General features: G+C 63.3%; 112 protein-coding genes, 2 tRNA genes and 1 other RNA gene (1 of these 115 running past the window's edge). 69 read left to right on the forward strand and 46 right to left on the reverse strand.

Annotated features, from left to right (window positions below):
* Positions 1-80: 80 nt before the first annotated feature.
* The 5 genes from O4H53_RS12150 to O4H53_RS12170 all read left to right on the forward strand — a co-directional run bounded on the left by O4H53_RS12150 (position 81) and on the right by O4H53_RS12170 (position 3263).
* A tRNA-Met gene (locus tag O4H53_RS12150) sits at positions 81-157 on the forward strand.
* A gap of 162 nt (positions 158-319) precedes the next feature.
* Positions 320-793, forward strand: a complete 474-nt coding sequence (locus tag O4H53_RS12155) for a VOC family protein (protein WP_269363996.1) — start codon at positions 320-322, stop codon at positions 791-793.
* 83 nt (positions 794-876) lie between these two features.
* The gene (locus O4H53_RS12160) at positions 877-1983 is read left to right on the forward strand and encodes a class II histone deacetylase (RefSeq protein WP_269363998.1); all 1107 of its coding nucleotides are present in this window, start codon (positions 877-879) and stop codon (positions 1981-1983) included.
* A 9-nt stretch (positions 1984-1992) separates the two neighbouring features.
* Positions 1993-2571, forward strand: a complete 579-nt coding sequence (locus tag O4H53_RS12165; RefSeq protein ID WP_269364000.1) for a nitroreductase family protein — start codon at positions 1993-1995, stop codon at positions 2569-2571.
* The gene (locus O4H53_RS12170; protein WP_269364002.1) at positions 2556-3263 is read left to right on the forward strand and encodes an EI24 domain-containing protein; all 708 of its coding nucleotides are present in this window, start codon (positions 2556-2558) and stop codon (positions 3261-3263) included. The genes O4H53_RS12165 and O4H53_RS12170 overlap by 16 nt, the downstream gene beginning before the upstream one ends.
* Here the strand turns inward: O4H53_RS12170 and O4H53_RS12175 are convergent.
* Together O4H53_RS12175 and mce are read right to left on the reverse strand one after the other, a co-directional pair.
* Positions 3223-3516, reverse strand: coding sequence for a DUF1467 family protein (locus O4H53_RS12175; protein ID WP_269364004.1), 294 nt, complete (start codon positions 3514-3516; stop codon positions 3223-3225). The two genes, O4H53_RS12170 and O4H53_RS12175, sit on opposite strands and share 41 nt — an antisense overlap.
* A 3-nt stretch (positions 3517-3519) precedes the next feature.
* On the reverse strand, positions 3520-3924 hold the full coding sequence (gene mce, locus O4H53_RS12180; RefSeq protein WP_269364006.1) for a methylmalonyl-CoA epimerase: 405 nt from the start codon (positions 3922-3924) through the stop codon (positions 3520-3522).
* A 151-nt stretch (positions 3925-4075) separates the two neighbouring features.
* Between mce and O4H53_RS12185 the strand changes: the two genes are divergently transcribed.
* Positions 4076-4795 (forward strand): response regulator, encoded by a 720-nt coding sequence (locus O4H53_RS12185; protein WP_269364008.1) that lies wholly within the window; start codon positions 4076-4078, stop codon positions 4793-4795.
* 45 nt (positions 4796-4840) lie between these two features.
* Here the strand turns inward: O4H53_RS12185 and O4H53_RS12190 are convergent, their stop codons facing one another.
* Entirely contained in the window at positions 4841-5566 is a 726-nt protein-coding gene (locus O4H53_RS12190; protein WP_269364010.1) for a GNAT family N-acetyltransferase, read from the reverse strand.
* A gap of 218 nt (positions 5567-5784) precedes the next feature.
* Between O4H53_RS12190 and O4H53_RS12195 the strand changes: the two genes are divergently transcribed.
* A complete protein-coding gene (locus O4H53_RS12195; RefSeq protein ID WP_269364012.1) occupies positions 5785-5967 on the forward strand; it encodes a hypothetical protein in 183 nt (60 codons plus the stop codon).
* A 15-nt stretch (positions 5968-5982) separates the two neighbouring features.
* Here O4H53_RS12195 and O4H53_RS12200 read toward each other — a convergent pair whose 3' ends face one another.
* Both O4H53_RS12200 and O4H53_RS12205 read right to left on the reverse strand, forming a co-directional pair.
* Positions 5983-7143, reverse strand: a complete 1161-nt coding sequence (locus tag O4H53_RS12200; RefSeq protein WP_269364014.1) for a DUF1501 domain-containing protein — start codon at positions 7141-7143, stop codon at positions 5983-5985.
* A gap of 13 nt (positions 7144-7156) precedes the next feature.
* A complete protein-coding gene (locus tag O4H53_RS12205; protein ID WP_269364016.1) occupies positions 7157-8542 on the reverse strand; it encodes a DUF1800 domain-containing protein in 1386 nt (461 codons plus the stop codon).
* 141 nt (positions 8543-8683) lie between these two features.
* Between O4H53_RS12205 and O4H53_RS12210 the strand changes: the two genes are divergently transcribed.
* The gene (locus O4H53_RS12210; protein WP_269364018.1) at positions 8684-9160 is read left to right on the forward strand and encodes a hemerythrin domain-containing protein; all 477 of its coding nucleotides are present in this window, start codon (positions 8684-8686) and stop codon (positions 9158-9160) included.
* Positions 9161-9197: 37 nt separating this feature from the next.
* Here O4H53_RS12210 and aspS read toward each other — a convergent pair whose 3' ends face one another.
* Positions 9198-11051, reverse strand: a complete 1854-nt coding sequence (aspS, locus tag O4H53_RS12215) for an aspartate--tRNA ligase (RefSeq protein ID WP_269364019.1) — start codon at positions 11049-11051, stop codon at positions 9198-9200.
* A gap of 673 nt (positions 11052-11724) precedes the next feature.
* Here aspS and O4H53_RS12220 point away from each other — a divergent pair.
* A complete protein-coding gene (locus tag O4H53_RS12220; protein ID WP_269364020.1) occupies positions 11725-13728 on the forward strand; it encodes a hypothetical protein in 2004 nt (667 codons plus the stop codon).
* 8 nt (positions 13729-13736) lie between these two features.
* On the opposite strand, the gene O4H53_RS12225 is transcribed toward O4H53_RS12220, so the two are convergent.
* Positions 13737-14933, reverse strand: a complete 1197-nt coding sequence (locus O4H53_RS12225) for a phosphatase PAP2 family protein (protein ID WP_269364022.1) — start codon at positions 14931-14933, stop codon at positions 13737-13739.
* Positions 14934-15077: 144 nt separating this feature from the next.
* Here O4H53_RS12225 and O4H53_RS12230 point away from each other — a divergent pair, with 144 nt between their 5' ends.
* Positions 15078-16652, forward strand: coding sequence for a hypothetical protein (locus O4H53_RS12230; RefSeq protein WP_269364024.1), 1575 nt, complete (start codon positions 15078-15080; stop codon positions 16650-16652).
* Positions 16653-16660: 8 nt separating this feature from the next.
* Here O4H53_RS12230 and O4H53_RS12235 read toward each other — a convergent pair whose 3' ends face one another.
* Together O4H53_RS12235 and trpS are read right to left on the reverse strand one after the other, a co-directional pair.
* The gene (locus tag O4H53_RS12235; protein WP_269364026.1) at positions 16661-18799 is read right to left on the reverse strand and encodes a matrixin family metalloprotease; all 2139 of its coding nucleotides are present in this window, start codon (positions 18797-18799) and stop codon (positions 16661-16663) included.
* Between the two features lie 93 nt (positions 18800-18892).
* Complete coding sequence (gene trpS, locus O4H53_RS12240; RefSeq protein ID WP_269364028.1) at positions 18893-19912, reverse strand: tryptophan--tRNA ligase; 1020 nt, start codon at positions 19910-19912, stop codon at positions 18893-18895.
* 73 nt (positions 19913-19985) lie between these two features.
* On the opposite strand from trpS, the gene O4H53_RS12245 reads away from it, so the two are divergent.
* Entirely contained in the window at positions 19986-20672 is a 687-nt protein-coding gene (locus tag O4H53_RS12245; protein WP_269364029.1) for a rhomboid family intramembrane serine protease, read from the forward strand.
* A 52-nt stretch (positions 20673-20724) separates the two neighbouring features.
* On the opposite strand, the gene murJ is transcribed toward O4H53_RS12245, so the two are convergent.
* From murJ to O4H53_RS12260, 3 genes are all read right to left on the reverse strand, one after another.
* The gene (gene murJ / locus O4H53_RS12250; protein WP_269364031.1) at positions 20725-22266 is read right to left on the reverse strand and encodes a murein biosynthesis integral membrane protein MurJ; all 1542 of its coding nucleotides are present in this window, start codon (positions 22264-22266) and stop codon (positions 20725-20727) included.
* 120 nt (positions 22267-22386) lie between these two features.
* A complete protein-coding gene (locus tag O4H53_RS12255) occupies positions 22387-25167 on the reverse strand; it encodes a [protein-PII] uridylyltransferase (protein ID WP_269364032.1) in 2781 nt (926 codons plus the stop codon).
* 7 nt (positions 25168-25174) lie between these two features.
* Positions 25175-26359 carry a penicillin-binding protein activator gene (locus tag O4H53_RS12260; protein ID WP_269364034.1) on the reverse strand — a complete coding sequence of 395 codons (1185 nt, stop codon included), beginning with the start codon at positions 26357-26359 and terminating at the stop codon, positions 25175-25177.
* A gap of 89 nt (positions 26360-26448) precedes the next feature.
* Between O4H53_RS12260 and rsmI the strand changes: the two genes are divergently transcribed.
* Genes rsmI through O4H53_RS12280 form a run of 4 tightly spaced genes read left to right on the forward strand, consistent with a single transcriptional unit; the run spans position 26449 to position 29588 of the window.
* Positions 26449-27312, forward strand: coding sequence for a 16S rRNA (cytidine(1402)-2'-O)-methyltransferase (rsmI, locus tag O4H53_RS12265; RefSeq protein WP_269364036.1), 864 nt, complete (start codon positions 26449-26451; stop codon positions 27310-27312).
* Positions 27309-27686, forward strand: a complete 378-nt coding sequence (locus O4H53_RS12270) for a YraN family protein (protein ID WP_269364038.1) — start codon at positions 27309-27311, stop codon at positions 27684-27686. Before rsmI ends, O4H53_RS12270 begins: the two co-directional genes overlap by 4 nt.
* A gap of 58 nt (positions 27687-27744) precedes the next feature.
* The gene (gene gshB / locus O4H53_RS12275; RefSeq protein ID WP_269364040.1) at positions 27745-28680 is read left to right on the forward strand and encodes a glutathione synthase; all 936 of its coding nucleotides are present in this window, start codon (positions 27745-27747) and stop codon (positions 28678-28680) included.
* Positions 28677-29588, forward strand: a complete 912-nt coding sequence (locus O4H53_RS12280) for an alpha/beta hydrolase fold domain-containing protein (RefSeq protein WP_269364042.1) — start codon at positions 28677-28679, stop codon at positions 29586-29588. Before gshB ends, O4H53_RS12280 begins: the two co-directional genes overlap by 4 nt.
* Here O4H53_RS12280 and O4H53_RS12285 read toward each other — a convergent pair.
* From O4H53_RS12285 to cobU, 4 genes are read right to left on the reverse strand one after another with little or no spacing between them, the layout of a single operon-like run.
* A complete protein-coding gene (locus tag O4H53_RS12285) occupies positions 29569-31083 on the reverse strand; it encodes a YifB family Mg chelatase-like AAA ATPase (protein ID WP_269364044.1) in 1515 nt (504 codons plus the stop codon). The two genes, O4H53_RS12280 and O4H53_RS12285, sit on opposite strands and share 20 nt — an antisense overlap.
* Positions 31084-31139: 56 nt before the next feature.
* Positions 31140-31832: a glutathione S-transferase gene (locus O4H53_RS12290; protein WP_269364046.1), complete on the reverse strand. Its 693-nt coding sequence runs from the start codon at positions 31830-31832 to the stop codon at positions 31140-31142.
* A gap of 58 nt (positions 31833-31890) precedes the next feature.
* Positions 31891-32472 (reverse strand): histidine phosphatase family protein, encoded by a 582-nt coding sequence (locus O4H53_RS12295; protein WP_269364048.1) that lies wholly within the window; start codon positions 32470-32472, stop codon positions 31891-31893.
* The gene (gene cobU, locus O4H53_RS12300) at positions 32469-32987 is read right to left on the reverse strand and encodes a bifunctional adenosylcobinamide kinase/adenosylcobinamide-phosphate guanylyltransferase (protein WP_331284234.1); all 519 of its coding nucleotides are present in this window, start codon (positions 32985-32987) and stop codon (positions 32469-32471) included. The genes O4H53_RS12295 and cobU overlap by 4 nt, the downstream gene beginning before the upstream one ends.
* Before the next feature lie 98 nt (positions 32988-33085).
* Between cobU and O4H53_RS12305 the strand changes: the two genes are divergently transcribed.
* The 5 genes from O4H53_RS12305 to O4H53_RS12325 all read left to right on the forward strand — a co-directional run bounded on the left by O4H53_RS12305 (position 33086) and on the right by O4H53_RS12325 (position 39114).
* The gene (locus O4H53_RS12305) at positions 33086-33964 is read left to right on the forward strand and encodes an RNA polymerase factor sigma-32 (RefSeq protein ID WP_269364050.1); all 879 of its coding nucleotides are present in this window, start codon (positions 33086-33088) and stop codon (positions 33962-33964) included.
* Between the two features lie 72 nt (positions 33965-34036).
* Positions 34037-35230: a bifunctional phosphopantothenoylcysteine decarboxylase/phosphopantothenate--cysteine ligase CoaBC gene (coaBC, locus tag O4H53_RS12310; protein WP_269364052.1), complete on the forward strand. Its 1194-nt coding sequence runs from the start codon at positions 34037-34039 to the stop codon at positions 35228-35230.
* Between the two features lie 9 nt (positions 35231-35239).
* Positions 35240-35692 carry a dUTP diphosphatase gene (gene dut / locus O4H53_RS12315; RefSeq protein ID WP_269364054.1) on the forward strand — a complete coding sequence of 151 codons (453 nt, stop codon included), beginning with the start codon at positions 35240-35242 and terminating at the stop codon, positions 35690-35692.
* Complete coding sequence (locus O4H53_RS12320; RefSeq protein ID WP_269364056.1) at positions 35692-36747, forward strand: HesA/MoeB/ThiF family protein; 1056 nt, start codon at positions 35692-35694, stop codon at positions 36745-36747. Before dut ends, O4H53_RS12320 begins: the two co-directional genes overlap by 1 nt.
* 351 nt (positions 36748-37098) lie before the next feature.
* Positions 37099-39114 carry a M3 family metallopeptidase gene (locus O4H53_RS12325; protein ID WP_269364058.1) on the forward strand — a complete coding sequence of 672 codons (2016 nt, stop codon included), beginning with the start codon at positions 37099-37101 and terminating at the stop codon, positions 39112-39114.
* Positions 39115-39322: 208 nt separating this feature from the next.
* Here O4H53_RS12325 and O4H53_RS12330 read toward each other — a convergent pair whose 3' ends face one another.
* The 6 genes from O4H53_RS12330 to O4H53_RS12355 are packed head-to-tail and all read right to left on the reverse strand — an operon-like array spanning position 39323 to position 45877.
* Positions 39323-40255, reverse strand: a complete 933-nt coding sequence (locus tag O4H53_RS12330; protein ID WP_269364060.1) for a 2-hydroxyacid dehydrogenase — start codon at positions 40253-40255, stop codon at positions 39323-39325.
* Between the two features lie 3 nt (positions 40256-40258).
* Positions 40259-41398: a rod shape-determining protein RodA gene (gene rodA, locus O4H53_RS12335; RefSeq protein ID WP_269364062.1), complete on the reverse strand. Its 1140-nt coding sequence runs from the start codon at positions 41396-41398 to the stop codon at positions 40259-40261.
* Complete coding sequence (gene mrdA, locus O4H53_RS12340; RefSeq protein ID WP_269364064.1) at positions 41395-43338, reverse strand: penicillin-binding protein 2; 1944 nt, start codon at positions 43336-43338, stop codon at positions 41395-41397. The genes rodA and mrdA overlap by 4 nt, the downstream gene beginning before the upstream one ends.
* 1 nt (position 43339) lies before the next feature.
* On the reverse strand, positions 43340-43879 hold the full coding sequence (locus O4H53_RS12345) for a rod shape-determining protein MreD (protein WP_114277377.1): 540 nt from the start codon (positions 43877-43879) through the stop codon (positions 43340-43342).
* Entirely contained in the window at positions 43876-44781 is a 906-nt protein-coding gene (mreC, locus tag O4H53_RS12350) for a rod shape-determining protein MreC (RefSeq protein WP_114277378.1), read from the reverse strand. The genes O4H53_RS12345 and mreC overlap by 4 nt, the downstream gene beginning before the upstream one ends.
* A gap of 49 nt (positions 44782-44830) precedes the next feature.
* Positions 44831-45877, reverse strand: a complete 1047-nt coding sequence (locus tag O4H53_RS12355) for a rod shape-determining protein (RefSeq protein WP_067295094.1) — start codon at positions 45875-45877, stop codon at positions 44831-44833.
* Between the two features lie 170 nt (positions 45878-46047).
* Between O4H53_RS12355 and O4H53_RS12360 the strand changes: the two genes are divergently transcribed.
* Positions 46048-46632, forward strand: a complete 585-nt coding sequence (locus O4H53_RS12360; RefSeq protein ID WP_269364070.1) for a VOC family protein — start codon at positions 46048-46050, stop codon at positions 46630-46632.
* 34 nt (positions 46633-46666) lie between these two features.
* Here O4H53_RS12360 and O4H53_RS12365 read toward each other — a convergent pair whose 3' ends face one another.
* Complete coding sequence (locus tag O4H53_RS12365) at positions 46667-46978, reverse strand: DUF1244 domain-containing protein (protein ID WP_269364072.1); 312 nt, start codon at positions 46976-46978, stop codon at positions 46667-46669.
* Between the two features lie 237 nt (positions 46979-47215).
* On the opposite strand from O4H53_RS12365, the gene pyk reads away from it, so the two are divergent.
* From pyk to rplT, 4 genes are all read left to right on the forward strand, one after another.
* Positions 47216-48661, forward strand: a complete 1446-nt coding sequence (pyk, locus tag O4H53_RS12370; protein WP_269364074.1) for a pyruvate kinase — start codon at positions 47216-47218, stop codon at positions 48659-48661.
* A 44-nt stretch (positions 48662-48705) separates the two neighbouring features.
* Positions 48706-48930 carry a hypothetical protein gene (locus O4H53_RS12375; RefSeq protein WP_269364076.1) on the forward strand — a complete coding sequence of 75 codons (225 nt, stop codon included), beginning with the start codon at positions 48706-48708 and terminating at the stop codon, positions 48928-48930.
* Between the two features lie 177 nt (positions 48931-49107).
* Positions 49108-49308, forward strand: coding sequence for a 50S ribosomal protein L35 (rpmI, locus tag O4H53_RS12380; RefSeq protein WP_071973065.1), 201 nt, complete (start codon positions 49108-49110; stop codon positions 49306-49308).
* Positions 49309-49323: 15 nt separating this feature from the next.
* Entirely contained in the window at positions 49324-49689 is a 366-nt protein-coding gene (gene rplT, locus O4H53_RS12385) for a 50S ribosomal protein L20 (protein WP_067295078.1), read from the forward strand.
* A gap of 156 nt (positions 49690-49845) precedes the next feature.
* On the opposite strand, the gene O4H53_RS12390 is transcribed toward rplT, so the two are convergent.
* Complete coding sequence (locus O4H53_RS12390; RefSeq protein ID WP_269364081.1) at positions 49846-50433, reverse strand: NAD(P)H-dependent oxidoreductase; 588 nt, start codon at positions 50431-50433, stop codon at positions 49846-49848.
* A 105-nt stretch (positions 50434-50538) separates the two neighbouring features.
* Here O4H53_RS12390 and O4H53_RS12395 point away from each other — a divergent pair, with 105 nt between their 5' ends.
* The 5 genes from O4H53_RS12395 to O4H53_RS12415 all read left to right on the forward strand — a co-directional run bounded on the left by O4H53_RS12395 (position 50539) and on the right by O4H53_RS12415 (position 55601).
* Positions 50539-51117 (forward strand): TetR/AcrR family transcriptional regulator, encoded by a 579-nt coding sequence (locus O4H53_RS12395; RefSeq protein WP_269364083.1) that lies wholly within the window; start codon positions 50539-50541, stop codon positions 51115-51117.
* Between the two features lie 78 nt (positions 51118-51195).
* Entirely contained in the window at positions 51196-52269 is a 1074-nt protein-coding gene (gene pheS / locus O4H53_RS12400) for a phenylalanine--tRNA ligase subunit alpha (protein ID WP_114277385.1), read from the forward strand.
* A gap of 9 nt (positions 52270-52278) precedes the next feature.
* Positions 52279-52566 carry a YrhK family protein gene (locus O4H53_RS12405; protein WP_269364084.1) on the forward strand — a complete coding sequence of 96 codons (288 nt, stop codon included), beginning with the start codon at positions 52279-52281 and terminating at the stop codon, positions 52564-52566.
* Between the two features lie 179 nt (positions 52567-52745).
* Complete coding sequence (pheT, locus tag O4H53_RS12410) at positions 52746-55145, forward strand: phenylalanine--tRNA ligase subunit beta (RefSeq protein WP_269364086.1); 2400 nt, start codon at positions 52746-52748, stop codon at positions 55143-55145.
* Between the two features lie 9 nt (positions 55146-55154).
* On the forward strand, positions 55155-55601 hold the full coding sequence (locus O4H53_RS12415; RefSeq protein WP_269364088.1) for a YtoQ family protein: 447 nt from the start codon (positions 55155-55157) through the stop codon (positions 55599-55601).
* Between the two features lie 33 nt (positions 55602-55634).
* On the opposite strand, the gene O4H53_RS12420 is transcribed toward O4H53_RS12415, so the two are convergent.
* A complete protein-coding gene (locus O4H53_RS12420; RefSeq protein WP_269364090.1) occupies positions 55635-56333 on the reverse strand; it encodes a glutathione S-transferase family protein in 699 nt (232 codons plus the stop codon).
* A gap of 145 nt (positions 56334-56478) precedes the next feature.
* On the opposite strand from O4H53_RS12420, the gene mscL reads away from it, so the two are divergent.
* Positions 56479-56913 carry a large conductance mechanosensitive channel protein MscL gene (gene mscL, locus O4H53_RS12425; RefSeq protein WP_269364234.1) on the forward strand — a complete coding sequence of 145 codons (435 nt, stop codon included), beginning with the start codon at positions 56479-56481 and terminating at the stop codon, positions 56911-56913.
* Positions 56914-56971: 58 nt separating this feature from the next.
* On the opposite strand, the gene O4H53_RS12430 is transcribed toward mscL, so the two are convergent.
* Positions 56972-57583 carry a TetR/AcrR family transcriptional regulator gene (locus tag O4H53_RS12430; RefSeq protein WP_269364092.1) on the reverse strand — a complete coding sequence of 204 codons (612 nt, stop codon included), beginning with the start codon at positions 57581-57583 and terminating at the stop codon, positions 56972-56974.
* A gap of 86 nt (positions 57584-57669) precedes the next feature.
* Here O4H53_RS12430 and O4H53_RS12435 point away from each other — a divergent pair, with 86 nt between their 5' ends.
* Positions 57670-58011 carry a darcynin family protein gene (locus tag O4H53_RS12435; RefSeq protein WP_269364093.1) on the forward strand — a complete coding sequence of 114 codons (342 nt, stop codon included), beginning with the start codon at positions 57670-57672 and terminating at the stop codon, positions 58009-58011.
* A 176-nt stretch (positions 58012-58187) separates the two neighbouring features.
* Here the strand turns inward: O4H53_RS12435 and ald are convergent, their stop codons facing one another.
* Positions 58188-59306 (reverse strand): alanine dehydrogenase, encoded by a 1119-nt coding sequence (gene ald / locus O4H53_RS12440; RefSeq protein ID WP_269364095.1) that lies wholly within the window; start codon positions 59304-59306, stop codon positions 58188-58190.
* 137 nt (positions 59307-59443) lie between these two features.
* On the opposite strand from ald, the gene O4H53_RS12445 reads away from it, so the two are divergent.
* Positions 59444-59902: an Lrp/AsnC family transcriptional regulator gene (locus O4H53_RS12445; protein ID WP_269364097.1), complete on the forward strand. Its 459-nt coding sequence runs from the start codon at positions 59444-59446 to the stop codon at positions 59900-59902.
* Positions 59903-60649 carry a sulfite exporter TauE/SafE family protein gene (locus O4H53_RS12450; protein WP_114277393.1) on the forward strand — a complete coding sequence of 249 codons (747 nt, stop codon included), beginning with the start codon at positions 59903-59905 and terminating at the stop codon, positions 60647-60649.
* An 87-nt stretch (positions 60650-60736) separates the two neighbouring features.
* Here the strand turns inward: O4H53_RS12450 and rpsU are convergent, their stop codons facing one another.
* Positions 60737-60943, reverse strand: coding sequence for a 30S ribosomal protein S21 (gene rpsU, locus O4H53_RS12455; protein WP_007118112.1), 207 nt, complete (start codon positions 60941-60943; stop codon positions 60737-60739).
* 169 nt (positions 60944-61112) lie between these two features.
* Here rpsU and O4H53_RS12460 point away from each other — a divergent pair, with 169 nt between their 5' ends.
* From O4H53_RS12460 to O4H53_RS12475, 4 genes are all read left to right on the forward strand, one after another.
* Entirely contained in the window at positions 61113-61811 is a 699-nt protein-coding gene (locus tag O4H53_RS12460; RefSeq protein WP_269364100.1) for a COQ9 family protein, read from the forward strand.
* A 158-nt stretch (positions 61812-61969) separates the two neighbouring features.
* Complete coding sequence (locus O4H53_RS12465; RefSeq protein ID WP_269364102.1) at positions 61970-62689, forward strand: energy-coupling factor ABC transporter ATP-binding protein; 720 nt, start codon at positions 61970-61972, stop codon at positions 62687-62689.
* The gene (locus O4H53_RS12470; RefSeq protein WP_269364104.1) at positions 62664-63260 is read left to right on the forward strand and encodes an energy-coupling factor transporter transmembrane component T; all 597 of its coding nucleotides are present in this window, start codon (positions 62664-62666) and stop codon (positions 63258-63260) included. Before O4H53_RS12465 ends, O4H53_RS12470 begins: the two co-directional genes overlap by 26 nt.
* 60 nt (positions 63261-63320) lie before the next feature.
* Entirely contained in the window at positions 63321-63866 is a 546-nt protein-coding gene (locus O4H53_RS12475) for a biotin transporter BioY (protein WP_269364106.1), read from the forward strand.
* On the opposite strand, the gene O4H53_RS12480 is transcribed toward O4H53_RS12475, so the two are convergent.
* Positions 63855-64958: a thiolase family protein gene (locus O4H53_RS12480; RefSeq protein ID WP_269364235.1), complete on the reverse strand. Its 1104-nt coding sequence runs from the start codon at positions 64956-64958 to the stop codon at positions 63855-63857. The genes O4H53_RS12475 and O4H53_RS12480 overlap by 12 nt on opposite strands.
* Positions 64952-66187, reverse strand: a complete 1236-nt coding sequence (locus O4H53_RS12485) for a class I adenylate-forming enzyme family protein (RefSeq protein ID WP_269364107.1) — start codon at positions 66185-66187, stop codon at positions 64952-64954. The genes O4H53_RS12480 and O4H53_RS12485 overlap by 7 nt, the downstream gene beginning before the upstream one ends.
* Before the next feature lie 106 nt (positions 66188-66293).
* Between O4H53_RS12485 and O4H53_RS12490 the strand changes: the two genes are divergently transcribed.
* Entirely contained in the window at positions 66294-67280 is a 987-nt protein-coding gene (locus O4H53_RS12490) for an NAD(P)H-quinone oxidoreductase (protein WP_269364109.1), read from the forward strand.
* A 292-nt stretch (positions 67281-67572) separates the two neighbouring features.
* Here O4H53_RS12490 and O4H53_RS12495 read toward each other — a convergent pair whose 3' ends face one another.
* Entirely contained in the window at positions 67573-68220 is a 648-nt protein-coding gene (locus tag O4H53_RS12495) for a ribonuclease T2 (protein WP_269364111.1), read from the reverse strand.
* A 127-nt stretch (positions 68221-68347) separates the two neighbouring features.
* Here O4H53_RS12495 and O4H53_RS12500 point away from each other — a divergent pair, with 127 nt between their 5' ends.
* The 3 genes from O4H53_RS12500 to O4H53_RS12510 all read left to right on the forward strand — a co-directional run bounded on the left by O4H53_RS12500 (position 68348) and on the right by O4H53_RS12510 (position 71748).
* Complete coding sequence (locus O4H53_RS12500) at positions 68348-69115, forward strand: DUF1013 domain-containing protein (RefSeq protein ID WP_269364113.1); 768 nt, start codon at positions 68348-68350, stop codon at positions 69113-69115.
* A gap of 85 nt (positions 69116-69200) precedes the next feature.
* A complete protein-coding gene (locus O4H53_RS12505; RefSeq protein WP_269364115.1) occupies positions 69201-70313 on the forward strand; it encodes an endonuclease/exonuclease/phosphatase family protein in 1113 nt (370 codons plus the stop codon).
* Positions 70314-70569: 256 nt separating this feature from the next.
* Complete coding sequence (locus tag O4H53_RS12510) at positions 70570-71748, forward strand: type III PLP-dependent enzyme (RefSeq protein WP_269364117.1); 1179 nt, start codon at positions 70570-70572, stop codon at positions 71746-71748.
* Positions 71749-71952: 204 nt separating this feature from the next.
* Here the strand turns inward: O4H53_RS12510 and recR are convergent, their stop codons facing one another.
* The 4 genes from recR to O4H53_RS12530 form a co-directional block, all read right to left on the reverse strand.
* Positions 71953-72546: a recombination mediator RecR gene (gene recR, locus O4H53_RS12515; RefSeq protein WP_269364119.1), complete on the reverse strand. Its 594-nt coding sequence runs from the start codon at positions 72544-72546 to the stop codon at positions 71953-71955.
* Positions 72547-72608: 62 nt separating this feature from the next.
* On the reverse strand, positions 72609-72953 hold the full coding sequence (locus O4H53_RS12520) for a YbaB/EbfC family nucleoid-associated protein (RefSeq protein WP_114277406.1): 345 nt from the start codon (positions 72951-72953) through the stop codon (positions 72609-72611).
* 53 nt (positions 72954-73006) lie between these two features.
* Positions 73007-74743 carry a DNA polymerase III subunit gamma/tau gene (locus tag O4H53_RS12525; protein ID WP_269364122.1) on the reverse strand — a complete coding sequence of 579 codons (1737 nt, stop codon included), beginning with the start codon at positions 74741-74743 and terminating at the stop codon, positions 73007-73009.
* 64 nt (positions 74744-74807) lie between these two features.
* The gene (locus O4H53_RS12530) at positions 74808-75170 is read right to left on the reverse strand and encodes a YidH family protein (protein WP_269364123.1); all 363 of its coding nucleotides are present in this window, start codon (positions 75168-75170) and stop codon (positions 74808-74810) included.
* Between the two features lie 64 nt (positions 75171-75234).
* Here O4H53_RS12530 and ypfJ point away from each other — a divergent pair, with 64 nt between their 5' ends.
* Positions 75235-76074: a KPN_02809 family neutral zinc metallopeptidase gene (gene ypfJ / locus O4H53_RS12535; RefSeq protein ID WP_269364124.1), complete on the forward strand. Its 840-nt coding sequence runs from the start codon at positions 75235-75237 to the stop codon at positions 76072-76074.
* Positions 76075-76310: 236 nt separating this feature from the next.
* On the opposite strand, the gene ffs is transcribed toward ypfJ, so the two are convergent.
* Positions 76311-76408: signal recognition particle sRNA small type (gene ffs, locus O4H53_RS12540), an RNA gene on the reverse strand.
* A 142-nt stretch (positions 76409-76550) separates the two neighbouring features.
* Between ffs and nudC the strand changes: the two genes are divergently transcribed.
* Together nudC and O4H53_RS12550 are read left to right on the forward strand one after the other, a co-directional pair.
* The gene (gene nudC, locus O4H53_RS12545) at positions 76551-77519 is read left to right on the forward strand and encodes an NAD(+) diphosphatase (RefSeq protein WP_269364126.1); all 969 of its coding nucleotides are present in this window, start codon (positions 76551-76553) and stop codon (positions 77517-77519) included.
* Positions 77520-77604: 85 nt separating this feature from the next.
* Positions 77605-78072, forward strand: coding sequence for an SRPBCC family protein (locus O4H53_RS12550; protein WP_114277410.1), 468 nt, complete (start codon positions 77605-77607; stop codon positions 78070-78072).
* A 601-nt stretch (positions 78073-78673) separates the two neighbouring features.
* Here the strand turns inward: O4H53_RS12550 and O4H53_RS12555 are convergent.
* Complete coding sequence (locus O4H53_RS12555) at positions 78674-79162, reverse strand: MarR family winged helix-turn-helix transcriptional regulator (protein ID WP_269364128.1); 489 nt, start codon at positions 79160-79162, stop codon at positions 78674-78676.
* A 79-nt stretch (positions 79163-79241) separates the two neighbouring features.
* Here O4H53_RS12555 and O4H53_RS12560 point away from each other — a divergent pair, with 79 nt between their 5' ends.
* On the forward strand, positions 79242-80111 hold the full coding sequence (locus tag O4H53_RS12560) for an EamA family transporter (RefSeq protein ID WP_443069602.1): 870 nt from the start codon (positions 79242-79244) through the stop codon (positions 80109-80111).
* 21 nt (positions 80112-80132) lie between these two features.
* Here the strand turns inward: O4H53_RS12560 and O4H53_RS12565 are convergent, their stop codons facing one another.
* Positions 80133-80972 (reverse strand): prephenate dehydratase, encoded by an 840-nt coding sequence (locus O4H53_RS12565; protein WP_269364130.1) that lies wholly within the window; start codon positions 80970-80972, stop codon positions 80133-80135.
* Positions 80973-81100: 128 nt separating this feature from the next.
* Here O4H53_RS12565 and O4H53_RS12570 point away from each other — a divergent pair, with 128 nt between their 5' ends.
* The 5 genes from O4H53_RS12570 to O4H53_RS12590 all read left to right on the forward strand — a co-directional run bounded on the left by O4H53_RS12570 (position 81101) and on the right by O4H53_RS12590 (position 87626).
* A complete protein-coding gene (locus tag O4H53_RS12570; RefSeq protein ID WP_114277415.1) occupies positions 81101-81601 on the forward strand; it encodes a c-type cytochrome in 501 nt (166 codons plus the stop codon).
* 166 nt (positions 81602-81767) lie between these two features.
* Entirely contained in the window at positions 81768-83699 is a 1932-nt protein-coding gene (locus O4H53_RS12575) for an extracellular solute-binding protein (protein WP_269364133.1), read from the forward strand.
* A 6-nt stretch (positions 83700-83705) separates the two neighbouring features.
* Complete coding sequence (locus tag O4H53_RS12580; protein ID WP_269364135.1) at positions 83706-84794, forward strand: microcin C ABC transporter permease YejB; 1089 nt, start codon at positions 83706-83708, stop codon at positions 84792-84794.
* Complete coding sequence (locus tag O4H53_RS12585) at positions 84794-85975, forward strand: ABC transporter permease (RefSeq protein WP_269364136.1); 1182 nt, start codon at positions 84794-84796, stop codon at positions 85973-85975. The genes O4H53_RS12580 and O4H53_RS12585 overlap by 1 nt, the downstream gene beginning before the upstream one ends.
* A gap of 67 nt (positions 85976-86042) precedes the next feature.
* Positions 86043-87626 carry an ABC transporter ATP-binding protein gene (locus tag O4H53_RS12590; RefSeq protein WP_269364138.1) on the forward strand — a complete coding sequence of 528 codons (1584 nt, stop codon included), beginning with the start codon at positions 86043-86045 and terminating at the stop codon, positions 87624-87626.
* 168 nt (positions 87627-87794) lie between these two features.
* Here the strand turns inward: O4H53_RS12590 and O4H53_RS12595 are convergent, their stop codons facing one another.
* Positions 87795-87941: a hypothetical protein gene (locus O4H53_RS12595; protein ID WP_269364140.1), complete on the reverse strand. Its 147-nt coding sequence runs from the start codon at positions 87939-87941 to the stop codon at positions 87795-87797.
* A 100-nt stretch (positions 87942-88041) separates the two neighbouring features.
* Here O4H53_RS12595 and O4H53_RS12600 point away from each other — a divergent pair, with 100 nt between their 5' ends.
* Positions 88042-88944, forward strand: a complete 903-nt coding sequence (locus O4H53_RS12600) for a LysR family transcriptional regulator (RefSeq protein WP_269364141.1) — start codon at positions 88042-88044, stop codon at positions 88942-88944.
* Here the strand turns inward: O4H53_RS12600 and O4H53_RS12605 are convergent.
* Positions 88925-90391, reverse strand: a complete 1467-nt coding sequence (locus O4H53_RS12605; RefSeq protein WP_269364142.1) for a D-alanyl-D-alanine carboxypeptidase family protein — start codon at positions 90389-90391, stop codon at positions 88925-88927. The two genes, O4H53_RS12600 and O4H53_RS12605, sit on opposite strands and share 20 nt — an antisense overlap.
* 250 nt (positions 90392-90641) lie before the next feature.
* Complete coding sequence (locus O4H53_RS12610) at positions 90642-91352, reverse strand: HAD family hydrolase (RefSeq protein WP_269364143.1); 711 nt, start codon at positions 91350-91352, stop codon at positions 90642-90644.
* Between the two features lie 88 nt (positions 91353-91440).
* On the opposite strand from O4H53_RS12610, the gene clpS reads away from it, so the two are divergent.
* The 3 genes from clpS to O4H53_RS12625 are packed head-to-tail and all read left to right on the forward strand — an operon-like array spanning position 91441 to position 93598.
* Positions 91441-91782, forward strand: coding sequence for an ATP-dependent Clp protease adapter ClpS (clpS, locus tag O4H53_RS12615; protein WP_067294983.1), 342 nt, complete (start codon positions 91441-91443; stop codon positions 91780-91782).
* Positions 91783-91785: 3 nt separating this feature from the next.
* On the forward strand, positions 91786-92775 hold the full coding sequence (locus O4H53_RS12620) for a class I SAM-dependent methyltransferase (protein ID WP_269364145.1): 990 nt from the start codon (positions 91786-91788) through the stop codon (positions 92773-92775).
* Positions 92776-92797: 22 nt separating this feature from the next.
* A complete protein-coding gene (locus O4H53_RS12625; protein ID WP_269364146.1) occupies positions 92798-93598 on the forward strand; it encodes an SDR family NAD(P)-dependent oxidoreductase in 801 nt (266 codons plus the stop codon).
* A 13-nt stretch (positions 93599-93611) separates the two neighbouring features.
* Here the strand turns inward: O4H53_RS12625 and O4H53_RS12630 are convergent, their stop codons facing one another.
* From O4H53_RS12630 to O4H53_RS12645, 4 genes are all read right to left on the reverse strand, one after another.
* Entirely contained in the window at positions 93612-94001 is a 390-nt protein-coding gene (locus tag O4H53_RS12630) for a DUF1304 domain-containing protein (RefSeq protein ID WP_269364147.1), read from the reverse strand.
* Between the two features lie 157 nt (positions 94002-94158).
* Positions 94159-95094, reverse strand: coding sequence for a fatty acid desaturase family protein (locus O4H53_RS12635; protein ID WP_269364148.1), 936 nt, complete (start codon positions 95092-95094; stop codon positions 94159-94161).
* Between the two features lie 123 nt (positions 95095-95217).
* Complete coding sequence (locus O4H53_RS12640; protein WP_269364149.1) at positions 95218-95775, reverse strand: fasciclin domain-containing protein; 558 nt, start codon at positions 95773-95775, stop codon at positions 95218-95220.
* 95 nt (positions 95776-95870) lie between these two features.
* The gene (locus tag O4H53_RS12645) at positions 95871-96872 is read right to left on the reverse strand and encodes a phosphatase PAP2 family protein (RefSeq protein ID WP_269364150.1); all 1002 of its coding nucleotides are present in this window, start codon (positions 96870-96872) and stop codon (positions 95871-95873) included.
* A 190-nt stretch (positions 96873-97062) separates the two neighbouring features.
* Between O4H53_RS12645 and O4H53_RS12650 the strand changes: the two genes are divergently transcribed.
* The 14 genes from O4H53_RS12650 to O4H53_RS12715 all read left to right on the forward strand — a co-directional run bounded on the left by O4H53_RS12650 (position 97063) and on the right by O4H53_RS12715 (position 111922).
* A tRNA-Met gene (locus tag O4H53_RS12650) sits at positions 97063-97139 on the forward strand.
* 536 nt (positions 97140-97675) lie between these two features.
* Positions 97676-98707: a TRAP transporter substrate-binding protein gene (locus O4H53_RS12655; protein WP_269364152.1), complete on the forward strand. Its 1032-nt coding sequence runs from the start codon at positions 97676-97678 to the stop codon at positions 98705-98707.
* Positions 98708-98788: 81 nt separating this feature from the next.
* Positions 98789-99370, forward strand: coding sequence for a TRAP transporter small permease (locus tag O4H53_RS12660; RefSeq protein ID WP_269364154.1), 582 nt, complete (start codon positions 98789-98791; stop codon positions 99368-99370).
* A gap of 1 nt (position 99371) precedes the next feature.
* Positions 99372-100688 carry a TRAP transporter large permease gene (locus O4H53_RS12665; RefSeq protein WP_114277429.1) on the forward strand — a complete coding sequence of 439 codons (1317 nt, stop codon included), beginning with the start codon at positions 99372-99374 and terminating at the stop codon, positions 100686-100688.
* 16 nt (positions 100689-100704) lie between these two features.
* Positions 100705-102522, forward strand: a complete 1818-nt coding sequence (locus O4H53_RS12670) for an AMP-binding protein (protein ID WP_269364156.1) — start codon at positions 100705-100707, stop codon at positions 102520-102522.
* 73 nt (positions 102523-102595) lie between these two features.
* The gene (locus O4H53_RS12675) at positions 102596-104134 is read left to right on the forward strand and encodes a benzoate-CoA ligase family protein (RefSeq protein WP_269364158.1); all 1539 of its coding nucleotides are present in this window, start codon (positions 102596-102598) and stop codon (positions 104132-104134) included.
* Positions 104134-104958 carry an alpha/beta fold hydrolase gene (locus O4H53_RS12680; protein WP_269364159.1) on the forward strand — a complete coding sequence of 275 codons (825 nt, stop codon included), beginning with the start codon at positions 104134-104136 and terminating at the stop codon, positions 104956-104958. The genes O4H53_RS12675 and O4H53_RS12680 overlap by 1 nt, the downstream gene beginning before the upstream one ends.
* On the forward strand, positions 104951-105400 hold the full coding sequence (locus O4H53_RS12685; protein ID WP_269364161.1) for a DUF309 domain-containing protein: 450 nt from the start codon (positions 104951-104953) through the stop codon (positions 105398-105400). Before O4H53_RS12680 ends, O4H53_RS12685 begins: the two co-directional genes overlap by 8 nt.
* 115 nt (positions 105401-105515) lie before the next feature.
* Positions 105516-107174 carry a 2,3-epoxybenzoyl-CoA dihydrolase gene (gene boxC / locus O4H53_RS12690; RefSeq protein WP_269364162.1) on the forward strand — a complete coding sequence of 553 codons (1659 nt, stop codon included), beginning with the start codon at positions 105516-105518 and terminating at the stop codon, positions 107172-107174.
* Between the two features lie 103 nt (positions 107175-107277).
* Positions 107278-108729, forward strand: coding sequence for a benzoyl-CoA 2,3-epoxidase subunit BoxB (boxB, locus tag O4H53_RS12695; RefSeq protein WP_269364163.1), 1452 nt, complete (start codon positions 107278-107280; stop codon positions 108727-108729).
* Between the two features lie 118 nt (positions 108730-108847).
* Positions 108848-110026 (forward strand): benzoyl-CoA 2,3-epoxidase subunit BoxA, encoded by a 1179-nt coding sequence (boxA, locus tag O4H53_RS12700; RefSeq protein ID WP_269364165.1) that lies wholly within the window; start codon positions 108848-108850, stop codon positions 110024-110026.
* Entirely contained in the window at positions 110026-110448 is a 423-nt protein-coding gene (locus tag O4H53_RS12705) for an acyl-CoA thioesterase (protein WP_114277436.1), read from the forward strand. Before boxA ends, O4H53_RS12705 begins: the two co-directional genes overlap by 1 nt.
* A gap of 77 nt (positions 110449-110525) precedes the next feature.
* Entirely contained in the window at positions 110526-111413 is an 888-nt protein-coding gene (locus O4H53_RS12710; protein ID WP_269364167.1) for a helix-turn-helix transcriptional regulator, read from the forward strand.
* Positions 111410-111922, forward strand: coding sequence for a 3-hydroxyacyl-CoA dehydrogenase family protein (locus O4H53_RS12715; protein ID WP_269364169.1), 513 nt, complete (start codon positions 111410-111412; stop codon positions 111920-111922). The genes O4H53_RS12710 and O4H53_RS12715 overlap by 4 nt, the downstream gene beginning before the upstream one ends.
* 13 nt (positions 111923-111935) lie before the next feature.
* Here O4H53_RS12715 and O4H53_RS12720 read toward each other — a convergent pair whose 3' ends face one another.
* Positions 111936-112184: the 3' portion of a CaiB/BaiF CoA transferase family protein gene (locus O4H53_RS12720; RefSeq protein WP_269364171.1), read on the reverse strand. The gene runs 879 nt beyond the window's last position; only the last 249 of its 1128 coding nucleotides appear in the window; its start codon lies off the right edge, out of view; it ends in the stop codon at positions 111936-111938.

A 112184-nucleotide genomic window follows, 5' to 3' on the forward strand; every position in this document is an offset into this window, starting at 1 on the left:
AGGGTAGGGGCGATACAACATAAACTGGAAACGCTAAAATTTGTATCTCTCTTCGATGATCAGATAACTCGACTTAGTGGCGCGGGATGGAGCAGCCCGGTAGCTCGTCAGGCTCATAACCTGAAGGTCGTAGGTTCAAATCCTACTCCCGCAACCAAGTCTTTTCCGAAATATCCGCCGTTCAACGTCGCTTTATGCGGCGTTTTTATTGTTTCAACGGCGGTCTTTCTTCAGATTTGCACAAATGGTCTGCGTTTCTGGGTCTCGTAACACCCACGCGCATCTCCTATCTGTTGAGAAAGACAGGAAAGGAACCGCCATGACAGATCACGCAACCATCGGTCACATACACCTTCGGGTCAGTGATCTTGACCGCGCCATCGCGTTTTACCGGGATATTCTGGGGTTCGAGATCACCCAGAAGTTCGGCAATAGGGCTGCCTTTCTGTCTGCGGGCGGCTATCACCATCACATCGGCCTGAATACCTGGGAGAGCCTGGGCGCCACACCGCCGCCGCCGGGGCATACCGGGCTTTATCATTCGGCATTTCTCTATCCGGACCGGGCCAGCCTTGCGGCCGTGCTCAAGCGGGTGGTCGAAGCGGGCATTCCACTGGACGGCGCTGCGGATCACGGGGTGAGCGAGGCCATCTATCTGCGCGATCCTGATGAAAACGGGGTCGAGATCTATCGTGATCGGGCGCAGGCAGACTGGCCCCGCGATGCCGCAGGAAAGCTGTTGATGGTCAATGAGCGGCTCGACGTTGCCGCCCTGCTGGCCGAGGCGCCCTGAGCCCCTATTGATCAGGCGTCCACGATGGACAATCCCGTTCCGCTGCGCCAGTTTCGGCGCAAGGTTTCTGGAGGGAAAGTATCATGGCTACTGGATTTTACTGGCACGAACGCTGTTTCTGGCACGCGGGCGGCAATTATGCCCTGACATTGCCGGTGGGCGGGCTGGTACAGCCGCAGGTCAGCGGTGGACTTCCCGAAAGCCCCGAGACAAAGCGCCGGTTGAAAAACCTGATGGATGTCACGGGGTTGAGCGCTGAACTGGTTCAATGCAGTGCGCCGGAAGCGGACCGCGAAACCCTCGAACGGGTTCATCCCGCGCAATACCTGGATAAATTCAAGGCGGTATCTGACGCCGAAGGGGGCGAAATCGGTCATCATGCGCCCTTCGGTCGGGGTGGCTACGAAATTGCGACCCTCTCTGCGGGTCTGGCCTGCGCCGCGGTTGAGGCGGTGGCAACGGGAAAGCTCGACAACGCCTATGCGCTGACGCGCCCGCCGGGCCACCATTGCGAGCCTGACAGCCCGATGGGTTTTTGCCTGCTCGCCAATATCGCCATCGCCGTCGAGGCCGCGATCGCGCGGGGCGATGTGAAACGTGTCGTCGTGCTGGATTGGGATGTGCATCACGGCAACGGGACGGAAAAGATCTTCTACGACCGCGACGACGTGCTGACGATCTCGCTCCATCAGGAAGGCAATTATCCCGCCACAACGGGCAAGATAACGGATCGGGGCAGGGGCGCCGGAGACGGTGCCAATATCAACCTTCCGCTGCACGCGGGGTCAGGTCATACAGCGTACCTGCACGCGATGGACCGGGTTGTGATCCCCGCAATCGAGGCTTTCAAGCCCGACCTGATCATTGTCGCCTGCGGTTTCGATGCCTCCATGGTTGACCCGCTTGCCCGGATGCAGGCAACCTCGGCAACCTTTGCTGAGATGACCCAGCGGATCAAGGACACGGCGGCCCGCCTTTGTGATGGCCGCCTTGTGCTGGTTCATGAAGGGGGGTATTCCGAAGCCTATGTGCCGTTCTGCGGCCATGCCACCATCGCGACACTTGCGGGCAGTGCCATCACGGCACCGGACCCGATGTTGTCAGCATTCAACATCCGCCAGCCTTCGCCAGCCTTTGATGCCTTCCTGCGCCAGTCGATAGACGACATGGCGAAAACACTAGGACTCTGAGGACCGAATATGCCCATCGCCAATCCCGACGCCCTGAATTTCCTGCAGACCCGGCGGTCGCGCCCGTCAAAGACATTGGGTCTGCCCGTGCCGGATCGCGCAGCGCTGATGCCGCTGTTGACAGCCGCCGCCCGGACGCCGGACCATGGCAAGCTGGAGCCCTGGCGCTTTATCGTGCTGGAGCGGGGCGCGCTGCAAAACCTTGCCGAGGTGGCAGGGCAGCGGGGCCAGGAGCTGGGCCTGGCGCCAGAGCAGATTACCAAGGGCCGCAGCCAGTTCGACGACGGGCAATTGGCGGTTGTGGTGATCGAAGTGCAAAGACCGTCCGAGAAAGTGCCCGCAATCGAGCAGACCTATTCGGCGGGGGCGGTATGTCTGTCGCTGTTGAACGCGGCGCTGGCCAGTGGCTGGGGCGCGAACTGGTTGTCCGGTTGGCCCTCGCATGATCGGGGCTTCATGCGCGACGGTCTGGGGCTGGAAGATCACGAACGGATCGCCGGGATCATTCACATCGGGACGGAGACCTCCACCCCCCCGGAACGGCCGCGCCCCGAAATAGAGAGCATCACGACATGGCTATCGGACTGATCGTCAATTCATTCTTCCTTGCACTCGGACAGCTGAGCGACCCGCGGTTTCGCCGGGTCTTTCTGCTGGGTGTGGTGCTGTCGCTGATGCTGCTGATCGGTTTCACCGCCGGTTTTGCCTGGTTCACCGAAGCGATCACGCCCGATGAGATCTGGCTTCCGATCCTGGGCGAGGTTCAGTGGATTGATGATTTCCTGTCCTGGGGCGCCGCGTTCCTGCTGATGTTCCTGTCGGTGTTCCTGATGATCCCGGTCGCCTCGGCGATCACCTCGATGTTCCTGGACGAGGTTGCGGACGCGGTGGAGGCGAAACATTTCCCGGAATTGCCCCGCGCGCATTCGGTATCCTTTGGCGATGCCCTGCGCGATACGGTGAGTTTCCTTGGCGTGCTGCTGGCCGCGAACATCTTTGCCATCGTGCTTTATCTGATGTTCCCGCCCTTTGCGCCGCTGATCTTCTGGGCAATGAACGGGTTCCTGCTGGGCCGTGAATATTTCACGATGGTGGCGATCCGCTGGGTCGGCAGGGTCAAGGCAAAGGCGCTGCGCCGACAGCACATCGGCACGATCTGGGTGGCCGGTACGCTGATGGCGATGCCCTTGTCAGTGCCGCTGGTGAATCTGCTGATCCCGATCCTGGGGGCTGCGACCTTTACCCATCTGTACCACGGCCTGACCATGCGCCGGCCCTGAACCAGGTTTCCACATCCGCGATACTGATCCATTCCGACAGGATCACAGTGGCTGCCACGGCCCAGATGACCACCGCGATGGCAGTGGTCCACAGCGCCTTTTTCCCAAGGTGGTGATGTTCCGGCGCACCGGCATGGGTGCCCGGCACGATGTCGTTCAGATCGCCCTGGGTCTGCACCCGGATCGGCAGGATGATCAGGAACATCATCGCCCAGATCACGACAAACAGGACAATGCCCGAGGTGATACCCATGGTTCAGACCTGCTCCAGCTCGACCAGGGCGCCATTGAAATCCTTGGGATGCAGGAACAGAACCGGCTTCCCATGTGCGCCGATCTTCGGTTCCCCCGTGCCCAGCACACGCGCGCCGGTGGATTGCAGGTGATCGCGGGCAGCGATGATGTCATCAACCTCGTAGCAGATGTGATGAATGCCGCCTGACGGATTCTTGTCCAGAAACCCCTGGATCGGAGAGGTTTCCCCAAGCGGGTAGAGCAATTCGATCTTTGTGTTGGGCAATTCGATGAAGATGACGGTCACGCCATGGTCGGGCTCGTCCTGCGGTGCGCCCACATTGGCCCCAAGCGCATTGCGATACTGATCCGCCGCTGCCTCCAGGTCTGGAACAGCAATGGCCACATGGTTCAAACGTCCGATCATGTCAGGTATCCTTCCGGTTTGCCTCTGCCTTATGGCCCCAAGCCGGGGCGAGGGCAATGTGACACCTGCGCGCGGCGGCGGTCCTGCGGTGTTAACGGCGCATTAGCCATCGCTGGATATTCTCTGAGTCGTTATCGGATTGGAGACGACAATGGACAGCATCGATCCCTTCACCGCCCAACTTCCGCAACCCACGGCAGCACGCCCCTTGCTGGGCCTCACGGTTCTTGTGATCGAGGACAGCCGCTATGCCTGCGACGCGATGCGTCTGCTTTGCCTAAGGTCGGGTGCGCGGATCAGGCGGGCCGATTGCCTGCGGTCGGCCCGGCGGCATCTGCAGGTCTACCGCCCTTCGATTGTCGTCATCGACCTTGGCCTGCCCGATGGCAATGGCACCGACCTGATTGCGGAACTTGCGGCCAGCCAGCCCCGGGTGCAGGCACTGCTGGCGATGTCCGGCGACACCTTCCTGGAGGGGGAGGCGATGGCAGCGGGGGCGGACGGGTTCCTTGCCAAACCGCTTGTCACGATCGCGGATTTTCAGGAAAAGATATTGTCCCTGCTGCCCGAAGAGCGTCACCCGCAGGGGCCGCGCGTTCTGGACAACGCCGTGGTCATTCCCGACCGCATCGCATTGCAGGACGATATGGCCCATATCGCCGAGGTGCTGGAGGATCCGCCCGATGACCATGCGCTGGATTACGCGGCGCAGTTCCTGACCGGTGTTGCACGGCTTGCAGAGGACAAGCCGCTGGAAGATGCGGCACATGCGCTGGCCGCGAAAAGAGCATTGGGAGAGGCTGCCGCCTCCGAGACGGCGATCCTCGCTGGCCTCATTCAGCATCGCCTGACCGACAAGGTCGCGATTTAGCCGGAGTGGGGCCGGGGCCTGCAAACCCCATGGCAAAGCCCGCGCTCAAAGCGCGGGATCGCTGGCGGCGCGGACAAGGCCGGTCAGATCGCCCAGGCTTTCGCGTTGCCGACCGTCCTTGTCGAAATTGGCCGGGGCAAGCCAGGCTTCGAAGGCTTCTTTCAACGCGGGCCATTCGGAATCAATGGCCGCAAACCAGGCGGTATCGCGGTTGCGCCCCTTGACCACCGCAGCCTGACGGAAAATGCCCTCATAGCTCAGCCCAAGCCGTTGCGCGGCCCGGCGGGAGGGCATGTTCAACGCGTCACATTTCCATTCATACCGCCGATAGCCTGCTTCAAAGGCCCATTTCATCATCAGGTACATGGTTTCGGTGGCCGCCCGGGTGCGTTGCAGCGCCGGGCTGAAGTTGATGTGCCCCACCTCGATTGAGCCGGCGGCCGGGTTGATGCGCAGATAACTCGCCACCCCTTCCCAGGCCCCGCTCTCCAGATTGCGGATCGCGTAGAAAAACGGGTCCTGCTGGCCCTCATGTTCCCGCGCCCAGCGATGATACTGCGCGGCAGATGAAAATGGCCCGTAGGGCAAATAGTCCCATACCGCGTCATGCTCCGCATAGGCGCGGTAGAGCAGGGCGGCGTGAACATCTGCCGACAGCGGCGCGAGTCGCGCATAGCTGCCGGTCATGGTGTCACCCGAAGGGCGCGGCGGCGGCGTCCAGTTTGGTACAGGCGGTCCGACAGGCCGCGAAGGGGAAGAAACGTCAGTCATGGCAAAACGATATGCGCAGCAAAGGCATTGGGAAAGAGGATAATGCGCTGGCCGGATCGTCCAGAACAGCTTTGCCGGGGCCGGTCCCGCGCCGTGGGATCCGGCCAGGGATGTGTCCGTTTCTTGCCCCGCGCCGCAAAACCTGCACGGTGACAGCCTAATATCGCCTTATTGCCCTGCTGAAATGGCAGGAATGCAGCACAAACCATGGACGCCAGATGTTTCCGGCCAAACGTGACAAGACAGAAAAGAAAGACAGCGGCTCCCGCAAGGTGGACTGGATTGTCCTTACGGTTTCGCTTGTCGGGTTCCTGATCGTGGTTGCCGCGTCCATTCAGGCGGGCGAGGCGGGATTGGTCGCCAGCCTGGGCCACTATGTGACGGCTACGGCAGCCTTCTGATACCTACTGCTGGCATCATGCCAGCAACCCGGGGTCGCTGCCCATTTCCAGCCCGGGAAAGACGTTGTTTTCCAGAATATTGCCGTTCACGCCGGTAATGCCCCGCAGCATCCAGGCCGCCGTGGCGCGGACATCGCCGGTTGGCATCAGGTCGCGCCGTTCATAAAGATCGGCCTCTTCCAGCCCCGGCCAGCGGGTGCTGACCTGCCCGCCCCTGATCGCGCCCCCGGCGAGGATCGCCAGCCCCCCGGTGCCGTGATCGGTGCCACCGGCCCCGTTTTCGCGGGCGGTGCGCCCGAATTCGGTCATGGCGAGGATCGCCGTCTTGCCCCAGACATCTGTGCCCAGCCCGTCTTTCAGGGCCAGAATGGAGTCCTGAAGCGTGGCAAGGCTGCGCGGCAGGACCCGGCTCTGGGCGCGGTGGGTGTCCCAGCCCCCAAGGGAAAAGGCCGCGATGCGCGCGTCGCCCCGCAGCCTGCCTGCCGCGTAGCGGGCGATCTGGTGATGGGCGCGGCCACCTTTGTCATCCATCCCGGTCTCTGCCAGCATTTCCGCTTCGGCCAGAGCTCTGTGCAAGGCCGGGTCTTCCTCCATCACCAGGGCGGCCAGCCGCATGGCTTGCGGGCTGATTTTCAGATTGGCCTCCGGTGCCCAGTTCGAAACCGGTGCAGCGCCCTCCAGCACCGGCAGGGGCGTTGTGCCGATGGCATAGGCCGTGTCCCGCCCCGCACCGGGTATCTGCTGCAGCAACCGGTTCAGCCAGCCGTCGCGGGTGCCATCGCCCAGTTCGGCGGTGCCTGCCTCCAGCAGGTCCTGGCCATCGAAATGGCTGCGCTTGTCGCGGTAGGGGGTGGATACGGCATGGACAAAGCTCAGCTCCTGCTGCCGCCAGAGCGGCATCAGCCCGGCCAGCGCAGGGTGCAAGGCAAAGTAACCGTCAAGATCCAGCGCGCCGTCGGTCCGCAGGCCGGGCCGCAATGCGGCATAGGCCGGGTCGCCCATCGGCCGCACCACATCCAGCCCATCCATGCCGCCGCGCAGGATGATGACAACGAGGCGGGTGTCCCAGGGCGCCTGGGCAAAGGTCATCCGGGTCAGCAAGGGGTTGGCGGCCAGCGAGCAGCCGATGGCGGTTGCGCGGGTCAAAAGCTGTCTGCGGGAAAGCCGGTCTGTCATCGTTATCCCCTTTCTAGCGCCGCTGAAGCGCGGGCGAGACAAGCACCAGCCCGATCCCGACCGCGCGTGTCTCGGCAGCGGCGGTTGCGAATTTCAACGGCTCCGGGGCATCCGGGCCCAGGGTGCTGCGCAGGAATGCCTCCGGTTCCGGCAGGTCGCCAAGCAGGCGGGATGGCACCGTCATCGCCCATTCCAGCCGGGCGGCAACGCCTTGCGGCGTGACCCATGCGCCATCGGCCTCCGGCCAGCCATCGGGCCCCGACGGGCTCTGCCAGTCCTGACCCATGACATTCAGCGGGCCGAGGAACCAATTGCGGGTCTCTTTGGGTTTCAACGCCTGAATGCGGTCCGGCGGCACCGCCAGTGCCCGCAAGGCCGTGCTGACGTATTCCAGCGGTGGCCGCATGTTTGTCGCGGGCATCTGCCATGCCAGCGGGTCATTCAGCAGCGCCTCGTAAAGCGCCATCAGATCGCCGCCACTGTCCAGATAGGCCGTCGTCAGCCGCGCAACCAGGTCTTCGGGCGGGGTATCGGCAACGAAATGCACCGCCAGTTTGGTGGCGAGGTGGCGCGCCGTATCGGGATGCAGGGCAAGATCGTTCAGCGCATCGCGGATCGGCGTCATGTCCTTGCGGTCGCCATAGGTCTTGCCCAGCACGGTTTCGGTGCCCGGCTCCGCCCAGCCCTTGCGATAGACAAATGTATAGTCGCGCGTGCGGGTCAGGCCGGTCAGCAGTTCGGCCATCTGCCGCACATCGGCCTGATTATAGGCGGAACCGACGCCCAAAGTATGCAGTTCCAGCAGTTCGCGCGCCAGGTTTTCGTTCAGTCCCCGGCGGTTGCCGTCGTGCTGCGCTCGCTTGCTGCCCGGTCCCATGGAGGTGGTCTGGTCCAGGTATTCCAGCATTATGGGATGGGTGATGCAGGCGGTGAGCAAATCGACAAAACGGCCTGAAACATGGGGCCGCACCGCTTCCTCCGCATAGGCGGGGACCGCCTGTTTGAGCATGGAGAACTTTCCCTGCACGGTGAAATGATCCGCCCAGAAGGCGACCAGCCGCTCGCGGAAGCTGTCAGTGCCATGGATGCGCCGCAGCTGCATCTGCCCGAAGGACCGGAGCCGTTGCCGGATGAAATCATGCACGATCGCATCCGATTTCTTGCGGGCCTCCGCGGCCTGTTCGGGGCTGGTGGTTTCCTTGCGGGCGAAGGCGTCAAACCGCATCTTGACGATATGGGCGTCCTGAAACGGGCGAAACCCGGGGATCGGGAATTGCCGGGCCATCACATCTTCACCGCGCAGCATGTCGAGCATGGCCGCAACAGAGGCAGGCGGCGCGACGAGGGGCGATGCGCCATAGCCAAAGCGCCTTTCGGCAAGATGTGGTGAAAAGCCCATGTCGTCTCCAAACCGGCTCTTTCACCAAGATAATACGTCACGGTTGCTTTTGCATCCCTGGCATTTGACCACAGGCCGAATTTGGCCGGGAACCGCGCCCAATCTAAGCGCGTTGGGCCGCGATGACCGAAAGGAACCACCATGCCCACAATCTATGATGCGATCAAAGCCGATCACGACCTGCACCGCAGCCTGCTGCAGGAAATCGGGGAAACAAGCGGCGCCAGCACAGAGCGTCAGAACGCCTGGAGCAGGTTTTACCATGACGTGAAATCCCATGCCGCCGCAGAGGAAGAGACCTTCTATTCCAAGCTGATCTCAAAGACCTGGGGCCAGGACGCCGCGCGTCATTCGGTGCATGAGCACCAGCAACTGGATGACCTGATGGAAGAGCTGAACGAGATGGACATGTCCTCGCCAGGCTGGCTGACCAGGTTCAAGACGCTCAGGCACGACTACGAACATCACATGGATGAAGAGGAAGACGAGGTGTTTTCCCGCGCCAGGGAGGTCATCGATGCCGAGGAGATCGAAGGTTTCGGCACCCGTTTCGAGGCCCGCAAGAAGCAAGAGCGCGGGCTGATCGAGGAAAAGAAGGAAGATTCGCTGGAGGATTGACGAAAAAGGGCTGCAACAATGTGCAGCCCTTTTCAGCTTATTCCTGCGGGATCACCCTGAGCCCCAATTCCATCAGCTGGTCGCTGGTGGGCTCGCTGGGTGCGTTCATCATCAGGTCTTCGGCGCGCTGGTTCATCGGGAACAGGATCACCTCGCGGATGTTCTGTTCCTCGGCCAGCAGCATGACGATCCGGTCGATGCCCGCCGCACAGCCGCCGTGGGGCGGGGCGCCATATTGGAAGGCGTTGACCATGCCGCCAAAGCGCTTGCGCACTTCCTCTTCGCCATAGCCCGCAATCTCGAAGGCCTTGAACATGATTTCGGGCTTGTGGTTCCGGATCGCACCCGAGACCAGTTCATAGCCGTTGCAGGCCAGGTCGTATTGAAAGCCCAATACCTCAAGCGGATCGCCCTGCAGCGCCTCCATCCCGCCCTGCGGCATGGAGAAGGGGTTGTGTTCAAAGTCGATCTTGCCGGTTTCGGCGTCCTTTTCGTAGATCGGGAAATCCACGATCCAGGCAAAGGCGAAGCGGTCCGTATCGGTCAGGCCCAGTTCTTCGCCGATGATGTTGCGGGCGCGGCCCGCGATGGCCTCGAAAGTCTTGGGCTTGCCGCCCAGGAAGAATGCGGCGTCGCCGACACCCAGGCCCAGCTGCTGGCGGATCGCCTCGGTCCGTTCGGGGCCGATGTTCTTGGCCAGCGGGCCTGCCGCTTCCATGCCACCTTCGACTTCGCCGGATTTCAGCTTGGCCTGGGCTTCCTTCACGGTGATGCCCAACTCCTGTGCCACGGCATCCGCCGTTTTCTCGCGCCAGAAGATGTAGCCCATCCCCGGCAACCCTTCCTTCTGGGCAAAGGCGTTCATCCGGTCGCAGAACTTGCGGCTGCCGCCGGTGGGCGCGGGGATGGCGCGGACCTCGGTGCCTTCCTGCTCCAGCAGCTTGGCAAAGATCGCGAAACCGGAACCGGCGAAATGATCGCTGACCACCTGCATCTTGATCGGGTTGCGCAGGTCGGGCTTGTCCGATCCGTACCAGAGCGCCGCATCCTTGTAGGAAATCTGCTCCCAGGTCTGGTCGACTTTCTTGCCGCCGCCGAACTCTTCGAAGACGCCGGTGATCACGGGCTGGATGGTGTCGAATACGTCCTGTTGCTCGACAAAGGACATCTCAAGGTCGAGCTGGTAGAAGTCGGTGGGCGACCGGTCGGCGCGCGGATCCTCGTCGCGGAAACAGGGTGCGATCTGGAAATATTTGTCAAAGCCCGAGACCATCAGCAATTGCTTGAACTGCTGCGGGGCCTGGGGAAGGGCATAGAACTTGCCCGGATGCAGGCGCGACGGCACGAGGAAGTCGCGCGCACCTTCAGGCGAGGACGCGGTGATGATCGGAGTCTGGAACTCCTTGAAGCCCTGATCCCACATCCGTTTGCGGATCGAGGACACCACGTCAGAGCGCAGCACCATGTTGTTCTGCATCTTCTCGCGGCGCAGGTCGAGGTAGCGGTAGCGCAGGCGGGTTTCCTCGGGGTATTCCTGATCGCCGAAAACCTGCAGGGGCAGGTCGCCGTTCACCTTTCCCAGCACTTCGATGTCACGGATATAGACTTCGATCTCGCCGGTGGGGATCTTGGCGTTTACCAGACCTTCCGCGCGGGCCTTTACCAGCCCGTCGATCCGGATACACCATTCAGAGCGGACCTTTTCCACCTGGGCAAACACGGGGCTGTCGGGATCGCACAGCACCTGGGTGATGCCATAGTGATCGCGCAGGTCGATGAACAGCACGCCGCCGTGATCGCGCACCCGATGGACCCATCCGGCAAGGCGCACGGTATCACCTTTGTTCGCAAGGTTCAGATCGGCGCAGGTATGGCTGCGATAGGCGTGCATGTGCGGTCCCCCTCAGGGCTGAATGAATTGGCGCAGGTACACCTTTTGCCGCCCCGGAAGTCAAGGGCGCGGCGGGTTCCGCTTCCCGTTTTTGCGGGGGATTGCGCTGCGTTGTGCCGCGGGCATGCGGCCAGCACCGGAATATGTCGGAAAATAAAATAAGGCCGGGTCGACCCCAGGGGGCGACCCGGCCTTGCCCGACGGGGAGGTGTCGGGGGTATTGCGTCTATGAGCCTATTCTCATGGCGCGCGATACCAACTCTTTAACGGTGCGGAACAAAGCCCCGCGCCGGTCATGTCCGGCGTAACTGCCGCCGATGCACGGTGGCAGCGAAACCTTACCCTGATCGCCCTTTGCTCCCCGGAAGGGGAAGGTGGCGCACACAGGATGTAATGCACCCTGCGCACGCCAGGCGATCACGACCCAAGCGGCATAAAATATAAAGCGCAGCCACCGAACACTCACCCGGACATTTTGCGCTGTCCGGGATCACTGCGGCAACTTCACCCCCACACGGGTCACAAACACCAGCCTAGACAGCCAGGTTCAGTGTAGCCGGGCGGTCGTGAGTTGCACGTTAGTAAACCGTTAATATTTGCGCTGGTCACCTGAGCGCTTGACCCGTGGCAAGCCGCGCGCCCAAACTCCAAAGAGGGGTGATCCGGGGGTCAGATGACACAAACGCTTCAAGATTATTTCTGGGACGGATACCTTCATTGGGCCGATCTGATGGACCGGGCGGTCGAGGGGCCGGCCCCTTCGCTTGAACAGGTCGCGTCGGATACGGGTATGGCGGTCTACGAACCGGCCTTCGTGCGGGTGAGAGAATGTTTATGCCCCGCGTCGCGCAGTCAGGTGGAGGGGGTCCTGCAGGCTGCCGACCTGTCTGCCGGGGCCAGCCTGCTGGCGCTGCCCGAACTGCTATTTCTGTCCGGCCAGGATCTGGCCTTTGACATCAATGACCTGCTGATCGGCCTTGAACATGCGCTGTTTGCAGATGCGCCGCTTGAGTTCTTTTTGTATCGTCCGATTGCCCGCAGCCTGGCAGAGCACCAGCAATACGACAGTATTTTCGAGGTGATCGACCTTGGCGCACCGGCCTTGTACCGCCCTGCACCGGCCCCCTTCATGGACATGGCGCTGCAAGGTGTTAATGGCCAGCCCTTGCCCCAGGCAGAGGTGATCGGTGCGGTCATCGACAATGACATCGGTTTTCTGAACACGACCTTTCGCCATCGCGACGGTCCCGAGGCAGGCAACACCCGGTTCGAGGCGGTCTGGCTGCAGTCGCGCGAATGTCTGGCCAGCACGCCACTACCGCCGATCAACGCGGTGCAGCTTGGCCGTGTCCTGCGCAAGGCCGAGATTGACGCCATGATCCACGGTGATCCGCGCGATGAGCTGCGCATCTACGGCGACATCAACGATGCGCTGCATGTCTGGGATCCGTTTCGCCGGCCCCCGCCTGTCGAAAGCCATGGCACCGCGGTCGCCGATCTGGCCTATGGCCAGGACATGTGCGCATCGGACAACCCCTGCGCCGTGCCCCTGATGGCGGTGCAATTGCCGCCCGAAGCGGCGGTGGACACCACCGGCAGCTATAGCGAGAGCTATATCGTTCAGGGGGTTCGGTGGCTTTGCGCCGAGGCGCGCAGGCGGGCACCGCAGGCCAGGCTGGTGATCAACATCAGCTATGGCGTGCTGGCGGGGCAGAAGGATGGCGGCAAGTTCATCGAGGCGCAGATCCACCGCGAGATCACCCTTGCGGAGGCGCTGGGCCAGCAGGTGCATGTGGTCTATGCCTATGGCAACAGCCTGAACGCGCAGCAGGTGGCGCGGGTCCAGATCGCGCCGGGTGCGACCTCTGATCCGCTGGTCTGGGTGATCCAGCCTGACGATCCGGTCCCGAATTTCCTTGAGATACGGACCCTGAGCAGCGCAGGCACACCGCATCTGACCAGCCTGCCCGAGGGTTTGCAGATGACGGTCACCGCGCCGGACGGTGGTCAGGTGATACAGGCCGCGCCTGCGCCCGGTACGGCGGTGCCGCCGCTGGGGGCCGCCCGGAGCGGCGCACCCGCGCGGCTGTACCACGCGCCGGAACGGGTGGTTAGCGGGCGTCCGGATTGCCTGGGGTTCTACAACCTCGCCATCGCGCCGACGCGCCGGATTGATCCTGATCTGCCGATCGCGCCTGCGGGCGACTGGCGCATCACCATCACCAACACGACGACGGCGCCGGTCGACCTGGTGCTGCAGGTACAGCGTGGCGATACCGCGCCGGGTTTCAACATCGGCGGGCGGCAATCGTTCCTGGAGGGGACAGCCGTGCCCGTTGTCCAGGACGGCCATCCCGGCTGGGACGTCCTGGCCCCACTGACCAACGAGGGAACCTGCAGTGCCTATGCCAGCGCCAGCCACCCGCGCATTCACACGGTCGGGGCGCAAAAGGATGTATTGGGGCAGGTGACGGCAGCGGATTATGCATCGCGCGGCGCGCTTTGGGCCGGGTCGGGTGCCGAGACCCAGAATCGCGTGGTGGATCAGGTGTTCACCTTTGGGCAGCGCACGACCGGCACCTATTCCGGCACCGGCTCGCGGCTGTCGGGGTCAAGCGGCGCTGCCGCGATCCTGAGCCGTGAATTGGTTCAGGTCGGCATGCCGCCGACCACCTAGGCGCGTTGTCAGAAATTCGCGATCCGCATTTCTGCCCGCGCCCGTGCCCAGATGTCCCGCAACAGCGGCGATACAATCGACCCGTCCACCGCAACCGAGGCCGGGGCGTGATCAAAGGCTTTCTGCGGACCCGAAAAGGCAAGCGTGTCAAAGTTGAAGTCGCGCGACGCGATATTGGCGGTCTCAAGCCGATAGGCCCCGGTCTGCGCAGCACCGCTGAGCGCGTTCACCAGATATTCACCAATTGCCATGCCCATCGCGGCCCCGGCAAAACTGTCAGCAGGGAAATGGACACCGGCAATGGTGCGGTTCTCGGCGATCCTCGCGGCCAGCCGCATCAGCAGGCTTGCCTCGGTCGGCGGCTGGGTGGCGGCAAAGGCGGATTGCGCTGAATAGGGCGCATTGCCGGGCGTGTCCGTGGACAGCGCATGAAGAACGGTGGCCACGGCAAAGGCCTCCACCGAATGGCCGCTGGGAAAGCTGGCGTGGCTCGGCGGCTGGATGATCGGCTGGACAAAACCCGACATCTCGTTCGGGCGTGTCGCGGACAGATGCAGCTTGACCGGCATTTCGATATAGGTGCCAAAGCGCAGGATCGCGTCGAGCAACATCAGCGTCCAGGGGGTGCGGTTGTCGTCCAGCGCCATCAGCGCCCCGAAAAAGCTGAGCGTGTCGGTCTGCTGCACATGGATCTCGTCAAACCGCTCGTCCCGCAATGCGGCGCTGCTTTTCACAAAGCGCATCTGGCCCCGGAGATAGGCATTCAGAACCTCGCGGAACGGCGTCTGGGGATCGGCCCCCTGTGGCAGGGGCAATGTATAGATCGGCGTGGCTGCACCGGCCTCCTGCAGGACCACCTCTGTCGGGGCGTTCAGGACAAGCGGGGCAAAGAGGTGATCGAGGTTGTAGTCGATGATGTGATTGCGGAAAAACCCCTCGTGGCGTTCAAACGCGGCAAGGTCAGGCGACAGCGCAGGCAGGTTGGTCGTGGGGGCAGAGGTGCGTGGCCGGTGCAATGTTGCGTCCCATTGGCGGGTGATCCCTTCGAATGTGGACATCAGCGCGGCACTGACCTGTCCGCTGGTCTCGCCCCCCGCAAAGAAGATGCCGTCACGGCCATTGCGCCCGTTCCGGCCATTCCTGCCGTTCCGCCCGTTTCTGCCATTTCGACCGTTCCGGCCATTAAGCGCGCTGAGACCCGTCATACCACCCCTCCGAGAACCGTTGTATTCAATACAGCCTGCGCTTAGTCTCGGGTCAACAGACAGCGTGGAAACGGGCCTTTATTAACGGTTTTTTCACTGCGTCTGACGGGGGTTACACGCAGGGCGGGAGCCTGGGGCAGAGTCATGACGGTTGTACGGATCAGATTGCGGGGTGATTTCTGCATTTCCTCTCCGACGGGGGATGCGCTGACCCCAAGGGGAAAGAAGGCCATGGGCCTGCTGGCGATGCTTGCAAGCAGCGACAATTACACAAGGTCGCGGCGTTGGCTGGAAGACAAACTGTGGAGCGATCGTGGCAGCGAACAGGCACGGGGCAGTCTGCGCACCACCCTTGTGGACATCCGCAAGAACCTTGGCGAATTTGCCGAAATCCTCGGATCTGATCGTACGTCGGTCTGGCTGGAACAGGACCGGATCGAAACCGACATCGACAATACCGAAAGCACGCGCGAGTTTCTCGAAGGTCTTGTCATCCCCGATCCCGAGTTCAACGACTGGCTGATGCAGCAACGCATGATGCTGCGGCGGAGCGGGGCCAACCGGTCGGACGCGCAATTGCCGGGGCGGGTGACGATCCAATGCGGCGAACCCTGGAACCAATCCTCGACCGGCAATGCCAAACAGCAGATCGTGAACGATCAGGTCGGCAAGATCATCAGCGAATTTATCGCCGCTTCGCGCCGCACGATCACCGAAACCAATGCCGATCTGGTGATCCGCACCAGCATCGAGGAAGAGGACGGCGGTGCCGCGATCCTTGTCCAGGTCATCGACCCGCTGATGGACGAAATCGTGCATTCCGATCATTGCTTTGCCGAGGATCTCAACAATTTCCTGCGCAGTCAGGAGGTTCTGGGCCGGTTCTGCTGGAACGTGGCGGACCTGACGCTGGAAAAACTGCCCGGCCTGCGGCGCGACCAAAGTCCGCTGGCGATGCGGTCGGGTCATGTGCAGAAGGCGCTGCGCAAGGTTCTGACCTTTGATCCTGTGGAAATGCAATCCAGTCTTTCGGTGCTGGACATCGCGAATGACGAAATGGATGCAGGCCTTTACCTGGCGCTCAAGGCCTGGGCGATGACCTCCATGATCATGGAGGGCTTTCTGGTCGAGGACGCAGCAACGCTTGAGGAAATCTCCGCGCTGCTGACCCGGGCAGAAGAACTGGCGCCGGGTGATGCGATGATGGCGGCGGTCAGCGCAAACGTGCAGGCGATCCTGTTCGAGCGGCATGACAGTGCCGTCAATCTGGCCCGGCGCGCGCTGCGCGAAAACCCCAACAACCTGTTCGCCCTACAGGCCATGTCCGTGGGCCGCATCGCCCAGGGGCAGTTGGATCAGGCCTATGAACTGTCGCGCCAGAGCAAGTTCATCTCTGCCCTTTCCAAGTTCGAGGCCATGTGCAACCTGCACCATTCGCTGCTGTGTATTTCCCTGCAGCGGACCGAAGAGGCAGTTGCAAGCTCCAAGCTGGCGGCGGAAAGGTCACCTGCCTACCGGGCGCCCCGGCGGCAGTTGATCGGCCTGCACGCGGCGCAGAACAGGGCTGCCGACAGCCTGAAACAGGTCAACGAGCTGAAAACGATCGAGACCAATTTCAGCATCGAACGCTATCTGTTCGATCAAAGCTATCCGTCAAATACCCTGCGCAAGTCAGGTTATCTGGACCGCGCGCGCCAGTCTTTGGTCGGGCGCAAGTAGAGCCGCCGTCAGTACAGGAAATCACCCCGGTCCAGATCGGCCCGGTCCACACCCAGCAGGATGATGGAACTGTCCACGCCGGTGACAATCTCGACCGCGTTGCCGACTTGGGTGGCCCCCCGCATGACGTCGACAAAGGCGCGGATGCTGGCAATGCCTGAAAAGTCGATCACCTCAAGGCCGCTGTTGGCATCGAAGTCGATGATCGTGTCATGGCCGTGGCCCTCTTCGAACACGAAGGTATCGCCGTTGAAATCGCCGCGCAGCAGATCATTGCCAGCGCCCCCGGTCAGAGTGTCGAACCCCGCATTGCCGTAAAGCGAATCGTTGCCGATGCCGCCCTGGATGTCATCGTTGCCCGAGCCGCCCAGCAGGCGGTCGTCGCCTTCGCCCGCCAGCATGGTATCATCGCCGTCCTGGCCCAGCAGCGCATCACCGGAGGACCCGCCGTCCAGCAGATCGTTGCCCGCCTCGCCGAACAGCCGGTCAAAGCCATTGCCGCCCAGCAGCGTATCGTTGCCCGCGCCGCCGAACAGGTTATCGGCCTGGTTGCCGCCATCCAGGTAATCATTGCCATCGCCGCCATTGAGCAGGTCAAAACCGGCTTCACCAAAGATCGTGTCGTTGCCGGCCTCGCCAAACAGGCCATCGACAGTGCCACCGAAGTTCGCGCCGCCCCGGATTAGATCGTCACCGTCTCCACCGAACACACGGTCCGCAGAATCGCCCGCAAAAAGCGTGTCGTTGCCCGCATCGCCGTAGATGTTGTCGAACCCGTCTTCACCATAGATCAGGTCGTTGCCGGTCCCCCCGCGCAGCAGGTCCGCGCCGAAGCCACCGTTGATGAAGTCATCGCCCTCGTCGCCCAGAATCGTGTCGAATCCGCCGTCGCCCAGCAGGGTATCGGCCATTTCGCCACCCAGGATCTGGTCGTTGCCGACGCCGCCGCGCAGGGTGTCGTTGCCGCTGTCCCCTTCGATCTGGTCATCGCCATATCCGCCCTCGATCAGGTTGTCGTGGCGGGACCCTTCCAGGGTGTCATTGCCCGCACCGCCCAGGATATTGGTAAAGCCGTAAAGGACATCGCTGCCGATATCGTCGCCTTCGGCATAGCCTGACAGGAAGTTGCTGGTCTCAAACCGGTCAATGTCGACGAAGATATTGGCCAAAGCACCGGAGTAGTCGAGCAGATCGACGAATGTATAGTCCGAGGAGCCAAGACCACCCATAAGGGTGTCGTTGCCCGCGCCTCCCACGATTGTGTCGTTGCCGTTGCCCCCCCGGATGTCGTCATTGCCGCTGCCGCCGTCGATCCGGTCATTGCCGTCCGCACCATCGATCCGGTCGTTTCCACCCTCGCCGGACAGGGTGTCATTGCCCGCGAAACCGCCGATGGTATCGTCCCCGGCCCCTGCCGCGATCACATCGTCCAGGCTGGTCCCGGTAATGGCCGAGGCGGCATTGCCCCATCCCTGGGTCACGCGCATGCTGCCCTCGTTGAACGCGAAGCTGGTGATGCCGCCCGTGGTTGACGGGGTGAAACCGGGCCCACCGTACAGATGCTGGGCCGCCTCCACGTCAAAGATGCCCAGTCGGTTCACGGCACCCCGGTTGTAGCTCATGATGGTGTAAGTGCCATTGTCATAAGCCGCGTCCAGGACCAGATCGCCGCTGAACGGGTGTTCCATCCCGATGGCATGACCGATCTCATGCGCGATCAGCCCCCAGCTCATGTTCCCTGCGCGGCCAGTGTTGATGAACACATCCCCGCCAATGTCGGATTCATAGGCGCCGTATTGCCCGATGGTCCGGCCCGGGTAGTAGGCATAGCCGGAAAAGCTCCCCTGGCCGGGGTCCAGGTTGAAATTGTAATTGGCAAACCGCATGTCGCCTTCGCCGGAGTCAACCTCGACAAAGATGATGCCGGCGGCCGCGGCCCAGGCATCCATTGCCGAACGGGCCAGCGCCTGCTGGGCACTCGAAAACTGCTGGAAACTATCGACGTATTCCTGTGAAAACCCCCGATCAAGCAGATAGTCCTGTGCCATGGTTTCAAAGGAATAGGTCACCACCGTGGGCGTCGCCGCCTCGCCCGACCAGGTGGCACCTGAAAGGATCGCGGTATAATTATCAACGACTGTCGGCATAACGATTCCCTGAACATAAAAACGAATACGCGTCAGGTTAGCAGCGGAAAGTCGCTCAAGGAACCTTAAGTTTCAGGTGCCGACGGTGCGGTGTCAGCCGACCATCCCAATGATTTCATATGTTTTTTTCAGGATGGGTGCCGTTATTTCGCGGGCTTGTTCCGCGCCCCTGGCAAGGATCCGGTCAATCTCTGCCGGGTCATCCATCAGGCGCGCCATCTCGGACGAGATCGGCGCCAGCTTGGCAACCGCCAGATCGGCCAGCAACGGCTTGAAGGTGCCGAACTGTTGGCCACCCACCTCTGCAAGCACCTGATCGACGGATTGCTCCGAGAGACCGGCATAGATGTTCACCAGGTTGCGTGCCTCCGGCCGGTCATCCAGACCCTTGGCTTCGGAGGGCAGGGCATCCGGGTCGGTCTTGGCCTTGCGGATCTTTTTGGCAATGGCATCGGCATCATCGGTCATGTTGATGCGGCTGGCGTCGGAGGGGTCGGATTTCGACATTTTCTTGGACCCGTCGCGCAGCGACATCACGCGGGTCGCGGCCCCTTCGATCACCGGTTCGGTGATCGGAAAGAAATCGACGCCGTAGTCGTGGTTGAACTTGGCCGCGATGTCGCGGGTCAGCTCAAGATGCTGCTTCTGGTCCTCGCCCACGGGAACATGGGTGGCGTGATAGACCAGGATGTCGGCGGCCATCAGTGCCGGATAGGCGAACAGCCCCAGCGAGGCGGCCTCCGCATTCTTGCCGGCCTTGTCTTTCCACTGGGTCATGCGGCCCATCCAGCCCATCCGGGCCACGCAGTTGAAAATCCATGCAAGCTGGGCGTGTTCCGGGACCTGGCTCTGGTTGATCAGGATGGATTTCTCGGGCGAGATGCCGCTGGCGATGAAACCTGCCGCCAGTTCGCGGGTGTTGCGGCGCAGGACCTCGGGTTCGAGGAATTTTGCGGTGATCGCATGCAGATCGACCATGCAATAGATCGTCTCGAAATCCTCGTCCTGCATCGACACGAACCGTTTGATCGCACCCAGATAGTTGCCCAGCGTCAGGCCGCCGGAGGGCTGAATCCCGGAAAAGACGCGCGGGGTAAAGGATGTCTCGGGCATGGTTGACCTCTGGGGCTGGAAAAGGCGGTGGGCACGGCTTACTCATGGGGGCCAATGCCGTCAAGGAGCGCCCATGTCCGCACCCGATTTCCAGCCGCCCGTGAACCCCTTGCCTCCGGTGGTGATCCTGTTCTTCCTTGCCATCGCCGGGGTGGAGGCGGGGCTGTCACTGGGTGAGGCCGGGCTGATCGGCGGGCCGGGGGCCGTGGGCTGGCGGCTGGGCCTGATCCGCGACTACGGCTTTTCCGGCCAGATCTTTGACTGGATGATCGCAAACGAGCAATTCCCGCTGTCCGAGGTCAAACGGCTTGTCACCTATTCCTTTGTCCATCTGGGGTTCACCCATGGCATCTTTGCCATGGTGCTGCTGCTGGCGCTGGGCAAGATGGTGGCCGAGGTCATGGGGCAGGTGGCCTTTGCGGTCATTTTCGTGCTGTCGGGGGTTGGCGGCGCGGTTGTCTACGGGCTTTTGCTGAATGATCCGATGTGGCTGACCGGGGCTTATCCCAATGTCTACGGGCTGATCGGGGCCTATTCCTTTGTCCTGTGGCGTTCGCTGGCCGGGACCGGGGCGCAACAGGCGCGGGCGTTTACGCTGATTGGCATGCTGATGGCGCTGCAATTGCTCTGGGGTGTGTTTTTCGAGGTCGGCACCCTTTGGGTGGCCGAGCTTGCTGGGTTCTTCTGCGGCTTCGCCTTGTGTTTCCTGCTGGCACCGGGGGAATGGGCGCGGATGCGCGCGGGCCTCAGGCGGCGGTGATCGTTGCGCCGTCAGGTTTGGGTGTTTCCGGCGTAAAGACTCAGAACCAGCGTCATCCCCGCCGGACCGCGCGCTTGAATTCGGACAGCCTGAACGCACCGATCAGGTGGCCGATGCCAAAGTAGCTGACCGCGCCGACGGCAATCAGCACCACAAGCGTCAGGCCGCGCCACCAGGGGATGCCAAAGAACGGCTGGAACGCGACATTGGCCGCCCAGAGGCAAAGCCCCATTGCGGCGGAAGCAGCCAGCACGCGCCAGATACGTTTGTGAAACCGCGCATCGAATTGTGCGGCTTCGCCATAGCCGCGGGCGCCGATCGCGAGACAGGCGAACATGACCCAACCGGCAAGGGTGGCGGCGATGGCGGGGGAAATCCAGCCGACGACGGGGGCCAGCCCGATGGCCAGCGCGGCATTGACCACCATGGCCACGACGGCAAAGTAGAAGGGGCGGCGGGTGTCTTCGCGGGCAAAGTAGATCGGTTGCAGGATCTTTTGCAGGACAAAGGCAGGCAGGCCCAGGCCATAGATCGTCACGGCAGTGGCGATGGCGGCACTGTCGTCCACGTCCGACGCACCGCGCTGGAACAGGACCGTCACCAGCGCCAGCGGCACCACCACCAGCGCCACGGCGGAGGGGATGGTCAACGCCAGGGAAATTTCGGCGGCCCGGCTCAGCGCACCGCGCGCGCCCGCGTCATCGCCCGCCCGCAAGCGGCGCGACAAGTCCGGCAGCAGGACCACGCCGACGGCGATACCGACAACTCCCAGCGGCAACTGGTACAATCTGTCCGCGGCAAAGAGCCAGGACACGGCGCTGTCATATTGGCTGGCCACCAGCTGGCCGACCACCAGGTTGATCTGCATCACGCCGGAAGCCAGGGCAGCGGGCAGGGCAATGACGATCATGCTGCGCATTTCGGGCGTCCAGCGGGGGCGTCCGGGGCGCAGGGCAAAGCCGGCGGCAGCGGCGGCGCGCCAGGTCAGGAAAAGCTGCGCAAGACCCGCGACCGGGATCGACCAGATCAGCCAGTTCACCACAACCCCGCCGGTCAGCGCACCGATGGCCATCGCGGTGATGACAAAGATGTTCAGCAGCACCGGGGCCGCGGCCGCCACGGCAAAGCGGCCGGTGGCATTCAGGATGCCTGAAAACAAGGCCGAGAGCGACATGCACAGGATGTAGGGAAAGACGATCCGCCCGAAGCCCACGGTCATGTCGAACCGCGCATCCCCCACGAAGCCTTCGGCAGTGGCCCAGACCAGCGCGGGCATGAAGACCATGCCCAGCCCGGTCAGAATCAGCACCACCATGCCCAGCCCGTTGAAGGCATCGCGGGCAAAGCGCCCTGCACCTTCTTCGCCTTCCAGTTTCTTGGCGAACATCGGCACAAAGGCCGCATTGAACGCGCCCTCGGCAAAGAAGCGGCGGAACATGTTGGGCAGCCGGAAGGCCGCGACAAAGGCATCCATCACCGGCCCCGGCCCGATGAGCGACAAAAGCAGCACTTCGCGCAGGAAGCCCAGCACCCGGCTGAGCAAGGTCCAGATACCCACGGTGAAAAAGCCGGACATCAGGCGGATGGGTTTCATGGCGGCCTCGGAGAATTGCGTTGCATTTTGCCTATCCCTTGCGTGCCTGCCGCGCAATGGGGCGGCTTGTGCAGGAAATCGGGAGTTTTCCCGCAGAGATCGCAACGGCGGGGCTGCTCCCTATTTCTCGGCCCGTTCCGCGCCTTCCGCAATCGCGTCGCGCAGGCGCTTTTCCAGCATCTTCTGCTTGGCAACCGTGTGGTATTTCAGGCCGAACATGTCCTTGACGTAGAAAGTATCGACCACCTGCGCGCCATAGGTCGCGATCACGGCATTGGCGATATAGACGTTTGCCCCCGCCAGGGTGCGCGTCAGATCATAAAGCAGGCCGGGGCGGTCGCGGGTGTCGACCTCGATGATCGTGTAGATTTCCGACCCCTCGTTGTCGAAGGTGATCGACGTGGGCACGCGAAAGGCCTTTTCGCGTTTCTTGACCTTGTCGCGGGATTTCAGCGCCTCGCGTGCCACGACCTCGCCGCGCAGGGTCTTGGCGATCATCTGGCGCAGGCGGGGCAGCTTGGAGGCTTCATAGGCGTTGCCCTCCGCATCCTGAATCCAGAAGGCATCGGTGACGAAACCGTCCTTGGTGGTGTAGCTGCGGGCGTCCACGACATTGGCCCCGACCAGGGCCAGCGCCCCGGCAAGTCGCGAAAAGATGCCCGGATGGTCGGCCATGACGAAACAGGCACGGGTGGCGTCGCGGTCTTCGTCCGGGTGCAGGTCGATGCGCACGTCGCCGTCGCCGATGTCGCGCAGCATTTCGGCAAAGGCGACATGGGCGGTGACGTGCAGGCCCTGCCAATAGGGCGGATAATGCCGTGCTTTCTCGGCCTTGAGGTCCTTGGCGGGCCAATCCGCCAGCGCCTCGCTCAGCGCCTTGCGGGCCTCGGTGCCGCGGTTTTCGCGGTTGATGTCCTCAAGTCCGGTTTGCAGCCCGCGTTTCGTCTGGCGGTACAGCGCGCGGATCAGGACCGCCTTCCAGTTGTTCCAGGTGTCGGGCCCCACGCCGCGGATGTCGCAGACCGTCAGCACGCAGAGCAGGTCAAGCCGCCGCACCGTCTGTACCGCCTTGGCAAAGTCGCGCACGGTGCGCGGGTCGGCGATGTCGCGCTTTTGCGCCATGTCGGACATCAGCAGGTGATAGCGCACCAGCCATTCCACGGTATCCACATCCGCCCGCGACAGGCCCAACCGGGGCGCGATCTTGCGCGCCATCTTGGCACCCAGCACCGAATGATCCTCGGGGCGGCCCTTGGCGATGTCATGCAGCAGCAGGGCGGTATAGATCACCTTGCGATTCACCCCCCGCTTGAGGATGGAGGAGGCGACCGGCAGTTCCTCTACCAGCTCCTGCTTTTCGATCCGGGCCAGGTTGGCGATGCACTGGATGATGTGTTCGTCCACGGTATAGCTGTGGTACATGTTGAACTGCATCATCGCGACGATGGGTTCGAATTCGGGGATGAAGGCGGCCAGCACCCCCAGCTCGTTCATCCGCCGCAATGCGCGTTCGGGATTGCCGTGTTTCAGCAGCAGGTCAAAGAAGATGCGCTGCGCCTCGGGCGTTTCGCGCATGTCGTCATCAATCAGGTGCAGGTTTGCCTTGATCAGGCGCATGGCATTGGGATGGATCAGCATGCCGGTGCGCAGACCTTCCTCGAAGATGCGCAGCATGTTCAGCTTGTCCGACAGAAAGGCCTTGTCGTCCGAGATGGCGATGCGGTTGTGCACCACCTCATAGCCTTCCTTGATCTTGGGGCGGCGGCGGAAGAACCGTTCCAGCAGCGGTTCCGCCTTGACGTGGATCGCCTCCAGGCTGGACAGGAAGATGCGGGTCAGGTCCCCCACCGCCGTGGCGTGGCGGAAATAGGCCTGCATGAAAACCTCGACCCCGCGCCTGCCGCTGGTGTCCTGATAGCCCATCGCCTCGGCCACCTGGACCTGCACGTCAAAGGTGAGCTGTTCGGTGGCCCGCCCGGCCAGCAGATGCAGATGCCCCCGCACCGCCCAGAGGAAATCTTCCGCCTCCCGGAAGGTGTTGTATTCATCGGGGCGGAACACCCCCTTGTCCACCAGGTCCGAGATCCGGTCGACGTGATAGATCAGCTTGGCGATCCAGAACAGTGAATGCAGGTCGCGCAGGCCGCCTTTGCCTTCCTTGACGTTGGGCTCCACCACATAGCGTTGTCCCTGCTTGAGGTGTCGCTTGTCCCGTTCCTCCAGCTTGGCCTCGATGAAATCGCGGCCTTTGCCGTCGAAAAGATCGCTGGCCAGCCTGGTATCGAGTGCCTTTGCCAGCTTGCGGTCACCGGCGATATAGCGGTGCTCCAGCAGGGCGGTCTGGATGGTGTAGTCCTCGGCACCCAGCCTGATGCAATCCTTGATGGTCCGGGTGGCATGACCCACCTTCATTTTCAAGTCCCACAGGATATAGAGCACGCTTTCCACGACGCTCTCGGTCCAGGCGGTGGCCTTGTAGGGGATCAGGAAGAGCAGATCGACGTCGGAAAACGGTGCCATTTCCCCGCGCCCGTAGCCGCCAACCCCGATCACCGAAAGGCGCTCGCTTTCGGTCGGGTTGGGTTTGGGATGCAGATGGCGCGTCGCGACGTCCAGCGTGGCGCTGACCAGTTGATCCGTGAGATAGGTATAGGCCCGGGTCATGCCGCGGGCGTCGAAGGGGGCTGCGGCAAAACTGCGCGCGATTTCAGCCCGTCCGTTTACCTGTACCTCCCGCAGCACCTGCACCGCTGCCGCGCGGCGGGCGCCGGGTTCTGCACCCGTGCAGGCTTCATCCAGGGCAGCATGTACCGCCGCGGCATCGAAAATAAGTTCGGGCGCGCAAATCAGGCGCGGATCGCTATCCGCGCCTGTCGCTTTTGTTGAAAGGGAAGTTGGCACTTGCGGATCAGGAACCCGCGCCGCCAAACGCCTTGGGCGCGGGATCGAGGATCACAACCGATTTGTCGCGGATCGTAGCGACGGCCAGCCCACGTTCATTGGTGCCGTCCGCGCGCAGGCGGAAGATGCCGCTTGCCCCCCGGAACCCCGCACTCTGGGTCAGCGACGCACCGGTGAGCGCCGTGGATTTGCCGGTCTTGACCAGGGCACCGATGGCCGCAATCCCATCAAATGCCAGTCCGGCCAGAGGATGCGGGTCAGACCCGTATGCCGCGCTGTATTTCTGGCGGAACACCCCTGTCGCGCCAGGGTCGGGCAGGGCGAACCATCCCCCCTGAACCCCTGGCAGGGCAAGGGTTGCAGGTGGAATGTCCCAGCGTGTCAGGCCGATGAACTGTGTTGTGGGGGCCTTTATGCCGGCCTCGGGCAGCAGTTGCGCATAGAGCGGCAGGGCACTGGCCGAAGAGGTCGTCAGGAACAGCGCATTGGCATTGCCGCTGTCCATGGCCGCCTTGACCCGCGGCACCGAAGCGATGACGGATTCCTGGCTGAGCGCATAGTCCACGGTCCCCGCGAGGGTCGCACCGTTTGCAGCAATCGCCCGCTGGATCGCATCACGCCCCAGTTGCCCGGCGACATCCTGCCCGTGCAGGATCACGATCCGGTCCTTGCCGTTGCGCTTGGCATGGCCGACCAGCCGGTTCGCGGTGGATTCAAAGGTTGGCCCGAGCACAAAGACGTTGCCGCCGGCGATGGTCGTGTTGTTGGAGAACGACAGCACGTTCACGCCCTGGGAGGCCACCGCAACCCCGGCGGCATTGGCGGATTCGCCATAGACCGGCCCGAGAATGATCTTGGCCCCTTCGGAGACGGCCTGGGATGCCATGCTGGCGGCAGTGCCTGCATTCCCGGCCGTGCCATAGACGCGCAGGTCCACCTTGACGCCGTCCAGGTCCCGGATCGCCAGACGTGCCGCGTTTTCAAGGTTCTGCGCAAGCAGGTTGTCGCTGGCCGAACCGCCGCGCGGGACCAGCAGGGCAACCGGGATCGGTGCACTTGTATCAACCTTGGGTCCGCCGGTGTTTGCCAGCCCGCCGATGGCCATCGGCTCGCAGGCGGCCAGGACCAGGGCAAAAAGGGCCAGGATCAGCAGCCGCAGCTTCTTGCGGCCTGCATCGAAAAAAGCAATCATGTCGAACTCACTCTCCGGGTGGTCAGGCGGCGTCGGGACGCCGGTGTTTTACCTAAGCAATCATAGAGAGTGCGAAAGGCGGGTCCAGCGTGAATTACCTCAAAGCCGCTTTGTCGGCGGGTTTATACTTTGTCGGCGTCCCGATCGGGACGGCGCGCGATATCACCCTGCGCGCGCTTGACGTGCTGGCCAGCGCAGATGTGCTGGCAGCGGAAGACACCCGCAGCCTGCGGCGGCTGATGGATATTCATGGCGTGCCACTGGCGGGGCGGCGCATTGTCGCGATGCATGATCACAGCGGTGCGGCTGTGACCGACAAGCTGCTGGCCGCGATCCGCGCCGGGCAGTCGGTGGCCTATGCCTCCGAGGCCGGCATGCCGCTGATTGCCGATCCGGGGTTCGAATTGTCCCGTGCCGTGGCCGAGGCCGGGTTGCCGCTGACCTGCGCACCGGGGCCATCCGCGCTGCCCACGGCGCTGGCGCTGGGCGGATTGCCGACGGATGCGTTCTTTTTTGCGGGGTTCCTGCCCAATGCCGCAACCGCGCGCAAGGCTGCGCTGGAGACCCTGCAGGAGGTGCCGGGCACGCTGGTGTTTTACGAATCACCAAAGCGGCTGGGGGCCATGCTGCGCGATGCGGCGGAGGTGCTGGGCCCGGACCGGAAAGCGGCCGTCTGTCGGGAGCTGACCAAGAAGTTCGAAGAGGTGCAGCGCCATCCCCTGGAAAAACTGGCGGAAATCCACGCGGAGTCCAACCCAAAGGGCGAGATCGTGGTGCTGGTGGACCGTGCCCGTTCAGGAACTGTTAGGGAAATTGACATAGAAACGGAATTGAAAGGCGCATTGTCGGAAATGTCGATGCGCGATGCGGTCGATATGGTGTCGCAGGCGCATGGATTGCCACGGCGCAAGGTGTATCAGGCTGCCCTGGCGATGGGAAAGGATGACACATGACCGGTTCTGCCAGAACCCACAGGGGCGCGATGGCTTTTCAGGCGGGGGTCGCGGCGGAAAACCGGATTGCGCAGGACTACGAAAGGCGCGGCTTTGCCCTGGCGCGCAGGCGGTGGCGCGGCAAGGGCGGGGAGATTGATCTGATCCTGCGTGACGGTGACGGGCTGATCTTTGTCGAGGTCAAACAGGCGCGTGATTTCGACCGCGCCGCGCGCAGCCTCTCTGCCCGGCAGATGCAGCGCATCTATCTGGCGGCCGAAGAATTCCTTGGATCTGAACCTGCGGGCACCCTGACCGAAACGCGGTTTGACGTCGCGCTGGTCGATGCGCAGGGACAGACCCGGATCATCGAAAACGCCTTTGGTCACGGCTGACCCATTGCGCCCGCCGTCCCGCTGCGCCATCTAAGAGGCAAGCAGCAGGGATTGACCGATGAAAATTGCCTTTCAAATGGACCCGATCGGGGATGTGAACATCAACGCGGACAGCAGTTTCCGCCTTGCCGAAGAAGCGCAGGCACGGGGGCATGAGCTGTTCTTTTACGGGCCCGATCAACTGGCCTACCAGGAAGGGCGGATCACCGCGCGGGGGCATGATTTCACCGTTCAGCGTGTGCAGGGCGACCATGCGCAGCTTGGCCCCCTGCGGGAGGTCGATCTGGCAGAATATGATGTGGTCTGGCTGCGGCAGGACCCGCCCTTTGACATGCATTACATCACCTCGACACATCTGCTCGACCGGCTCAAGGGCACCACGCTGGTGGTCAACGATCCCTTCTGGGTGCGCAATTATCCCGAAAAGCTGTTGGTGCTGGATTTCCCCCAGCTCACTCCGCCCACGACGATTGCCCGCGACCTTGAAACCATCAAGGCGTTCAAGGCCAAGCATGGCGATATCATTCTCAAGCCGCTTTACGGCAATGGCGGGGCCGGGGTCTTCCGGCTGGATGAGAAGGACCGCAATCTGGCCTCCTTGCACGAATTGTTCACCGGTTTCTCGCGCGAGCCGCTGATCGTGCAGAAATTCCTGCCTGCGGTGTCCAGGGGGGACAAGCGGGTCATCCTGGTCGACGGGGAGGCCGTGGGCGCGATCAACCGGGTTCCGGCAGAGGGTGAGACGCGGTCGAACATGCATGTGGGCGGCCGCCCCGAAAAGATCGGCCTGACCGAGAGAGACCGCGAGATTTGCGCCACCATCGGGCCGCTGCTGAAGGAAAAGGGGCAGATATTTGTCGGGATCGACGTGATCGGCGACTACCTGACAGAGATCAACGTGACTTCACCCACCGGGATACAGGAGCTTGAGCGGTTTGACGGCGTCAACATCGCCGGCAAGATCTGGGAGGCGATCGAGGCGCGGCGCGCATGAGCCTGTTGCGGCCAGTCCTGAACAGCTATCTGCGGTTGGTGGAAAAGCCGCGCCTGGCGCGGGCGGAGGGGCCAGAACAGATGCGCGCCAACCTGGAAAGGCAGGCGCGCTATTTCTTTCACGCCCCCCGTGGCACGCAAAAACAATGGCAGATCCTGCAGGCGGCGGGCCGCCAGGTCGAGGCGCTGGAGGTCGTGCCGCGCGTTCTGACCTCTGACTCTGTCATCCTCTATATCCACGGCGGCGGGTTCGTCTTTGGCAGCCCGCGCACCCATGCGGCGATGCTGGGCAAGATCGGGCAATTGACGGGGATGCGTGCGGTCTTGCCGCGCTACCGTCTGGCGCCGGAGGCTCCCTTTCCCGCTGCCGCCACCGACGTGCGCACCGCCTGGGATGGGTTGATCGCCAGCGGGGTAAACCCCGCCCATGTGATTGTCGGCGGCGACAGTGCCGGGGGTGCGCTCGCGCTGGGTCTACTGGCCGAACTGGCGGGGGCGGGCGCGGCGCAACCCGCCGGGGTCTTTTGTTTCTCGACGCTCACCGACCTGACCTATTCGGGCGAGAGTTTCCGCCAGAACGCGCAGGCAGAGGCCGTTCTGGTTGCGGAGCGCGCTGATGAAATGTGCCGGATGTATCTGGGAAACCACCCGGCAGAGGATCCGGCGGTCAGCCCGCTGTTTGCGGATTTTACCGGGGCGGCACCGGTCTGGCTGACGGTGGGCGACACCGAAATCCTGCGCGACGATTCACGCCGGATGGCGGCACGGTTGCGCGAACAAGGTGTCGATGTCTGCTTTACCGAGGTCTGCGACCTGCCCCATGTCTGGCCGATCCTGCACAACATCCTGCCGGAAGCCCGGGCGAGCCTGCGCGACCTGGCAGCGTGGATCAGCCAGCGCCTGGATTGACCAGGCGAAAGCTGACCGCCTCGGCGATATGCGGCTTGCGCACGCTTTGTGCGCCGTCGAGGTCGGCAATGGTGCGCGCCACCCGGATCACCCGGTGATAGCCCCGTGCCGACAGGTGAAACCGTTCCGCCACCTTGGTCAGCAGCGCGCGCGCCTCTGCGTCGGGGGTGGCGATCTGTTCCAGCATGTCGCCCTCGGCGTCGGCGTTCACCCGCATGCCGGCGTGATCCTTGAAACGGGCGGCCTGGGTGGCGCGGGCAGCAGCGACACGGGCGGCCACATCGGCGGAACTGTCGCCGCTGCCGGGCAGGTCCAGATCGGTGAAGGCGACGGGGGGCACATCGACCCGCAGATCGAAGCGGTCCATCAACGGCCCCGAGATGCGGCCCATGTAATCCTCCCCGCATTGCGGCACCCGCGCACAGGCGCGGGCGGGATCGCTGAGATAACCGCATTTACAGGGGTTGGCGGCGGCCACCAGCATGAACTTGCAGGGATATTTCACATGGGCATTGGCCCGCGCGATCATCACCTCCCCGGTCTCGATCGGCTGGCGCAGGGTTTCCAGCACCATGCGGGGAAATTCGGGAAATTCGTCCATGAACAGGACACCGTTATGCGCCAGCGAGACTTCGCCGGGCCTGGCCTGTCGCCCGCCCCCGATGATCGCGGCCATCGAAGCGGTGTGGTGCGGTTCGCGAAACGGACGCGCGCGGGAAATGCCGCCCTCGTCCAGCAGACCAGCGAGGGAGTGGATCATCGACGTGTCCAGCGCCTCTGCCGGGGTCAGGGGCGGCAGGATGGAGGGCAGCCGTGCGGCCAGCATGCTCTTGCCCGAGCCGGGCGTGCCCACAAACATCAGGTGGTGCCGCCCGGCGGCGGCGATTTCCAGCGCCCGTTTGGCCCTCTCCTGCCCCTTGACGTCGCACATGTCGCGGCCCTGTAGCGGTGCCGAAACCTCGCCCGGTTCGGCAGGGGGCAAGGGGGCCTGGCCGGTATAATGGCGCACCACGTCGCCCAGGGTGGGCGCCGCGATGACCTGGGTCTTGCCGACCCAAGCGGCCTCTGCCCCCGATCCGGCGGGACAAAGCAGGCTGCGGTCCTGTTCTGCGGCGGCCATGGCGGCGGGCAGGGCTCCCACCACCGGCACCAGCGTGCCGTCCAGTGACAATTCGCCCAGGGCGACGACGGTCTGCACCACGTCGTCGGGCAGGATATCCAATGCGGCAAGCAGCGACAGCGCAATGGGCAGGTCGAAATGGCTGCCCTCCTTGGGCAGGTCGGCAGGGCTGAGGTTGACGGTGATCCGCTTCGACGGCAGCGCGATGGCCATCGAGGTCAGCGCCGTGCGCACGCGGTCGCGGGCTTCGGACACCGCCTTGTCCGGCAGGCCGACGATGGAAAAGGCCGGCAGGCCCGCCGTTACGGCGCATTGCACTTCCACCATGCGCGCCTCGACCCCCTGGAAGGCGACGGTATAGGCGCGTGAAACCATCTGTTATCCCTTTGGCAACCTTGATTAAGGGATAGGGAGGGGTGGTTTAAGAAAAGTTAACGCGGCTCATCGCCCGGCCATGGCGCGGTTTCGGTACCCATGTCGTAGGGAAAGGGGTCGTAGGTGGTTTTCAGCCCTTCCGCACGCCAGGCCTTGAAGGCCGGGTCACTGATCGCAATCTCGCAATAGCGGCGCGCCGCCTCGGACACGGGCAGTTCATAGCCGATGATGCGCGCGGCCACCGGGGCGTAAAACACATCCGCCAGCGAGTAGCGCCCGAAAAGCCATTGCCCCCGCAGGTCCGCATTGCGCATGGCATGGGTCCAGAGGGTTTCGATCCGGTCAAGGTCCGCCTGCACGGCGTCGGTGACCACAAAGCCCTTGTTCACATGCTGCAACTGCATCGGGCAGGCCCCGCGCAAGGCGGTGAAACCGGATGTCATCGCGGCACAAAGCCAGCGCGCCGTGGCGCGGGCTGCCGCGCCGTCGGGCCACAGGCCCGCCTCCGGGTGCCGTTCGGCCAGCGTTTCGGCCATGGCGAGGGTTTCGCCGATCACGGTGCCCTCAGGCGTGCGCAGGACCGGCACCAGTTTCGCCGGGGCAAGTGCCGCCAGCTCATCCGCCATCGTGCCGCTGTAAAGGCCCACCATATGGGCCTTGTAGGGCAGGTTGAATTTTTCCAGCATCAGCCAGCCCCGAAGGGACCAGCTTGAGAAGGTGCGATCGCCGATGAAAAGGTCATATGTCATGTCGCCACCTAGCCCTGATGTGAAAAGCGGAGCAAACGCAATTTTGTGCGGCAGGTGATCACGGGCAGTGATTGATGCGGCGCAGCTGCCAGGTTTCTGCCTCGTAATGCAGTTCGGTTACCGACAGGTTGTCGATCTTGTGGGCCATTGCCGCATTGGCGGTGACGCCCATGGCCCGCTGAACCTGGGTCAGGATCACGCCGAAATGCGCCACGGCGATGATATGTGCGTCGGGGTAGCGGGCGTTCAGCGCGTCGACGGCTTTGCCCACGCGGTCCGCGGCGGCGTTCCAGCTTTCGCCGCCGGGCGGGGCCACATCGCCGGGGGTTTCCCAATAGGCGCGGGACAGGTCCGGGTCTGTGGCGGCGACTTCGGTGAAATGTTTCCCGTCCCAATCCCCGAAATGCAGTTCGCGCAGGTCGTGCCGATGCGGCAGACGCCTGTGGCCCGGCATCTCAAGCGCATCGGCGGTGGTGATCGAACGGATCAGATCGGAAGACACGACAAGCGCCCGTTCCGGCAGGAAGGCGCTGAGCCGTGCGATGCGCGCCCAGTCGGACAGGTCCGCAGGGACATCGCGCCATCCCACAAAGGTCTTTTCATGGGTGGGACCGTGCCGGACCCAATGCCAGGTGGTCATGGCAAATGGCCTTTCAGGACCAACGGCAACCCGGCCGTCACCTGCACCACCAGTGCCGCTTCCTGCGCCAGCGCGATATTGAGCCGCCCCTGCGCTTCGCGGAACTGCCGGGCCAGTGCGTTGTCGGGCACGATGCCGTGACCAACCTCGTTGGAGACGATGACCCAGGGTGCAGCGCAGCCGCGCAGGGCGGTCAAAAGCGCCTCCCGCGCCGGGAGAAGGTCCGAACCCTCCATCATGTGATTGCTCAGCCACATGGTCGCGCAGTCGATCAGGACGCATTCATCACCCGTCACCCCGGCCAGCGCCGGGGCCAGATCAAGCGGCGCTTCGATGGTGCGCCACCGCGCATCGCGCCGCTTTTTGTGAACCGCCACCTTTTGTGCCACCTCATCATCAAGGATCCTGCCGGTCGCCAGATAAACCATTGGCCGACCGTCATTTTCCAGAAACGCTTCGGCCCAGGCCGATTTGCCGGACGCGGCCCCGCCTAGGACGAGAGTGGATTGGGTCAAGATTTTTTCCTTTAATTCGGAACTATGGCGCCGGGTCATGCGTACCTTTGTCAAAGGCCGGTCTCAAGGCTTGCCATGTTTTCAGGGGGTATTTGAATATGACAACGCAAACGGCCAGAGAATTTTCCCTCACCCGGACCGCCATGAAAGCGGAACTGCTGGACGCAGAAACCGAGCTGAAGCTGGCATATGCCTGGCGCGACCAGCGGGATGAAGCGGCCCTGCATCGCCTGATCACCGCCTATATGCGTCTGGCCGTTTCCATGGCGGGCAAGTTCAAGCGCTACGGCGCGCCGATGAACGACCTGATCCAGGAAGCGGGCCTTGGGCTGATGAAGGCGGCGGACAAGTTCGACCCGGATCGCGGGGTGCGGTTTTCGACCTATGCTGTCTGGTGGATCAAGGCCTCCATCCAGGATCACGTGATGCGCAACTGGTCGATGGTGCGCACCGGCTCCACCTCCTCACAGAAATCGCTGTTCTTCAACATGCGCCGGGTTCAGGCCCGGCTTGAGCGTGAAGCCTCGGCGGCGGGTGAAACACTGGACCGGCATCAGCTGCGCCAGATGATCTCGACCGAGATCGGCGTGCCGCTGCATGACGTGGAAATGATGGAAGGGCGGCTGTCCGGCTCTGACTATTCCCTGAACGCGACCCAATCGGCAGAGGATGAGGGCCGCGAATGGATTGACGCGCTGGTGGATGAAAGCGCGCAGGCGGCAGAGCGGGTCGAAGACAGCCACGACACGGCGCAGCTGCGCACCTGGCTGGTGGTTGCGATGCAGGAGCTGAACGACCGCGAGCAGTTCATCGTGCGTGAAAGAAAGCTGCGCGATCAGCCGCGGACGCTGGAAAGCCTGGGCGACGAGTTGAGCCTGTCGAAAGAACGCGTGCGCCAGCTGGAAGCGGCCGCATTTGTCAAAATGCGCAAGTCGCTGGAAGGGCAGTCGCGCGAGGTCATGCATTTCCTGAACTGACCGTCCGGGGCTGGCACATTCCCGGGCTGCCGCTTATGGTCCCAGCCAGGCGCGATCTGGCAAGGGGATATCATGCTGGCAGGAAAACACATTCTGCTGATCATCGGTGGTGGCATCGCCGCGTTCAAGTCGCTTGACCTGATACGCCGACTGCGCGAACGCGGGGCAGAGGTGACGCCGGTCCTGACCGCTGCCGGGTCCGAGTTCGTGACCCCCCTGTCGGTATCTGCACTGGCGGGAAAACCGGTGTTCCAGGCGCTTTTCGATCTGAACGACGAGGCCGAGATGGGGCATATCCAGCTCAGCCGCGTGGCCGATCTGGTGGTTGTTGCACCCGCAACAGCCGATCTGATGGCAAAGATGGCGCAGGGCCTTGCCAATGACCTCGCCTCCACCCTGCTGCTGGCCACCGATACGCCGGTTCTGATCGCGCCGGCGATGAATGTCCGCATGTGGCAGCATCCGGCAACCCAGCGGAATATCCAAACCCTCACGGCGGATGGGATCGCCATGGTCGGCCCCAATGCTGGTGACATGGCCTGTGGCGAATTCGGGCCGGGCCGCATGGCCGAACCGCTTGAGATCGTGGCCGAAATCGAGGCGCGGCTGGCCGATGGGCCGCTCAGGGGGAAACGCATTCTGGTGACCTCGGGGCCGACCCATGAACCCATCGACCCGGTGCGCTATATCGCCAACCGGTCCTCCGGCGCGCAGGGGGCGGCGCTGGGCCGGGCGCTGGCGGCGCTGGGCGCACATGTCGTCTTTGTCACCGGCCCTGCCGATGTGCCCCCGCCCGAGGGGGTCGAGGTGATCCGCGTCCAGACCGCTTTGCAGATGCTGGAGGCGGTGCAGGGGGCCCTGCCCGCCGATGCCGCAATCTTTGCCGCCGCCGTGGCCGACTGGCGGGTCAGTTCGGCCAGCGACCGAAAGCTGAAAAAGTCGAAGGATGGCCTGCCCGAACTGAGCTTTGCCGAGAATCCAGACATCCTCAAGACCGTCAGCCGGATGCCCGAAGGCCGGCCCGGTCTGGTGATAGGCTTTGCCGCCGAGACCAACGATGTCGTCGACAATGCGACGGCCAAGCGCGCGCGCAAGGGCTGCGACTGGATCCTGGCCAATGACGTATCCCCCGAAACCGGCATCATGGGGGGCGATGAAAACGCAGTCACGCTGATTTCCGACGCGGGCGCGGAGGTCTGGCGGCGCATGGGCAAGGATGCTGTTGCCCGCAAACTGGCAGCGCGTATCGCGCAGGCACTGGGTTAGGATACACCGATGGTCACGATTACACTGCGCTGGGCCAAAGGGGCCGATCAGACACTGGGCCTGCCCGCCTATGAATCCGCCGGGGCTGCCGGTGCGGATCTGCGCGCCAACCTGCCAGCGGGGCCGGTGACATTGTCCCCTGCGGGCCGCGCGTTGATCTCCACGGGGTTGCATATGGCCATCCCGGAAGGGTTCGAGGTGCAGATCAGGCCGCGATCAGGCCTGGCGCTGAAACATGGGCTGACCCTGCCCAACAGCCCCGGCACGATTGACGCCGATTATCGCGGTGTTGTCGGGGTGATCCTGCTGAACACCGGGACAGAGGCCTTTGAGGTGACCCACGGCATGCGGATCGCGCAGATGGTGGTGGCCCCGGTGGTGCAGGCGGCTTTCAGGGTCGGGGAAACCCTGGATGATACCGCGCGGGGCGGCGGCGGTTTTGGATCCACGGGACTGAGCTGATGTTACTGGTTGCGGTCATGGCTGCCGCGATCTGGTTCGGCGGCGGCGTGATTGGCGCGCCGCGCAAGCTCCGGCTGATCCTGCTCGGTGTGCTGTACCTCGCGGTCCTGGGCATCCAGGTGACCTTTCCCGCCGCCCATCCGCTGGCGGTGAATACCGGTGGCAGTGCCGCGCTCTGGCTGCTGCTGGGCGGTGCCGTGGTGATCTTTCTGGCCTACCGCGCGCTGATCCGCATGTTGCGCCAGCGCGCAGAGCGCAGAACAGCCATGCCGGACAGCGCGAAATCCACCGGTACATTCACCGACACCGAGCTGAACCGATATGCCCGCCATATCGTCCTGCGCGAGGTTGGCGGTGCCGGTCAGAAGGCCCTCAAACATGCGCAAGTGCTGGTCATCGGGGCCGGCGGTCTGGGCGCGCCGGTGCTGCAATACCTTGCCGCCGCAGGTGTCGGCACCATCGGCGTGATCGACGATGATCGGGTGGAAAATGCGAACCTGCAACGCCAGGTGATCCACCCGGACAGTGCCATCGGCATGCCCAAGGTCTTTTCTGCGCAAAAGGCGATGCAGGCGCAGAACCCATTTGTCACCGTACGCCCCTATCACCGCCGCCTGACCGCGGAAATCGCCGATGAGCTGGTGGCTGAATATGATCTTGTGATCGACGGCTGCGACAATTTCGAAACCCGCTATCTGGTCAACGCCGCCTGCGTGCGGGCCGGGGTGCCGCTGATCTCGGGGGCGCTCAGCCAGTGGGAAGGGCAGCTTTCGGTGTTTGACCCGGCGCGGGGCGCGCCCTGTTACCAATGCATTTTCGACAAGGCGCCGGCGCCGCATCTTGCGCCCTCCTGCGCCGAGGCCGGGGTGATCGGGCCGCTGCCCGGCGTGGTGGGCGCGATGATGGCGGTGGAGGCGATCAAGCTGATCACCGGGGCGGGCACGGCCGCGCGGGGGCAGATGGTGATCTATGACGCGCTCTTTGGCGAGAACCGCAGCATTGCGGTGCAGCGCCGGGCGGAATGTCCCACCTGCGGCAGGGTTGCGGAAAGCTGACAGCGGGCAACATCAGCTGACATTGCTGCCGGTGCATTGTATCTGCCGCCCCCGCGTCCTAGGGCCTGTGGACATTTGTCTTCGCCCACCCGCGCGAGACGGATTTTGCCGCTGGCGCCCTGATGTGAGCGCAGCAATGTGATCATTGGAAGTGAACATCCGGGAGGGCAGAGGCAAAATCCGCCGCGCCCCGCAGGGGTTTCGCCAAAATTGCCCATTTCTGCGTTAAGAGAGCTTGAAATAGCTGGCTATTCCTGCGCTCTCTTGCCTGGAACTGAGCAATTTTGGACTGAAACGGGTGGGCGAAGACGAATGTCCACAGGCCCTAGCTTGAGCGCAAAGGAGATCCCCATGACAAACCCGCTGCTGCAAGACTGGCAAACCCCCTTTGGCCTGGCCCCCTTCGACCGGATTTCCGACGAAGATTTCGCCCCCGCGCTGGAAGCGGCGCTGACTGCCCATAATGCCGAGATTGAGGCGATCGCGCAGAACACGGATGAGGCGGATTTTGCCAATACAATTGAGGCGCTGGAAGCCGCAGGCGGGGCGCTGGACAAGGTGCTGGGCGTGTTCTTTACCGTGGCGGGGGCCGACAGCACGCCTGCGCGGGAAGAGCTGCAACGCGACTTTTCACCGAAGCTGGCGGCGCATTTCTCCGAGATTTCCGCAAACAAGGCGCTGTTTGCCAGGGTGGCCGCCGTCTGGGACAGGCGCGACAGCCTGACGCTGAGCGATGAACAGGCACGGGTGCTGATGCTGACACATCGCGGATTTGTCCGTTCCGGTGCCGCGCTGGAAGGGGCGGAGGAAGCGCGGATGAAGCAGATCAAGGGCAGGCTGGCGGTGCTGGGCACCCAGTTCACCCAGAACCTGCTGGCGGATGAGCGGTCGTGGTTCATGGAACTTGCCGAGGAGGATCTGGCCGGTCTGCCCGATTTCGTCGTCGACGCCGCCCGTGCGGCAGGGGAGGAAAAGGGCGCTTCCGGCCCGGTTGTGACCCTGTCGCGGTCTCTGATCGTGCCCTTCCTGCAATTCTCCCCCCGCCGCGATCTGCGCGAAAAGGCGTTTCGCGCCTGGGAGGCGCGGGGCGCCGGTGGGGGCGAGACCGACAACCGCGCCATCGCGGCCGAAATTTTGTCCCTGCGCGAGGAGCGCGCCAAGCTGCTGGGCTATGAAAATTTCGCGGCCTACAAGCTGGAAACCGAAATGGCCAAGACGCCGGAGGCCGTGCGCGGCCTGCTGATGGAAGTCTGGGAGCCGGCCAGGGCGCAGGCCAATGCGGATGCCGAGGTGCTGACCAGCATGATGCATGCCGATGGCGTGAACGGTGACCTGGCGCCCTGGGACTGGCGATATTACGCAGAGAAACGCCGCGCGGCGGAGCATGATCTGGACGAGGCCGCGTTGAAACCTTATTTCCAGTTGGACCGGATGATCGACGCGGCCTTTGACTGCGCCACCCGGCTCTTCGGTCTGGAATTCGCACCCCTCGACGTGCCGCTCTATCACCCGGATTGCCGGGCCTGGGAAGTCACCCGAAAGGGCGAACATATCGCCGTGTTCATCGGGGATTATTTTGCCCGTGGGTCAAAGCGGTCGGGGGCCTGGTGTTCGGCCATGCGCGCGCAGGCGAAATTCCCCAAGGTGCAAAGCCCGGTGGTGATCAACGTCTGCAATTTCGCCAAATCCGATCCGGCGCTGCTGTCCTATGACGATGCGCGGACGTTGTTTCATGAATTCGGCCATGCGCTGCATCAGATGCTGTCGGATGTGACCTATGAATCGGTCAGCGGCACCTCCGTGGCGCGCGATTTCGTGGAACTGCCCAGCCAGCTTTACGAACACTGGCTGGAGGTGCCCGAAGTGCTGGGCAAATTCGCGACCCATGCAAGGACCGGGGCGCCCATGCCCGGGGAGATGCTTGACAAGGTGCTGGCCGCAGCGACCTTCGACATGGGGTTCCAGACGGTCGAATACCTGGCCTCGGCCCTTGTCGATCTTGCATTTCACGATGGCGCGGCACCCGCCGATCCGATGGCGCGGCAGGCCGAGGTGCTGGCAGGCATCGGCATGCCGGAGGCAATCCGCATGCGCCATGCAACACCGCAGTTCGCCCATGTCTTCTCGGGCGATGGCTATTCCAGCGGCTACTACAGCTACATGTGGTCAGAAGTCATGGATGCGGATGCCTTCGAGGCCTTCGGGGAAGCGGGCGGCGCCTTTGAGCCGGGTATTGCGGCAGCGCTTGAGCAGCATATCCTTTCCACCGGTGGCAGCCGCGATGCGGCGGAGCTTTATGTCGCGTTCCGGGGCCGGTTGCCGGGGGTTGAGGCGCTGCTGCGGGGCCGTGGGCTGATCGCGGGTTGAGAGGGTGCCGCGCTGCGGGTCTCACCAAACCCAGGGTTTCCGATCCGTCCTTGCGCGATCCCGTGCTGACAGGCCGCCAACCACTTGCCAAGGATAATCGGCGCATCCCCGCGCGGCGGGGCCCCTCGTCGATTATCCTTGGCAAGAGGTCAGCGCCCCGTCTGTCCGGTCGCACGCAAGGGCGGCTCCGAAACCAGGGACCTGTCGATCAGTAGCCCAGGTCCCGGTCGACGAGATTGAGAAATGCTTCGCCCGACTCGCCGCGCCGGATGTTTTCGGCAACGGATCGCGCGGCTGTCGTGGCCCGCGTTTCGGCAGCGATATGCGGCGTGACCGTGACGCCCGGATGCGCCCAATAGGGATGGTCCTGCGGCAGGGGTTCGGTGCGGAAGACGTCCAGTGTGGCATGGGCGATCTGCCCGCTGTCCAGCGCCTCAATCAGGGCGTCATCGTCGATCAGCGGGCCGCGGCCGGGATTGATGATGAAGGCACCACGCGGCATCAGGGCCAGGGTTTCGCGGTTCAGCGTATTTTCGGTGGCGGGCGTGTCGGGCAGCAGCAGCACGGCGATTTCGGCGCGGCCAAGCGCCTGTTTCAGCCCCTCTTCGCCATGCAGGCAGGTGACACCGGCGACCTCTCTGGGGCTGCGCGACCATCCGGTCACCTGAAAGCCGATCTCGGCAAGCAGCTTCGCCGCAGCACTGCCCAGGGCACCGAGGCCCAGCATCACGACGGAACGTTCCTGGGCCAGGGGCGGGGTGCGTGGCTCCCAGCGGGCATCACTGCGGGTGATGTCCGTGTCCAGGCCGAGGTGATAGCGCATCACGTGGCCGGTCACCCATTCCACCATGCCCTTTGTCAGGCCGGGATCGACCATGCGCGCCAGCGGGATCTTCAACGTGTCATTGCCGACCACGTTTTCCACTCCGGCCCAGAGGTTCAACACCGCTTTGGCGCGGGTATAGGGGGTGAAATCCTGCAGGTCGCTGTTCGGGGCATAGACGATGTAATCCACCTCGGCGGGCGGGAAATCCATGCTGAGCCGCGCATCGAGACCCGCGTCGGCAAGCGCCCTGCGCAGGGGCTGTTCATAGGTTTCCCACCGCTCCGATTTCGCGGCGAACAGGACATTGATGGTCATGGGTTACCTCGGTCTGTGGACATGGGCGGATTGCACAAGGCCAAAGGCCAGCAGCAGCACCAGCATGGCTGATCCGCCGTAGCTGACCAATGGCAGGGGCACGCCGACCACCGGCGCCAGCCCCATCACCATCGACATATTGACCGCAAAGAACAAAAAGAAGTTCAGCGCGATGCCCAGGGTCAGCAGGGAAGAGAACCGGTCCTTGTTCAGGATCGCGGTGACCACGCAGAACAGGATGATCATCGCATAGAGCCCCAGCAGGCTGAACCCGCCGACAAAGCCGAATTCCTCTGCCAGGGTGGTGAAGATGAAGTCGGTATGTTTTTCCGGCAGGAAGTTCAGCCGCGACTGGGTACCCTGCATGAAGCCGCGCCCGGTCCAGCCGCCGGACCCCAGCGCGATCTTGGACTGGGTGATGTGATAGCCCGCGCCCAGCGGATCGGCGGCGGGATCGAGAAAGGTGTCGATGCGGCGGTACTGGTAGTCGTTCAGCAATTGCCAGGTGGTGCCGCGCGACTGGAAGACCGCCGTCAGCAGCCCCGTGGCCGAGGCGATGACCGCGGCGAAATAGGCCCAATGCACCCCGGCCAGGAACATCAGCCCGCCCCCCGCCGTCAGCAGCAGGATCGAGGTCCCGAGGTCCGGCTGGCGCAGGACCAGCACGGTCGGCACGCAGATGATCAGGACCGGCAGCAACACCCAGAACGGGCGCGATACCTTTTTGGCGGGCAGCCAGTCGTAATAGGCGGCCAGAAACATCACCAGGGTGATTTTCATCAGTTCGGAGGGTTGCAGGTCCATGAAGCCAAGGTCGATCCAGCGCTGCGAGCCCTTGCGCTCATCGCCGATCAGCGCCACGGCGACCAGCAGCAGCAGCGAGCCCCCATAGGCCAGGCCCGACAGGTTCCGCCAGAGCCAGATCGGGATCATCGCCACTGCGAGCATCAGGGAAAGGCCAAGGCCGAAGCGTTTCATCTGCGGTTCGGCCCAGGGGGTGAATGACCCTCCGGCGACGGAAAAAAGCATCAGGAAACCGATGCAGCAGACCGAGGCCAGCAGCAGCGTCAGCGGCCAGTTCAGGTGCAGGATCTTGCGAAACCCCGTCGGGACCGATTTGACCGTATATTCAAGGTAACTCATGCCTGATCGTTTCCGTTGATCGCGGCCTGGGGCTGCATCTCGCGCAGCTTGCGTTGCTGGGTCTTGATCCGGCCCCGGTCGGCAGAGGGATAGGCCTCCAGCGGGGGCTCGCCCCCTGCAAGCGCCTGCAGGATCACGTCCCGCGCGATGGGGGCAGCTGCCGTAGATCCGCCGCCGCCATGTTCAACCAGCACCGACACCGCATAGCGCGGGTTGTCGAAGGGGGCGAAACTGACAAACAATGCGTGGTCGCGGCGTTCCCAGGGCAGGTCTTCGTTCCGGCTGACCCCGCGCGCCCGTTCGGCGGCGGTGATGTTGCGGACCTGGCTGGTGCCGGTCTTGCCCGCCATGCGGTATTCTTCGGCGATGATGCGCGACCTGTAGCCGGTGCCGCGGCGGTTGTTGACCACCTCGAACATCGCGCGGCGCATCTTGCGCAGGTTGTTTTCGTTCATGCCCAATGACTCGCCTGCGCCACTGGGTTGCTCGACGCCGTCGATTGTCTTGACCAGCCGTGGTGTCACCGCCCGGCCCGTGGCGATACGCGCGCTCATCACCGCCAGTTGCAGCGGCGAGGCGAGCATGAAACCCTGCCCGATGGAGGCGTTGACCGTGTCGCCAATGACCCAGTCTGCCCCGCGTGTCTCGCGCTTCCAGCTTTTGGTCGGCGTCAGGCCCGAGGCGACAGAGGACAGCGCCAGTTCATGCTTGATGCCAAGGCCAAAGCGGTTCGCCATGGCCGAAATCTTTTCGATCCCGACCTTGAGGGCGAGATCGTAGTAATAGACGTCGCAGGATTGCTTCAGCGAGTTTTCCAGGTCGACCCAGCCGTGACCCGCGCGTTTCCAGCAGTGAAACCGCCGCCCCGCGACTTCGAGATGGCCGGGGCAATAGACGGTTTCGTCCGGGCCGATGATGCCTTCCTCGATGGCGGCCATGGCCGTCATCATCTTGAAGGTCGAACCGGGCGGGTACGTCCCCTGCACCGTCTTGTTCACCAGGGGGCGGTATTTCGATTCCAGCAGCGGGTTGTAGTCCTTGGAGGAAATCCCGCCGATGAAAAGGTTCGGGTCGTAGGATGGCGCCGAGGCGATGGCAGCCAGGTCGCCGTTCTCGCAGTCGATGACCACGACGGCGGCGCTTTCCCCGTCCAGGCGGGCCTGGACGTATTGTTGCAGCTTGGCGTCCACGGTCAGCTGTATGTCCTTGCCCGATTCGCCCTCGCGCCGGGACAGTTCACGCATCACCCGGCCAGTGGCGTTGACCTCCACCTGCTTGGTGCCGGCCTTGCCGCGCAGGATATCCTCGCGCCGGGCTTCCACGTTGATCTTGCCGATCTGGAACCGCGGGATGCGCAGCACCTGGTCGGGGTCCTCCAGCGCGTCGAGGTCGGCCTGGCTGACCCGGCCGACGCGGCCCACCACATGGGCAAAGTCCGAGCCGCGCGGATAGACCCGCGTCAGCCCGACCTCGGGTGTGACGCCGGGCAGGGCGGGCGCATTGACGCTGACCCGGCTGACATCCTCCCAGCTGACATCGTCGACGATGGTGACGGGCAGGAAGGGTGCGGAGCGCTTGATCTCTGCCATGGCGCGTTCGCGGGTTTCCGCGTCAATCGTGATGATCTGTCCCAGACGATCCATCACCGCCTCTGCGTCGCCCGCATCTTCGCGCACCATGACAATGCGATAGCTCGGCACGTTCTGCGCCAGCCGCATGCCGTTGCGGTCAAAGATCTCGCCGCGGGCGGGGGGGATCAGCCGGATGTTGATGCGGTTTTCCTCGGCCAGCAGGCGGAACTGGTCGGCTTGATCGACCTGCAGATACCGCATCCGCGCGGCAAGGCCGCCCATGAACAGCAACTGCGCGCCGCCCAGCAGGGCGGCCCGGCGGGTCAGCCGCGTGTGGTTGGCATCGTTTTCGGCGCGGTTGCGTCTCATCTCAGACCCTCTGCCCCAAAGCATCCAGATCGCCGGGCGCGGTCTTGCGCACCCGCATCAGCCCGTGGGTTACGGCCACGACCAGGGGATAGAATAACAAGGACATGCCCAGTTCCGAAAGGCTGAGTGTGAGCCCCGGCACAGGCACCAGAACAAGGGCAAGTATCAGCCGGTTCGCGACCATGATCAACACCATGATCATGGCAACCGACACCCATTCAGCGGCAAAGCCGCCGTCGCGCAGGGACCGGCCCCGCGACTTGAGGTTTTCACAGCCGACCAGCGCCAGCAGGGCCCAGAGGCCCGGCGGGCGCTGCAACAGAAGGTCCGACATCAGAAAGGCGATGGCCAGCGCGAGGGCAGGCACATATTCCGGGCGCCGCAGGCCCCAGGCACAGGCAAAGCACAGCAGCAGGTCGGGGCCGGCCCAGCGGCGGGGCGTGGTTTCCATCGGCAGCAGATGAAAGAACAGGATCACAAGCGCAAGGAACAGGAACGACGCCCGCATCGCCCAAAGCCGGGACAGCGACAGATCGTTCATTCACTCACCTCCGCTTCCGCCTCTGTCTGCACGGGCAGGGGGCCTGCAGGGGAGATCACCTGCGCATTGTCGGTCACCTTCTCGGTGCCGTAGTGCCGCATCACCCGCAGGAATTCCAACCGCTCGTAATCCGCCGCAAGCCGCACGCGCAGCCGCCCGCCGGGGTCGGCGGTGACCTGTCCGATCAGCAGACCCGCAGGAAAGACGCCCCCGTCACCGGATGAAATCACCCGGTCGCCGGGGCGCACCAGATCGGGGCTTTCGATGAAATCCAGCGGCGGCGCGGCGGAATTGTCGCCCGCGACGATCGTGCGCTGGCCCGAAGGCTGGATCACCGCCGGGATGCGGCTGGAGGCATCTGTCAGCAGTATCACCCGCGCGGTGTTCTGCGCCACGCCGGAAATGCGGCCGACAAGCCCGATGCCGTCCATGGTAGCCCAGCCGTCCACCAGCCCGTCGCGCGCGCCGACGTTCAGCAGCACGGACTGCCGGAAGGGAGAGCCGGAATCGGCCAGCACCACCCCGGTGATGAAGGTCAGGCGCGGGTCCAGCCGCACCTTGTTCAGGTCCAGCAGTCTGGCATTTTCCTGTTCCAGTTGCAGGGCCGCTTCCTTCCAGGCCTGCATCTGGCGCAATTCGCTGCGCAGTTCCTGGTTCTGTTCGCTCAGCCGCTGGTAGGATTGAAAGTCGCGCAACAGGTTGATCGTACCCGTCACCGGCGCCATCGCCCAATCCAGGTTGGGCACCAGCCGGTCGGTGATCTGGGCGCGAAACCGTTCGACGCGCGGACTGTCGATGCGCCACAAAAGAAAGATCGCGCCCAGCAGCAGGATCAGCACAGCCAGCAGCAACCGGCGCAGCGGGCCGGTGAAATCACTGCTGGTTGAACGGTCTTTGGCCATGTCACAAAGGCTCCTGCCCGAGGGGCGGGCGTGGCAATGGTATCAGGATTCAGCTGTCGTAGTCGATGGCGTGGCGCAGCTGTTTTTCGTATTCCAGCGCCTTGCCCGTGCCCAATGCGACGCAGTTGAGCGATTCATCCGCGATGGAAACGGCAAGCCCGGTCTGCTCGCGCAGCGCAAGGTCCAGATCGCCCAGCAATGCGCCGCCGCCGGTCAGCATGACGCCCCGGTCCACAATATCCGCCGCAAGGTCGGGCGGGGTAGTTTCCAGCGCGGTCATCACCGCCTCGCAGATCTGCTGCACCGGTTCGGCCAGCGCCTCGGCGATCTGGGCCTGCGTGACCTCGATCTCTTTCGGCACGCCGTTCAGCAGGTCGCGGCCGCGGATCTGCATCGAGGTGCCGCGCCCGTCGTCGGGCATCCGTGCCGTACCGATGGAGGTCTTGATGCGTTCTGCGGTGGTTTCCCCCACCAGCAGGTTCTGCTGACGGCGCAGGTAGCTGATGATTGCCTCGTCCATCCGGTCGCCGCCGACGCGGACGGAGCGGGCATAAACGATGTCACCAAGGCTGAGAACCGCCACCTCGGTGGTCCCGCCGCCGATGTCCACGACCATATTGCCGGTGGGATCGGTGATCGGCATCCCCGCACCGATGGCCGCGGCGATGGGTTCGGCGATCAGACCCGCGCGGCGTGCGCCAGCGGAAAGGACCGATTGGCGAATCGCGCGTTTCTCGACCGGAGTCGCGCCATGCGGCACGCAGACGATGATCTTGGGCTTTGAAAAGGTGGAGCGTTTATGCACCTTTCGGATGAAGTGCTTGATCATCTCCTCGGCGGTGTCGAAATCCGCGATGACACCTTCGCGCATCGGGCGGATCGCCTCGATACTGCCGGGGGTGCGGCCCAGCATCAGCTTGGCGTCCTCGCCCACGGCCAGCACCTTCTTGACCCCGTCCTTGATATGATAGGCAACGACCGACGGCTCAGACAGAACAATCCCGCGACCCTTGACGTAGACAAGCGTATTCGCCGTGCCCAGATCAATCGCCATGTCGGAAGAAAACATGCCGCGGAGATTTCCAAAGATGTTCATGCGGTGCAAACCTTGATTAAAAGCCCAATCAGCCCGCGACTCTGACAGAGGCGGGCGCGCAGCCCTTATAGGCTTCGCTCCGCTGAGGCGAAAGGGGGGCTCTGAGAAGTCTCGGCATCTTGTCGCCGCCGGGTTAGGCTGGGCAGGAAAACAAAGGGTGGAGATATATAATGAAGAAAATTCAATCGCTCGGCGTCCATCACATCACGCTGACCGGTGCCGACCGTCAATCCTCGATCGACTTCTGGGAGGGGGTGCTGGGCATGCCGTTCATCTTCGACCAGCCCAATCTGGACGACCCGGACGAGGGGCATCTGTATTTTGATCCCGGTGACGGCCGGCTGATCACGATATTCACAAATGAAAACCGAAAGCCTGTTCATAACAGAACCCCGACCGATCCGGGCTGCGTGCATCATCTGGCGCTTGAGGTCGATCAGGCGACGCATGAACAGGTGCTTGACCGCCTGGCAGAGCGGGGCATCCCGAATTCCGGGATCAAGGACCGGGGTTTCATGAAGTCGATCTATTTCAAGGACCCGCTGGGCTTTCTGATCGAACTGGCCTGCTACACCTTCATCCCGCCGCGCGGCAGCAGCCATGCCGAGGTCATGCTGGAGGCACACAAGCTGCGCGTCGCACGGGGCGACAAGGCCATCGGCCGCAGCCATCTGGCCGACGCGGTGCTGTTGATCGTGGAGCGCAGCCAGTTGTCGCTGAGCGAGGATCGCGGCGCGCGCAACCCTTACGGGTGAGCCATCGCAAGGCGGCAGGTCGCGCGCAGGGCGGTCAGCCTTCGCCGACGTTTTTGGCAAAGGCTTCCTTGAACTCAGCCTGCTGGCCGGATGTCGCATCGGTCTGGTAGTTCTTCTTCCAGTCCTCCATCGACATGCCGTAAAACAGCTCGCGGGCCTCTTCCTTGGTCATTTCGATGCCCCGTGCATTGGCCGCTTCCTGATACCAGCGGCTCAGGCAGTTGCGGCAGAATCCGGCAAGGTTCATCAGGTCGATGTTCTGAACGTCGGTGCGGTCCTGCATCAGATGCTGTTGCAGACGGCGAAAGGCGGCGGCCTGCAGTTCGATCTCTTGCTGATCTGGCATGGTGATCTCCTTTTGGATGAAAGCTGGGGGGGCATCGCACAGGTGTCAAGCAGATGCGCCATTGAGCATCGAAATCACCCGGTGAAAGGCGGCCGGGGCTGGCAGAAGCTTAGCATTCATGAAACCTTGGGTGATTATGACGGTGGGGCTTCATATGGGTGGCAATGTATGTTACCGCTAACGGAAGAAAATTAACGGGCCACTGTCTGGCCCAGAAGAAAGAACAGGGAAAATCACATGAGACGCCTGCGCAACGTAAAGATCGTGGCAACCTTGGGCCCTGCATCCGATACCTACGAGATGATCGAAACGCTGCACAAGGCCGGGGCGGACGTGTTTCGCCTGAACATGAGCCATGGCAGCCACGAGGAAATCCGCGAAAAGCACCGCATCATCCGCGAGGTCGAAGAGAACCTTGGCAGCACCATCGGCATTCTGGCTGACCTGCAGGGCCCGAAACTGCGCGTGGGTGTCTTTGCCGGTGACAGCGAACAGCTTGATCCCGGTGCCAGTTTCCGGCTCGATCTGGACGAGGCGGAAGGTGATGCAAGCCGGGTCAACCTGCCCCACCCCGAGATTTTCCAGGCGCTTGAGCCGGGGGCGACCCTGCTGGTCAATGACGGAAAGATCAGGCTGAAGGTCAAGGACTGCGGTCCGGATTTTGCCAATTGCGAAGTGGTGATCGGCGGCATCATTTCCAACCGCAAAGGGGTGAACGTGCCCGATGTCGTGCTGCCGCTGGCGGCGCTGTCGGACAAGGACCGCGCGGATCTGGAATTTGTCTGCGGCCTGGGCGTGGACTGGCTGGCGCTGAGCTTTGTGCAGCGCCCCGAAGACGTGACCGAAGCACGCGATCTGGCAAAGGGACGGGCCTCCATCCTGTCCAAGATCGAAAAACCCTCGGCGGTGACGCGGTTCGACGACATTCTGGCGGTCAGCGACGGCATCATGGTCGCACGCGGCGATCTGGGTGTCGAACTGCCGGTGCAGAACGTCCCGCCGATCCAGAAACGCCTGGTGCGCAAATGCCGTATGGCGGGCAAGCCGGTGATCGTCGCCACCCAGATGCTGGAATCGATGATCGAAAGCCCGATGCCCACCCGGGCCGAAGTGTCGGACGTGGCCACTGCGATCTACGAGGGGGCCGATGCGGTCATGCTCTCGGCAGAATCCGCGGCGGGCGCCTATCCGGTCGAGGCGGTGCAGACCATGAACAATGTCGCCTCCGAGGTGGAACTGGACCCGACCTATACCCAGATCATCGAATCCTCGCGCATCGCCGACCGTGAAACCGTGGCCGACGCCATTGTTGCCGCGGCCCGCGAGATTGCGGAAACCACCGAGATCAAGGCGATCTGCTGCTTTACCCAAAGCGGGACCACCGCCGTTCTGACAGCCCGTGAGCGGCCCCGCGTGCCGATCATCGCGCTGACCCCCGATGTGCGCACCGCCCGGCGGCTTGCATTGAGCTGGGGCACGAACTGCGTGATCACACCGCCGCTGGACCGGTTCAAGCTGGCGGTTGTCGCGGCCGTCAAGGCGGCAACCGCCGAAGGTTTCGCACAGGCGAAAGACCTGATTGTCGTCACCGCCGGCGTGCCCTTCAACGTGCCGGGCACCACCAATATCCTGCGCGTTGCCCCCTGCGACGAAAGTTTGATTTTTGCATCCGATCCGGAGTAGCCTGTTCAGGTAGTTGATTTTTTCTCAATCAGGAGTGGTCGGTAATGGACCCTGATCTGGCACTTGTCCTCGGCATCGTGATCGGGGCGCTCTCGATCCCGTCGATCCTGTCGGCCCTGTCTGACAGACGCGCGCCGCGCGCCTCGGCGCTGACGATCCTGATCGCCGGGGCGTTGGTCCTCTATGCTGCGCAGAACAAACCGCAGGGCTATGCGCTGGAAGAGGTGCCGGATGTCTTTGTGGATGTCGTCGCCCGCTATATGCCCTGAGGCCGGGCGAGGTTTCACCGGCCGGCGGATGCGCCGGTAAACCAGCAACCGCGCAACCGCATCGCGGCACTTGCCAAACCGGCACAACCCTCCTATACGCCCTCACTCAACCCGCGCGTCCGGCCAACGTGGCATGCCGAGTCGCGCGTCAACCGAACTCAATAGACGGAGACGGAAATGCCCAAGATGAAGACGAAATCGAGCGCCAAAAAGCGCTTCAAGATCTCGGCGACCGGTAAGGTCATCGGGGGTCAGGCCGGCAAACGCCATGGCATGATCAAGCGGACCAAGAAATTCATCCGCGACGCACGCGGCACGACAGTTCTGTCAGAGCCCGATGCAAAGATCATCAAGGGCTATATGCCCTACGACCGCTGATAGAGGAGAACCGAGATGTCCCGAGTTAAAGGTGGTACAGTCACCCACGCCCGTCACAAGAAGATCGTCAAGGCCGCCAAAGGTTACTACGGCCGCCGCAAGAACGTCTTCAAGGTCGCCACGCAGGCGGTCGACAAGGCCAACCAATACGCCACACGTGACCGCAAGAACCGCAAGCGGAACTTCCGCGCGCTGTGGATCCAGCGGATCAACGCCGCTGTGCGCTCCCATGACGAATCGCTGACATACAGCCGTTTCATCAACGGTCTGAATCTGGCCGGCATCGAAGTGGACCGTAAGGTTCTGGCCGACCTGGCCGTGCACGAGCCCGAAGCCTTCGGTGCGATCGTCAAGCAGGCACAGGCGTCTCTGGCCGCGTAATCCGCGCCAGTCGGAAATTTCAAAAGGCCCCCGCAGCGATGCGGGGGCTTTTTTGTTTGGGCAGGTTCAGCATGGGTGGCACCGGCTGTGCGGCTGTGGGTTTCCAGCCGGCAGGGGGCAGGGCGCGTTACAGGGGCCGCGCACCAGCGTTGCGGCTCAGACCCCCGCCTTGCCCAATTGCCCCACATTCGCCAGCCAGCCGTCAACCTGCCCGGCACCGGGGCTGCTTGCGGCAGAGAAAAAGCTTACCCTGGTCGGTTTGATTCCGACAAAGCGCAGGATCTGCCCGCGCATCTGATGCAGGATGGCATTGCGATAGATCAGCGACAGGAACCATCTGGGCGTGTCCGAGGTCAGGATCAACCGCGCCGAACGGCCCGAGAGCAATGGTTTGGGCATCTTGCCCCTGGGCACCCGGCTGTCAAAGGTCCGGCCCGGCAGGAACGCCCGGTCAATCGCGCCCTTCAGCTTGGCCGGAATGCCGCCCCACCACATCGGCGCGGTCAAGACAACATGCTCTGCCCATTCGATGTCCGCCAGCAACTTTTCCAGGGCGGGCTCCAGCGGCTTGGTTTTGCCAAAACCTGCAAATCCATGGTCGGGGTCGAAATCCATCGCTGCGATATGGGTCAGGCGCACCTCATGCCCCGCTGCGCGCGCCGCCCCGGCATAGGCTTCGGCCAGGGCGCGGTTCAGGGAGGTTTCGGCCGGGTGGCCATTCAGGATGTAGATGCGTTTCGACATGGTGATTCCTTGTAATTGACCGTGGTCATTAATTGCTACCGGCTAAAATGACCACGGTCAATAATAAAATTTGACCGCGGTCAGGGATCGTGCCACATCTGGGCCATGAAACAGCCTGTCCAGAAACGCACCCTCGAAACCCGCGCCCGGCTGGTGGCCGCGGCCAAGGGGCTGGTCGCGGCGCAGGGCTATGCCGCGCTGCGGGTCGAGGATGTCGTGGCAAAGGCGGGGGTGGCCAAGGGCACCTTCTTTGCCCATTTCCCCGACAAGGATGCACTGATGGATCTGCTGATCGGGGCCGAGATTGACCGCCACCTAGATGCCATCGCAGATCTGCCCGCCCCGCGCGACGTGGATGAATTTGTCACGGTTCTGATGCCTCTGCTGCGTTTCATGACCTGCGAACGCTATGTCTTTGACGTGATCCTGCGCCACTCCGGCGCGGCGCTGGCAGAGGAGATCGGACCGATTGCCACCACCTTTGTGCGCCAGGCCGAGGTTGTTGCCGCATGGCTGGACCAGGGCCCGTTTCGCCGCGATGTCTCCCCGGATCTGCTGGCCGAAGGGGTGCAGGCATTTGCCACCCAGGCGATGGCGCTGCATTTCTGCGCCCTGCACAACGCCGTGCCGCTGGACCAGCGCCTGCGCCCCTATCTGTCGGCCTGGCTGCAACCGGGCATCTGAACCCGCTTCACGCCCCGCATGGCTTGTATTCAGCGGCCAGTCTGCTAGCACGACCCCGACAGTTGAAGGACGATTGCGATGGACGATCTCAAGCAGAAATACCTTTCCCGGATTGCCGATGCGGCGGACGAGGCCTCCCTCGAAGACATCCGTGTCACCGCCGTGGGCAAGAAGGGTGAGATCGCGCTTAAAATGCGCGAGCTGGGCAAGATGACCCCGGAAGAACGGCAAGTGGCCGGTCCCGCGCTGAATGCCCTGAAGGACGAGATCAACTCCGCCCTCGCGGCCAAGAAGGCGGCGCTGGGCGACGCGGCGCTGAACGAACGCCTGCGCAGCGAATGGCTGGATGTGACCTTGCCCACCCGCGCCCGGCGGCAGGGCACGATCCACCCGATCAGCCAGGTGACCGAGGAGCTGACGGCAATTTTTGCCGAGATGGGCTTCTCCGTCGCGGAAGGGCCGCGCATCGACACCGACTGGTACAATTTCGACGCGCTCAACATCCCCGGCCACCACCCGGCACGGGCGGAAATGGACACCTTCTATATGGCGCGCGCGGAAGGCGACAACCGCCCGCCACATGTGCTGCGCACCCATACCTCCCCGGTGCAGATCCGCACGATGGAAGCGCAGGGCGCGCCGCTGCGCATCATCTGCCCAGGCGGCGTCTATCGCGCGGATTACGACCAGACCCATACGCCGATGTTCCACCAGGTCGAGGGGCTGGCGATTGACCGCGATATCTCCATGGCGAACCTCAAGTGGGTGCTTGAGGAATTCTTTGCCGCCTTCTTCGAGATCGACGGGATCAAGACACGCTTCCGCGCCTCGCATTTCCCCTTCACCGAACCCTCGGCAGAGGTCGACATCCAGTGTTCCTGGGTCGATGGCCAGTTGCGCATCGGCGAGGGCGACGGCTGGCTGGAGGTGCTGGGCAGCGGCATGGTGCACCCCCATGTGCTGCGCTCCGGCGGGGTGGATCCGGATCAGTGGCAGGGCTTTGCCTTTGGCATGGGGATCGACCGCATCGCGATGCTGAAATATGGCGTGCCGGACCTGCGGGCCTTCTTTGATTCAGACCTGCGCTGGCTGCGGCACTATGGGTTCGCCTCGCTGGACCAGCCGAACCTGCACGGCGGGCTGAGCCGGTAAGGAGGCCATATGAAGCTGTTTCACCGCGACAGGCGAAACGACTCAGCGGCGCACCGCCGGATCTATGCCCGGTTCGAGATCGCCTATACCATGGTCGATTTTCTGGCGGCCCTGATGTTCATCATCGGCTCGGTGATGTTCTTTTCAGACGCCTGGGTGACAACTGGCACCTGGCTGTTCCTGATCGGGTCGTTCTTTTTTGCCGCCAAACCCACCCTGCGCCTGTGGCGCGAGGTGAAATTATACCGCCTTGGCGATATGGAAGACCTGGCCCGGCGCGCAGGCGGCGAAGGCTGACGCAACCCGGGACCGGGCGCGGGATCACCCTGAGGGGGACGCGGGTGGCCGGCCGGGCTTTGGTGTATTTGAAGAACAATGAAAGGGGGGTGTCGCGCGCCAAAAGCGGGGCTTTTCATTGAAACCCCCGGCGTTTGCGGATACCGAACCCGTGAGACGCATGCACGAGGAACCGCGCGATGAAATTCACCCTGTCCTGGCTGAAAGAGCATCTGGATACGACCGCTTCGGTCGATGAAATCACCTATGCCCTGACCGATCTGGGTCTGGAGGTCGAAGGGGTCGAGGACCGCGGCGCGAAACTGGCGGATTTTACCATCGGTTACGTGAAATCCGCGGAAAAGCATCCTGACGCGGACCGCCTGAACGTCTGTCAGGTCGAAACCGACGAAGGTGTGACCCAGATCATCTGCGGCGCGCCCAATGCGCGTGCAGGCATCACCGTGGTGGTCGCCAAGCCCGGCGTCTATGTGCCCGGCATCGACACGACCATCGGCGTGGGCAAGATCCGCGGCATCGAGAGCTATGGCATGATGGCCTCCGAGCGCGAGATGGAGCTGAGCGAGGAACACGACGGCATCATCGAACTGCCCTCGGGCGAGGTGGGGCAGCGGTTTGTCGACTGGCTGGCCGAGAATGACCCGGCCAAGGTTGATCCGGTGATCGAGATTGCCATCACCCCCAACCGCCCCGATGCGCTGGGCGTGCGCGGCATCGCCCGCGATCTGGCGGCACGCGGTCTGGGCAAGCTGAAACCGCGCGACGTGGATGCGGTGGAGGGTGCCTTCCCCTGTCCGGTCACCGTCAGCATCGACGAGGACACCCGCGACCAATGCCCGGTGTTTTACGGCCGCATGATCCGGGGTGTGACCAATGGCCCGTCACCTGCCTGGCTGCAGGACCGCCTGCGCGCCATCGGGTTGCGGCCGATCTCCTTCCTCGTGGATGTCACGAACTTCTTCACCTATGACCGCAACCGCCCGCTGCATGTCTTTGACGCGGACAAGATCGCGGGCAATGCGCTGCGGGTGCATCGCGCCCTGGGCGGCGAGACGATAATGGCGCTCGACGACAAGGAATATACATTCGAAGCGGGCATGACCCTGATTTCCGACGCCGATGGCGTGGAAAGCATTGGCGGTGTCATGGGCGGCGCCGGGTCGGGCTGCACGGCGGAAACCACCAATGTCTTCATCGAGGCGGCCTATTTCGATCCGGTCCGCACCGCCTACACGGGCCGCGCGCTCAAGATCAATTCCGATGCGCGTTACCGGTTCGAGCGCGGGATCGACCCGGCCTGGACGCCTTATGGCATCGAACATGCCACCCGGATGATCCTGGATCACGCGGGCGGCGAGGCTTCCGAGGTTGTGGTGGCGGGGCAGATCCCGGACACGGCCCGCGCCTACAAGCTGGATGCGGCAAGGGTGCAGTCGCTGGTCGGCATGACCATTCCCGAAAGCGATCAGCGCCAGACGCTGACATCGCTGGGCTTCCGGCTGGAAGGCAACATGGCCCATGTGCCGACATGGCGGCCCGATGTTCAGGGAGAGGCGGACCTGGTGGAAGAGGTGGCCCGTATCGCCTCGCTGACCAAGCTGGAGGGGCGGCCGCTGCCGCGCCTGACCGCAGGTGTGCCGCGCCCCGTGCTGTCACCGACACAGCGCCGGATCGGGGCGGCGCGCCGTGCCACCGCCGCGCTGGGCTATAACGAATGCGTCTCCTACAGCTTCATTGACCAGGCCTCAGCCGCGCTTTTCGGGGGCGGCACGGATGCGACCCGGCTGGAAAACCCGATTTCTGCCGACATGAGCCACATGCGCCCGGCGCTTTTGCCGGGATTGTTGCAGGCGGCCGCGCGCAACCAGGCGCGGGGCCATGCGGATATGGCACTGTTCGAGGTCGGCCCGTCCTTTCAGGGGGGCGAGCCGGGTGAACAGGCCGAGATGATCACCGGGCTGCTGATCGGGCGCACCGGACCCAAGGATGTGCATGGCGCGTCCCGGCCTGTGGATGTCTTTGACGTCAAGGCGGATGCGGAAGCGGTGCTGTCGGCGATGGGCGCCCCGGCGCGGGTGCAGATCCTGCGCGGCGCGCCGGATTACTGGCATCCGGGCCGGCACGGCATGATCTGCCTGGGCCCGAAGAAGATCCTGGGCATCTTCGGCGAAGTGCATCCGAAAATCCTGACCGCGATGGACGTGAAGGGGCCCGCCATGGCCTTTACCATCTGGCCTGATGAAATCCCGCTGCCGCGCAAGGCCGGGGCCACCCGTGCCGCGCTTCGGATCAGCGACCTGCAGGCGGTTGAGCGTGACTTTGCCTTTGTCGTGGATGCCGGGGTCGAGGCGCTGACGCTGGTCAATGCGGCGCTGGGCGCGGACAAGGGGCTGATCGAGGATGTGCGCGTCTTCGACGAATTCATCGGCGGATCGCTGGGCGAGGGTAAAAAGTCGCTGGCGATCACGGTGCGGATGCAGCCCAGTGAAACCACATTGAAAGACGCGGATATCGAGGCGGTCGGGGCCAAGGTGATCGAAAAGGTCACCCAGGCCACGGGCGGCGTTCTGCGCGGTTAAGGGGGACATATGCTCAGAGTTTACCTGTCCGGCGAAATCCACACCGACTGGCGCGAACAGATCGTCGAGGGTGCCAGCGGGCTGGATGTCGCCTTTGACGGTCCGGTCACCGACCACGCTGCCAGCGACGATTGCGGCGTGGCGATCCTGGGCGCGGAGGCGGACAAGTTCTGGCATGACCGCAAGGGCGCGCAGATGAACGCCATCCGCACCCGCAAGGGGATTGCGGATGCGGATGTGGTGGTTGTGCGCTTTGGCGATCAATACAAGCAATGGAACGCCGCATTCGACGCGGGCTATGCTGCGGCGCTGGGCAAGTCGCTGATCATTCTGCACGGGCCTGACCATGCCCATGCGCTGAAGGAAGTGGATGCCGCTGCCCTGGCGGTTGCGTCGGAACCGGCGCAGGTGGTGCAGATCCTGCGCTATGTGCTGAACGGCACGCTGCCGGGCTGAACGGGCTGCCACCCGCCCGCCCGGCGCGGGGCATCAGTCGCGCGGGGGTGTCACCAGACCCTTCTGCACTGCGGGGCGGGCCGTGAACCGATCCAGATAATCCACCAGGTTGCTGTGATCTTCCCAGCCCACCACCTCTTTCGCGCCGTAGAAATCAAGCCCCCGCAGCCAGGGCGCAATGGCGATGTCGGCGATGGAATAGTCACCGGCGATCCAATCCTTGCCCTCAAGCGCCAGGTTCAGCACGTTCAACAGGCGCTTTGCCTCGTTGATGTAGCGTTGCTGGGGGCGTTTGTCTTCCCATTCGGATCCGGCGAATTTGTAGAAAAAGCCGAGCTGGCCCAGCATCGGACCAAGGCCGCCCATCTGGAACATCAGCCACTGGATGACATGCGCCTTTTCGGTCGCGGTGCTGCCGATCAGCTTGCCTGACTTTTCTGCCAGATAGATCAGGATCGCGCCGGATTCGAAAAGGCCCACGGGTGTGCCGTCCGGCCCGTTCGGGTCAATGATCGCCGGGATCTTGTTGTTGGGGTTCAGCGACAGGAACTCCGGGCTTTTCACGTCGGCATCCGACAGGGTGACTTTGTGCGCCTCATAGGGAATGCCCATTTCCTCCAGCGCGATGGAGACCTTGACGCCGTTCGGCGTGGGAAAGGAATAAAGCTGCAATACGCCCGGGTCTTTCGGCGGCCATTTGCGGGCGATGGGGAAGGAATCGAAAACTGACATGGAGGGCTCCTTTGGTTTCATGATGCAAGGTAGTTGCTTTTCCCCGCAGTAACAGACTTCCACCTGTGCGAAGTTATGCTAACAAATGTGCATTGCTGAACGGACCGAAAGCCGTCCGGGCATCTACTGGAAAGAGGGACATGTTGTGATTAACGAATTCAAGGACTTCATCGCCAAGGGCAATGTCATGGACATGGCCGTCGGTATCATCATCGGCGCGGCCTTTACCGCCATCGTGACATCGCTGGTCGGCGATCTGATCAATCCGATCATCGGCCTGTTCTCGGGCGGGGTGGATTTTACCAATAACTATGCCGTGCTGGCCGGTGACGTGCCTGCCGGTGCCTCATTGGAAGCCGCGCGGGAGGCGGGCGCCTCTGTCTTTGCCTATGGCGCCTTCATCATGGCGGTCATCAATTTCCTGATCATCGCCTTTGTGGTCTTCATGCTGGTCAAGATGGTCAACCGCGTCAAATCTGCGGCCGAGAAGCCCGAAGAGGTCGCTCCCGAAGTCGAGACCGGCCCGTCGGAGCTGGACGTTCTGCTGGAAATCCGCGACCAGCTTGCCAAGGGCAAGTGATCCGCTCCGCTTTCGATCAAAGGCCCGCTTTGGTGGGCCTTTTTCCGTTTCCGGGGCTTCAGTCGGCCGCCGCCGGACGTGACCCCAGGCCGAGGTATCCGCGCGCCAGCCGCCCGGATCTGAGCAACAGCGCCTCCTGATCGGTGTCACCGGCCATGCCTGCGGCATCAATCATGCCGCGCAGTGCCGCCACCAGATCGCGGGCCAGCAGATCGGCATCCTCCACCCCCGCATGGGTCAGAAACTCTGCGACCCTTTGCAGAATGGCGGCGTTCAGGGCCTTTGTTTCTTCCTCCAGCGGGAGGACAGCATCGGCATATTCCAGCATCCGGGCCAGTTTGGGCCGACGCAGCTGATGGCCGACGGCCGCGTGCAGCAACCTCTCCAGGGTGGTCTCCACATCCTCCGCGGCCATGTCGCGGGTGGCTGTCTGCACATCTTCCAGCAGTTGAGCGCGCTCCCGGCGGATGATCTCGGCCAGGATCGCCTCCTTTGACGGGAAATATTGATACAGCGTCCCGATGCTCACCCCCGCGACCTCGGCCACGCGATTGGTGTTCAGCCGGTCAAACCCTTCGGCCACCAGAATGCGAGCAGCCGCCTCCAGGATGGCGTCGTAACTGACGCGGGCGCGGGCCTGCGTTGGTGTTTTTCGGGGGTTTATCCGCATCTCCAGGGCCACCTCCGGAAGCGAGTAGAAGAATGTGAGCGATTGCTCATACTTATGAACTGCAAGCAGGGAAAAAGGAATGCCCGATGAAATGGACCATTTTTGTCAACATGCGCGCCACACCGGCCTGGTTGCGCCAGCCGCCCGGGGAACGCGACAGGATCGCTGCGGCATGCCTTGGCACGGCGATGGTGGACGACCGCGTGACCATGCGGTTCTACGATGCGGAAGCCTTCAGCGGCTATTGCTCCGACGTGGCCGTGTTCGAGACGACCGACATGCAGGCCTATTATTTCGTCATGGAGCGGTTGCGCAATACGGCACTGCTGTCCGTGCCGTACTTTGAAATTATCTCCATCATCCCGGCCATGGAAAACGGTTTCCGGGAGTTCCAGCGCGCCGAGCAGGGGGTGCGGCAAGGCGGGTGATCAGGCCATCCGGCGCAAGCGCCGGCCTGGCCCGCACATTGCATTACCTTGGGCCCGACCGGAGCTTCGCCGCATTCTCACCTATGACCGCTTGGCCCCTGCCACTTCCTCCCGACATGCTGCAGCATTCGGGGACGACGAGGTGACACAAAGCCGGGTTTGACTGGTGTCTGACGTTACGCCTTCAGCGCAAGCCGGGGTGACAACACGTCGATCCCCAGCGCCTTGCCCACCGCATGATAGGTCAGTTTGCCCGCATGTACGTTCAACCCGTTCAGCAGATGCTCGTCCTCTTCGCAGGCCTGACGCCAGCCCTTGTTGGCCAGCGCCAGCATGAAGGGCATGGTCGCATTGCCAAGCGCGATGGTCGAAGTGCGCGCAACCGCACCCGGCATGTTGGCCACGCAATAATGCATGATCCCGTCGACCTCATAGACCGGATCCTGGTGCGTGGTTGCCTTTGACGTCTCGAAACAGCCGCCCTGGTCAATCGCCACATCGACAAGCGCCGCACCGGGTTTCAGTTCGGACAATTGTGCGCGGGAAATCAGCTTGGGCGCCGCAGCACCGGGGATCAGCACCGCGCCGATGATCATGTCGGCCTGACGCGCCAGCTCCATGGTGTTCTGGGCAGAGGCATAGGCGGTCTTGAAGGTGCCGCCGAAGACATCGTCGAGATAGCGCATCCGGGGCAGGGACCGGTCCAGCACGGTCACATCCGCGCCCATGCCCGCCGCGATCCGCGCCGCATGGGTGCCGACAACACCGCCGCCGATCACCATGACGCGGGCAGGGTTCACACCGGGCACACCGCCCATCAGCACGCCGCGTCCGCCGTTGGCCTTTTGCAGGGTCCATGCGCCAACCTGCGGTGCCAGACGGCCCGCAACCTCGGACATTGGTGCCAGCAGGGGCAGGCCGCCCATGCGGTCGGTTACGGTTTCATAGGCGATGCAGGTCGCACCGGATTCCATCAGGTCGCGTGTCTGCTCGGGGTCGGGGGCAAGGTGAAGATAGGTGAACAGCACCTGGCCCTCGCGCAGCATCTTGCGCTCCACGGCCTGCGGCTCCTTGACCTTCACGATCATGTCGGCGGCGGCGAAAACCTCCTTCGCGGTCCCGATGATCTGCGCACCGGCGGCCTGGTAATCGCTGTCCTCGAAGCCCGCGCCGATGCCCGCGCCGGTCTCGATCAGGACCTCATGTCCTGCCGTTGTCGCCTCCAGCGCCGCTGAGGGGGTCAGCCCAACGCGGAATTCCTGCGGTTTGATCTCTTTCGGGCAGCCGATTTTCATGATGAGTCCCCTGTTGATTGATTGGCGGAAGCATGGGCAATTCTGCACGCAAAGGGACACGAATAAAGGTGGCGCGACCGGCATTAATCAGGATATCATTGCGCCATGATCAACATATACGCGAAAGTCTTGCGCCGATGAGTCTCGACGAGATTGATCGCCGTATCCTCAGGGCACTTCAACGCAACGGGCGGATGTCAAACGCCGAACTGTCCGACGATGTCCATCTGTCCCCCTCCGCCTGCCACCGCAGGGTCCAGCGGATGGAGCGGACCGGCTATATCAGCGATTATGTCGCCCTGCTTAATCCCGGGAAACTCGGGGTGCCGACAACGGTCTTTGTGGAGATTACCCTGCAAGGCCAGGCTGATGAAACACTGGACGCCTTCGAAAAATCCGTCGCGCGGATTCCCGATGTGCTGGAATGCCACCTGATGGCGGGCTCTGCAGATTACCTGTTGAAAGTGGTGGCCGAGAATACCGAAGATTTCGCGCGCATCCACCGCCAGCATCTCGCTCGGCTGCCGGGGGTGCAGACCATGCAGTCCAGCTTTGCCCTGCGCACCGTCTGCAAAACCACCGCATTGCCTGTCTGAATGCAGATTGAACCCGAGATGGGCCTGCTGGTGGCCGCCGTGTTCCTGTTTGCCGGCACGATCAAGGGTGTGATCGGGCTGGGCCTGCCGACGGTCGCGATGGGGATCATGGGCCAGTTCCTGCCGCCCACCACTGCCCTGGCGATCATCGTGCTGCCGCTTCTGGTGTCGAATGTCTGGCAGGTGATCCGCGCCGGGGCGGGGCTGGGCACGCTGCGGCGCTACTGGCTGCTGATGGCACTGCTGGGCGGATCGCTCTGGGTGACGACGTTCTTCACTGCCTCGGTCTCGCCCGAATTCCTGCTCGGTGCCATCGGGGCTGCTATTGTCGTCTTTGCCGTCTCGAACCTGCTGGGGACCCCGCCACCGGTTCCCGACCGCTGGGACCGGACAGCACAGGCGATCACGGGGATTAGCGCGGGCGTGCTGGGGGGCTTTACCGGCATCTGGTCGCCGCCCTTTGTGACCTACCTCATCGCCCGGCGCACCGATGCGGATGAATTCGTGCGCGCCTCGGGCCTCTTTATCCTGATCGGGGGCGTGCCCCTTGCCATCGGCTTCTGGCAGTCGGGCATCCTGAACGGGACCACCGGGCCGCTTTCGGCGGCGATGATCGTACCGACGCTGGCGGGCTTTACCCTGGGCGAGGTGCTGCGCCGCCGGATGAGCGCCAGGGCCTTCCGCCGGGTGTTCCTCTGGCTTTTCCTGCTGATGGGGCTGAACCTGCTGCGCCGCGCGCTGTTCTGACCGGCCCGGGGCCCGGACGGCAGGCCAAAGAAAACCCCCGCAGCGCGGGGCTGCGGGGGTTCTGATTTCCGGCATCGCGGGAATGATTTACATCATGCCTTCGCGTTGCGCTTTTTTGCGTGCCAGCTTGCGGGCACGGCGGATCGCTTCAGCTTTCTCGCGCGCTTTTTTCTCGGAGGGTTTCTCGAAATGTTGCTTGAGCTTCATTTCGCGGAACACGCCTTCGCGCTGGAGCTTTTTCTTCAGAGCCCGGAGGGCCTGATCGACATTGTTGTCGCGAACACTAACCTGCATGTGGTTGTCACCACCTTTCTAGGAAAAAGTTGCAAGGATTTGCAGGAAATGGCCCTATATCAACCTTGAAACTGTTTGTCGAGTCCGACAGGACCGCAAATAGAGGGTATGTCCGACAGGACCGCAATTGGAAGGTATGTCCGACAGGACCGCAAAAAAGGAGCGCAAGATGACCAAGGCAGCAACCGACCCCAGGCCGAAACTGCTGGATGCGGCCTTGCCGCATGTGCCCTTCGATGGCTGGTCGGAGGTGACCTTCAAGGCCGCCATCGACGAAAGCGGCGTGGACCCGACAGTGGCGCGCGCGGTCTGCCCGCGCGGCGCGGTCGATCTGGCGGTGGCCTATCACCGGCAGGGCGACGCGGCGATGCTGGCTGCGCTGAAATCCGAAAACCTTGAAGACCTGCGTTTCCGCGACCGCGTGGCACGGGCGGTCCGCCTGCGACTGGAACAGGTGCAGGACAAGGAACTGGTCCGGCGGGGCACCACCCTGTTTGCGCTGCCGCAATATGCGCCCGATGGCGCGAAGCTGATCTGGGAAACCTGCGATGCCATCTGGAACGCCCTGGGCGACACATCCGAGGATGTGAACTGGTATACCAAACGGGCCACCCTGGGCGGTGTCTATTCCTCCACCGTCTTGTACTGGCTGGGCGACGACAGCGAGGGTCACATGCGCACCTGGGCCTTCCTGGACCGGCGCGTCGACAATGTGATGCAGATCGAAAAGCTCAAGGCGCAGGTGAACCAGAGCCCGACCCTCAGCAAGCTCATGGCGGGGCCGAACTGGCTGTTGAGCCACATCAAGGCGCCCAGCCGCTTTCCCAAGGGCGATCTGCCGGGGTCATGGACCGCCCCGCGGGATTGATTACAGCGCCCCGCCTTTAACCTGATACAAGTTTGAGGCGGGGCGCTTGCCCCGGGAACTCGGGCCAAAACGGGTGCAATCTGGCGCGGGTGCCTTTACACCCCGGCCAGACATGCTAGGCGGTAGCGCCTTGATCCCAGCCGGAACAGACCCGCCTCATGCCGCTGATAGATGCACAAAACATCACATATGCGCCGAATGGCGTGCCTGTGTTGTCCGATGTAACCCTGGTCAGCGACGCCCGCCGCATCGGCGTGGTGGGCCGCAACGGATCGGGCAAGACCTCCTTCGCCCGTGTGCTCGCAGGGCTGGTCGCGGCGGACAGCGGGCAGGTCCGTATCGCCGGTGCCCGGGTGGCAAAGGACCGCAAGGCGGCGCTGGGGGCCGTGGGCATCCTGTTCCAGAACCCCGACCACCAGATCATCTTTCCCACCGTGGAAGAGGAAATAGCCTTTGGCCTCGCGCAGATGGGCCATGCCCCTGCGGAGGTGGCGCAACGGGTTCAGGCGATCCTCGGGCAGTTCAACAAGGGCCATTGGGCGCGCGCCGCGATCCACCAGCTTTCGCAGGGCCAGCGGCAGCTGGTCTGCCTGATGTCGATCCTGGCCATGCGCCCGCAGGTGATCCTGCTGGACGAACCATTTGCCGGGCTCGATATTCCGACCGCCATGCATCTGTCCCGGGTATTGGAAGGGCTGGAGGCGACCCTGGTCCATATCACCCATGATCCCGGCATGGTGCGCGGCTATGATCATGTGCTCTGGCTGGAAGGTGGCGCGGTGATGCAGCAGGGCAGGCCACAGGACGTGTTGCAGGCCTTCGAGGCACGTATGGTGGAACTGGGGGCGGCTGATGATCTCTCTGACCTCGCCGGTTGAAACCCGTGCCCATGGCTGGCCCGCCGGGGCCAAGCTGGCGGCGCTCTGTGCCGCGACGGTGGTGTTGTTCGCCACCAAGGCGCTGCTGTGGCACGGGGTCTTCCTGGCGCTGACCCTGGGGCTTTACGCCCTGCCGGGGGCGCTGTTCCTGCGCACCGGGATCGTCCGGCTCAGGCCGCTGTGGATCTTTGCGGCGGTGATCCTGCTGTGGCATCTGGTCACTGCCGATTTTCGGGCCGGGCTGGTGATCGTGATGCGGATGATGACCGCCGTGGCACTGGCCAATCTGGTCACCATGACCACCCGCCTCAGCGACATGATGGGGGTCGTGCGCTGGCTGCTGACCCCGTTTCGCGCCTTTGGCCTGCGCACCGATCTGGTGGAGCTGGCAATGGCGCTGGTGATCCGCTTCACCCCCGTCCTGGCCGACAAGGGCCGCATGCTGGCACTGGCCTGGCGCGCCCGTGCGGTCCGCCGCCTGGGCTGGCGCATCATCACGCCCTTCGCCGTGCTTGCGATAGACGATGCGGAACATGTGGCCGACGCCCTGCGCGCGCGGGGCGGGTTGTAGCTTGACGGTTTCGCCCTCAGCCCCTACCGCTGCGGGGTCGGAATTCAAAGGACCTATGCCATGGAACGCTCCCTGACCCTCATCGCCCTTTTCGCGGCCCTGATCGCAGCACTTGGTCTGATCCCCAAGTTCACCCTGGGCTTCGGCGTGCCGATCACGGCGCAAACGCTGGGCGTGATGCTCTGCGGGACGGTTCTGGGCGCACGGCGCGGCGGTCTTGCCGTGCTGTTGTTCATTGCCCTTGTGGCACTTGGCCTGCCGCTGCTGGCAGGCGGGCGCGGCGGCCTCGGCGTCTTTGCGACACCCAGCACGGGCTTCCTGATCGGCTGGCCGGTCGGTGCCTTTGTCTGTGGCCTGATCATGGAGCGGAGCCGCCGCCTGCCGGTGGCATGGGCCGCCGGGATTGCCTCGGTGCTGGGCGGAATCTTGGTGATCTATGTCTTTGGCATCGCGGGACTGATGCGCGCGCTGGACAAGAGCGCGCTTGAGTCCCTGGGGCTGGTGACCGCCTTCATCCCGGGGGATCTGATCAAGGCCGTCCTCGCAGGTCTGATCACCGCCGGTCTGGCACGGGCGCGCCCCGCAAGCCTGCTGTCACGCGGATAACAACAGGGCGGTCCCGAGGCCGCCCGCGGCGGCAATCGCGGCCAGCCCGGTCCCGCCCGTCCGGCGCAGCGTATGGAACAGCCGCACGGCGTTGATCGCGCCGGAGGCCCCCACGGGATGCCCGCGCGCCAGCGCCCCGCCGCCGGTGTTGACGATCTGCGGATCAATCCCCGCGCCGCGCACACAGGCGATGGCCTGCACCGCATAGGCCTCCATCACCTCGGCGGCCTGCAGGTCGCGCGGGGTCCTGCCGGCTGTGGCCAGCACATGTTCAATCGCGGCAACCGGGGCCAGGCCGGGCATGTCCGGGGTGCCGCCGCGCGTCGCCCCGCCCAGGATTTCCTGCACAGGCGCGCGCAGCTGCCGCGCGGCCCGTTCCGACACCACAACGACAAATCCCGCGCCATCTGCGGCCACGGCGGTATTGGCTGTGGTGATGTCGCCGGTCAGGATTTTGGCACGCCGGCATAAGGCAGGCCGCAGATCACGGGTAAAGGCATCCGCCGTCAGCCCCGCAAGGGGAATGATCTCTCCGGCCGCTGCTGCATGGGCACGCGCCTTTGCATGGCTGGCCATCGCCCAGGCATCCTGCGCCTCCCGGCCGATTCCCAGCAAGGCACCAAGGGCCTGGGCGGCCTCGGCCATGTCGGGGTCGCGGTCGGGCCAGGGGGTAAACTCTGCCTGCTCATAAGCCTCCGGCGCGCGGCCATCCGCAAAGCGCCGCAGGCGCAGGGGGCGGCGCGAGTAGCTTTCGACGCCACCGGCCACAACCACATCCGCAGCCCCCGCCAAAACCATCTGCCGCGCCAGAACCACCGCATCCAGACCGCCCGCGCATTGGCGGTCGATGCTCAGCCCCGCCACCCGTTCGGGCAGACCGGCCGCCAGCGCCAGCACCCGCGCCGGGTTTCCACCCGCCCCCAGGGCATTGCTGACTATCAGCTCGTCGACATCCTCGGCGGTCAGCCCCGCCTGCGCCAGAACGGCCTTGATCACCGGCGCACCGAGTTCGTGCAGCGACAGCGCCGAGAGCGCGCCGTCACGCGGGGCCACCGGACTGCGGCAGGCCGCTGCCAACCAGGCGCTCACGATCCGCCCTCCAGCAGGCGGGCCAGTTCGGCGTGATCGGTCTTGCCCGACACCAGCCGGGGCAGGTCATCGAGAAAATGAACGCGCCGCGGCGCGACAAGCGGGCCAAAGCGCCGCCTGCAGGCATCGGTAACCGCGGCGCTCAGGCGCGGGTCCCTTGCCCCTTCGAGACAGGCCACAAGCCGATGGCCACGCAGCGCATCGGGCAGGGGCAGAACGGCACAGGCGGCCACGCCGGGCAGGTCGGTGATGAAATTCTCGACTTCCTCGGGATAGACGTTCTGATCCGCAATCGTGATCATCCGCGTCCTGCGCCCCTTGAGCCAAAGCAGGCCGTTCCCGTCCAGATGGCCGATTTCGCCGACAAAGACGAAACCGTCCCGCCGATGCGCCTCAGCCCCCGGCGCGCCGAGATAACCGTCAAACAGGTAAGGGCTGCGCACCCAGACCTCGCCCACGCCCCCGGTGCTCTGCCCGGCCTCGTCCAGTATCCTCAGCGTCACGCCGGGATAGGCGGCGCCGACCGCGCCATCCGGCGTATCCGCCCCGCCAAGGGTGATAAAACTGGTCTCGGCGGCGCCATAGAACACATGCAGGGCGGCATTGGGGGCAAGCGGCCTGACGGCGGCGCGGCCCGTCGCCTGCAGCGCCCCCCCGCCGCAAAGGATCAGCCGCAGCGCCGGCAGGCGCTGGCCTTTTGCGGCGCGCGCAAGACGCAGCAACTGCGTCGGCGTCGCATAGAGGATCCGCACCCCATGGCGCAGGCAATGGGCGATCTGCGCACGGGGCGAAAGACTGTCGAGCACATGCACATCCGCGCCCAGATGCAGCCCCTCCAGGACACCATAGAGGGCCAGCGAATGGCTGAGCCTGCCCAGAACTGCGATGCTGTCCCCGGGCACGATGCCAAAGATCGCCGCATTCTGCGCGAAACTGGCGGTCCAGGATTTCTGACTGCGCAGGATCGCCTTGGGCTGGCCGGTCGAGCCGCCGGTCAGCGTGACGAAATGGGTTGCGGGCACCTCGGCCCCGGTCAGCGGCGCGCCATCGCGCAGGCAGAAGCTGCCCCGCGCCGCGATCTGTGCTGTCAGCCGGGTCAGGCAGGCCTCGGTCGGACATGCCGGAATGCACAGGTCCGAAGGCACAGGCGCCGCAGCGGGCCGCGCGATTTCCGCAGACCCGGCAAAGAGCCGGGCATCGGCATGCCAGATGAACCTGTCCTGATCCGTCATGCTTGTCTCTTGCTCCGGTGTTCCTGACCCTCGCGCAGAGTTATCGGGGTCGACGCGGCGCGCGCAAGACCTATGCTGAAACGCAAGCGATGTGAAAGGAATTCCGATGAGTGACACAATGACCGCGATGGAGATCACCAAACCCGGTGGACCGGAGGTCCTGCAACCGGCCACCCGCCCGGTGCCCTTGCCTGCCCATGGGCAGGTGGTGATCAAGGTGGCCTATGCGGGCGTGAACCGCCCCGATGCCCTGCAACGGGCCGGGAAATATGCACCGCCCCCCACGGCCAGCGACCTGCCGGGGCTGGAGGCCTCGGGCGAGGTCGTGGCGCTGGGTGAGGGCGTCAGCGGCATCGACCTGGGCGATCAGGTCTGCGCCCTGCTGCCCGGCGGCGGCTATGCCGAATATGTGGCGACCCCGGCGGCGCATTGCCTGCCGGTGCCCGATGGCATGGGGCTGAAGGAAGCCGCCTGCCTGCCGGAGACCTTTTTCACCGTCTGGTCCAATGTCTTCATGCGGGGCGGGTTGAAGGCGGGCGAACGCTTCCTGGTGCATGGCGGCTCCTCAGGGATCGGGACAACGGCGATCCAGCTTGCCCATGCCTTTGGCGCGCGGGTCTTTGCCACGGCGGGCACGGACAAGAAATGTGCCGCCTGCATGGACCTTGGCGCCGAGGCGGCAATCAACTACCGCGACATGGATTTTGTGGATGTGCTGGAGGCGGAAGGCGGCGCCGACCTCATTCTCGACATGGTGGGCGGGGATTACATCCCCCGCAACCTCAAGGCCCTGGCCCCGGACGGCCGCCTGGTGCAGATCGCCTTCCTGCAGGGGCCGAAGGTCGAGGTGAACTTTGCCATGCTGATGACCAGGCGGCTGACCATGACCGGATCGACCCTGCGCCCGCAGAGCGACCTGGCCAAGGCGCGGATTGCGCTGGAACTGCGCGAGGCGGTCTGGCCGCTGTTGTCGGCGGGGCGCGTGGCACCGGTGATGGACAGCAGCTATCCCCTGGCCGAGGCCGCCGCCGCCCATGCGCGGATGGAAGGCAGCGGGCACATCGGCAAGATCGTGCTGGAGGTTGCCCCCTGACCCAAAAGCCGCGCTGACGCGCGACGCGATGCCCGGTGTCCGTGGCGCGCCTGAGCCCACCACCGGTGAGGTCTTTTGCAGTGCCACCGTCGCGCAGGGATATTTGCCTGCCAAAAAGAGAGGGTAAGAAAATCTTAACCCTCATTGGGCAGGTTGGTTCTGCGGTACAGGCGGGGACGCCGATGACCGTGCCAGAAAGAGAGCGAGGCTTTCCGGAAGGGGGAGGGGGCATGACGTCCCCCTCCTCTTTTTGGCTATAAATATCCATCCGACGCTGGCGACAGGTGCAAGGTCAGGGAATATTGCGCATGTGCGTGAACAGGGCATCTTTCATCCGGCAATCTTTCACCACATCCTGCCCGCAGGGCACCGGATCGAGGGTTTTGCTCAGGCAGATCCGTGCCTCCTGAATGTGGCCATCGCGGCAGGTGATGGTGATCCCGTCGGGCTCCAGCCCCGGATTGGCCTTGAGGAATGCCGCTTCCACAACCGAGGCGGGCAGGCGCACGTCACGGGACAGTTTTCTAAACACTTCGGGCTGGCGGATTGTGCCATAGGCCTGCCGGGACAGCGCGTAATAATCGGCGGCGGACAACCCGCTGCAGCTTCCGTGTTTCTTCCACTGGTGCCAGGCCAGCCCGCCGGTGCCCATGATGTCGGCCATCGCCGCCGTCATCCCGCGCGAGGGCGGGCGCTGCGCGGTCTGGCAGAAGGCGGGGTAGCCGCGATGAAACTGCGGCCAGAGACCATGCAGAACCCATCCGTGACCGGCATCCCGCGCGCATTGCGGCGAGCGCCGCGCATCGCCCTCCAGCGCGCACCAGTTCGGCGACCAGCTCAGCGCCAGCACGTAATAGTCGAATTCACCGGCACGTTGGCCCCCGGCACGCAGGGCGGTTGCGCTGCAGAGCAGGGCGAGGATCAAGGCAAGCGCGCGCATTGGGTCTTTCCTTTGATGTGCGGGGCCACTATAAGGCGCCCGAGTTCCCCGACAATGGAAACCCTCCCGGCCCGCCGGGAAAGCCCTTTCAGGCGACGGGAAAGTTGCGACGTTCAGGAGAGATAAAATGGCAAAACCGATTATGGCCAAGGCCACCGCCGTATGGCTGGTGGACAATACGACGATCAGCTTCAAGCAGATCGCCGATTTCGTCGGCCTGCATGAACTGGAAGTCCAGGGCATCGCGGACGGTGACGTGGCGCAGGGCGTCAAGGGGTTCGACCCGATTGCGAACAACCAGCTGACCCAGGAAGAGATCGACGCGGCGCAGGACAATCCGATGCACAAGATCCAGCTCAAGTTCAACGCCGCCGCCCAGGGCGAGGAAAAGCGTCGCGGCCCGCGTTACACCCCGCTCAGCAAACGTCAGGACCGTCCCGCCTCCATCCTGTGGCTGGTGAAATTCCACCCCGAGCTCAGCGATGGCCAGATCAGCAAGCTGGTGGGCACGACCAAACCCACGATCCAGGCGATCCGCGAGCGGACCCATTGGAACATCTCCAATATCCAGCCGATCGACCCGGTGGCACTGGGCCTTTGCAAACAATCCGAACTGGACATGGCGGTTCAGAAGGCCGCTGCCAAGAAGGCCGCAGCCGGCGAAGTGATGAGCGATGACGAGCGTCGCAAGCTGGTCAGCACCGAGCAGAGCCTCGGGATGGAAGCGGAGCCGAAGATCCCGACAGCGATCGAAGGGCTGGAAACCTTCACGCTGGGCGGTGACGACGACGATGAGGACGAAGCGGACAGCAAGAGCGATTATTCCGACGCCGACAGCTTCTTCTCCCTGCCCGAAAGCGACGACGAGGACGAGGACGACACCTCGCGGTCCTGAACCTTCGCGCGGCGGCGGAACCCCGCAGGGGTTTTCCGAGTTGATCACACTCGGGGGTCGTCCCCGCGATTGACCGGGGGCGTTGATGGGCTGGGTGAATATTGCGATTGATGGCGTGATCTGGGTCACTGCCGCCCTGCTGTTGATCGCAACCCTGCTGCCGCTCAGCAAACTGCCACATGGCATTGTGCGGGGGGGCGAGTTTCCCCGCGAACAGATTTTCGTTCTGGCGGTGGTCCTGGCCACCGTCATGGCCACGACTCAGAGATATCATCTGGGCAGCCTGGCAGCGGCCGTGCTGGTACTGATCGCGATTGTTCAGCTGGCCTTCATCCTGAAATTCACCCCGATCTGGCCGCGCCAGTCCGTAGCGGCGGACCAGGTGTTGCGGCAGGACACCGACTGCCAGATCAGCCTGCTGACCGCCAACGTCAAGAAGTCGAACCGCGATTACGGGCGGTTGATCGACATGACCCTGCAGCGTGCGCCAGACGTCATGATGGCAATCGAGGTCGACGCCGATTGGGTCGCCGCGCTCAGACAGGGGCTGGGCGCGCAATATCCCCATTGGATCGAAGCCCCCCGCGACAACGGCTATGGCATGTGCCTGATGTCGAAACTGAAGCTGAGCCGTTCTGAAGTGCGCGATCTGATCGTCGATGAGGTGCCGTCGATCCGCACCATCGTCACCCTGCGCAACGGCATGTGCTGCCGGGTCTATGTCGTGCATCCCGAACCGCCGGTCATCGACCATGACACCAAGGGGCGCGACAGCGAAATCGCGCTGGTCGGGCTGGAGGCGGAGCAGGACGAACTGCCCGCGATTGTCACCGGCGATCTGAACGATGTGGCCTGGTCCACCACCACCCGGCGGTTTCAGCGGCTCTCGGGCCTGCTGGACCCGCGGGTCGGGCGCGGCTTTTACAACACCTTCAGCGCGACCATGCCCTGGATGCGCTGGCCGCTGGATCACCTGTTTCACGACCCCCAGTTCCGGCTGGTCGACATGGCGCGCCTGGGCAAGATCGGCTCGGACCATTTTCCCATGTGGTTTGTCCTGGCCCTGACAGGGCAGGACGCCTGCGACAGCGATCCGGGCGATTGCGAAGAGGATGAGGTCGAAGAGACCGAGGACATGATCGAGGCAGAGAAGCGGCGCGACCGCGAAGCGATCGGCAGCGATTGGGAGGACGAATAGAGCCCGGCCAGACCCCCCGAAAGCCCCCCTGAAAGTGATGCGGTTTGGTGACAGGAAGCCGCGCGGGGGCAGCTTTTTCAAAACGACTGATTTTTCACTTGTACGAATCTGAAAAGGGCCTAAATGGCGGAATACAGACGCCAACGCACGCGCCTCTGGCCGGTCAGATCAAAACTGACTGACCCGCGTTTATGTAGCGACGGTAACGTCTCTTGAAACGACTTCTGGGGGAATGTCCCCCATCTGCTCTTTGGAGATGACCATGAACGCTACAGTACCCGGCGCCCTGCGCGCCGCAACCTCCGTATATGCCGATCCCGCTGCGGCCTACATTGCCGCAAACGATTTTGACCGCCCCACGCTGGTGATCAGCCGCGACCGTGTTGCGGCGCAATACGATGCGTTGCGCGCGGGTCTGGGTCATGCGCATATCCACTACGCGGTCAAGGCGAACCCGGCAGCGCAGATCATCCGCCTGCTGGTCAAGAAAGGCGCGGGCTTTGACGCCGCCTCCCGTCAGGAAATCGAACTCTGCCTGGCCCAGGGTGCGAAGCCGCAGAACATCTCTTTCGGCAATACCATCAAACGCGCCTCCGACATCGCATTTGCCCATTCCGCCGGTGTGACCCTCTTCGCAGCCGATTCCGACGCGGAGCTGGAAAAGATCGCGGCCCATGCGCCGGGCGCAAGGGTCTATATCCGCCTGATCGTGGAAAACTCCATGGCCGACTGGCCGCTGAGCCGCAAGTTCGGCTGTGCGCCCGCCTCCCTGCCGGGCCTGCTGGATTACGCCAAGTCCCTGGGGCTGATCCCCTATGGCCTGTCCTTCCACGTCGGCTCGCAGACCCGCAAGGCGGAATACTGGAACCCGGTCCTGGACCAGGTTTCGGCACTGTGGCACGCGGCGCAGGCCGATGGCCACGATCTGCAATTGCTCAACCTCGGCGGCGGCTTTCCGGCCTTTTACGGCGAAAGCATCGAAGCGCCGCGTGCCTATGCCGCTGCGGTGATGCGCGCGGTCGAGGCACGTTTCGGCGCGGTGCCGCAGGTGATGGCAGAGCCGGGCCGCGGCCTGGTGGCCGAAGCCGGACATATCGCGGCGGAAGTCATGCTGGTGTCGCGCAAGTCCGCCGATGACCTGCACCGCTGGGTCTATCTGGATATCGGCCGGTTCTCCGGCCTGGCGGAAACCGAGGGTGAGGCGATCCGCTATCAGATTGCGACACCGCATGACGGTGGCGAAACCGGCCCCTGTGTGCTGGCTGGACCTTCCTGCGATTCTGCGGATATCCTGTACGAGAAACGCCCGATTCACTTGCCAATTGCCCTTAAATCAGGCGATAAGGTGATGATCCGATGCTGTGGGGCCTATACCAGCTCTTACAGTTCTGTCGGGTTCAACGGGTTTCCGCCGCTTGATGTGGTCGTTCTCTGAGAGGACGTGAGATCGCGACGGACGGGCCGTCTGCTTTGGGAGGAGCAGGCGGCCTGCGTTGTTTATCGGCAGGGCCGTCCGGGGCGGAGTTTTCAAAAACTCCGGTCCGTTTTCTTCAAAGAAAACGATTTGGGATCGGCAGGTTTTGTTGATGTGCAACCGGAGTTTTCAAAAACTCCGACCCGTTTTCTTCAAAGAAAACGGCTAAAGCGTCTTGCGCGCCCGCATCGCCGCCGTGATCGTTCCGTCATCGAGATAATCCAGCTCGCCGCCAATCGGCACACCCTGCGCCAGCGATGTCAGGCGCACCTGGCCCTCCAGCCGGTCGGCGATGTAATGGGCCGTGGTCTGTCCGTCGATGGTGGCATTCAGCGCCAGAATCACCTCTGAAATCCCCTCGCTGGTGACCCTGTCGATCAGCCGGGGGATGCGCAATTCCTGCGGGCCGATGGCATCCAGCGCCGAAAGCGTGCCGCCCAGCACATGATAGCGCCCCTTGAAGACGCCCGAGCGTTCCATCGCCCAGAGGTCCGCCACGTCTTCGACCACGCAGATCTCGCCATTGGCGCGTTTTTCCGATGTGCAGATATCGCAGACATCGGCCGTGCCCACATTGCCGCAGTTCAGGCATTCACGCGCCGTCGCGGCAACGGTCTGCATCAGGTCGGCCAGCGGGGTCAGCTGCAGCGCGCGCTTGCGGATCAGATGCAGCACCGCGCGCCGGGCCGACCGGGGGCCAAGCCCGGGCAGTTTCGCCATCATCTCGATCAGGGCGTCAATGTCGCGGGTTGAACTCACACACGGGCTCCCGGCGGCGGCTGTTGCTTTGCGGTATTCAGCGCATAACGAAGGGGCTGGGCTCAGAACGGCAGTTTCATGCCCGCAGGCAGGCCCAGCCCTTCGGTCAGCTTGGACATTTCCTCCTGCGCGCGTTCGCTGGCCTTGGCCTGTGCGTCCTTGATCGCGGCAAGGATCAGGTCCTCGACCACTTCCTTGTCGTCGCCGTTGAAGATCGAGGGGTCGATGTCCAGCGTCTTCAGCTCACCCTTGGCGGTGCAGCTTGCCTTGACCAGCCCCGCGCCGCTTTCGCCGGTGACCATGATATTGTGCATCTCGTCCTGAAGCTGGGCCATCTTGCCCTGCATTTCCTGGGCTTTCTTCATCATCCCGGCCATATCGCCAAGCCCGCCTAATCCTTTGAACATCTGTTCTCTCCTGTATCTGGTTGTCTGCTATATGAGCGCCACAGCGGTCGGGATCAACTGTCCTCGAAGGGGTCCCATTCGTCCTCGACCTCCGGCAACGCTTCGGTTTCGGCCAGGGCCGCGACCTGTTCGGGGGTGCGGATCGCGGTGATCCGGGCCTTGGGAAAGGTTGCCAGGACCGCCTGCATCAGCGGATGCGCCTGGGCATCGGCCCGCAGGGCGTTCTCCTTGGCGTCGCGCAGCTCCGCAATGGTTTTTGCCTCGGCCCCGTTCACCACGCTGACCGCCCAGCGGTTGCCGGTCCACAGCTGCAACCTGGCCCCGATGCGCTGGGCAAGGTCGCGCGGCGCGCTGTCGGTCGGGGTGAATTCGATGCGGCCCGGCTGGTAGGCCGCAAGGCGCAGGCTGGTTTCCACCTCCACCAGCAATTTGACATCACGGTTCGCGCGGATCAGCTCGACCACATGTTCAAAGCTGGGAAAGCGCGCCAGCGCCGCATCCGCCTGCGGGGCCAGCGCCGTCGCCGCGCCAGAGGATTGGGCCGTGGGCGCCACGCGCGCCTGCCGGGCCGGTCCGCCGGATGCGCCGCCACCCTGGGGCATGTTGCCCCCGCCGGGCGCCGGGGGCGGCGTGGCGTTCTGCAGCCTGCGCACCAGTTCCTCGGGGCTGGGCAGGTCGGCCACATGGGTCAGCCGGATGATCGCCATCTCGGCGGCCATCATCGCATTGGGCGCGCTTGCCACCTCGTCCAGCGCCTTGAGCAGCATCTGCCAAAGGCGCGTCAACACCCGCATCGGCAGGGTTTCCGCCATCTGCGTGCCGCGGCTGCGTTCTTCCGGTGACACCGTGGGGTCTTCGGCCGCTTCCGGCGTGATCTTGACCACCGAGACCCAATGGGTGATCTCCGCCAGGTCGCGCAGCACCGCCATCGGGTCGGCCCCATCGGCATATTGGCCGGAAAGCTCGGTCAGCGCGCCTGCCGCATCGCCGCGCAGGATCATGTCGAAGAGGTCCAGCACCCGGCCCCGGTCCGCGAGCCCCAGCATCGCACGCACCTGCACCGCGGTCGTCTCGCCCGCGCCGTGGCTGATCGCCTGATCCAGCAGCGAGGTCGCATCGCGCGCAGATCCTTCCGCCGCGCGGGTGATCAGCGCCAGCGCATCCTCCGCAATCTCTGCCCCTTCGGCCGCTGCGATCTTGCGCAGCAGGGCGATCATCACCTCCGGCTCAATCCGGCGCAGATCAAACCGCTGGCAGCGCGACAGCACCGTCACCGGCACCTTGCGGATCTCGGTGGTGGCAAAGATGAACTTCACATGCTCGGGCGGCTCTTCCAGCGTCTTCAGCAGCGCGTTGAACGCGCCGGTCGACAGCATGTGCACCTCGTCGATGATATAGACCTTGTAGCGCGCCGATGCCGCCCGGTAATGCACCGAGTCGATGATCTCGCGGATGTTCGCCACCCCGGTGTTGGAGGCCGCGTCCATCTCCATCACATCCACATGACGGCCTTCCATGATCGCCACGCAATGTTCGCAGACCCCGCAGGGTTCCGTCGTCGGCCCGCCCGTGCCGTCCGGCCCGATGCAGTTCATCCCCTTGGCGATGATCCGCGCAGTGGTGGTTTTCCCGGTCCCCCGGATGCCGGTCATGACAAAGGCTTGCGCGATGCGGTCGGCCTCGAAGGCGTTTTTCAACGTCCGGACCATCGCGTCCTGGCCAACCAGATCGGCAAAGGTCTCGGGGCGGTACTTGCGCGCAAGAACGCGGTAGGCGGTGCTGTCGGTCATGGGCGTCCTTCGGATTCGGTCCAGGGGCCAAGTTAGGCCGTCGGGCAGGGCGCGTCCACCACCGTCACAGCGCCCAAAGTACCCCGCCCACAGCCAGTGATGCAACGCTCAGCAGGATCGCCAGGGTCCGCATCCGGCTGTTCGGCTGCGCTTCAGCATGGTGGTCGGTCAGCCGTTTGAGGGTCTTGGTGGCCTGATCATGTGCGGCCCAGAAAATATAGATCGCGGCGATGATAAATACCGTCGCCACGGCCTTGGCCGCCCAGGTTGGCTCGAAATCCCCGAATACGGCACGCAGGCCGATCGCCACGGCAAGTGACGCCATGCCGGTGCGCATCCACCCCGCAAAGGTGCGTTCGTTGGCCAGAATTGTGCGATCTTCGGCCCAGTCCGTGCGATCTTCGGCCAGTTCATTGTCGGTACTCATTGAACCATTGTGCGGCGGCGGCGTTTGACTGACAATATCCGGTGACACAGCAAGGAAAACAATCATGCGGCTACGTGGCATCCGACGCAGCAGGAATGTCGAGGTCCGGCGCGGTGGCGGCGGTGCAAGGGCAGGCGGACTTGGCCTCGTCGGGGTCCTGTTTGTCCTGGGCATCGGTTATTTCACCGGCATTGACGTGACCCCGCTGCTGACCGGCAGTGGCGGCAGCGCCCCCAGCCAGCAAACGACGCCGGTCTCGGCAGAGGATGACGCCGCCACGCAATTCACCGCACAGGTGCTGGCCACAACCGAAGACGTCTGGAGCAAGGTGTTTCAGGAACAACTGGGCCGCACCTACGAACCGCCGCGTCTCGTGGTCTTTTCCGGCGTGACCCAAAGCCCCTGCGGCGGGGCTTCCGGCGCGACCGGGCCGTTCTACTGCCCGGTGGATGAAAAGGCCTATCTCGACACCGGTTTCTTTACCATGCTCAGCCAGCGCATGGGCGCCGGGGGCGATTTTGCCGCCGCCTATGTGATTGCCCATGAGGTTGCGCATCATGTGCAGAACCAGCTTGGCATCCTGCCCAAGGTCAACGCCGCCCGCCAGCAAGCCTCTCAGGTCGAGGCCAATGCGCTCACCGTGCGGCTGGAACTGATGGCCGATTGCCTGTCAGGTGTCTGGGCAATGAACGTGCGGGGGCTGATGGAACGGGGCGATCTGGACGAGGCGCTGAACGCCGCCCGCAAGATCGGCGATGATTACCTGCAAAAGCAGGCGGGCCGGGTCCCGCAGCCGCATACCTTCACCCATGGCACCTCCGAACAACGCGCGCGATGGTTCGACCGGGGTTATGACAGCGGGCAGGTGGGGGATTGCGATACCTTCGCAGCGGCGCAGCTGTGACGCGTTAATCAATTATTTCCATTAACTAACGGGTGGTTAATATCCCCGCGGAGGGCCCAAGGATGCGTCCGGGGCGCAAGGCCCGGACAAGGCACTTTGGGTTGTCAGGCAGACACGCTTTTGCGTAGAAAAAGTTGGGGAAGACAGGTTTCTGTTCAATGTTGGAGGCTTGCCCTCTCGGGAGCATCTTTCAGATGCCCCTGCCGGGCGACGCGCTTTTGCTTTGCAAAAGCGCTTGGTGAGAGATTGATAACGACCCAAGCGGGACTCGTTACGGCTGCTTCCTTCCGGATCTGACCGGGTTGGCGAGGCGCCTGCCCGCACCAACCTCTCATTTCCGGATATAATGGCGCGGTTTTCGGAACGCAAGGGGCGCGGCGGCGGGCCCGGCGGCGGATGCCATTGCCCTCCCCCCTGCCATGGTGCAAACCCCTGATGCGGGCCGCAAAGGGGCCGGCAGGGATAAGGACGGCAAGATGCGACATGCGGAAACGGTGACTTTCGGGGGATCGGCGCTGGACCGGGCCGGGGAAATACGCAGCAACCCCGAGGCCATCGGCGCGGCGCTCAAGGACCCCGATGCGCGGGCGATCCTGTTCTGGCGCGGCAAGCCGCTGATCGCCACGGCCCGTCCCGCCCATCTTGCCCGCCTGCCGCTGGACCATCCCGTGCTCGCCGACGCGGGCGACGACATCATCCTGCTGGGGCGCGAGGACGGGGCAGCGCGTTTTGCCTATGACCTCTCCTCCTGGCAGCCCGAGGATCTGGACGAGGCGGCGCTGGGCGGTTTCCTGGATCCCAGCGAACAACGCCACCCGGCCCTGGGCGAAGAGATGGCCTTTGCCGAGCTGCGCCGGGTGATGACCTGGCTCAGCCCGCGCGACGCGGAACTTGCGGCAACCGGGCGGGCGATGTTCAGCTGGCACCGCAGCCATGGTTTCTGCGCGGCCTGCGGCCACAGGTCCGACATGGCACAGGCGGGCTGGCAGAGGGTCTGCCCGGCCTGCAAGGCCGCGCATTTTCCGCGCACCGACCCGGTTGTGATCATGCTGATCACGCAGGGCAATTCAGTGCTGATGGGTCGGTCCCCGGGCTGGCCTGCGGGCATGTATTCGCTGCTGGCCGGCTTTGTCGAACCGGGCGAGACCCTGGAGGCCGCGGTGCGCCGCGAAGTCTTTGAGGAGGCGGGTGTCAGGGTCGGGCAGGTGTCCTACCTGTCGAGCCAGCCCTGGCCCTTTCCGGCCTCCCTCATGTTCGGCTGCGCGGGCGAGGCGCTGAGCCGTGACATCAGCATCGACCCGGTCGAGATCGAGGATGCGCTCTGGGTGTCGCGGGAAGATATGATGGAGATTTTCGCAGGCAACCATGCTAGCATATTGCCAGCCCGCAAGGGGGCCATCGCACATTTCCTGCTTGAGAACTGGCTTGCGGACAGGCTCGATTGAGGCAAAAGTGAAGAACAAGAAGAATAAAGGTCGGCAGGACAATGCTGACCGTGGTATTTGAGGCAGTGGAGTTCGGGGCGGATTTATGAAGTTTTCGACCAAGGAAGATGTTGAAGCGCCGATCGACGCCGTTTTCACGATGCTCTGCGATTTCGAGAGTTTTGAACGCTCGGCAATGCGGCGCGGTGCCGAGGTCCAGCGGGTGGATCAGATGAATGTGCCCGGCCCGGGCATGACCTGGCGCGTGGCCTTCGATCTGCGCGGCAAGCGGCGCGAGCTGGAGCTGGAGATGGTGACCTTTGACAAACCCAACGAGATGGTGCTGGAAAGCACCTCGCCGGGGTTGCTGGGGCAGATGCGTTTCGAGCTGTTGCCCCTGTCGCGCAGCCGCACGCGGATTCTGGTGGAGCTTGAAATCAAGCCGCTGAACCTGAGCGCACGTCTGCTGGTGCAGTCGCTCAAGTTGGCCAAGAACACGCTCACCCGCAAATACAAACTGCGGGTGGCCGAACAGGCCAAGGCGATGGAAGAACGCTATTCCCGGTCGGCCTGAACGGGCCGGGGGTGGTCTGGATTGCTAAAGTAACGCCAGGCCGCGCATCGCGGGGCCTGGGGACGGCCCGTTACGTCGCATACATGCGTCTGGCATGATGCGCGGCGGCCTGCAGCCTTGATTCCGCGTGAGAGGAACGTGGAGAGGGCTCTTTCCGGACATTCGCCGCAAGGCCTGCGAAAATCTGGTCACCGGGCAGAGCTGTCGTCAATCAATGCCACCAAGACCCGGAACAAGCCGAAGGTGCCGGGACATCGCCTGTCCGCCGCTCGCACCGAAGGTGCGCCTTTGAACGTCGGCATGCCTTTGGCATGACGGTAGGCGATATGGTTAGGCTGGGTAGTTCCCATGATAGGGCTCATCAAAGCTGAGAAATAAAGTGGCATGAGCCAAGGTCAGTATCGCCCACCCCGGGCAGGCGATGGCCCGGCTAGCGCTTCGCGTCTGAGGTTCAAGAGGATCGTCGCGCGAAGGGAAAGCGGGAAGGGTTCGCATCTTCCGTTCTGTGGTTGCGGTGCCGCCCCGCCCGGCCTGCGCCCCAAGTCACGCCGGGGTCTCTCCTGCCGTTGCTGTGGCAGCACCAGTGGCGATTGCATCCCTGCTAATCCGCTTCGAAAGTGGCCAGGTAAGTCCGGAGCAGCGCGTTCAGATTGCCGCGTTCCTCCCCGGACAGGCCCGCAACAAGTTTCTTCTGCGTTTCGACGTGATCCGTCACCGCCGCATCAATGATCTTTTGCCCCTTGCCGGTCAGCTGGACCAAAACGCTGCGCTTGTCGTCGGGGTTCCTCACCCGGGTGACCAGATCATCCTTTTCCAACTGGTCAATGCGGTTGGTCATGGTCCCTGAGGTGACCATCATGGTCTCAAGCAACTGGTTGGGAGACAGCGCATGCGGCGGACCGGACCGCAGCAGCGTGGCAAGCATGTCAAAGCTCGGGCCGTTCAACCCGTGACGGGCAAAGGTCTTGCCCATTTCTTCGGACAGATGGGCAGAAAGCCGCGTTATCCGTCCGATGAGGGCCATCGGCTCCGTGTCGAGGTCGGGCCGCTGTCTGGCCCATTGCGCCTTGATCTTGTCGATATCGTACATGAAGGAACCACAGCGCACATTTATCTTGACGTCAAGTTATTCGTGAGTATCTTGAAGTCAAGATAAAAAGGATTCCATCATGTCACGCAGCTTCGACATTGCATTGACGGCGGTTGCTCCGGTGATCTGGGGCAGCAGCTATATCGTTACGACGCAATTCCTCCCGAACCTTGACCCGCTGACGATCTCGCTGCTGCGGGCCCTGCCTGCCGGGCTGCTCCTGCTGTGTCTGGTCCGGCAATTGCCCAGCGGGGGCTGGATCCCCCGGATGTTTGTCCTGGGCGCGCTGAACTTCTCGATCTTCTGGTCGCTTCTGTTTTTTGCGGCCTACCGGTTGCCCGGCGGAGTGGCGGCGGTCATGGGGGCGCTGCAGCCCCTGGTGGTCATTTTCGCTGCCCGCGCCTTGCTGGGTTCGCCGATCCGAAAGCTGTCGCTGGTGGCCATCGCGGCGGGGGGTGTCGGGGTTGCGCTGCTGGTCCTGACACCGGCAGCGGGGCTGGATGCGCTGGGTGTCATCGCCGGGATCGCCGGCTCTGCCAGCATGGCGCTGGGCACGGTGCTGAGCCGGAAATGGCAACCGCCGGTCTCTGCCCTGACCTTCACGGCATGGCAGTTGACGGCGGGCGGCATGTTGCTCTTGCCATCTGCGCTTGTGGCGCCGACGCAATGGGCGACGATCTCCGGGACCAATATCCTGGGCCTGATGTATCTGGGGCTGATCGGCGCGGGTCTGACCTATGTCATCTGGCTGCGCGGGATCAAGCTGCTGCAACCCTCCGCGGTTTCCGTCCTTGGCTTCCTCAGCCCGATGAGTGCGGCCCTTCTGGGCTGGCTGGTCCTGAACGAAACCCTGACCGCGCCACAGGCATTTGGCATGGCGCTGGTGCTGGGCAGCGTGTTCCTGGGTCAATATGCGCTGAGACCGGGACGGGCCCGGACGGCGGCGTGACAGGCCGCCGCGCCAGGGCTCTCAGCCCCGGTCGGGATGGGCGGGGTAGACCCCCAGAACATTCAGCATATTGGTGAAATAGGCCAGCTCATCCAGCGCCCGTTTGACCGCCGGATCCTCCGGGTGCCCTTCGATATCCGCATAGAACTGCGTCGCGGTGAAGGAACCGCCAACCATGTAGCTTTCCAGCTTGGTCATGTTGACGCCATTGGTCGCAAAACCGCCCATGGCCTTGTAAAGCGCGGCGGGGATGTTGCGGACTTCGAAGACAAAGGTGGTGAGCATCTTGTCGCCGCGCCGGGAGGTGTCGATCTGCGGCGACATCAGCAGGAAGCGGGTTGTGTTGTGGTCCATGTCCTCGATGTCGCGGGCCAGCACCTCCAGCCCGTGAATGTCGGCGGCGACCTCGCTGGCCAGCACGCCGTCGCGGCTGCCTGCGGTCTCGGCCAGATCGGCGGCGGCACCGGCACTGTCGGCGGCGGCCTCGGAGGTGATGCCACGCGCCTCAAGAAAGCTGCGGGCCTGCGGCAAAAGCACCATATGGGCGCGCACATGTTTCACCTCGTCCAGCGTCACGCCGGGACGGGCCATCAGCGCGATGCGCACCCGCACAAATGCCTCGGCCACGATCTTGAGCCCGCTTTCCGGCAGGAGGCGGTGAATATCCGCGACCCGGCCATAGGTGGTATTCTCGACCGGCAGCATCGCCAGATCCGCGCGTCCCTCGCGGACAGCGCGGATGACCCCTTCGAAGGTGGTGCAGGGCACGGGAATCATGCCCGGGACAGCCTGGAGACAGGCCTCGTGGGAATAGGCACCCAAAGCGCCCTGAAAGGCGATGCGCGGCGGCGTTTCTGCCATCTTTCTGAACATCCTTCGACAAATTGCGCCAGCAGGGGCGTTTGGTCGCGGTAACTACACCTTGCCCCGCGAGAGGGAAAGCAATAGATACCCGCCCAAGATAGCCACAGAAGTAATGGACCATGCCCATGTTCGATACGATGACAATCACAAAAATTGCCGGCGGCCTGTTTGGTGCATGGCTGATCCTGCTGCTGGGCAAATGGGCCGGCGAAGAGATCTATCACGCCGAGGCGCATGGCGATCAATCCTATGTCATCGAAGTTGCGAGCGCCGATTCCGGTGAACCCGCCGAAGAAATCGATATGGCGGCCCTGATGGAAGCGGCTGATGCCGGCAAGGGCGAGGGGATTTTCCGCAAGTGTTCGGCCTGTCACAAAGTCGATGGCACCGATGCGGTTGGCCCGCACCTGAACGGTGTGGTCGGGCGTGACATCGCTTCGGTTGGCGGTTTCAGCTATTCCGGTGGCCTGTCCGGCAAGGAAGGCGCCTGGGATCCCGAGAAGCTGAGCGCGTTCCTGACCAGCCCCAAAGGCTGGGCGCCGGGCACCACAATGGGCTTTGCAGGGCTGAAAAAGCCCGAAGATCGCGCCAATGTGATCGCCTATCTGCAGAGCCTGGGTGGCTGAAAAACAACGCGATTGATGCAAGGGCCGTCCGATTTGGGCGGCCTTTTGCATGTCTGCGCAGGCGCGGCCCCAAGATTACATATTCGCAACTTGTATCTTGGCGGCGTTGGCCTTTAGCTTACATCTGGTTTGAACAGACGATTTGAGACCCTCAAAGGAGAGCCTGATGATCCGATCCCAGTCCCGCGCCGCCGAACTGCCCCCTGCAAACCGGCTTTGGACAGCCTGGAACGCGCTGTTGGTGATCGGTCTGGCACTTGGGCTTGCCACTGCCGCAGCCGCCCAGGACGAAAAGATCATCAAGAGCCACGGATATTCCTTTTACGGCGATCTGAAATATCCTGCGGATTACACCCACTTCGACTATGTGAACCCCGATGCGCCCAAGGGGGGCGAGATTTCCCTGGGCGTCGTCGGCACCTTCGATTCCATGAACCCCTATACCCGCAAGGGCCGTGGCGGGGCCTTGTCGACGGTGATGTATGAAAGCCTGCTGGGCGAGGGCGTGAATTCTGCCGCGCCTGCGGATGTCTATGGCGAGGCCTATTGCCTTGTCTGCGAGAGCCTGGAATATCCCGAAGACAAGGATTGGGTGATCTTCCACATGCGCCCCGAGGCCCGGTTTTCCGATGGCACGCCGCTGACGGCATATGATGTGGAGTTCAGCCAGAACCTGATCCTTGAGCAGGGTCTGAAGTCTTATGCCGATGCGGTGCGCAAGCTGATCCCCAAGATCGAGGTGATCGACGAACATACGATCAAGTATTACTTTGCCCCCGATGTGTCGCGCCGCAGCCTGATCGAGACGGTTGGCAACATGTCGATCTGGTCAAAGAAATGGTACGAGGAAAGCGGCGCGCGTCTGGATGAATCCCGGTTGGAAATATCCCCCGGTTCGGGCCCCTATATGGTCGACAGCATAGATGTGAACCGCCGCATCGTTTACAAGCGCAACCCCGACTACTGGGGCAAGGACCTGCCGTTCAACGTGGGCCGCAACAACTTCGACACCATAAGGATCGAGTATTTCGGCGACGATACCTCGGCTTTCGAGGCGTTCAAGGCCGGTGAATTCACCTTTGAAACCGAGGGTGATTCAAAGAAATGGGCGACAGGCTACGATTTTCCCAAGGTCAGGAACGGCGATATCATCCGCGAGGAACTGCCCGACGGTGCGCCGCCCGATGCGGCCGGGATCGTGTTCAACCTGGGTCGTGAAGTGTTGCAGGACAAGCGCGTGCGCGAAGCGGTGGCGCTGGCGTTCAACTTTGAATGGACCAACGAGTCGCTGCAATACGGGCTGTTCAAACAGCGGGTGTCCTATTCGCAGGACACCAAGCTGATGGCCACTGGCGTGCCCGAAGGCAAGGAACTGGAGCTGTTGAAATCCCTCGGCGATCTGGTGCCGCCTGAAATGCTGACCGAAGAGGTCCGCATGCCGCATACCTCTGATCCCTCCCGCCTGCTGGACCGGCGGAATCTGCGCCGTGCCATGGGGCTGCTGGACGAGGCCGGCTGGCCGGTGGGGTCGGACGGCAAGCGCCGCAATGCGGCGGGGGAGCCGCTCAAGCTGACTTTCCTGTTCAATGCGTCAAGCTCGGCCACCCTGCGGGCGGTGATGGAGAACTTCATCTCCAACGTGAATAACCTCGGCATTGATGCGGAGCTGCAGACCGTCGATCCGTCGCAATACACCCTGCGCGAGCGTGACCGCGATTATGATCTCGTCTATGACGCCTATTCATCCTATCTGAGCACCGGCGGCGGCCTGACCCAGCGTTTCGGGTCGGAAGATGCGGCATATTCGCTTTTCAACCCGGCCGGCCTCGCCAGCCCGCTGGTCGATGCGATCCTTGAAAAATCCCTGCGCGCCGAGACGCTGGAAGACACGGATGTCGCGCTGCGCGCGCTGGACCGGGCGCTGAGATATGAGTTCATCATGATCCCGACATGGTACAAGCCGACCTATTGGGTGGCCTATTACAACCAGTATGAACATCCCGAGGTCATACCGCCGTTCTCCCTGGGCAATCTTGATTTCTGGTGGTTCGATCAGGAGAAGGCGGACGCCCTCAAGGCTTCTGGCGCATTGAGGTAACGCGGCGTGGGTGCCTATATCCTTCGCAGATTGCTGCTGATCATCCCGACCTTGCTGGGGATCATGCTGATCAACTTTGCCCTGGTCCAGTTCGTGCCCGGTGGCCCGGTGGAGCAGGCCATCGCCCGGATTCAGGGCGGCGGCGATGTCTTTGCCGGATTTGCAGGGGCCAATGAGGATGCGGGGGCAGGTGGGCTGACCGCCAATGACAGCGCTTATGTGGGCGCGCGGGGGCTGCCGCCGGAGTTCATCAAAGAACTTGAAAAGGAGTTCGGCTTTGACAAACCCCCGGTCGAGCGGTTCTTCAACATGCTCTGGAATTATGCCCGGTTCGATTTCGGCGACAGCTATTTCCGGTCGATTTCGGTGATCGAGCTGATCAAGGAAAAGCTGCCGGTGTCGATCACCCTGGGGCTATGGTCGACGCTGATTGCCTATATCGTGTCGATCCCGCTGGGCATCCGCAAGGCGATCAAGGATGGCAGCCGCTTCGATACCTGGACATCGGGTGCGATCATCGCGGCCTATGCGATACCGGGGTTCCTGTTTGCGATCCTGCTGCTGGTGCTGTTTGCCGGCGGATCCTATTGGCAGATATTCCCGCTGCGGGGGCTGACCAGCGACAACTGGCACAGCCTGTCGCCGATGGGCAAGGTCGTGGATTACTTCTGGCATATCACGCTGCCTGTCCTGGCCTCGACCATCAGCGCCTTTGCCACGCTGACCCTGCTGACCAAGAACAGCTTTCTGGACGAGATCAAGAAACACTATGTCATGACCGCCCGGGCCAAGGGCCTGTCGGAGCGGCGCGTGCTGTACGGGCATGTCTTCCGCAACGCCATGCTGATCGTGATCGCGGGCTTTCCGGCGGTGTTCATTGGCGTCTTCTTTGGCGGCTCGCTGATCATCGAGACGATCTTTTCGCTGGACGGGCTTGGGCGGCTCGGCTTTGAGGCTGCGGTGGCGCGGGATTATCCCATCGTCTTCGGCACCCTGTTCATCTTTGGCCTGATCGGGCTTATTGTAGGCATCCTGTCGGACCTGATGTACGTGCTGGTGGATCCGCGCATTGATTTCGAGCGGCGGGAAGGCTGATGTCACAGGTTGATCTGATCCCCGAACGCGCCCCCGGTCAGGATGCGCCCCCGCCCGTGCCCCAGGCCCCGCGCGGCTGGCTGTCGCCGCTGAACAAGCGGCGCTGGCGCAATTTCAGCCGCAACCGCCGGGCCTTTTGGAGCCTGTGGATCTTTGCCATCCTGTTCGGCATCTCGCTGTTTGCCGAATTCGTCGCCAACGACAAGCCGATCCTCGTGAACTACCGCGGCGAATACTACATGCCGATCTTCAGCTTCTATCCCGAAACGGCCTTTGGCGGTGATTTCCAGACCGAGGCGGTCTATCGCGACCCGGAGGTGAAATGCCTGATCGCGACCGGCGGGCTGGAGCAGTGTTTCGACGACCCCGGGGCGCTGATTGCGGATGCGCGGGACGGCATGGTCGCAGGCGAGGCGATCGAGAAGGGCTGGAGCATCTGGCCGCCGATCCCCTATTCCTTCAACACCGCGGTGGACCGGCCCGGTGCCGCGCCGCTGCCGCCCAATGGCCAGAACCTGCTGGGCACCGATGGCACCAAGCGCGACGTGTTGGCGCGGGTGATCTATGGCTTCCGCCTGTCGATCATCTTTACCCTGATCGTCACCGGGCTTGCCTCGCTCATCGGCATCTTTGCCGGGGCGGTACAGGGGTTCTTTGGCGGCTGGCTCGACCTGATCTTTCAGCGGATCATCGAAATATGGTCATCGACCCCGTCGCTCTATGTCATCATCATCATGTTCGCGATCCTGGGGCGCAGTTTCTGGCTGCTGGTGATCCTGCTGACGCTGTTTTCCTGGACCGCGCTGGTGGGTGTCGTGCGCGCCGAATTCCTGCGCGCCCGGAACCTGGAATATGTCCGCGCCGCCCGCGCGCTGGGCGTGGGCAATGCCACCATCATGTTCCGCCATATGCTGCCCAATGCCATGGTGGCGACGCTGACCATGCTGCCCTTCATCATCACCGGCACGATCAGCACGCTGGCGATCCTCGATTTCCTGGGCTTTGGCCTGCCGTCCTCTGCCCCCTCGCTGGGAGAGCTGACGCTGCAGGCGAAGCAGAACCTGCAGGCCCCCTGGCTGACCTTCACTGCCTTCTTCACCTTTGCGATCATGCTGTCGCTTTTGGTGTTCATCTTTGAAGGTATCCGCGACGCCTTTGACCCAAGAAAGACCTTCACATGACGCAGGATCGGAATTTTCGAAAATTCCGGACCGATTTCTTCGAAGAAATCGGGCAGGGGGTGCGCGGATGAGCACAGCGCTTCTGGATGTCCGCAACCTGAACGTCTCGTTCCGGCAGGACGGGGCGCTGACCCATGCGGTGCGCGGCGTGTCCTTTTCCGTGGAACGGGGGGAGACTGTGGCATTGGTGGGCGAAAGCGGCTCGGGCAAATCCGTTTCCGCCCTGTCGACTGTGTCGCTTCTGGGTGACAGCGCCGAGGTGTCGGGCTCCGTCACCTATGACGGCCAGCAGATGATCGGTGCGGATGCGGCACTGCTGCGCAAGGTGCGCGGCAATGACATCAGCTTTATCTTCCAGGAGCCGATGACATCGCTGAACCCGCTGCACACCATCGAAAAGCAGCTGGGCGAAAGCATCGCGCTGCATCAGGGCCTGACCGGCGCGCAGGCGCGTGCGCGGATTCTCGAACTGCTGGAAAAGGTCGGGATCACCGATGCGCAAAGCCGCCTGGGGGCCTATCCGCACCAATTGTCGGGCGGGCAGCGCCAGCGGGTGATGATCGCCATGGCGCTGGCCAACAAGCCCGATGTGCTGATCGCGGATGAGCCGACCACGGCGCTGGACGTGACGATCCAGGCGCAGATCCTCGACCTGCTGAAGGACCTCAAGGACAGCGAGGGCATGGGGCTGCTGTTCATCACCCATGACCTCGGCATTGTCCGCCGCATCGCCGACCGCGTCTGCGTGATGCAGCATGGCGAGATCGTGGAACAGGGGCCGACACGGGAAATTTTCGACAATCCGCAGCACCCCTATACGCTGAAGCTGCTCAGCGCCGAACCCACGGGCAGCCCCGCGCCCGCCCCTGCGGAGGCGCCCGAGATCGTATCGACAGAGAACCTCAAGGTCTGGTTCCCGATCCAACGCGGCCTGCTGCGGCGCACCGTGGGCCATGTGAAGGCGGTCAACGACATGTCGCTGACGCTGCACGCGGGGGAAACCCTGGGCATCGTGGGGGAAAGCGGATCGGGCAAGACGACAATGGCGCTTGCCATCATGCGGCTGATCCAGTCGGACGGGCGGATCACCTTCATGGGGCAGGACGTGCGGCAATGGTCGACCCGGCAGTTGCGGCGGCTGCGGGCGGATATGCAGATCGTCTTCCAGGACCCGTTCGGCTCGCTCAGCCCGCGCATGACCTGTTTCCAGATCATCGCCGAGGGTCTTGGGATTCACGGGGTCGGCAAGGGCCAGGATCAGCGGATTCTGGTGCATGAGGTGATGATGGAAGTGGGGCTCGACCCGGCCACGATGGACCGCTATCCGCACGAGTTTTCCGGCGGTCAGCGACAGCGCATCGCGATTGCCCGCGCCATGGTGCTGCGCCCCCGTCTGCTGGTGCTGGACGAGCCGACATCGGCGCTGGACATGACAGTGCAGGTCCAGATCGTCGAACTGCTGCGCGACCTGCAAAGGAAATACGGGCTGGCCTATCTTTTCATCAGCCACGACCTGCGGGTGGTGCGTGCCATGTCGCACAAGGTCATGGTGATGAAACGGGGCGATGTGATCGAATACGGGCCGGTGGATGATCTGTATGACAATCCGCAGACCGACTATACCCGCACCCTGCTGCAGGCCACGACCTGAGCGGCGGGGGCGGAATTTTCGAAAATTCCGGGCCGTTTTATTCGAATAAAACGGCGCAGGCCGCCGGGGCCACGGCGGCCTGAATTGGCGCTTGCGCTGCCTGCGGTTGAAAGCGGCCGGGCCGGTGTCTGAGCGCGCCCGCGCCTGCTTTCCCCATGTTCAGACCGGTTACAGGCGGCTCAGGTCGATGCAGCTGGTCCTGGCGCGCTGCCACCAGCGCAGGCGCAATGACTTTGCGCCGGGCAGTATGCTGCGGACAGAGAGGCAGTCGGTCCGGGTCGCTGTTTGCATGGCGGATGCGTATATACTTAACATGTCGGGCTCTCCTTATGCTGCGTTTCACCCTTTCAATACTGGGCATTTCCCGGCAAAATGCGACTCATGTATCGTTTCTACATGTAAGTCAGGATTGAATATGGATTGGAGGCAACTGCCCCCGATGGCCGCGCTGCGGGCCTTTTCCGCCTTTGCCCAAAGCGGCAATGTGCAGGCCGCGGGTGATGCGCTGGGGGTCAGCCATGCGGCGATCAGCCAGCAATTGCGGGTGCTTGAGAAACATCTGGATGTGGCGCTGCTGGATCGGTCGGGCCGGTCGATGCGCCTGACCCCGGCGGGCGAGGTGCTGGCCAAGGCGCTGCACGCGGGTTTTGCCGCGATGATCGAGGCGGCGCAGGAAATCACCGGAACGCGGGACGAGCGGCCCCTGCATATCTCCTGCACACCGACCTTTGCCGCCTCCTGGCTGATGCCGCGCCTGCCGTCGTTTCGCGCCCAGCATCCGGAGGCGAATCTGCGGCTTGATCCCACGCCGGCGCTTGCGCCGCTCTCGCCGGATGGCATTGACATCGCGATCCGTTACGGCGTCGGCCCCTGGCCGGGGCTGGAGACGGAGCTGCTGCTGGAATCGCCCATGGTGGTTATTGCGGCGCCCTCGCTGGTGGGGGAGGGGCGCTTGCCGCCGATTGATGCCCTGTCAGGCTACCCCTGGCTGGAGGAGGCGAGCACCTCGGAAAGCACCGATTGGCTGCGCCGTTTCGGCAATGGCGCACTGGCCCCGAAGGCGCTGATGCAGGTCCCGGGCAATCTGCTGCTTGATGGGGCCCGGAACGGGCAGGGGGTGGCGGTGACGGTGCTTTTGTTCGTGGCACGCGACATTGCCGCCGGACGGCTGCGGGAATTGCACCGGACGGAAAGACCCGGATCGGGCTATAACATCGTCACGCGGCCCGGCGTGATGCGGCCCGCGCTGAAGGATTTCGTGCGTTGGATTCGCCGTGAGGCGGCGCAGGATCAGGCGGTCAGCCGGGCCCGATCATGAAGCAGCTGACGTTGCGCGCGGCCAGCCTGCGGCAGGCCAGGTCGGCGCTGTCACGGGTCATGCCGAGGAAATTGGCATCAAACCCCTGTGGGCGCTGCACCACCTTGCGCAGGCTGCCGTCCAGGGTTGCCATTTCAGCCAGTGCGGTCTTGAGCAGCACCTTTTCGGCGGCATAGCGGCTGGGATAGCGGCCCACGTTGACGCCCCATTGGCGTCCGCCGGATGTCGACAGCCGGGTGACCACTTCCTGCTCCACCGGGGCTGCCGCTGCGGCTGCGGGGGCGTCTGAGGCCTTGGGCCGCAGGGTCGGGCGCACGGAAGCCTGCGCCGCAGAAGCGAGGGTGACCACGGCGTCGCTTTCGACGGGTTTCGCCGGTGTCGGGGCCGGAGTCTGCACGGCTTCCTTGAGGGCTGCGGTGATGTCTGCATTTGTCACGACAGGTTCCGCAGAGGCCACCATGACAGGCGCGTCGCTGCCGGGGCGCAATTGCGGCCGCTTGGAGCTTTTGACCGCGCCGACCAGGCGAATCGTCTTGCCGGCACCACCCGGTACGGCACCTGCGCTGTCGTCCTCGACATCGGCGTAAACCGTTTCGCGCTGGGGCTTGCGCAGCGGGGCATTCGACGGCGCGCGGCGGAATCCGAGATCCATAAGCTCGGCCACCTTGGCATTGCGCGATGCCGTGGACTGACCGCCGAAAACGGTCACGATGATACGCTCGTTGCCACGTTCGGCAGAGGCGGTCAGGTTGAAACCCGCCGCCCTTGTATAGCCGGTCTTGATCCCGTCGGCGCCTTTGTAGGAGGTCAGGAAGCGCCGGTTGGTATGGCTGACCTTCTTGACCCCGGCATCGGCCTCGATGCGCGAGAACAGGTTGTAGTATTGCGGGTAATCATACAGCAGGTGCCGCCCCATCAGCGTCATGTCATGGGCGGTGGAGAGATGGCCCGCCTCGGTCAGCCCGTGCATGTTCTTGAAGGTCGTCCGCGTCATCCCCAGCGATTTGGCGGTCCGGTTCATCCGGCGGGCGAACTTGGCTTCGGAGCCTTCGATTGCCTCGCCGATGGCGGTGGCGGCGTCGTTGGCGGATTTCACGGCAGCGGCGCGGATCAGGTAGCGCAGCGCGATCTTCTGACCCGGACGCAGACCCAGCTTGCTGGGCGGCTCGGACGCGGCATTCTGCGAGACCGTCACTTTGGTATCGAGCGAAATTTCACCCCGTTCGATCGCCTCGAAGGCGATATAAAGCGTCATCATCTTGGTCAGGGAAGCAGGGTGCAGCCGGGTATCGGCGTTTTGCGCATGCAGGACCTTTCCGGTCCTGGCGTCGATCACATAAGCAGCATAGGGGGCGGCGATGGCGCTGAGCGGCAGAATGACCAGAAGCCATAGTGCTGCGAGGAAAAATAGCCCGAAACGGGCCGGCTGAATGCGCCGCGCCTTCATTGGAAACCTGCCTTTTACTGCCTCTGGACCGCCGATTTTTCGACTGGCCACAATTTGATTACAGTTAAGGTAACACAGGATCCGATTTCGGGAAAGGCATAACGTACTGGTAAATCAGCGAAAATAGGGCCGGGTGTCGTCCACATCTAGGGGAAGGAAAATCTGATGCCACAATAGGGGCGATTAAGGCAAGATTGTGGCGTCAGTTTGGCGGTCATGCCATTATTGAATTTGGGGCGCGCCTGACCGGTCAGCCGGCTGATTTGCACTGTGCGACCAGCGCCGGCAGATGCGCCAGATCGGGGATTTCCGCGAACCTGGGGTGATCCTGGGGTGCTTTGGCGTGTTCCAGCGCCCAGGTCAGCCCATGGGGGATCAGAACCCCCCATCCGCCAGCCTCCAGCATCGGCAGAACGTCCGAGGACATGGAGTTGCCTGCCATCAGCCCCTGGTCGGCGCCGGTGCCATGCCGCCGGAAAATCTCGGTATATTCGGCCGGGGTCTTGTGGGACACGATCTCGATGGCGTCAAAATGCTCGCGCAGCCCGGATTGCTCCACCTTGCGCATCTGGTCGAGCAGGTCACCCTTGGTGATCAGAAGCAGCTTGTGATCGGGCCGGAGTGCTGCAAGCGTGTCCTGCACGCCCGGCAGCAGTTCGACCGGGTGGGACAGCATATCGCGCCCGGCATCGAGGATTTCGCCGATCACGGTGGCGGGCACCTTGCCTTGGGTGATCTCGATTGCAGTTTCGATCATCGACAGGGTAAAGCCCTTGATCCCGAATCCGTAGTGCGAAAGGTTGCGCCGTTCCGCCTGCATCAGCCGCGCCATCAGGTCGGGCTTGTCCGCGTGATCGGCCAGCAGATCGGCAAAACGGTCCTGGGTCATGGCAAAAAACTGTTCATTTTGCCAAAGCGTATCGTCCGCATCAAAGCCGATTGTGGTTAATGCAAGTGCCATTTCCAAGCTGCCTCTTTTCTCAATACAGGAACAGGTTATATAGACGCTCATACGACTCACCAACGCACAGCAACCTGTCGGAGCAGCAATGCGCCTTGAAGAACACATGATGGCGGACAAGTCGGACGATGACGGTCAGACCGATCTGCTGACCAAGACAAAGCCCAAGACAAAGCGGCCTCCGCTCTACAAGGTGTTGCTGCTGAATGACGACTTTACCCCGATGGAGTTTGTCGTGCATGTGCTGGAGCGGTTCTTTGGTCTGAACCATGCCCAGGCCTTCGAGATCATGCTGACGGTTCACAAGAAGGGCCTGGCGGTGGTGGGTGTGTTCAGCCACGAGATTGCAGAGACCAAGGTTGCGCAGGTGATGGATTTTGCCCGCAGGCATCAGCATCCGCTGCAATGCACCATGGAAAAAGAAGAATAGCGTGTGATTGACGCACGACTGGATCTGGCGCTGCAAGGCGGGCTCGACCTGCCTGAGCAAGGGCTGATCGCCGTATTTCACCCCAATGCAGAGGCGCGGCTGCCGGGTCTGGATCCTGACCGATGCCATATCGTGCAGGACTTCAAGCCACTTTACGACAGCTGGGAGGCGCGCGGTTACAAGGCGATTCACATGATCGGCGACCGCTATGCCGCCGCGATTGTCTGTCTGCCCCGCGCCAAGGCCGAGGCGCGCGCGCTGATCGCCCGGGCCTGCGAGGCCTGCGACGGGATCGTGGTGATCGACGGGCAGAAGACCGATGGCATTGATTCCATTTTTCGCGAGATGAAAAAGCGTGTCACCGTGAATGGTCCGATTTCCAAGGCGCATGGCAAGTTGTTCTGGATCGACCCTGCCGCCAAGGATTTCTTTGCCGACTGGCTGCAACGGCCCGCGCAGACGGCAGAAGGGTTCTGGACAGCGCCGGGCGTGTTCTCTGCCGATGGGGTCGATCTGGCATCGGCGCTTCTGGTTGATGCCTTGCCCGAGAAGCTGGGTGCCGAAGTGGCCGATCTGGGGGCAGGCTGGGGGTTTCTCGCGGCCCATGTCCTGGCAAGGGAGAGCGTCCAGACCGTGCATCTGGTGGAGGCCGGGCACAGCGCGCTGGAATGCGCGCGGCACAACGTGACCGACGAGCGCGCCAAGTTCCATTGGGAAGACGCGACCAAATGGGCGCCGCCGCACCGGATGGACACAATCGTGATGAACCCGCCGTTCCATCAGGGCCGCGCCGCCGAGCCGCAGATCGGCCAGGCCTTTGTCGCGGCGGCGTCAAGACTGTTGCAACCCAATGGCAATCTGTGGATGGTTGCCAACCGTCACCTGCCTTATGAGGCCGAGTTGAAGAAGAACTTTGCCCATGTTGATGAACTGGGCGGCGATGCAAGGTTCAAGCTGTTCCATGCAGCCAAACCGACGCGCCAGCGGCGCTGAGCATATCTGAGAAGGGATAGCGATGTCTTTTTCGATTTCCGGCAAGACCGCGATTGTCACCGGCGCGGCCAATGGCATCGGTCTGTCGATCGCGCGGCATCTGGCGAATGCGGGTGCCAATGTGATGTGCGCCGATGCGGATGAAAAGATGCTGATGGATGAACTGGGCGATGAGCAGGAAGAGGGCAACATCCGCACCTTTGCCGGCGACCTGCGCCAGCGCCTGACCATCGCAAACCTGATTTCCGCAACCATAGATGCCTTTGACCAGGTGGATATTCTGGTCAATGCCTCGCGCCAGGTGATGACAACCGACGCGCTGGATGTGGAGGACACCTCTGTCGAAACCCTGCTGGATCAGAACCTGATGACGGCCCTGCACCTGACGCAGGCGGTGTCGCGGCGGATGATCAAACAGGCGGATCCTGAATCCAAGGCGCAGGTCGGTTCGATCATCAACCTCAGCTCTACCGCCTGCAAGCAGACCCGGCCGGAACTGATGGGCTATGCCATCGCCGCCTCTGCGGTGCAGCAGATGACCCGCTCGATGGCGCTGTCGCTGGCCCAGCACCGGATCAGGGTCAACGCGATTTCCTTTGGCAGCGTGATGAGCGCCTCGCTGCGCGCCGCCGTGGCCGAAAACCGCGAGTGGCGCGACAACATCCGCAACAACACGCCGCTGGGGCGCATCGCGTCACCGAACGAACTGTGTGAGGCGGTGCAGTTCCTGGCGGCGGAGAGTTCCGGTTTCATGACCGGAGAGATCATGGTGATCGACGGCGGGCGCACCCTGCTGGACGCGGTATCCGCCCCGGCGCATTGATCCGGCCGTCAGGTCACGACAGGGAAGACGGGCCTTGCTTCCTTGAGAGCACGAGCAACGCCAGGGCGATGCTGGCGGGCACGAATTGCGGAAGGCCGGATTTCACCGCAACAGTCACCGCGGCCCCGACCCCTGCAAGGGCAACGAAGGTCAGGAAACAGGCGGCAATTCTGAACTGCCATTTCTCCTCTTTGATCAGCAGAGACCAGACCAGCCCGGCCGCGAGAAAAGCGTTATAGAAGCCCTGGTTGGCGGCCATCTGGATGGTCGGTTCAAAAAGCTCGGGCGGCATCGAGGTAAACACTTTCGGGCCGCGCGACGTCCAGGCGAAGATTTCAAACCAGGCGATATAGAAGTGGAGCGCAGCGATGACGCCCACGAGAACCAGTGCAATTTTCTTCATCTTCGTAACTCATCTGTTGCGGTGCTTGGGCCCGGGGCGGGGAAGCAGGTTGGTTGATTGAGGCCGCTCTATCATAGCCCCAGGTGGAAAGGGAGCCGTTTCGGCGCAGCGCCTGCACGGGCTGACACCCGACGATAGCGTCTTGATCCGAGCTGCTCTACCAACCGGCCTCTGCCAGCGCGCGACCATAGTTGGGCGAGATGCGCATGCGGTCCCCGATACCGGCATCGCAAAGCGCGCGATGCAGGTCGGGCAGGCGCCAGCAGGGGACATGCATGATCATGTGATGTTCCAGGTGGTAATTCACCCAATAGGGCGCGAGCAGCGCACGGGCGATGGGGCCCGCGCGGGTGGTGCGGACGTTGCGCAGCGGGTCCTCCGACTGTTCCGTCGCGCCATGTTCCGCAATGTTGCGGATACGCAGGACCAGTTGAAACCAGGTGAGATAGGGCAGCAGCCAGAAGGCCAGACCGTACCACCATTGTCCGAGGATGCTCATCAACAGGGCAACGCCCAGAAAGACCAGGAGGGATTTCCACAGGTCCCGCGCCTTGAACGCCAGCGCGGCATCCTCGGTTGCTGCCGCGACTGCGTCGTCATCCCCGGCCAGCCGGAAGGACATGACAATCTGCCCGACCACCTGCCGAACCCCGGTCTGCCCGGTCAGGTCGCGGATGAACTTGCGCCGCAGACTGGCGTGGCTTGTCGGGAACTTGGCGGAGAGGACCAGATCGGGGTCCTTTTCGGTCTGGGTATACCGGTGGTGGGTCAGGTGATAATGGCGGTAGCTGGCAAGCTCCGCCAGGATCGGGCGACCGCAGAGCCATTCGCCCGCGAATTCGTTGATCCTGCGGTTATTGAACAAGGCATTATGCGCGGCGTCATGCATCAGGATGGCAAGGCCCAGCTGACGCGAGCCGATAAGCACAACCGCCAGCAGGAAGGTCAGCGGATTGGGCCATAGGGCGAAGAGGGCGACAGCGCCAAGGATCACGCCCCAGCAATGGACCACCAGCCAGGCGCCCATGGCGTCGGATCGGCCTGCCAGTCTGTGGATGGCGTCAGCATCCAGATATGCTTTGCCGGGTGTCATGAACCCATGCTGTGCCAGAGGCGTCGACAGGTCAAGCGTGCAAAATGCCCCGGCATTTCCCACGGAATAACCCCCGGGGTTTGCACCCCGGGGGTCAGGTATTCAGCCGGTCAGTGCGGTGGCTTACTGCTTGGGCAGCATCACGCCGTCAATCACGTGGATCACGCCGTTCGACTGGTTCACATCCGCGATGGTCACGAAGGCGCCGTTCTGGTTTTCATCGGTGATCAGCACACGGCCATCGTCAGCGATTGACGCGGTCAGCATGCAGCCGCCGACGGTGGGGACCATATGCTTGCCGCCATCTGCCGCGATCATGCCGGTCAGCGCTTCGGCTGTGACCTTGCCGGCAACAACGTGGCAGGTCAGTGTTTTTGTCAGCAGATCACGGTTGGCCGGTTCCAGCAAAGTGGTGACGGCACCGTCTTCAAGGCGTTCGAAGCCTTCGTTGGTGGGGGCAAAGACGGTAAAGGGGCCTTCGCCCGCCAGCGTCTCGACCAGGCCTGCCGCCTTGACCGCAGCAACAAGCGTTGTGTGATCCGCCGAATTCACGGCGTTTTCGACGATGTTCTTGTCGGCGAACATTTCCGCGCCGCCAACCATGGGATTTTCTGCAGCAAAAGCGGCGGTTGTCCCCAGGGCAATGGCAGAAGCGGCTAGTGTCATTTTCAGCGTATTCATTTTGTCTCCCAACATTAAAATCTGTGTCGTATGGGGGAACAACGAACGCCTGATGGCATTAGTTTCAAAAGTTTGGAAAGTTTTGAAATATTCCGTCAGAAAGTTTCGCCCGGGTCCGGCCGGGCTGATTTTTCTGGCACCGTCAGGCGGGCAAAGCCATAGGCGAGGGCAAAGGTGAGCAACCCGCCGAGGACATCGCTGAAGTGGTGGCCGCCATGGGACAGGATCGCGGGGAGCATCGCGAAATTGATCAGCAGCATCGGCCAGAAGATCACTGTCCCGGCAACAAAGCAGACCGCAAGACAGGCCATAACCGTGTGGTAGGACGGAAAGGCGATGGTTCCCATGATGATCTGTGGCGTGATCACGGCATTGCCGTTCTGCGCCATGTCGCGCAGCCGGGCACCTGCCTCCTGTCCGTGGATCAGCCCAAGGGCGCGTTCTGTTTCTGCCGGAAGCGTGACATAGGCCGAGGGGCCAAGGCTGGGCCAGAGCCACCAGAAGGCGACGGCCAGCAGCAGCGAAACCGTGCCGGTGATCAACACCCGGTAAAGCGCGACAGACCGGCCGAGGTAGCCCAGCATGAAGATCACCGCGAAAAGCTGCATCAGCGAACTGCCATAGACCCAGCCGATTGCACGGCCGATCACGGGATAGGCGGCAATGGCAGTGGTGAACCCCTGCCAATCGTACCCGAAGATCTGCGCATCCAGCCGCATCAGATCCGCGTCCAGCAGGGGCACCGTGATCGGAAAGCGCAGATAGATCAGGATCGTGATCACCCCGGAAAAGCCGATGTAGATGCCGGTGGCGATGGCGCAGACCGCGGCGCGGGGCATGTTTTTTGCGCTGCGGACATAGGCCCCCAACAGGATCAGCCCGGCACTCGGGGCAAAGCTGATCAGAAAGGCGTTCCAGGCAACGGCCTGGGCAAAGAGGACCGACAGAATCAGCGCAACGGCTCCGGTGGCGGCGATCAGCGCGATCAGGAACAGTTCCGGCCCTGCAAACCAGCGGCGCGGGTCGAGGGTGGCCAGCCCCGCCAGGGGGGCAAGGGGCCGGGCGGTGACGTAGTCGGGGCTCATGTCGGTCGGCATCGGGCGCGGTTCACCTGCTTTTGGTCATCTCAGCAGGTGGGATAGGGGCAGTATCGGGCCAGATTGGGGCAGCGCCGGGGCAATTGAATGAGCTTTGTACCGGCCCGGCGCGCTGCGGCCCGGTTCGGGACAAAACAAGTTGGTTTTATGCTTGACGGGCGCGGTGGGCTGGCATAGTCCACGCGCTCATGGCGTTATAGCTCAGTTGGTTAGAGCGAACGACTCATAATCGTTAGGTCGGTGGTTCGAGTCCACCTAACGCCACCATATCCCCCTTTGTGCAGGCCGCCATAGTGCGGCAGTCACGGGGTTTGACCCGGCGCGGTGGATTTTCTGAAATCCCGTCAGCGGGTGCTGCCATGCGATACTGGCCCGCGGGGCAAACATTTCTGATCCAGACCAGACGTTGGCCGTGCCATGGTTGCCTTCGCGGAACTTGCCGTCCCATTGCTGCTTGGTCTGGCCAACTCCCCGCCCGACCTCCCGCCAGGAGAGCGATTTTGCACCCTTTGCCAAGCCATGACCGGCCCGCGGATTGAGGCGTTCCTCTCCGCGTCAAAGCTCTGATCGCCCTCCAGGTCGGGCGCTGCCTTCCGGTGCCTGTTTCCCCCGGTCCAGGGCAGCCTGTCAGGAACTATAATGCCTAAATCGCCGCGCAATTGGCGATTTTGCTGAATTGGCCGACTTGGAGCCAAGCCTTTGTTGACGCCGATACGCTGGTATTGTCTGATCCAGTAGCATGCACAAAAGGCCATCGTCCGGTGATAAGGGCGAGGTCGGGAATCTTAAAGGGAGAAGACCACATGATGTTTCGCAGAACGCTTCTGGGAGCAGCGGGTGCCGCACTGGCAACGGCGCTCACAGCAACCACCGCCATGGCGCAGGATGTCACCCTGCGCATGCACCAGTTCCTGCCGCCGCAGGCCAACGTGCCCAAGCTGGTACTCGATGTCTGGGCCGACAAGGTCGAAGAGGACAGCGCAGGCCGCATCAAGGTCGAGCGTTATCCGTCGATGCAACTGGGCGGCACCCCGCCCGAGCTGATGGATCAGGCCATCGACGGGGTTGCAGACATTGTCTGGACCGTGGTCGGCTATACGCCCGGCCGCTATCCGTCGACCGAAGTCTTTGAACTGCCCTTCATGGTCGACGACGCGCGCGCGGCATCCTCTGCCTATTGGCAGATGTTCGAAAAGCACATGAAGGACGGCGAATTCAAGGATGTGCACATCCTGGGCACATGGGTCCACGGCCCCGGTCTGATCCATGCCAACAAGGAAGTGCGCACACCCGCCGACATGGAAGGCATGAAGATCCGCGGCGGCTCGCGTCTGGTGAACCGTCTGCTGGAAATCACCGGTGCGACACCGGTCGGCATGCCGGTTCCGGCGATCCCCGAAGGTCTGTCCAAGGGTGTCATCGACGGCACCACGATCCCCTGGGAAGTCACCGCAGCACTGAAGGTGCCGGAGCTGGTCAAGAACCACACCGAATTCGACGGTGCGCTTTACACGCTGACCTTCGTGCTGGCGATGAACAAGGACCGCTATGAAAGCCTGCCCGATGACCTGAAAAAGGTGATCGACGACAACTCCGGTCTGGAGTTCTCTATCTTCGCGGGCGGCACCCAGGCGGATGCCGATGGCCCCGCCCGTCAGCTTGCCGTTGATCTGGGCAACAACATCGTCACGCTGAACGATGCGGAGACCCAGGTCTGGCGCGATGCGGCCCAGCCGATCTACGAGGAATGGGTTGCGGACATGCAGGACAAGGGCATCGACGGTCAGGCTCTGATCGACGAGGCGAAGTCGCTGATGGACGCCTACCAGCAGTAAAACGCCCGGCGTTTGACCGACCCGCAGCCTGCATGCTGCGGGTCGGTTTTTTGGCACTATTTTACCGAAAGGTTGTCGCGGATGCGCAATATTGTCCACGCCCTTGCACGCGTTACGGCGCTTTTGGGGGGCTTCGTTCTCTTGGCGCTGATTCTGCTGACCACGCTGTCGATCATCGGACGCTCGGTGAACAAGTTCCTGCATGCGGATTTCTTCGACAGGATGCTGACCGGGGTTTCGCAGTTTCTGCTCGATCTCGGGATCGGAGAGATCAACGGCAGCTATGAACTGCTGGAAGCCGGGGTTGCCTTTGCGATTTTTTCCTTTTTGCCGATCTGCCAGCTGCACGGTTCACATGCCACCGTCGACATTTTCACCGCGGCCCTGCCGGATGCCTTCAACCGCTGGCTGGCCGCGATCTGGGAGATCGTGCTGACGGCGGTCGTGATCCTGCTGATCTGGCGGCTTTTCGGCGGGTTGGAACGCTACTTCGGCAATGGCGAGACAACGCTGTTCCTGCAATTCCCGGTCTGGTGGGCCTATGCCTGCAGTTTTGCCGCCGGGGTGGTCGCCTGTATCGTGGCGGTCTATTGCGCCGCCCTGCGCCTGGCGGGGGCGCTTACCGGACGCGACCTGCTGCCAAATCAAGCGGAAGGGCACTGACATGAGCGGTCTTGAGCTGGGCTTCTGGTCCTTTCCCGTTCTGCTGATCATGGTCTTCCTGCGCGCACCCATCGGGCTTGCCATGATGCTCTGCGGCTTTGGCGGCTGGTACTTCTTCATGGGCGGCAATCCGACACCGCTTCTGGCCAAGCTGAAGTCTGAAACCTACACGACCTTTTCCAGCTATTCGCTGAGCATCATCCCGATGTTCCTGCTGATGGGCCAGTTTGCCACCCTGTCGGGCATGTCGAGCGCGCTGTTCAAGGCGGCGGAATCCTTCCTCGGTCACCGCCGGGGCGGGGTCGCCATGGCGGCGGTCGGGGCCTGTGCAGGCTTTGGCGCGATCTGCGGCTCCTCCCTGGCCACGGCGGCGACCATGTCCAAGGTCGCCCTGCCGGAGCTGCGGCGCTACGGCTATTCGGGTGGTTTTTCGACCGCGACGCTGGCGGCGGGCGGGACGCTGGGCATCCTGATCCCGCCCTCGGTGATCCTGGTGATCTATGCGATCCTGACCGAACAGAACATTGCCAAGCTGTTCCTGGCAGCCTTCGTTCCCGGCATCCTTGCCGCCATCGGCTATATCATCACCATCTCGATCTATGTGCGCCTGAACCCCAGGGCGGCAGGCACGCGCCCCGCTGTTCCCATGGCCGAAAGGTTCCGGGCGCTGGCCGATACCTGGCCGGTGCTGGTGATCTTCTTCATCGTGGTCGGCGGCATCTACCTGGGCTGGTTCACCCCGACCGAAGGTTCTGCCATCGGGGCTGCAGGGACCGGGCTGGTCGCGCTGCTGTCGGGCAGCCTGAACTGGGCGGTGTTGCGCGACAGCCTGCTGGGCACGGCAAAGACCACCGCGATGATCTTTTTCATCGTGCTGGGGGCAGGGTTCTACAACGGGTTCCTGGCCCTCTCTGGCGTGCCCCAGTTCATGGCCGACTGGGTGGTGAACCAGGGCTTCAGCCCGCTTCTGGTGCTCTGCATCATCCTGCTGTTCTACCTGATCTTCGGCTGCCTGATGGACAGCCTGTCGATGATCCTGCTGACGGTGCCGATCTTTTTCCCGGTTGTCTCTGCCATGGATTTCGGGATGAGCCCGGAACATGTGGCGATCTGGTTCGGCATCCTGGTGCTGATCGTGGTGGAGGTGGGGCTGATCACGCCACCGGTGGGGATGAACCTTTTCATCATCAACACGATGGACCGCGAAACCCCGATGACGGAAACCTACAAGGCGGTGATGTATTTTGTCGGCTCCGACATCCTGCGTGTCATCATCCTTGTTGCCTTCCCCGGCATCACCCTTTTCCTGTTGTCCTAGGGGAGGCCCCCCTGCCATGACGTCGCATCTGAACCTGAAACCGCATGATGTCACCTTGCAGGAGCGGGCGGATGGCAATTTGCTGATGCGGTCGAACCTGCCGCTGGGGCCGGTCGCGCGGCGGACCGGTGACTGGCTGGATCATTGGGCGGCAAAAACACCCGATGCGGTGTTCCTTGCGGAACGCCAGGGGCAGGGCTGGCGCGAGGTGACCTATGCGCAGGCGCTTGCCCTGGTCCGCGCCATTGCCAGTCATCTGGTGAAGCGCGACCTGGGCCCGGACAGGCCGATCATGATCCTGTCCGGCAATGGTGTGGATCACGGGTTGCTGACACTGGCGGCGCAATACGTGGGCATCCCCACGATCCCGGTGGCTGAACAATACAGCCTGATCCCGGCGGCCCACCCGCGCCTGTCCCATGCGGCGGCGCTGGCACGGCCCGGTCTGGTCTTTGCCGCCGACGCCACGCAATACGCGGCGGCGCTTGCGCTGGACGACTTTGCCGGGGTCGAGGCGCTTTCCGCTGCGCCGGGCGACAGCGGGGCCACGGACCTTGCCGATCTGCTGGTGCCTTCAGGGGCCGACATCACCGCCGCCGCCGCAGCGGTGGGGCCGGAAACGCTGGCCAAGATCCTGCTGACCTCCGGGTCCACCTCGGCGCCGAAGGGCGTGTTGACCACACATAGGATGCTGACCACCAACCAGGCACAGATCGCGGCCTGCCTGCCGTTCCTCTCTGCCCGCGCGCCGCGGATCGTGGACTGGCTGCCGTGGAACCATACCTTTGGCGGCTCCTATAATTTCAACCTCATGCTTGCCAATGGCGGCAGTCTTTATGTGGACGATGGCAAGCCCGCGCCGGGGCTGTTCGACTGCACGGTCGAAAACCTCGGGCTGATCCCGGGCACGATCAGCTTCAACGTGCCTGTGGGTTTTGCGCAGCTGGTGCGCGCCCTGGAGCAGGACGCGGCCCTGCGCGATACCTATTTTGCCGATCTCGACATGATCTTTTATGCTGGTGCCTCGCTGCCGCAGGACACCTGGGCGGCGCTGGAGCGTCTGGCGCTGGCGGCGGGCGGGAAGCTGCCGCTGATCACCACCTCCTGGGGCCTGACCGAAACCGCGCCCGGCTGCCTGATCAGCCATGAGCCCGCGAAGGGTGCCGGTATCGTTGGGGTCCCGATGCCCGGGATCGAGGTCAAGCTGGTGCCGGATGCCGACATGCGCTGTGACGTGCGTGTCCGGGGCGGCAGCATCACCCGCGGTTATCTGGACAACCCCGAAAAGACGGCCGAAGCCTTTGACGACGAGGGGTTCTTTATCACCGGCGATGCAATGCGGCTGGTGGACCCTGCGGATGCGAACCGGGGCCTGCGGTTTGACGGTCGCCTGTCGGAAGATTTCAAGCTGACATCCGGCACCTGGGTGCGCGCGGCGAACCTGCGGCTTGATCTGCTGTCGGCCCTTGCCCCCTTTGCGCAGGATGTCGTGATCGCCGGCGAGGGGCGTGACGACGTGCGCGCCATGATCCTGCCGAACCGTGCTGCAATCGCAGCAAAGGGCTGGGAGGTTGCCGAAGCGGCAGGCGTGCTCAAATGCGCCGCATTGGAGGCCGAACTGGCACAGCGCCTGACAGCGCTCGCCGCCACTGCGGCGGGCAGTGCCGGGCGGATCTGTGCCGCCATCGTCCTGGCAGAACCCGCGTCGATGGCGGAGGGGGAGGCAACGGCGAAAGGCAACTTGAACTTCCCCCGCTTTTTGTCCCGCAGAGCCGCACTGGTGGCGCGTCTGTTTGGCCCGGAAACCCCGGATGTGATCCGCATTTTGCACTAAAGTGCAATTCTTATCCGCACCGCTTGCGGCTGCGGCACTCAAGTGCACACTGCCTCTACCGTGGGAGGAAGAGATGCAGTCAACACAAGCGAATGCCGTCACCTATTTCGTGGACCGCCATATCGACGAGGGGCGGGGGAAGAAGATTGCCTATACCGAAGCTGAAACCGGGCGCAAACTGAGCTATGCGCAGATGGCGGCAGGGGCGGCCAGGGTCGCCGGGGCGCTGAGCCATGCGGGCATCCGCCCCGAGGAACGCGCGGCGATGCTGGTGCTGGACCAGATCGAATTCCCGCAGATTTTCTGGGGCGCGATCAAGGCGGGAGTGGTGCCTGTCCCCCTCAACACCCTGCTGGCGACCCCTGTCTATGACGCGATCCTGCGCGATTCGCGCGCCGCAATCCTTTTCGTCTCGGCCCCCCTGTGGGAGGTGGTGGCCCCCGCCATCGCCGATAACCCCTGGTTGCGCCAGGTGGTGGTGATCGGCGATGCGCCCAAAGGCACCCAGGATTTCGCCGCTTTCACGGCAGATGCGCCACCGCAGGATACCCTGCCGGTCAGCAGCGACGAGGTTGCGTTCTGGCTTTATTCCTCAGGCTCCACCGGTCAGCCAAAGGGCGTGGCCCATGTCCATTCCGCCCTGCGTGCCACCGCCGACACCTATGGCGCCGAGGTGCTGGGCATCCGCGAGGATGATGTGGTGCTTTCGGCGGCCAAGTTCTTTTTCGCCTATGGGCTGGGCAATGCCATGACCTTTCCGCTGTCGGTGGGGGCCAGCACGATCCTTTACACCGGCAGGCCGACCCCCCCCGGCATGCTGGAGACGATCGGGACCCACAAGCCCACGATCTTTTGCGGGGTGCCAACCCTCTATGCGGCAATGGTTGCCCAGATGAACCGTGACGGCGCGCCAAAGGCCCCGCTGCGGGTCTGCATCTCGGCGGGCGAGGCGCTGCCGGAGGATGTCGGCATCCGCTGGGAAAAGCACACCGGGGTCGGCATTCTGGATGGGGTCGGCTCCACCGAGATGCTGCATATCTTCCTGTCCAACGCACCGGGCGACATCGTTTATGGCACCTCGGGCCGCGCGGTGCCGGGCTATGCCCTGCGGCTGGTCGACGAGAATGGCGAGGAGGTCGCGGCGGGCGGCATCGGCGAATTGCTGGTCAACGGCGCTTCGGCGGCCAATGGCTATTGGAACCAGCGCGACAAGTCGCGCAGCACCTTCGAGGGGGTCTGGACCCGGACCGGCGACAAATACGAAAAACGCGCCGACGGGCGGCTGGTCTATTGCGGGCGCACCGATGACATGTTCAAGGTCTCGGGCATCTGGCTGTCCCCCTTCGAGGTTGAGGGCGCGCTGATCAGCCACCCGGCGGTGCTGGAGGCCGCGGTGGTGGCCAAACGCGACGCGGAAGGGCTGGAGAAACCACAGGCCTTTGTCGTCTTGCAGGCGGGGGAAGACCCGGACGCGCTCCGCGAGGTGCTGAAGGACCATGTGAAAGAGAAAATCGGAAAGTGGAAATATCCGCGCTGGATCGAGGTGGTCGAAGAGCTACCTAAAACAGCGACGGGCAAGATCCAGCGTTTCAAGCTGAGAGAGGACTGTTGATGGCAATCGAATGGAGCGAGAAACCGGCTGACCGGATCACACTGGGGGGCTCTGCGCTGGAATACGGCTGCTGGGGCCCTGCGCCGGATCGGGCACCAACGCTGGTCATGCTGCATGAAGGCCTTGGTTCCATCGCGCAATGGCGCGACCTGCCCGCCCGTCTGGCGGCGGCAACGGGATTTGGTGTGCTGGCCTATGCGCGGGCGGGCTATGGCGGCTCCGACCCCGTGACGCTGCCGCGCCCGCTGAACTACATGTCGCTGGAAGCGGAGAATGTGCTGGGCCCGCTGCTGGATGCCGCCGGGATTGCCCAGGCGGTGCTGCTGGGCCATTCGGACGGTGCCACCATTGCCGCCATCTATGGCGGCTCCGTCTCCGACATGCGGGTGCGGGGGCTGGTGCTGATCGCGCCGCATTTCTTTGCCGAGGCAGAGGGGCTGACAGCCATCCGCGCGGCGGGCAAGGCGTACCGCGAGGGCACCCTGCGCAATCGTCTGTCAAAGTATCACCGCGATGTGGATTCCGCCTTCAACGGCTGGCACGACGCCTGGACGGACCCGGCTTTCGAGAGCTGGAATGTGGCCGATTGCATCGACCACCTGCGCATTCCGGTGCTGGCGATTCAGGGCCGGGAGGACCCTTACGGCACCCTTGCCCAGATCAGCGAGATCGAGGCGCGCATCTATTCCCCGCTGGAGACGCTGATCCTGGAGGGGTGTGGCCACGCGCCGCATCTTGAGTATCCCGAGCAGACAGAGGAGGCGATCGTCGAATTCTGCGCAAGGCTGCACCGGCTGGAGCGGGAAGAGGTCCGTATTGCCTGACGCGCCGGATGGTCCCGAACTGCCACCGCACGTCTATGTCCCCGGCGTGACGCGCCGCCACCCGGAAGGGTGGTTCGACAGGATAAAGGCCAGCGTGACCGATGAGGTCGCGGTCGCCGACCTGCACCACACGGCGGCCTGGCAGGCGGGGCGGGCCTATTTCGATGCGGGCTATTACTGGGAGTGTCACGAGGTGCTTGAGGCGGTCTGGATGCGCACGCCGGAAGGGTCGCAGGAGCGCGACATGACCCAGGCGCTGATCCAGCTGGCCAATGCGCGTCTCAAGATCACCATGCAACGGCCCCGCGCGGCCTGGCGGCTGTGCAACATGGTGGAGGGGCATCTGGCCCGCTGCGATGCAACAGCCAGGATTCTGGGGCTGGAGGTCTCAGAGGTCCGGCATTGGGTGGTGCAGACGCGAAAGACGCTGGAAACCACGTAGATATGCATAATACTGCAAAAACAGCGGCGAATTCTGGCAAGTTCACTGGTTTACCCGCAAGAGGATGGAATTATAATACACCAACAGGTCCAGGCAGGCTGTGAAAGGATTACCCATGACCAAGATCATCGACTTTCAGACGGACCCGTCGAAATACCGGCACTGGAAAGTGACCTATGACGGCCCGGTGGCCCATCTGTTCATGGACGTGGATGAAAAGGGCGGGCTTTTCGACGGCTATGAGCTGAAGCTGAACAGCTACGATCTGGGCGTGGACATCGAACTGGCCGATGTGGTGCAGCGGATGCGGTTCGAACACCCGGAGGTCAAGGTGGTGGTGATGCAATCGGCCAAGGACAAGGTGTTCTGTGCCGGGGCCAACATCCGCATGCTGGGCGGTGCCGCGCACAGCCACAAGGTCAACTTCTGCAAATTCACCAATGAGACGCGCAACACCTATGAGGCGGCGCTGGCCGACAGCGGGCAGAACTACATCTGCGCGGTGAAAGGGGCCTGCGCGGGCGGCGGCTATGAACTGGCGCTGGCCTGCAACCACATCATGCTGACCGATGACAGCACGTCATCGGTTGCCCTGCCCGAAGTCCCGCTGCTGGCGGTGCTGCCCGGCACCGGCGGGCTGACCCGTGTGACCGACAAGCGCAAGGTACGCCGGGATCTTGCGGATGTCTTCTGCTCCATCGAGGAAGGGGTGAAGGGCAAGCGCGCGGTCGAATGGCGTCTGGTGGACGAGGTCTTTCCGAACTCCAGGTTCGACGAGGCGGTGCTGGAACGCGCCCGCGAACTGGCGGCCGCTTCCGACAAGGCGGATGTGGCCGAGGGCATCGCGCTGACCCCGATCAGCCGCAGCTTTGCCGAGGATGGCGTCACCTATTCCACCGTCGAGGTTGCCCTGAACCGCAAGGGCGCGCGCGCCACGATAACCATCAAGGGCCCGGATGCGGATGCGCCTGCTGATATGGCGGCTTTTGCCGCCGAGGGGGCGGAAACCTGGCTGCTGCGCTGCGCGCGCGAGCTGGACGACGCGATCCTGCATCTGCGCAACAATGAAAAGGAACTGGGCCTGATCGAATTCCAGACCCAGGGAGACCCCGAAAAGGTCATCGCCCATGAGGCGCTGCTGCTGGGCAACAAGGATCACTGGCTGGCCAATGAGGTGCTGCAATACTGGAAACGCGTGCTCAAGCGGATCGACATGACCTCGCGGTCGCTGGTGGCGATCGTGGAACATGGGTCCTGCTTTGCCGGGCCGCTGGCCGAACTGCTCTGGGCGGTGGACCGCAGCTATATGATGCTTGAGGAATTCGACGGCGACAATCGCCACATGGCAGCCATCACCCTGTCCGAAGGCAATTTCGGCACTTACCCGATGGGCAATGACCTGACGCGGCTGCAAACGCGGTTCCTGGGCACGCCGGAGCAGGTGGAAAGCCTGCGGGGTTCCATCGGCGCGGCGCTGGAGGCCGATGAGGCCGAAGAACTGGGGCTGGTCACCTATGCCTATGACGACATCGACTGGGAGGACGAGGTGCGCCTGTTCATGGAAGAACGTGCCTCCTTCAGCCCCGATGCGATGACGGGGATGGAGGCGAACCTGCGCTTTGCCGGGCCGGAGACGATGGAAACCCGCATCTTTGGCCGGCTGACGGCCTGGCAGAACTGGATTTTCCAGCGCCCCAACGCGGTGGGCAAGGAAGGCGCGCTGCAACGCTATGGCACCGGCCAGCGCGGCGAATATGACATGGAACGTGTGTGAGATATCGGTGCGCATGAATGCGCACCCTACGCCGGATACGGCGACCAACGGATGTAACCAACCGTAGGGTGCGCATTCATGCGCACCGACCTGGAGGAATAAGATGCTCGACCTGATCAACGTAAGCTATGACACCCAAATCCCCAACAATGTGGGCCTGAGCGAGGACAAGAAGGTTCTCAAGGCGCTGGAAAAATGGCACCCCGGCTATATCAACTGGTGGAACGACCTGATCCCGCAGAACTTTCAGGAATCCATGGTCTACCTGCGCACCGCCGTCAGCGTGGACCCGAAAGGCTGGGCCAAGTTCGACTACGTCAAGATGCCCGAATACCGCTGGGGCGTGTTGCTGGCCCCCGCAGTCGAGGACCGCAAGATCCCCATGGGCGAACACTATGGCGAACCGGCCTGGCAGGAAGTGCCCGGCGAATACCGCAACATGCTCAAGCGCCTGATCGTGATCCAGGGCGACACGGAGCCGGGTTCGGTCGAACAGCAGCGCTTCCTCGGCCTGACAGCACCTTCGCTTTACGACATGCGCAACCTGTTCCAGGTCAACGTGGAAGAGGGCCGTCACCTCTGGGCGATGGTCTATCTGCTGCAGAAATATTTTGGCCGCGATGGCCGCGAAGAGGCGGATGACCTGCTGGTCCGCTCCTCCGGCTCCGACGACAGCCCGCGGATGCTGGGGGCCTTCAACGAGGAAACGCCGGATTGGCTGTCCTTCTTCATGTTCACCTATTTCACCGACCGTGACGGCAAGATGCAGCTGGAAAGCCTCGCGCAATCGGGGTTCGACCCGCTGTCGCGCACCTGCCGCTTCATGCTGACCGAGGAAGCGCATCACATGTTCGTGGGCGAAACCGGCGTCGGCCGCACCATTCAGGCGACGCTGGAGGCGATGGCGAAACATGGCATCACCGACCCCACCGACATCAACAAGATCCGCGATCTGGGCGTCATCGACCTGCCCACGATCCAGAAAAAGCTGAACCTGCATTACACCCTGTCGCTGGACCTGTTCGGGCAGGAGGTGTCGACCAATGCCGCCAATGCCTTCAACTCCGGCATCAAGGGGCGCTACATGGAGCAGCGGATCGACGACGATCACAAGCTGACCGGCGACACCTATCCCGTGACCTCCATCAAGGACGGCAAGATCGTGACCGAAGACGCCCCGGCGCTGACCGCCATCAACATGCGCCTGCGCGACGATTATGTGCGCGATGCGGCAGGGGGCGTGGGCCGCTGGAACAAGCAGATCCAGAAGGCCGGGGTGGATTTCGAACTGAAGCTGCCGCATGAGGGCTTTCACCGCCAGATCGGCGTGTTCAGCACCGTGGCCGTGGACCCCGATGGCCAGATCATCTCGGCCGAGGAATGGCACAAGCGCCGCGATGAATGGTTGCCGACCAAGGCAGACGGTGATTTCATCCAGTCGCTGATGGTGCCTTGCTACGAGCCGGGCAAATACGCCTCCTGGATCGCCGCACCCAAGGTCGGGATCGACAACAAGCCGGGCGACTTCGAATATGTGAAGTTGCACATGGCCTGATCGGCAGGGTGGGTTTCAAACCCAGCTTGCGGCAAGATCGAAAGGTGCGTGCCGGTCACGCACCTTTCGCACAGGAAGGACATGCCGCCCGACCAGCGGGCCGGAGGGGAGAGCGCATATGAACAAACCGGTCAAGCAACACCTGATCGATCCGGAAATCTGCATCCGCTGCTATACCTGCGAAATGACCTGCCCGATCAACGCGATCGAGCATGACGACAACAATGTCGTGGTCAACGCCGACATCTGCAACTTCTGCATGGATTGCATCCCGGTCTGTCCCACCGGCTCCATCGACGAATGGCGGGTGGTGCAGACCCCCTATACATTGGAACAACAGTTCGAATTCGACGAGCTGCCCGAGCAGGAAGACATCGAAGCCGCCCCCGCCAGCGATGACGAGGAAGCGGTCGATCCGATTGCCGCCCTGCTGGCAGAGGCGCACAAGGGCGCGGGCGGCAAGGCCAAGGCCCCGCTGAGTGCGGGCAAGCCCACGGTCAACATGTACACGCTGGGTAAACCGGCGCGGATGAAAGTGCAGGGCAATTACCCGCTGACCAAGGACCCGTCCCACGATGTGCGCCACATCATCCTGGACCCCGGCGCGCTGCCCTTTCCGGTGCTGGAGGGGCAATCGGTCGGCATCATTCCCCCCGGCACGGATGCAGAGGGCAAGCCGCATCTGCCCCGGCTTTATTCCATCTCCTCGCCCCGCGACGGCGAGCGGGCGGGCTATCACAACATCTCGCTCACGGTGAAGCGCGAGGACAAGGGCCTTGCCTCCAACTACCTCTGCGATCTGGAGCAGGGTGCGGAAGTCGAGGTTACCGGCCCCTTTGGTGCCACCTTCCTGATGCCTTCCACGGCGGAATCGCATCTGCTGCTGATCTGCACCGGCACCGGCTCCGCCCCGATGCGTGCCTTTACCATGCAGCGCCAGCGCAGTGGTGCGACAGGTGGCATGACCATGTTCTTCGGCGCGCGCACGCCAGACAGCCTGCCCTATTTCGGCCCGCTCAAAAAGGTGCCGGAAACCCTGTTGAAACAACACCTTGTGTTCTCGCGCCAGCCGGATCAGGACAAGGAATATGTGCAGGACCGCATCCTGGCCGAGCAGGACAGGGTGGCGGAACTGCTTGAGGATGACCGCACGCATATCTACATCTGCGGGTTACGCGGCATGGAGGAAGGGGTCGAACTGGCCCTGACCTCCATCGCGGAAAGCCTGGGCCAGCAATGGACCGCCCTGCGTGATGCCATGCGTGAGGATGGGCGTTACCACGTGGAGACCTATTGATGGCCGATCCCTTTATCCACCCTGTCAACGTCACCTGGGGTGACTGCGACCCGGCGCGCATCGCCTATACCGCCCGTCTGCCCTATTTCGCGCTGGATGCGATCAACGCCTGGTGGGAGGCGCATCTGGGCGGTGACGGCTGGTTCCAGATGGAGATCGACCGCAACGTCGGCACGCCTTTCGTCAGCCTGGCGATGGAGTTCCGCAGCCCGGTCACCCCGCGCCACACCCTGATGTGCGACACTTTCCCGACCCGGCTGGGTGACAAATCCATCAGTTTCGCGGTGAACGGATCCCAGGACGGCAAGCTGTGTTTCGAGGGGCGGTTCACCTGTGTATTCACCATCGCGGACCAGTTCAGAAGCCAGCCGGTGCCACCGGACCTTCGGGCCATCGTTGAGCCGCATATTCGTGCGAAATAATGCAGAATGCCCTGGCTGAGCCCTTGCCGGGGTGATCGACTTGCGGAATAATGCATTAATGTCTCTGATTGCGCCCCATGGCTGATACGCAGGATGCCCCGGACCCCGGTGCCGCGCTGATCGCGCGCATGGCTGAACGGGTCGCCGCCGCCCGCAAGAAGCGGGGCCTGCCGCGCCGGGTGCTGTCGGAGCTGTCGGGTGTCTCGCCCCGCTACCTCGCCCAGCTTGAATCGGGCGAGGGCAACATCTCCATTCTGCTGCTGTCGCGCGTCGCGGCGGCGCTTGATCTCAAGGTCGAGGCGCTTTTGGCGGATGAAATCCCGATGGACCACGACGCACAGCGCTTTGCGACCCTCTACCGTAATGCCCCGGCCGAGGTGCAGCACAAGGTCAGCGCCCTGCTGGCCCCGCGCGACCCCGGGCTGATGCGCGCCGGGCGGATCAGTCTGATCGGGTTGCGCGGCGCGGGCAAATCCACCCTTGGCCGCCTTGCAGGCGAAGCGTTGAAGATCCCCTTTGTCGAATTGAACGAAGACATCGAGAACGCGGTCGACATGCCCCTGGCAGAGGTCATGGCGTTCTACGGCGAGGACGGATATCGCCGGTTGGAGGCCGAGGCGCTGGACCGCATTTCAACCGTGCACGACCGTGTCATTCTGGCTGTTGCGGGCGGCATCGTCGCGCAGAAAAACACCTATGACCGGCTGCGCGAACGGTTCCACACCGTCTGGATACGCACCAGCCCGCCCGAGCACATGCAGCGCGTGCGCGCCCAGGGTGATGTGCGCCCGATGCAGGGCAATCCCGCAGCGATGGCGCATCTGAAGGAATTGCTGACGGCGCGCAGCCCGCTTTACGATCTGGCCGAGGCGCAGGTGAATACATCGAACCGGACCATCAGTTCCTCGCTGAACGATCTGCTGACCACCATTGCCCGGCACAATTTCCTCGATCCGGTGACATGAGCCAGGCGGCGCTGACCGCAGGGCTTCAGGATGTGTTCTGGCGGCGGGGTGAGGCGCTGCTGTTTCAGCATACAAACCCCTGGGAGCTGGACGAGGCGCTGACCGCCTGGGGCTATGACATGGGCCCCTGCGAAGCGCAGGATCTGCTGGGGCTGGACAGGGTGCTGGCGCGCGGCCCGCACCGCGACGTGCCGATCCTGCCGCGCATGGTGGCAGAGGGGCGCATGGGCAAGCAGGGCGGTGTGGGCTATTACCGCTATCCCGGTGGCGGCGGTGCCGTGATCGACCCGCTGATCGAGGATCTGATCCTGGAAGAAGCCTGGTTTGCCAGGGTCACACGATCCGACTTGAGCGATGCGGCCCTTGTCGCGAAGATGCATGCGGCGCTGCTGGCAGCGTGCCGCATGTTGCTGGCGCAGGGGATGACGCGCGCAGCCCTTGCCATGGCGCTGACAAAGGCGCTGCATCTGCCACAGAGCCGTGCCTCTGAACTGTCGGACCTTGCCTGAGGGCGGTGCCGGTTCAGGTCAGGACAGCTGCATCGCGCAACCGGGCAATGGCGGCATCATCATAGCCGAGATCGCGCAGGGTCGCCTCAGTATCAGATCCCGGGGCCGGGGGGCTTTGCAGATCGTCTGGCGTGCTGCGCGAGAACCGGGGCGCCGGGGCGGCCTGGGTGACCCCGGCCACTTCGGTAAAGGTGCCGCGCGCCGCCATCTGCGGATGTTCGGGGGCTTCGGACCAGGTCAGGACGGGGGTTGCACAGGCGTC

This window comes from Sulfitobacter sp. G21635-S1 (assembly GCF_027213915.1).
In the GTDB taxonomy this organism is placed as follows: Bacteria; Pseudomonadota; Alphaproteobacteria; order Rhodobacterales; family Rhodobacteraceae; genus Sulfitobacter.

Coding starts and splice junctions, on each gene's coding strand:
- O4H53_RS12155 (WP_269363996.1), top strand. CDS start 320: ATGACAGATCACGCAACCATCGGTCACATACACCTTCGGGTCAGTGAT.
- O4H53_RS12160 (WP_269363998.1), top strand. CDS start 877: ATGGCTACTGGATTTTACTGGCACGAACGCTGTTTCTGGCACGCGGGC.
- O4H53_RS12165 (WP_269364000.1), top strand. CDS start 1,993: ATGCCCATCGCCAATCCCGACGCCCTGAATTTCCTGCAGACCCGGCGG.
- O4H53_RS12170 (WP_269364002.1), top strand. CDS start 2,556: ATGGCTATCGGACTGATCGTCAATTCATTCTTCCTTGCACTCGGACAG.
- O4H53_RS12175 (WP_269364004.1), bottom strand. CDS start 3,516: ATGGGTATCACCTCGGGCATTGTCCTGTTTGTCGTGATCTGGGCGATG.
- mce (WP_269364006.1), bottom strand. CDS start 3,924: ATGATCGGACGTTTGAACCATGTGGCCATTGCTGTTCCAGACCTGGAG.
- O4H53_RS12185 (WP_269364008.1), top strand. CDS start 4,076: ATGGACAGCATCGATCCCTTCACCGCCCAACTTCCGCAACCCACGGCA.
- O4H53_RS12190 (WP_269364010.1), bottom strand. CDS start 5,566: ATGACTGACGTTTCTTCCCCTTCGCGGCCTGTCGGACCGCCTGTACCA.
- O4H53_RS12195 (WP_269364012.1), top strand. CDS start 5,785: ATGTTTCCGGCCAAACGTGACAAGACAGAAAAGAAAGACAGCGGCTCC.
- O4H53_RS12200 (WP_269364014.1), bottom strand. CDS start 7,143: ATGACAGACCGGCTTTCCCGCAGACAGCTTTTGACCCGCGCAACCGCC.
- O4H53_RS12205 (WP_269364016.1), bottom strand. CDS start 8,542: ATGGGCTTTTCACCACATCTTGCCGAAAGGCGCTTTGGCTATGGCGCA.
- O4H53_RS12210 (WP_269364018.1), top strand. CDS start 8,684: ATGCCCACAATCTATGATGCGATCAAAGCCGATCACGACCTGCACCGC.
- aspS (WP_269364019.1), bottom strand. CDS start 11,051: ATGCACGCCTATCGCAGCCATACCTGCGCCGATCTGAACCTTGCGAAC.
- O4H53_RS12220 (WP_269364020.1), top strand. CDS start 11,725: ATGACACAAACGCTTCAAGATTATTTCTGGGACGGATACCTTCATTGG.
- O4H53_RS12225 (WP_269364022.1), bottom strand. CDS start 14,933: ATGACGGGTCTCAGCGCGCTTAATGGCCGGAACGGTCGAAATGGCAGA.
- O4H53_RS12230 (WP_269364024.1), top strand. CDS start 15,078: ATGACGGTTGTACGGATCAGATTGCGGGGTGATTTCTGCATTTCCTCT.
- O4H53_RS12235 (WP_269364026.1), bottom strand. CDS start 18,799: ATGCCGACAGTCGTTGATAATTATACCGCGATCCTTTCAGGTGCCACC.
- trpS (WP_269364028.1), bottom strand. CDS start 19,912: ATGCCCGAGACATCCTTTACCCCGCGCGTCTTTTCCGGGATTCAGCCC.
- O4H53_RS12245 (WP_269364029.1), top strand. CDS start 19,986: ATGTCCGCACCCGATTTCCAGCCGCCCGTGAACCCCTTGCCTCCGGTG.
- murJ (WP_269364031.1), bottom strand. CDS start 22,266: ATGAAACCCATCCGCCTGATGTCCGGCTTTTTCACCGTGGGTATCTGG.
- O4H53_RS12260 (WP_269364034.1), bottom strand. CDS start 26,359: ATGATTGCTTTTTTCGATGCAGGCCGCAAGAAGCTGCGGCTGCTGATC.
- O4H53_RS12270 (WP_269364038.1), top strand. CDS start 27,309: ATGACCGGTTCTGCCAGAACCCACAGGGGCGCGATGGCTTTTCAGGCG.
- gshB (WP_269364040.1), top strand. CDS start 27,745: ATGAAAATTGCCTTTCAAATGGACCCGATCGGGGATGTGAACATCAAC.
- O4H53_RS12280 (WP_269364042.1), top strand. CDS start 28,677: ATGAGCCTGTTGCGGCCAGTCCTGAACAGCTATCTGCGGTTGGTGGAA.
- O4H53_RS12285 (WP_269364044.1), bottom strand. CDS start 31,083: ATGGTTTCACGCGCCTATACCGTCGCCTTCCAGGGGGTCGAGGCGCGC.
- O4H53_RS12290 (WP_269364046.1), bottom strand. CDS start 31,832: ATGACATATGACCTTTTCATCGGCGATCGCACCTTCTCAAGCTGGTCC.
- O4H53_RS12295 (WP_269364048.1), bottom strand. CDS start 32,472: ATGACCACCTGGCATTGGGTCCGGCACGGTCCCACCCATGAAAAGACC.
- O4H53_RS12305 (WP_269364050.1), top strand. CDS start 33,086: ATGACAACGCAAACGGCCAGAGAATTTTCCCTCACCCGGACCGCCATG.
- coaBC (WP_269364052.1), top strand. CDS start 34,037: ATGCTGGCAGGAAAACACATTCTGCTGATCATCGGTGGTGGCATCGCC.
- dut (WP_269364054.1), top strand. CDS start 35,240: ATGGTCACGATTACACTGCGCTGGGCCAAAGGGGCCGATCAGACACTG.
- O4H53_RS12320 (WP_269364056.1), top strand. CDS start 35,692: ATGTTACTGGTTGCGGTCATGGCTGCCGCGATCTGGTTCGGCGGCGGC.
- O4H53_RS12325 (WP_269364058.1), top strand. CDS start 37,099: ATGACAAACCCGCTGCTGCAAGACTGGCAAACCCCCTTTGGCCTGGCC.
- O4H53_RS12330 (WP_269364060.1), bottom strand. CDS start 40,255: ATGACCATCAATGTCCTGTTCGCCGCGAAATCGGAGCGGTGGGAAACC.
- rodA (WP_269364062.1), bottom strand. CDS start 41,398: ATGAGTTACCTTGAATATACGGTCAAATCGGTCCCGACGGGGTTTCGC.
- mrdA (WP_269364064.1), bottom strand. CDS start 43,338: ATGAGACGCAACCGCGCCGAAAACGATGCCAACCACACGCGGCTGACC.
- O4H53_RS12345 (WP_114277377.1), bottom strand. CDS start 43,879: ATGAACGATCTGTCGCTGTCCCGGCTTTGGGCGATGCGGGCGTCGTTC.
- mreC (WP_114277378.1), bottom strand. CDS start 44,781: ATGGCCAAAGACCGTTCAACCAGCAGTGATTTCACCGGCCCGCTGCGC.
- O4H53_RS12355 (WP_067295094.1), bottom strand. CDS start 45,877: ATGAACATCTTTGGAAATCTCCGCGGCATGTTTTCTTCCGACATGGCG.
- O4H53_RS12360 (WP_269364070.1), top strand. CDS start 46,048: ATGAAGAAAATTCAATCGCTCGGCGTCCATCACATCACGCTGACCGGT.
- O4H53_RS12365 (WP_269364072.1), bottom strand. CDS start 46,978: ATGCCAGATCAGCAAGAGATCGAACTGCAGGCCGCCGCCTTTCGCCGT.
- pyk (WP_269364074.1), top strand. CDS start 47,216: ATGAGACGCCTGCGCAACGTAAAGATCGTGGCAACCTTGGGCCCTGCA.
- O4H53_RS12375 (WP_269364076.1), top strand. CDS start 48,706: ATGGACCCTGATCTGGCACTTGTCCTCGGCATCGTGATCGGGGCGCTC.
- rpmI (WP_071973065.1), top strand. CDS start 49,108: ATGCCCAAGATGAAGACGAAATCGAGCGCCAAAAAGCGCTTCAAGATC.
- rplT (WP_067295078.1), top strand. CDS start 49,324: ATGTCCCGAGTTAAAGGTGGTACAGTCACCCACGCCCGTCACAAGAAG.
- O4H53_RS12390 (WP_269364081.1), bottom strand. CDS start 50,433: ATGTCGAAACGCATCTACATCCTGAATGGCCACCCGGCCGAAACCTCC.
- O4H53_RS12395 (WP_269364083.1), top strand. CDS start 50,539: ATGAAACAGCCTGTCCAGAAACGCACCCTCGAAACCCGCGCCCGGCTG.
- pheS (WP_114277385.1), top strand. CDS start 51,196: ATGGACGATCTCAAGCAGAAATACCTTTCCCGGATTGCCGATGCGGCG.
- O4H53_RS12405 (WP_269364084.1), top strand. CDS start 52,279: ATGAAGCTGTTTCACCGCGACAGGCGAAACGACTCAGCGGCGCACCGC.
- pheT (WP_269364086.1), top strand. CDS start 52,746: ATGAAATTCACCCTGTCCTGGCTGAAAGAGCATCTGGATACGACCGCT.
- O4H53_RS12415 (WP_269364088.1), top strand. CDS start 55,155: ATGCTCAGAGTTTACCTGTCCGGCGAAATCCACACCGACTGGCGCGAA.
- O4H53_RS12420 (WP_269364090.1), bottom strand. CDS start 56,333: ATGTCAGTTTTCGATTCCTTCCCCATCGCCCGCAAATGGCCGCCGAAA.
- O4H53_RS12430 (WP_269364092.1), bottom strand. CDS start 57,583: ATGCGGATAAACCCCCGAAAAACACCAACGCAGGCCCGCGCCCGCGTC.
- O4H53_RS12435 (WP_269364093.1), top strand. CDS start 57,670: ATGAAATGGACCATTTTTGTCAACATGCGCGCCACACCGGCCTGGTTG.
- ald (WP_269364095.1), bottom strand. CDS start 59,306: ATGAAAATCGGCTGCCCGAAAGAGATCAAACCGCAGGAATTCCGCGTT.
- O4H53_RS12445 (WP_269364097.1), top strand. CDS start 59,444: ATGAGTCTCGACGAGATTGATCGCCGTATCCTCAGGGCACTTCAACGC.
- O4H53_RS12450 (WP_114277393.1), top strand. CDS start 59,903: ATGCAGATTGAACCCGAGATGGGCCTGCTGGTGGCCGCCGTGTTCCTG.
- rpsU (WP_007118112.1), bottom strand. CDS start 60,943: ATGCAGGTTAGTGTTCGCGACAACAATGTCGATCAGGCCCTCCGGGCT.
- O4H53_RS12460 (WP_269364100.1), top strand. CDS start 61,113: ATGACCAAGGCAGCAACCGACCCCAGGCCGAAACTGCTGGATGCGGCC.
- O4H53_RS12465 (WP_269364102.1), top strand. CDS start 61,970: ATGCCGCTGATAGATGCACAAAACATCACATATGCGCCGAATGGCGTG.
- O4H53_RS12470 (WP_269364104.1), top strand. CDS start 62,664: ATGATCTCTCTGACCTCGCCGGTTGAAACCCGTGCCCATGGCTGGCCC.
- O4H53_RS12475 (WP_269364106.1), top strand. CDS start 63,321: ATGGAACGCTCCCTGACCCTCATCGCCCTTTTCGCGGCCCTGATCGCA.
- O4H53_RS12485 (WP_269364107.1), bottom strand. CDS start 66,187: ATGACGGATCAGGACAGGTTCATCTGGCATGCCGATGCCCGGCTCTTT.
- O4H53_RS12490 (WP_269364109.1), top strand. CDS start 66,294: ATGAGTGACACAATGACCGCGATGGAGATCACCAAACCCGGTGGACCG.
- O4H53_RS12495 (WP_269364111.1), bottom strand. CDS start 68,220: ATGCGCGCGCTTGCCTTGATCCTCGCCCTGCTCTGCAGCGCAACCGCC.
- O4H53_RS12500 (WP_269364113.1), top strand. CDS start 68,348: ATGGCAAAACCGATTATGGCCAAGGCCACCGCCGTATGGCTGGTGGAC.
- O4H53_RS12505 (WP_269364115.1), top strand. CDS start 69,201: ATGGGCTGGGTGAATATTGCGATTGATGGCGTGATCTGGGTCACTGCC.
- O4H53_RS12510 (WP_269364117.1), top strand. CDS start 70,570: ATGACCATGAACGCTACAGTACCCGGCGCCCTGCGCGCCGCAACCTCC.
- O4H53_RS12520 (WP_114277406.1), bottom strand. CDS start 72,953: ATGTTCAAAGGATTAGGCGGGCTTGGCGATATGGCCGGGATGATGAAG.
- O4H53_RS12525 (WP_269364122.1), bottom strand. CDS start 74,743: ATGACCGACAGCACCGCCTACCGCGTTCTTGCGCGCAAGTACCGCCCC.
- O4H53_RS12530 (WP_269364123.1), bottom strand. CDS start 75,170: ATGAGTACCGACAATGAACTGGCCGAAGATCGCACGGACTGGGCCGAA.
- ypfJ (WP_269364124.1), top strand. CDS start 75,235: ATGCGGCTACGTGGCATCCGACGCAGCAGGAATGTCGAGGTCCGGCGC.
- nudC (WP_269364126.1), top strand. CDS start 76,551: ATGCGACATGCGGAAACGGTGACTTTCGGGGGATCGGCGCTGGACCGG.
- O4H53_RS12550 (WP_114277410.1), top strand. CDS start 77,605: ATGAAGTTTTCGACCAAGGAAGATGTTGAAGCGCCGATCGACGCCGTT.
- O4H53_RS12555 (WP_269364128.1), bottom strand. CDS start 79,162: ATGTACGATATCGACAAGATCAAGGCGCAATGGGCCAGACAGCGGCCC.
- O4H53_RS12560 (WP_443069602.1), top strand. CDS start 79,242: ATGTCACGCAGCTTCGACATTGCATTGACGGCGGTTGCTCCGGTGATC.
- O4H53_RS12565 (WP_269364130.1), bottom strand. CDS start 80,972: ATGGCAGAAACGCCGCCGCGCATCGCCTTTCAGGGCGCTTTGGGTGCC.
- O4H53_RS12570 (WP_114277415.1), top strand. CDS start 81,101: ATGTTCGATACGATGACAATCACAAAAATTGCCGGCGGCCTGTTTGGT.
- O4H53_RS12575 (WP_269364133.1), top strand. CDS start 81,768: ATGATCCGATCCCAGTCCCGCGCCGCCGAACTGCCCCCTGCAAACCGG.
- O4H53_RS12585 (WP_269364136.1), top strand. CDS start 84,794: ATGTCACAGGTTGATCTGATCCCCGAACGCGCCCCCGGTCAGGATGCG.
- O4H53_RS12590 (WP_269364138.1), top strand. CDS start 86,043: ATGAGCACAGCGCTTCTGGATGTCCGCAACCTGAACGTCTCGTTCCGG.
- O4H53_RS12595 (WP_269364140.1), bottom strand. CDS start 87,941: ATGTTAAGTATATACGCATCCGCCATGCAAACAGCGACCCGGACCGAC.
- O4H53_RS12600 (WP_269364141.1), top strand. CDS start 88,042: ATGGATTGGAGGCAACTGCCCCCGATGGCCGCGCTGCGGGCCTTTTCC.
- O4H53_RS12605 (WP_269364142.1), bottom strand. CDS start 90,391: ATGAAGGCGCGGCGCATTCAGCCGGCCCGTTTCGGGCTATTTTTCCTC.
- O4H53_RS12610 (WP_269364143.1), bottom strand. CDS start 91,352: ATGGCACTTGCATTAACCACAATCGGCTTTGATGCGGACGATACGCTT.
- clpS (WP_067294983.1), top strand. CDS start 91,441: ATGCGCCTTGAAGAACACATGATGGCGGACAAGTCGGACGATGACGGT.
- O4H53_RS12625 (WP_269364146.1), top strand. CDS start 92,798: ATGTCTTTTTCGATTTCCGGCAAGACCGCGATTGTCACCGGCGCGGCC.
- O4H53_RS12630 (WP_269364147.1), bottom strand. CDS start 94,001: ATGAAGAAAATTGCACTGGTTCTCGTGGGCGTCATCGCTGCGCTCCAC.
- O4H53_RS12635 (WP_269364148.1), bottom strand. CDS start 95,094: ATGACACCCGGCAAAGCATATCTGGATGCTGACGCCATCCACAGACTG.
- O4H53_RS12640 (WP_269364149.1), bottom strand. CDS start 95,775: ATGAATACGCTGAAAATGACACTAGCCGCTTCTGCCATTGCCCTGGGG.
- O4H53_RS12645 (WP_269364150.1), bottom strand. CDS start 96,872: ATGCCGACCGACATGAGCCCCGACTACGTCACCGCCCGGCCCCTTGCC.
- O4H53_RS12655 (WP_269364152.1), top strand. CDS start 97,676: ATGATGTTTCGCAGAACGCTTCTGGGAGCAGCGGGTGCCGCACTGGCA.
- O4H53_RS12660 (WP_269364154.1), top strand. CDS start 98,789: ATGCGCAATATTGTCCACGCCCTTGCACGCGTTACGGCGCTTTTGGGG.
- O4H53_RS12665 (WP_114277429.1), top strand. CDS start 99,372: ATGAGCGGTCTTGAGCTGGGCTTCTGGTCCTTTCCCGTTCTGCTGATC.
- O4H53_RS12670 (WP_269364156.1), top strand. CDS start 100,705: ATGACGTCGCATCTGAACCTGAAACCGCATGATGTCACCTTGCAGGAG.
- O4H53_RS12675 (WP_269364158.1), top strand. CDS start 102,596: ATGCAGTCAACACAAGCGAATGCCGTCACCTATTTCGTGGACCGCCAT.
- O4H53_RS12680 (WP_269364159.1), top strand. CDS start 104,134: ATGGCAATCGAATGGAGCGAGAAACCGGCTGACCGGATCACACTGGGG.
- boxC (WP_269364162.1), top strand. CDS start 105,516: ATGACCAAGATCATCGACTTTCAGACGGACCCGTCGAAATACCGGCAC.
- boxB (WP_269364163.1), top strand. CDS start 107,278: ATGCTCGACCTGATCAACGTAAGCTATGACACCCAAATCCCCAACAAT.
- boxA (WP_269364165.1), top strand. CDS start 108,848: ATGAACAAACCGGTCAAGCAACACCTGATCGATCCGGAAATCTGCATC.
- O4H53_RS12705 (WP_114277436.1), top strand. CDS start 110,026: ATGGCCGATCCCTTTATCCACCCTGTCAACGTCACCTGGGGTGACTGC.
- O4H53_RS12710 (WP_269364167.1), top strand. CDS start 110,526: ATGGCTGATACGCAGGATGCCCCGGACCCCGGTGCCGCGCTGATCGCG.
- O4H53_RS12715 (WP_269364169.1), top strand. CDS start 111,410: ATGAGCCAGGCGGCGCTGACCGCAGGGCTTCAGGATGTGTTCTGGCGG.